Source organism: Mycobacterium sp. Panama NTM2, assembly GCF_054355555.1.
The window spans coordinates 5116763-5231296 of sequence record NZ_CM135953.1; the positions used below are offsets into that span (position 1 = coordinate 5116763).

Annotated in this window: 109 protein-coding genes and 1 pseudogene (2 of these 110 only partly in view); 53 read left to right on the forward strand and 57 right to left on the reverse strand. The window is 68.2% G+C overall.

The genetic code is table 11. The features are described from left to right. From ACXYX3_RS24575 to ACXYX3_RS24585, 3 genes are all read left to right on the forward strand, one after another. Window positions 1-1493: the final stretch of an arabinosyltransferase domain-containing protein gene (locus ACXYX3_RS24575; protein WP_458609373.1), read on the forward strand. Its footprint begins 1759 nt before the window's first position; the window shows 1493 of its 3252 coding nt (coding positions 1760-3252); its start codon lies off the left edge, out of view; the stop codon is at window positions 1491-1493. Window positions 1494-1576: 83 nt separating this feature from the next. Continuing rightward, a complete protein-coding gene (locus ACXYX3_RS24580) occupies window positions 1577-4756 on the forward strand; it encodes an arabinosyltransferase domain-containing protein (RefSeq protein WP_458609374.1) in 3180 nt (1059 codons plus the stop codon). Then, window positions 4753-5631 carry an MBL fold metallo-hydrolase gene (locus ACXYX3_RS24585; protein WP_458609375.1) on the forward strand — a complete coding sequence of 293 codons (879 nt, stop codon included), beginning with the start codon at window positions 4753-4755 and terminating at the stop codon, window positions 5629-5631. The genes ACXYX3_RS24580 and ACXYX3_RS24585 overlap by 4 nt, the downstream gene beginning before the upstream one ends. Here the strand turns inward: ACXYX3_RS24585 and ACXYX3_RS24590 are convergent. Then, window positions 5547-6251, reverse strand: coding sequence for a TetR/AcrR family transcriptional regulator (locus ACXYX3_RS24590; protein ID WP_458609376.1), 705 nt, complete (start codon window positions 6249-6251; stop codon window positions 5547-5549). The two genes, ACXYX3_RS24585 and ACXYX3_RS24590, sit on opposite strands and share 85 nt — an antisense overlap. A 62-nt stretch (window positions 6252-6313) precedes the next feature. On the opposite strand from ACXYX3_RS24590, the gene ACXYX3_RS24595 reads away from it, so the two are divergent. After that, the gene (locus ACXYX3_RS24595; RefSeq protein ID WP_458609377.1) at window positions 6314-6961 is read left to right on the forward strand and encodes a DUF998 domain-containing protein; all 648 of its coding nucleotides are present in this window, start codon (window positions 6314-6316) and stop codon (window positions 6959-6961) included. Between the two features lies 1 nt (window position 6962). Here ACXYX3_RS24595 and ACXYX3_RS24600 read toward each other — a convergent pair whose 3' ends face one another. From ACXYX3_RS24600 to glf, 14 genes are all read right to left on the reverse strand, one after another. Continuing rightward, on the reverse strand, window positions 6963-8282 hold the full coding sequence (locus tag ACXYX3_RS24600) for a serine/threonine-protein kinase (RefSeq protein WP_241204813.1): 1320 nt from the start codon (window positions 8280-8282) through the stop codon (window positions 6963-6965). 10 nt (window positions 8283-8292) lie between these two features. After that, complete coding sequence (locus tag ACXYX3_RS24605; protein WP_458609378.1) at window positions 8293-9204, reverse strand: DUF4331 family protein; 912 nt, start codon at window positions 9202-9204, stop codon at window positions 8293-8295. 26 nt (window positions 9205-9230) lie between these two features. After that, window positions 9231-10784, reverse strand: a complete 1554-nt coding sequence (locus ACXYX3_RS24610; protein WP_241204815.1) for an acyl-CoA carboxylase subunit beta — start codon at window positions 10782-10784, stop codon at window positions 9231-9233. After that, window positions 10781-16201 (reverse strand): polyketide synthase Pks13, encoded by a 5421-nt coding sequence (pks13, locus tag ACXYX3_RS24615; RefSeq protein WP_458609379.1) that lies wholly within the window; start codon window positions 16199-16201, stop codon window positions 10781-10783. The genes ACXYX3_RS24610 and pks13 overlap by 4 nt, the downstream gene beginning before the upstream one ends. Before the next feature lie 67 nt (window positions 16202-16268). After that, window positions 16269-18158 carry a long-chain-fatty-acid--AMP ligase FadD32 gene (gene fadD32, locus ACXYX3_RS24620; protein WP_458609380.1) on the reverse strand — a complete coding sequence of 630 codons (1890 nt, stop codon included), beginning with the start codon at window positions 18156-18158 and terminating at the stop codon, window positions 16269-16271. A gap of 162 nt (window positions 18159-18320) precedes the next feature. After that, window positions 18321-19343, reverse strand: a complete 1023-nt coding sequence (gene culp6 / locus ACXYX3_RS24625; RefSeq protein WP_458609381.1) for a carboxylesterase Culp6 — start codon at window positions 19341-19343, stop codon at window positions 18321-18323. 15 nt (window positions 19344-19358) lie between these two features. Further along, entirely contained in the window at window positions 19359-19799 is a 441-nt protein-coding gene (locus ACXYX3_RS24630) for a DUF732 domain-containing protein (RefSeq protein WP_458609382.1), read from the reverse strand. A gap of 88 nt (window positions 19800-19887) precedes the next feature. Next, the gene (locus tag ACXYX3_RS24635) at window positions 19888-20772 is read right to left on the reverse strand and encodes an esterase family protein (RefSeq protein ID WP_241204820.1); all 885 of its coding nucleotides are present in this window, start codon (window positions 20770-20772) and stop codon (window positions 19888-19890) included. 129 nt (window positions 20773-20901) lie between these two features. Beyond that, the gene (locus ACXYX3_RS24640) at window positions 20902-21933 is read right to left on the reverse strand and encodes an esterase family protein (RefSeq protein ID WP_241204821.1); all 1032 of its coding nucleotides are present in this window, start codon (window positions 21931-21933) and stop codon (window positions 20902-20904) included. Between the two features lie 215 nt (window positions 21934-22148). Continuing rightward, window positions 22149-24146 (reverse strand): terminal beta-(1->2)-arabinofuranosyltransferase, encoded by a 1998-nt coding sequence (gene aftB, locus ACXYX3_RS24645; protein ID WP_458609383.1) that lies wholly within the window; start codon window positions 24144-24146, stop codon window positions 22149-22151. Continuing rightward, on the reverse strand, window positions 24124-25050 hold the full coding sequence (locus tag ACXYX3_RS24650) for a decaprenyl-phosphate phosphoribosyltransferase (RefSeq protein ID WP_241204822.1): 927 nt from the start codon (window positions 25048-25050) through the stop codon (window positions 24124-24126). Before ACXYX3_RS24650 ends, aftB begins: the two co-directional genes overlap by 23 nt. Beyond that, window positions 25047-25574 carry a phosphatase PAP2 family protein gene (locus tag ACXYX3_RS24655; protein ID WP_458609384.1) on the reverse strand — a complete coding sequence of 176 codons (528 nt, stop codon included), beginning with the start codon at window positions 25572-25574 and terminating at the stop codon, window positions 25047-25049. Before ACXYX3_RS24655 ends, ACXYX3_RS24650 begins: the two co-directional genes overlap by 4 nt. Next, window positions 25567-27519 carry a glycosyltransferase gene (locus ACXYX3_RS24660; RefSeq protein ID WP_241204824.1) on the reverse strand — a complete coding sequence of 651 codons (1953 nt, stop codon included), beginning with the start codon at window positions 27517-27519 and terminating at the stop codon, window positions 25567-25569. The genes ACXYX3_RS24655 and ACXYX3_RS24660 overlap by 8 nt, the downstream gene beginning before the upstream one ends. After that, a complete protein-coding gene (gene glf, locus ACXYX3_RS24665) occupies window positions 27516-28733 on the reverse strand; it encodes a UDP-galactopyranose mutase (protein WP_458609385.1) in 1218 nt (405 codons plus the stop codon). Before glf ends, ACXYX3_RS24660 begins: the two co-directional genes overlap by 4 nt. Before the next feature lie 177 nt (window positions 28734-28910). Here glf and ACXYX3_RS24670 point away from each other — a divergent pair, with 177 nt between their 5' ends. Both ACXYX3_RS24670 and ACXYX3_RS24675 read left to right on the forward strand, forming a co-directional pair. Next, window positions 28911-29855: a hypothetical protein gene (locus ACXYX3_RS24670; protein WP_458609386.1), complete on the forward strand. Its 945-nt coding sequence runs from the start codon at window positions 28911-28913 to the stop codon at window positions 29853-29855. Between the two features lie 124 nt (window positions 29856-29979). Continuing rightward, entirely contained in the window at window positions 29980-31596 is a 1617-nt protein-coding gene (locus ACXYX3_RS24675; protein WP_458609387.1) for an N-acetylmuramoyl-L-alanine amidase, read from the forward strand. A 15-nt stretch (window positions 31597-31611) separates the two neighbouring features. On the opposite strand, the gene ACXYX3_RS24680 is transcribed toward ACXYX3_RS24675, so the two are convergent. From ACXYX3_RS24680 to ACXYX3_RS24690, 3 genes are read right to left on the reverse strand one after another with little or no spacing between them, the layout of a single operon-like run. Further along, on the reverse strand, window positions 31612-32424 hold the full coding sequence (locus ACXYX3_RS24680) for an HAD family hydrolase (RefSeq protein ID WP_458609388.1): 813 nt from the start codon (window positions 32422-32424) through the stop codon (window positions 31612-31614). Next, window positions 32421-33167, reverse strand: a complete 747-nt coding sequence (locus tag ACXYX3_RS24685; RefSeq protein ID WP_458609389.1) for a lysophospholipid acyltransferase family protein — start codon at window positions 33165-33167, stop codon at window positions 32421-32423. Before ACXYX3_RS24685 ends, ACXYX3_RS24680 begins: the two co-directional genes overlap by 4 nt. Window positions 33168-33170: 3 nt before the next feature. Beyond that, window positions 33171-33941 carry a lysophospholipid acyltransferase family protein gene (locus ACXYX3_RS24690; RefSeq protein WP_241204830.1) on the reverse strand — a complete coding sequence of 257 codons (771 nt, stop codon included), beginning with the start codon at window positions 33939-33941 and terminating at the stop codon, window positions 33171-33173. Between the two features lie 37 nt (window positions 33942-33978). On the opposite strand from ACXYX3_RS24690, the gene ACXYX3_RS24695 reads away from it, so the two are divergent. From ACXYX3_RS24695 to ACXYX3_RS24705, 3 genes are read left to right on the forward strand one after another with little or no spacing between them, the layout of a single operon-like run. Further along, on the forward strand, window positions 33979-34671 hold the full coding sequence (locus ACXYX3_RS24695; RefSeq protein WP_458609390.1) for a phosphotransferase: 693 nt from the start codon (window positions 33979-33981) through the stop codon (window positions 34669-34671). A 37-nt stretch (window positions 34672-34708) separates the two neighbouring features. Next, complete coding sequence (locus ACXYX3_RS24700; RefSeq protein WP_458609391.1) at window positions 34709-36271, forward strand: Rieske 2Fe-2S domain-containing protein; 1563 nt, start codon at window positions 34709-34711, stop codon at window positions 36269-36271. Further along, a complete protein-coding gene (locus ACXYX3_RS24705) occupies window positions 36268-36612 on the forward strand; it encodes a hypothetical protein (protein WP_241204833.1) in 345 nt (114 codons plus the stop codon). Before ACXYX3_RS24700 ends, ACXYX3_RS24705 begins: the two co-directional genes overlap by 4 nt. Here ACXYX3_RS24705 and serS read toward each other — a convergent pair. Then, window positions 36609-37865 (reverse strand): serine--tRNA ligase, encoded by a 1257-nt coding sequence (serS, locus tag ACXYX3_RS24710; protein WP_458609392.1) that lies wholly within the window; start codon window positions 37863-37865, stop codon window positions 36609-36611. The two genes, ACXYX3_RS24705 and serS, sit on opposite strands and share 4 nt — an antisense overlap. A 94-nt stretch (window positions 37866-37959) precedes the next feature. On the opposite strand from serS, the gene ACXYX3_RS24715 reads away from it, so the two are divergent. From ACXYX3_RS24715 to ACXYX3_RS24725, 3 genes are read left to right on the forward strand one after another with little or no spacing between them, the layout of a single operon-like run. Then, a complete protein-coding gene (locus tag ACXYX3_RS24715) occupies window positions 37960-39354 on the forward strand; it encodes a septum formation family protein (RefSeq protein WP_458609393.1) in 1395 nt (464 codons plus the stop codon). Continuing rightward, window positions 39354-39704: a metallopeptidase family protein gene (locus tag ACXYX3_RS24720; RefSeq protein ID WP_458609394.1), complete on the forward strand. Its 351-nt coding sequence runs from the start codon at window positions 39354-39356 to the stop codon at window positions 39702-39704. The genes ACXYX3_RS24715 and ACXYX3_RS24720 overlap by 1 nt, the downstream gene beginning before the upstream one ends. A 56-nt stretch (window positions 39705-39760) precedes the next feature. Then, complete coding sequence (locus tag ACXYX3_RS24725; RefSeq protein WP_241204837.1) at window positions 39761-39973, forward strand: hypothetical protein; 213 nt, start codon at window positions 39761-39763, stop codon at window positions 39971-39973. Here ACXYX3_RS24725 and ACXYX3_RS24730 read toward each other — a convergent pair. Together ACXYX3_RS24730 and pheA are read right to left on the reverse strand one after the other, a co-directional pair. After that, window positions 39953-40651, reverse strand: a complete 699-nt coding sequence (locus tag ACXYX3_RS24730) for a histidine phosphatase family protein (RefSeq protein ID WP_241204838.1) — start codon at window positions 40649-40651, stop codon at window positions 39953-39955. The two genes, ACXYX3_RS24725 and ACXYX3_RS24730, sit on opposite strands and share 21 nt — an antisense overlap. After that, window positions 40648-41565 (reverse strand): prephenate dehydratase, encoded by a 918-nt coding sequence (pheA, locus tag ACXYX3_RS24735; RefSeq protein ID WP_458609395.1) that lies wholly within the window; start codon window positions 41563-41565, stop codon window positions 40648-40650. Before pheA ends, ACXYX3_RS24730 begins: the two co-directional genes overlap by 4 nt. Before the next feature lie 106 nt (window positions 41566-41671). On the opposite strand from pheA, the gene ACXYX3_RS24740 reads away from it, so the two are divergent. Genes ACXYX3_RS24740 through ACXYX3_RS24750 form a run of 3 tightly spaced genes read left to right on the forward strand, consistent with a single transcriptional unit; the run spans window position 41672 to window position 44495 of the window. Continuing rightward, window positions 41672-42460 (forward strand): DUF2470 domain-containing protein, encoded by a 789-nt coding sequence (locus tag ACXYX3_RS24740; RefSeq protein ID WP_458609396.1) that lies wholly within the window; start codon window positions 41672-41674, stop codon window positions 42458-42460. A gap of 46 nt (window positions 42461-42506) precedes the next feature. Further along, window positions 42507-43265 (forward strand): CPBP family intramembrane glutamic endopeptidase, encoded by a 759-nt coding sequence (locus ACXYX3_RS24745; protein ID WP_458609397.1) that lies wholly within the window; start codon window positions 42507-42509, stop codon window positions 43263-43265. A 9-nt stretch (window positions 43266-43274) separates the two neighbouring features. After that, window positions 43275-44495: an LCP family protein gene (locus ACXYX3_RS24750; RefSeq protein WP_458609398.1), complete on the forward strand. Its 1221-nt coding sequence runs from the start codon at window positions 43275-43277 to the stop codon at window positions 44493-44495. Window positions 44496-44498: 3 nt separating this feature from the next. Here the strand turns inward: ACXYX3_RS24750 and ACXYX3_RS24755 are convergent, their stop codons facing one another. The 3 genes from ACXYX3_RS24755 to ACXYX3_RS24765 are packed head-to-tail and all read right to left on the reverse strand — an operon-like array spanning window position 44499 to window position 46752. After that, complete coding sequence (locus ACXYX3_RS24755; RefSeq protein WP_241206810.1) at window positions 44499-45320, reverse strand: glycerophosphodiester phosphodiesterase; 822 nt, start codon at window positions 45318-45320, stop codon at window positions 44499-44501. 4 nt (window positions 45321-45324) lie between these two features. Continuing rightward, a complete protein-coding gene (locus ACXYX3_RS24760) occupies window positions 45325-46344 on the reverse strand; it encodes a DUF4328 domain-containing protein (RefSeq protein ID WP_241206809.1) in 1020 nt (339 codons plus the stop codon). A 57-nt stretch (window positions 46345-46401) separates the two neighbouring features. Beyond that, the gene (locus ACXYX3_RS24765; protein ID WP_241206808.1) at window positions 46402-46752 is read right to left on the reverse strand and encodes a rhodanese-like domain-containing protein; all 351 of its coding nucleotides are present in this window, start codon (window positions 46750-46752) and stop codon (window positions 46402-46404) included. A gap of 384 nt (window positions 46753-47136) precedes the next feature. Here ACXYX3_RS24765 and ACXYX3_RS24770 point away from each other — a divergent pair, with 384 nt between their 5' ends. Next, the gene (locus ACXYX3_RS24770; protein ID WP_241206807.1) at window positions 47137-47295 is read left to right on the forward strand and encodes a hypothetical protein; all 159 of its coding nucleotides are present in this window, start codon (window positions 47137-47139) and stop codon (window positions 47293-47295) included. Window position 47296: 1 nt separating this feature from the next. On the opposite strand, the gene ACXYX3_RS24775 is transcribed toward ACXYX3_RS24770, so the two are convergent. Continuing rightward, on the reverse strand, window positions 47297-47581 hold the full coding sequence (locus ACXYX3_RS24775; protein WP_458612219.1) for a S26 family signal peptidase: 285 nt from the start codon (window positions 47579-47581) through the stop codon (window positions 47297-47299). 98 nt (window positions 47582-47679) lie between these two features. Here ACXYX3_RS24775 and sodN point away from each other — a divergent pair, with 98 nt between their 5' ends. The 3 genes from sodN to ACXYX3_RS24790 all read left to right on the forward strand — a co-directional run bounded on the left by sodN (window position 47680) and on the right by ACXYX3_RS24790 (window position 49673). Further along, window positions 47680-48114: a superoxide dismutase, Ni gene (gene sodN, locus ACXYX3_RS24780; protein WP_241206806.1), complete on the forward strand. Its 435-nt coding sequence runs from the start codon at window positions 47680-47682 to the stop codon at window positions 48112-48114. Window positions 48115-48278: 164 nt separating this feature from the next. Then, window positions 48279-48812: a peptidase gene (locus ACXYX3_RS24785; protein WP_111512184.1), complete on the forward strand. Its 534-nt coding sequence runs from the start codon at window positions 48279-48281 to the stop codon at window positions 48810-48812. 462 nt (window positions 48813-49274) lie between these two features. Beyond that, window positions 49275-49673, forward strand: a complete 399-nt coding sequence (locus ACXYX3_RS24790; RefSeq protein ID WP_046363341.1) for a helix-turn-helix domain-containing protein — start codon at window positions 49275-49277, stop codon at window positions 49671-49673. A 39-nt stretch (window positions 49674-49712) separates the two neighbouring features. On the opposite strand, the gene ACXYX3_RS24795 is transcribed toward ACXYX3_RS24790, so the two are convergent. From ACXYX3_RS24795 to ACXYX3_RS24805, 3 genes are all read right to left on the reverse strand, one after another. Then, window positions 49713-50837, reverse strand: coding sequence for a hypothetical protein (locus tag ACXYX3_RS24795; RefSeq protein WP_458609399.1), 1125 nt, complete (start codon window positions 50835-50837; stop codon window positions 49713-49715). Further along, window positions 50834-51325: an ImmA/IrrE family metallo-endopeptidase gene (locus ACXYX3_RS24800; protein ID WP_458609400.1), complete on the reverse strand. Its 492-nt coding sequence runs from the start codon at window positions 51323-51325 to the stop codon at window positions 50834-50836. The genes ACXYX3_RS24795 and ACXYX3_RS24800 overlap by 4 nt, the downstream gene beginning before the upstream one ends. A gap of 94 nt (window positions 51326-51419) precedes the next feature. Next, the gene (locus ACXYX3_RS24805) at window positions 51420-52310 is read right to left on the reverse strand and encodes a hypothetical protein (RefSeq protein WP_458609401.1); all 891 of its coding nucleotides are present in this window, start codon (window positions 52308-52310) and stop codon (window positions 51420-51422) included. A 153-nt stretch (window positions 52311-52463) separates the two neighbouring features. On the opposite strand from ACXYX3_RS24805, the gene ACXYX3_RS24810 reads away from it, so the two are divergent. From ACXYX3_RS24810 to rraA, 6 genes are all read left to right on the forward strand, one after another. After that, the gene (locus ACXYX3_RS24810) at window positions 52464-53120 is read left to right on the forward strand and encodes a DUF6474 family protein (protein ID WP_241206802.1); all 657 of its coding nucleotides are present in this window, start codon (window positions 52464-52466) and stop codon (window positions 53118-53120) included. Between the two features lie 28 nt (window positions 53121-53148). Then, entirely contained in the window at window positions 53149-53661 is a 513-nt protein-coding gene (locus tag ACXYX3_RS24815; protein ID WP_458609402.1) for a hypothetical protein, read from the forward strand. 41 nt (window positions 53662-53702) lie between these two features. Then, window positions 53703-54281, forward strand: coding sequence for a copper resistance CopC family protein (locus ACXYX3_RS24820; RefSeq protein ID WP_458609403.1), 579 nt, complete (start codon window positions 53703-53705; stop codon window positions 54279-54281). Beyond that, a complete protein-coding gene (locus tag ACXYX3_RS24825) occupies window positions 54278-55198 on the forward strand; it encodes a copper resistance D family protein (RefSeq protein ID WP_458609404.1) in 921 nt (306 codons plus the stop codon). The genes ACXYX3_RS24820 and ACXYX3_RS24825 overlap by 4 nt, the downstream gene beginning before the upstream one ends. A gap of 76 nt (window positions 55199-55274) precedes the next feature. Then, window positions 55275-55727 carry a hypothetical protein gene (locus tag ACXYX3_RS24830; protein ID WP_458609405.1) on the forward strand — a complete coding sequence of 151 codons (453 nt, stop codon included), beginning with the start codon at window positions 55275-55277 and terminating at the stop codon, window positions 55725-55727. Window positions 55728-55747: 20 nt separating this feature from the next. Next, a complete protein-coding gene (gene rraA / locus ACXYX3_RS24835; RefSeq protein ID WP_241206797.1) occupies window positions 55748-56227 on the forward strand; it encodes a ribonuclease E activity regulator RraA in 480 nt (159 codons plus the stop codon). On the opposite strand, the gene ACXYX3_RS24840 is transcribed toward rraA, so the two are convergent. Continuing rightward, a complete protein-coding gene (locus ACXYX3_RS24840; RefSeq protein ID WP_458609406.1) occupies window positions 56228-57703 on the reverse strand; it encodes a flavin-containing monooxygenase in 1476 nt (491 codons plus the stop codon). A gap of 76 nt (window positions 57704-57779) precedes the next feature. Between ACXYX3_RS24840 and ACXYX3_RS24845 the strand changes: the two genes are divergently transcribed. Next, complete coding sequence (locus ACXYX3_RS24845) at window positions 57780-58421, forward strand: TetR/AcrR family transcriptional regulator (protein WP_241206795.1); 642 nt, start codon at window positions 57780-57782, stop codon at window positions 58419-58421. A gap of 36 nt (window positions 58422-58457) precedes the next feature. Continuing rightward, complete coding sequence (gene dinB / locus ACXYX3_RS24850) at window positions 58458-59672, forward strand: DNA polymerase IV (protein ID WP_458609407.1); 1215 nt, start codon at window positions 58458-58460, stop codon at window positions 59670-59672. A gap of 4 nt (window positions 59673-59676) precedes the next feature. Here dinB and ACXYX3_RS24855 read toward each other — a convergent pair whose 3' ends face one another. Both ACXYX3_RS24855 and ACXYX3_RS24860 read right to left on the reverse strand, forming a co-directional pair. Beyond that, the gene (locus tag ACXYX3_RS24855; RefSeq protein WP_458609408.1) at window positions 59677-60681 is read right to left on the reverse strand and encodes a PHP domain-containing protein; all 1005 of its coding nucleotides are present in this window, start codon (window positions 60679-60681) and stop codon (window positions 59677-59679) included. 207 nt (window positions 60682-60888) lie between these two features. Beyond that, window positions 60889-61458 (reverse strand): TIGR03086 family metal-binding protein, encoded by a 570-nt coding sequence (locus tag ACXYX3_RS24860; protein ID WP_458612220.1) that lies wholly within the window; start codon window positions 61456-61458, stop codon window positions 60889-60891. 71 nt (window positions 61459-61529) lie between these two features. Between ACXYX3_RS24860 and ACXYX3_RS24865 the strand changes: the two genes are divergently transcribed. Further along, a complete protein-coding gene (locus ACXYX3_RS24865) occupies window positions 61530-62384 on the forward strand; it encodes an LLM class F420-dependent oxidoreductase (RefSeq protein WP_458609409.1) in 855 nt (284 codons plus the stop codon). 598 nt (window positions 62385-62982) lie between these two features. On the opposite strand, the gene ACXYX3_RS24870 is transcribed toward ACXYX3_RS24865, so the two are convergent. Together ACXYX3_RS24870 and gltB are read right to left on the reverse strand one after the other, a co-directional pair. Next, window positions 62983-64449, reverse strand: a complete 1467-nt coding sequence (locus ACXYX3_RS24870) for a glutamate synthase subunit beta (RefSeq protein ID WP_241206783.1) — start codon at window positions 64447-64449, stop codon at window positions 62983-62985. Further along, window positions 64442-69025 carry a glutamate synthase large subunit gene (gene gltB / locus ACXYX3_RS24875; RefSeq protein ID WP_458609410.1) on the reverse strand — a complete coding sequence of 1528 codons (4584 nt, stop codon included), beginning with the start codon at window positions 69023-69025 and terminating at the stop codon, window positions 64442-64444. Before gltB ends, ACXYX3_RS24870 begins: the two co-directional genes overlap by 8 nt. 537 nt (window positions 69026-69562) lie before the next feature. Here gltB and ACXYX3_RS24880 point away from each other — a divergent pair. Further along, entirely contained in the window at window positions 69563-70363 is an 801-nt protein-coding gene (locus ACXYX3_RS24880) for a PaaI family thioesterase (RefSeq protein ID WP_458609411.1), read from the forward strand. Between the two features lie 10 nt (window positions 70364-70373). Here ACXYX3_RS24880 and ACXYX3_RS24885 read toward each other — a convergent pair whose 3' ends face one another. The 6 genes from ACXYX3_RS24885 to ACXYX3_RS24910 form a co-directional block, all read right to left on the reverse strand. Continuing rightward, window positions 70374-70919 carry a Dps family protein gene (locus ACXYX3_RS24885; RefSeq protein WP_241206780.1) on the reverse strand — a complete coding sequence of 182 codons (546 nt, stop codon included), beginning with the start codon at window positions 70917-70919 and terminating at the stop codon, window positions 70374-70376. A 70-nt stretch (window positions 70920-70989) separates the two neighbouring features. Beyond that, window positions 70990-71907, reverse strand: a complete 918-nt coding sequence (locus ACXYX3_RS24890; RefSeq protein ID WP_458609412.1) for a DNA-3-methyladenine glycosylase family protein — start codon at window positions 71905-71907, stop codon at window positions 70990-70992. Window positions 71908-71910: 3 nt separating this feature from the next. Next, on the reverse strand, window positions 71911-72285 hold the full coding sequence (locus ACXYX3_RS24895) for a DUF427 domain-containing protein (protein ID WP_458609413.1): 375 nt from the start codon (window positions 72283-72285) through the stop codon (window positions 71911-71913). Window positions 72286-72311: 26 nt separating this feature from the next. Then, complete coding sequence (locus ACXYX3_RS24900; RefSeq protein ID WP_458612221.1) at window positions 72312-73685, reverse strand: NAD(P)/FAD-dependent oxidoreductase; 1374 nt, start codon at window positions 73683-73685, stop codon at window positions 72312-72314. 13 nt (window positions 73686-73698) lie between these two features. Further along, window positions 73699-74715, reverse strand: coding sequence for an NAD-dependent epimerase/dehydratase family protein (locus tag ACXYX3_RS24905; RefSeq protein WP_458609414.1), 1017 nt, complete (start codon window positions 74713-74715; stop codon window positions 73699-73701). Beyond that, window positions 74712-75212 carry a nuclear transport factor 2 family protein gene (locus ACXYX3_RS24910; protein WP_458609415.1) on the reverse strand — a complete coding sequence of 167 codons (501 nt, stop codon included), beginning with the start codon at window positions 75210-75212 and terminating at the stop codon, window positions 74712-74714. The genes ACXYX3_RS24905 and ACXYX3_RS24910 overlap by 4 nt, the downstream gene beginning before the upstream one ends. Before the next feature lie 57 nt (window positions 75213-75269). On the opposite strand from ACXYX3_RS24910, the gene ACXYX3_RS24915 reads away from it, so the two are divergent. The 3 genes from ACXYX3_RS24915 to msrA are packed head-to-tail and all read left to right on the forward strand — an operon-like array spanning window position 75270 to window position 77216. Continuing rightward, complete coding sequence (locus ACXYX3_RS24915) at window positions 75270-76190, forward strand: alpha/beta fold hydrolase (protein WP_458609416.1); 921 nt, start codon at window positions 75270-75272, stop codon at window positions 76188-76190. A 46-nt stretch (window positions 76191-76236) separates the two neighbouring features. After that, entirely contained in the window at window positions 76237-76710 is a 474-nt protein-coding gene (msrB, locus tag ACXYX3_RS24920) for a peptide-methionine (R)-S-oxide reductase MsrB (protein WP_241206774.1), read from the forward strand. Beyond that, window positions 76707-77216, forward strand: a complete 510-nt coding sequence (msrA, locus tag ACXYX3_RS24925) for a peptide-methionine (S)-S-oxide reductase MsrA (RefSeq protein WP_241206773.1) — start codon at window positions 76707-76709, stop codon at window positions 77214-77216. The genes msrB and msrA overlap by 4 nt, the downstream gene beginning before the upstream one ends. 14 nt (window positions 77217-77230) lie before the next feature. On the opposite strand, the gene ACXYX3_RS24930 is transcribed toward msrA, so the two are convergent. Then, the gene (locus tag ACXYX3_RS24930) at window positions 77231-78568 is read right to left on the reverse strand and encodes a cytochrome P450 (RefSeq protein ID WP_458609417.1); all 1338 of its coding nucleotides are present in this window, start codon (window positions 78566-78568) and stop codon (window positions 77231-77233) included. 143 nt (window positions 78569-78711) lie between these two features. Between ACXYX3_RS24930 and ACXYX3_RS24935 the strand changes: the two genes are divergently transcribed. The 4 genes from ACXYX3_RS24935 (at window position 78712) to ACXYX3_RS24950 (ending at window position 83521) form a co-directional block, all read left to right on the forward strand. Continuing rightward, window positions 78712-79968 (forward strand): integrase catalytic domain-containing protein, encoded by a 1257-nt coding sequence (locus ACXYX3_RS24935; RefSeq protein ID WP_176215952.1) that lies wholly within the window; start codon window positions 78712-78714, stop codon window positions 79966-79968. A gap of 182 nt (window positions 79969-80150) precedes the next feature. Beyond that, window positions 80151-81407 carry an integrase catalytic domain-containing protein gene (locus ACXYX3_RS24940; RefSeq protein WP_176215952.1) on the forward strand — a complete coding sequence of 419 codons (1257 nt, stop codon included), beginning with the start codon at window positions 80151-80153 and terminating at the stop codon, window positions 81405-81407. An 85-nt stretch (window positions 81408-81492) separates the two neighbouring features. Next, a complete protein-coding gene (locus ACXYX3_RS24945; RefSeq protein WP_458609418.1) occupies window positions 81493-82080 on the forward strand; it encodes a TetR/AcrR family transcriptional regulator in 588 nt (195 codons plus the stop codon). 127 nt (window positions 82081-82207) lie between these two features. Further along, window positions 82208-83521 carry a hypothetical protein gene (locus tag ACXYX3_RS24950; protein WP_458609419.1) on the forward strand — a complete coding sequence of 438 codons (1314 nt, stop codon included), beginning with the start codon at window positions 82208-82210 and terminating at the stop codon, window positions 83519-83521. 129 nt (window positions 83522-83650) lie between these two features. Here ACXYX3_RS24950 and ACXYX3_RS24955 read toward each other — a convergent pair whose 3' ends face one another. The 3 genes from ACXYX3_RS24955 to ACXYX3_RS24965 form a co-directional block, all read right to left on the reverse strand. Continuing rightward, window positions 83651-84280, reverse strand: a complete 630-nt coding sequence (locus ACXYX3_RS24955; RefSeq protein WP_458609420.1) for a hypothetical protein — start codon at window positions 84278-84280, stop codon at window positions 83651-83653. Continuing rightward, window positions 84277-84981, reverse strand: a complete 705-nt coding sequence (locus ACXYX3_RS24960) for an MspA family porin (protein WP_241206768.1) — start codon at window positions 84979-84981, stop codon at window positions 84277-84279. The genes ACXYX3_RS24955 and ACXYX3_RS24960 overlap by 4 nt, the downstream gene beginning before the upstream one ends. Window positions 84982-85050: 69 nt before the next feature. Then, complete coding sequence (locus ACXYX3_RS24965) at window positions 85051-85740, reverse strand: MspA family porin (RefSeq protein WP_458609421.1); 690 nt, start codon at window positions 85738-85740, stop codon at window positions 85051-85053. A 389-nt stretch (window positions 85741-86129) separates the two neighbouring features. Between ACXYX3_RS24965 and ACXYX3_RS24970 the strand changes: the two genes are divergently transcribed. From ACXYX3_RS24970 to ACXYX3_RS24980, 3 genes are all read left to right on the forward strand, one after another. Further along, entirely contained in the window at window positions 86130-86603 is a 474-nt protein-coding gene (locus ACXYX3_RS24970; RefSeq protein ID WP_458609422.1) for a hypothetical protein, read from the forward strand. Window positions 86604-86719: 116 nt separating this feature from the next. Further along, window positions 86720-87304, forward strand: a complete 585-nt coding sequence (locus ACXYX3_RS24975) for a sensor domain-containing protein (RefSeq protein WP_458609423.1) — start codon at window positions 86720-86722, stop codon at window positions 87302-87304. Continuing rightward, a complete protein-coding gene (locus tag ACXYX3_RS24980; RefSeq protein ID WP_241206764.1) occupies window positions 87304-87543 on the forward strand; it encodes a hypothetical protein in 240 nt (79 codons plus the stop codon). The genes ACXYX3_RS24975 and ACXYX3_RS24980 overlap by 1 nt, the downstream gene beginning before the upstream one ends. Here the strand turns inward: ACXYX3_RS24980 and ACXYX3_RS24985 are convergent. Further along, a complete protein-coding gene (locus ACXYX3_RS24985; protein ID WP_458609424.1) occupies window positions 87540-88109 on the reverse strand; it encodes a TetR family transcriptional regulator in 570 nt (189 codons plus the stop codon). The two genes, ACXYX3_RS24980 and ACXYX3_RS24985, sit on opposite strands and share 4 nt — an antisense overlap. A gap of 53 nt (window positions 88110-88162) precedes the next feature. On the opposite strand from ACXYX3_RS24985, the gene ACXYX3_RS24990 reads away from it, so the two are divergent. Next, entirely contained in the window at window positions 88163-88825 is a 663-nt protein-coding gene (locus ACXYX3_RS24990) for a class I SAM-dependent methyltransferase (RefSeq protein ID WP_458609425.1), read from the forward strand. On the opposite strand, the gene ACXYX3_RS24995 is transcribed toward ACXYX3_RS24990, so the two are convergent. From ACXYX3_RS24995 to ACXYX3_RS25020, 6 genes are all read right to left on the reverse strand, one after another. Then, window positions 88822-89886 (reverse strand): prenyltransferase, encoded by a 1065-nt coding sequence (locus tag ACXYX3_RS24995; RefSeq protein ID WP_458609426.1) that lies wholly within the window; start codon window positions 89884-89886, stop codon window positions 88822-88824. The two genes, ACXYX3_RS24990 and ACXYX3_RS24995, sit on opposite strands and share 4 nt — an antisense overlap. Continuing rightward, window positions 89886-90599 (reverse strand): class I SAM-dependent methyltransferase, encoded by a 714-nt coding sequence (locus ACXYX3_RS25000; RefSeq protein WP_458609427.1) that lies wholly within the window; start codon window positions 90597-90599, stop codon window positions 89886-89888. Before ACXYX3_RS25000 ends, ACXYX3_RS24995 begins: the two co-directional genes overlap by 1 nt. Next, window positions 90593-91828 (reverse strand): glycosyltransferase family 4 protein, encoded by a 1236-nt coding sequence (locus ACXYX3_RS25005; protein ID WP_458609428.1) that lies wholly within the window; start codon window positions 91826-91828, stop codon window positions 90593-90595. The genes ACXYX3_RS25000 and ACXYX3_RS25005 overlap by 7 nt, the downstream gene beginning before the upstream one ends. 205 nt (window positions 91829-92033) lie before the next feature. Continuing rightward, complete coding sequence (locus tag ACXYX3_RS25010) at window positions 92034-92489, reverse strand: PPOX class F420-dependent oxidoreductase (RefSeq protein ID WP_458609429.1); 456 nt, start codon at window positions 92487-92489, stop codon at window positions 92034-92036. 43 nt (window positions 92490-92532) lie between these two features. Further along, the gene (locus ACXYX3_RS25015; protein ID WP_458609430.1) at window positions 92533-93750 is read right to left on the reverse strand and encodes an IS110 family RNA-guided transposase; all 1218 of its coding nucleotides are present in this window, start codon (window positions 93748-93750) and stop codon (window positions 92533-92535) included. Window positions 93751-94057: 307 nt separating this feature from the next. After that, window positions 94058-95281 carry an ISL3 family transposase gene (locus ACXYX3_RS25020; RefSeq protein ID WP_458609431.1) on the reverse strand — a complete coding sequence of 408 codons (1224 nt, stop codon included), beginning with the start codon at window positions 95279-95281 and terminating at the stop codon, window positions 94058-94060. Window positions 95282-95446: 165 nt separating this feature from the next. On the opposite strand from ACXYX3_RS25020, the gene ACXYX3_RS25025 reads away from it, so the two are divergent. The 9 genes and pseudogenes from ACXYX3_RS25025 to glgX all read left to right on the forward strand — a co-directional run bounded on the left by ACXYX3_RS25025 (window position 95447) and on the right by glgX (window position 104776). After that, on the forward strand, window positions 95447-95896 hold the full coding sequence (locus tag ACXYX3_RS25025; protein ID WP_458609432.1) for a DUF222 domain-containing protein: 450 nt from the start codon (window positions 95447-95449) through the stop codon (window positions 95894-95896). Then, window positions 95893-97287: pseudogene (locus ACXYX3_RS25030) on the forward strand (acyl-CoA dehydrogenase family protein). The gene ACXYX3_RS25025 and the pseudogene ACXYX3_RS25030 overlap by 4 nt, the downstream one beginning before the upstream one ends. A 268-nt stretch (window positions 97288-97555) precedes the next feature. Beyond that, window positions 97556-99394, forward strand: a complete 1839-nt coding sequence (locus ACXYX3_RS25035) for a hypothetical protein (RefSeq protein WP_241206755.1) — start codon at window positions 97556-97558, stop codon at window positions 99392-99394. Further along, window positions 99391-99540 (forward strand): hypothetical protein, encoded by a 150-nt coding sequence (locus ACXYX3_RS25040; protein WP_241206754.1) that lies wholly within the window; start codon window positions 99391-99393, stop codon window positions 99538-99540. The genes ACXYX3_RS25035 and ACXYX3_RS25040 overlap by 4 nt, the downstream gene beginning before the upstream one ends. Then, entirely contained in the window at window positions 99537-99947 is a 411-nt protein-coding gene (locus ACXYX3_RS25045) for a hypothetical protein (RefSeq protein ID WP_458609433.1), read from the forward strand. The genes ACXYX3_RS25040 and ACXYX3_RS25045 overlap by 4 nt, the downstream gene beginning before the upstream one ends. Then, window positions 99944-101260 (forward strand): hypothetical protein, encoded by a 1317-nt coding sequence (locus ACXYX3_RS25050; RefSeq protein ID WP_458609434.1) that lies wholly within the window; start codon window positions 99944-99946, stop codon window positions 101258-101260. Before ACXYX3_RS25045 ends, ACXYX3_RS25050 begins: the two co-directional genes overlap by 4 nt. 41 nt (window positions 101261-101301) lie before the next feature. Beyond that, window positions 101302-101979, forward strand: coding sequence for a PAS and ANTAR domain-containing protein (locus ACXYX3_RS25055; RefSeq protein ID WP_458609435.1), 678 nt, complete (start codon window positions 101302-101304; stop codon window positions 101977-101979). Beyond that, window positions 101976-102527: an isochorismatase family protein gene (locus ACXYX3_RS25060; RefSeq protein ID WP_458609436.1), complete on the forward strand. Its 552-nt coding sequence runs from the start codon at window positions 101976-101978 to the stop codon at window positions 102525-102527. Before ACXYX3_RS25055 ends, ACXYX3_RS25060 begins: the two co-directional genes overlap by 4 nt. A gap of 89 nt (window positions 102528-102616) precedes the next feature. Beyond that, window positions 102617-104776, forward strand: coding sequence for a glycogen debranching protein GlgX (gene glgX / locus ACXYX3_RS25065; RefSeq protein WP_458609437.1), 2160 nt, complete (start codon window positions 102617-102619; stop codon window positions 104774-104776). Between the two features lie 213 nt (window positions 104777-104989). Here the strand turns inward: glgX and ACXYX3_RS25070 are convergent, their stop codons facing one another. Beyond that, the gene (locus tag ACXYX3_RS25070; RefSeq protein ID WP_458609438.1) at window positions 104990-106291 is read right to left on the reverse strand and encodes a maltokinase N-terminal cap-like domain-containing protein; all 1302 of its coding nucleotides are present in this window, start codon (window positions 106289-106291) and stop codon (window positions 104990-104992) included. Window positions 106292-106334: 43 nt separating this feature from the next. Beyond that, on the reverse strand, window positions 106335-107339 hold the full coding sequence (locus tag ACXYX3_RS25075; protein ID WP_241206747.1) for an MSCRAMM family adhesin SdrC: 1005 nt from the start codon (window positions 107337-107339) through the stop codon (window positions 106335-106337). Window positions 107340-107514: 175 nt separating this feature from the next. On the opposite strand from ACXYX3_RS25075, the gene ACXYX3_RS25080 reads away from it, so the two are divergent. Then, window positions 107515-108327: a HugZ family pyridoxamine 5'-phosphate oxidase gene (locus ACXYX3_RS25080; protein WP_458609439.1), complete on the forward strand. Its 813-nt coding sequence runs from the start codon at window positions 107515-107517 to the stop codon at window positions 108325-108327. Window positions 108328-108353: 26 nt separating this feature from the next. Then, the gene (gene pyrE, locus ACXYX3_RS25085; RefSeq protein WP_241206819.1) at window positions 108354-108932 is read left to right on the forward strand and encodes an orotate phosphoribosyltransferase; all 579 of its coding nucleotides are present in this window, start codon (window positions 108354-108356) and stop codon (window positions 108930-108932) included. Between the two features lie 75 nt (window positions 108933-109007). Here pyrE and ACXYX3_RS25090 read toward each other — a convergent pair whose 3' ends face one another. Genes ACXYX3_RS25090 through ACXYX3_RS25105 form a run of 4 tightly spaced genes read right to left on the reverse strand, consistent with a single transcriptional unit; the run spans window position 109008 to window position 112801 of the window. Next, window positions 109008-110042, reverse strand: coding sequence for an ABC transporter ATP-binding protein (locus ACXYX3_RS25090; protein ID WP_458609440.1), 1035 nt, complete (start codon window positions 110040-110042; stop codon window positions 109008-109010). Next, window positions 110039-110812: an ABC transporter permease gene (locus tag ACXYX3_RS25095; RefSeq protein WP_241206744.1), complete on the reverse strand. Its 774-nt coding sequence runs from the start codon at window positions 110810-110812 to the stop codon at window positions 110039-110041. Before ACXYX3_RS25095 ends, ACXYX3_RS25090 begins: the two co-directional genes overlap by 4 nt. Then, window positions 110809-111651 (reverse strand): ABC transporter permease, encoded by an 843-nt coding sequence (locus tag ACXYX3_RS25100; RefSeq protein WP_458609441.1) that lies wholly within the window; start codon window positions 111649-111651, stop codon window positions 110809-110811. Before ACXYX3_RS25100 ends, ACXYX3_RS25095 begins: the two co-directional genes overlap by 4 nt. 1 nt (window position 111652) lies before the next feature. Beyond that, window positions 111653-112801, reverse strand: a complete 1149-nt coding sequence (locus ACXYX3_RS25105) for an ABC transporter substrate-binding protein (RefSeq protein WP_458609442.1) — start codon at window positions 112799-112801, stop codon at window positions 111653-111655. Between the two features lie 112 nt (window positions 112802-112913). Here ACXYX3_RS25105 and ACXYX3_RS25110 point away from each other — a divergent pair, with 112 nt between their 5' ends. Further along, window positions 112914-113333 carry a TIGR03668 family PPOX class F420-dependent oxidoreductase gene (locus ACXYX3_RS25110; protein WP_458609443.1) on the forward strand — a complete coding sequence of 140 codons (420 nt, stop codon included), beginning with the start codon at window positions 112914-112916 and terminating at the stop codon, window positions 113331-113333. A gap of 114 nt (window positions 113334-113447) precedes the next feature. Further along, window positions 113448-114023, forward strand: coding sequence for a sigma-70 family RNA polymerase sigma factor (locus tag ACXYX3_RS25115; RefSeq protein WP_458609444.1), 576 nt, complete (start codon window positions 113448-113450; stop codon window positions 114021-114023). On the opposite strand, the gene ACXYX3_RS25120 is transcribed toward ACXYX3_RS25115, so the two are convergent. Next, window positions 113999-114534, reverse strand: the 3' portion of a protein-coding gene (locus tag ACXYX3_RS25120) for a DMT family transporter (RefSeq protein WP_458609445.1). 391 nt of this gene lie beyond the right edge of the window; only the last 536 of its 927 coding nucleotides appear in the window; the start codon falls outside the window, past its right edge; its stop codon occupies window positions 113999-114001. The genes ACXYX3_RS25115 and ACXYX3_RS25120 overlap by 25 nt on opposite strands.

Here is a 114534-nt window from a genome sequence, read left to right on the forward strand (position 1 = left end):
GCAACCTCGCGCTGTACGTGACCGCCCTGCTGTTCGTCCTGGCCTGGGCGACCTCCGGCATCAACGGCTGGTTCTACGTCGGCAACTACGGCGTGCCGTGGTTCGACAAGCAGCCGGTGATCGCGCACTTCCCGGTCACCACGATCTTCCTGGTGCTGGCCATCGCGGGTGGCCTGCTCTCGGCCTGGCTGCACTTCCGCATCGACTACGCGGGCCACACCCAGGTCGCCGACACCGGCCGCAACCGCGCGCTGGCGTCCACCCCGCTGCTCGTCGTCGCGATCATCATGGTCGTCCTCGAACTCGGCTCGATGCTCAAGGCGACCGCGGGCCGCTACCCCGTCTACACCACCGGCGCAGCCAACATCGCCGCGCTGCGTTCGGGCCTGAGCACGGACAGCTGCGCGATGGCCGACGAGGTCCTCGTCGAAGCCGACACCAACGCCGGCATGCTGCAACCGGTTCCGGGTCAACAGTGGGGCCGGTACGGCCCGCTCGGCGGCGAAGACCCGGTCGGGTTCACGCCCAACGGCATCAGCGACACCCTCGAGCCGGCCGAGCCCGTCGCCGCCAACCCGGGCACCGTCAACACCGACGGCCCGGTGGACAAACCGAACATCGGCATCGGATACGCCGCAGGCACCGGCGGCGGCTACGGCCCCGAAGGCGTCAACGGTTCCCGGGTGTTCCTGCCGTTCGGGCTGGACCCCGAGCGCACTCCGGTGATGGGCAGCTACGGCGAGAATGCCGTCGCGGCGAAGGCCACCTCGGCCTGGTACCAGTTGCCTCCCCGAACCCCCGACCGGCCGCTGGTGAGCGTCGCCGCGGCCGGGGCCATCTGGTACTACAACGAGGACGGCTCGTTCAACTACGGCCAGTCACTAAAGCTGCAGTGGGGCGTGCACCGGCCCGACGGCTCCTACCAGGCGCTGAACGAAGTCCAACCCATCGACATCTTCGCGCAGAAGGCGTGGCGCAACCTGCGCTTCCCGTTGACGACGGCGCCGCCGGAGGCCAACGTCGCCCGCATCGTCGCCGACGACCCCAACCTGTCCGAGGACCAGTGGTTCGGGTTCACCCCGCCGCGGGTGCCTGTGCTGCAGACCGCCCAGCAGTTCCTCGGCAGCGACACCCCGGTGCTGATGGACATCGCCACCGCCGCGAACTTCCCCTGCCAGCGGCCGTTCGCCGAGCACCTCGGGATCGCCGAGCTGCCGGAGTACCGCATCATCCCGAACTTCAAGCAGATGGTGGTGTCGTCGAACCAGTGGCAATCAGCCGAATCGGGCGGACCGTTCCTGTTCATCCAAGCCCTGCTGCGGACGGCGACCATTCCGACGTACCTGCGTGACGACTGGTACCGCGACTGGGGCTCACTGGAGCGCTACATCCGCGTCGTACCGCGCGACGAGGCGCCCGACGCCGTCGTCGAGGAAGGATCGACCCGAGTGTTCGGCTGGAGCCGGGGCGGACCGATCAGGGCCCTGCCGTGAACGGAGTGAACGGCAGCGCGGCTAAAGCCGTGAACGGAGTGAACGGCAGCGCGGCTAAAGCCGTGAACGGAGTGAACGGCAGCATGGATGTAGCCGTGATGCGCGACGACGTGAAGGTGGCGCGCTGGGTCGCGACGATCGCGGGGTTGCTCGGCTTCGTGCTGGCGGTGGCCACCCCGCTGCTGCCGGTCACCCAGACCACGGCGACGCTGAACTGGCCGCAACAGGGCCGGGTGGACGACGTCACCGCGCCGCTGATCTCGCAGGCCCCGGTGACGCTCACCGCCTCCATCCCCTGCCCCGTGCTGGCCGGCATGCCCGCTCGGGGCGGTCTGGCGCTGGGCACGGCACCCGCGCAGGGCCGCGATGCGGCGCTCAACGCGATGCTGGTCAACGTCACCGCCTCCCGCGTCGACGTGATCGTCCGCAACGTCGTGGTGGCCAGCGTCAACCGCAACCGCATCGGCGGTTGTGAGCGCCTGGACATCACGTCCTCGCACGACGGCACCTTCGCCGAATTCGTCGGCCTGAGAAAGTCCGACGGAACACCGCAGCGCACCGGCTACGACGACCCCAACCTGCGGCCGGCCATCGTCGGCGTGTTCACCGACCTGGTCGGCCCGGCACCGCCGGGCCTGCAGTTCTCCGCGACCATCGACACCCGCTTCACCAGCCACCCCAGCGCGCTCAAGCTGACCGCGATCCTGCTCGCGATCGTCTCGACGGTGATCGCGCTGCTCGCCCTGTGGCGCCTGGACCGCCTCGACGGGCGCCGCATGCACCGGCTCATCCCGATGCGCTGGCGGTCGCTCTCGGCGGTCGACGGCGTCGTCGTCGGCGGCTTCCTGCTCTGGTACGTGATCGGCGCCAACAGCAGCGACGACGGCTACATCCTGGGCATGGCCCGGGTGGCCGACCACGCCGGCTACATGTCGAACTACTTCCGCTGGTTCGGCAGCCCCGAGGACCCGTTCGGCTGGTACTACAACCTGCTGGCGTTGATGACGCACGTCAGTGACGCCAGCATCTGGATCCGGTTGCCCGACCTGGTGTGCTCGCTCATCTGCTGGCTTCTGCTGTCCCGGGAGGTGCTGCCCCGGCTCGGCCCGGCCGTGTGGAGCAGCCGGGCTGCGATGTGGGCCGCCGGGTTCGTGCTACTGGCGGCATGGATGCCGTTCAACAACGGCCTGCGCCCCGAGGGGCAGATCGCCACCGGCGCGCTTGTCACCTACGTGTTGATCGAGCGCGCGATCACCTCCGGCCGGCTCACCCCCGCCGCGCTCGCCATCACCACCGCGGCGTTCACCCTCGGCATTCAACCGACCGGGTTGATCGCAGTGGCCGCACTGGTCGCCGGTGGGCGTCCGATCCTGCGCATCCTGATGCGGCGGCGCGCCCTGGTGGGGACCTGGCCCCTGGTGCTGCCGCTGCTGGCCGCCGGAACCATCGTGCTCACCGTCGTGTTCGCCGACCAGACACTGGCAACGGTGCTGGAAGCCACCAGGATTCGTACCGCGATCGGCCCGAGCCAGGAGTGGTACACCGAGAACCTGCGGTACTACTACCTGATCCTGCCGACCACCGACGGCGCGATCGAGCGGCGGGTGGCCTTCCTGTTCACCGCGATGTGCCTGTTCCCGTCGCTGTTCATGATGCTGCGCCGCAAGCGGGTGCCCGGAGTGGCGACCGGTCCGGCGTGGCGCCTGATGGGCGTGATCTTCGCGACCATCTTCTTCCTGATGTTCACCCCCACCAAGTGGATTCATCACTTCGGGCTGTTCGCCGCCGTGGGTGGCGCGATGGCGGCGCTGGCCACCGTGATGGTGTCCCCGGTCGTGTTGCGTTCGGCCCGCAACCGCATGGCGTTCCTGTCACTGGTGTTCTTCGTGCTGGCCCTGTGCTTCGCCTCCACCAACGGCTGGTGGTATGTGTCGAATTTCGGTGTGCTGTTCAACAATTCGGTGCCCAAGATCGGCGGCGTGAGCGTCAGCACCGTGTTCTTCGCGCTGTTCGTGGTGGCCGCACTGTGGGCGTACTGGCTGCACCTGTCGCCGCGGCGAGAACCCCGGCTCGTCCGGCTGCTGACGACGGCGCCCATCCCGATCGCGGCCGGGCTGATGGTGGTGGTGTCGGTCGTCTCGATGGCCATCGGCGTCATTCGTCAGTACCCCACATACTCAAACGGGTGGGCCAACGTGCGGGCGTTCGCCGGGGGCTGCGGCCTGGCCGACGATGTTCTGGTGGAACCGGATTCGAACGCGGGATTCCTCGCACCCCTTCCCGGCGACTACGGCGCGCTCGGACCACTGGGCGGTGCGACGCCAACCGGGTTCTCCCCCAACGGGGTTCCGGAGAAGATCATCGCCGAGGCCATCCGGCTCAACAATCCGCAACCGGGCACCGACTACGACTGGAACCGGCCGATCAAGCTGTCCCGGCCGGGGATCAACGGGTCGACAGTGCCGCTGCCCTACGGCCTGGACCCCGCGCGCGTGCCGGTCGCGGGTTCGTATTCGACTGCTGCGCAACAGGAAAGCCGTCTCACCTCGGCCTGGTACGCGCTGCCCGCGCCCGACGATGCGCACCCCCTTGTGGTGATCACCGCGGCCGGCACGATCGAGGGCACCAGCGTCGCCAACGGACTGACCTCGGGCCAGACCGTGGAACTCGAGTACGCGACCCGGGGTCCCGACGGCACGCCGGTTCCGGCCGGCCGGGTGCAGCCCTACGACATCGGCCCCACGCCGTCTTGGCGCAACCTGCGGTACCCGCGCTCGCAGATCCCCATCGACGCGGTCGCGGTCCGCGTGGTCGCCGAGGACCTGTCGCTGGGGCAGGGCGACTGGGTGGCGGTGACGCCGCCGCGGGTGCCGGAGGTCCGCTCGGTGCAGGAGTACATCGGTTCCACTCAGCCGGTGCTGATGGACTGGGCCGTCGGGCTCGCGTTCCCCTGCCAGCAGCCGATGCTGCACGCCAACGGCGTCACCGACGTGCCCAAATTCCGAATCTCACCCGACTACTTCGCCAAACTGCAGAGCACCGACACCTGGCAGGACGGCAAGAACGGCGGCCTGCTGGGAATCACCGATCTGCTGCTACGCGCGTCGGTGATGTCCACCTACCTCTCCCACGATTGGGGTCAGGACTGGGGGTCGCTGCGCCGTTTCGACACCATCGTCGACGCCCAGCCGGCCCAGATCGACCTCGGCGACGCCACACATTCCGGACTGTGGTCGCCCGGCCCGATGCGCATCGAGCCGTGACCGACCGGATCCAGCTCGGCCGGGCCACGCTGACGCGGGTGGTCGAGCTCCGGGTCCAGATGACGACGTCGCTGTTCGGCCAGACCCCGGCACACGTGTGGGCCGACCACGCCGACCTGCTGGAACCGCTGTTCTGGGACCGCGCCGCCGACCAGTGGAAGATCGCGATGCAGACGTGGGTGCTGCAGGTCGACGGGTTGATCGTGCTGGTCGACACCGGTGTCGGTAACGACAGGGACCGGCCCCACTTCGCCCCGCTGCACCAGCTGCAGACCGGTTATCTGGACACGCTGGCTGCCGCCGGAGTGGCGCCGGACGACGTCGATGTCGTGATCAACACGCATCTGCACACCGATCACGTCGGCTGGAACACCCGACTGGTCGACGGCGCGTGGGTGCCGACGTTCCCCAACGCCCGCTACCTGATGCCCGACGCCGACTATCGTCACTTCTCACCCGACGGCGACAGCGCCAACAAGGGCATGCGAATCGTGTTTGCCGACAGCGTGATTCCCGTCGCCGGCCAGACCGAGCTGTACTCCGGCGATCATCAGCTCAGCGACTCGCTGTGGCTGCGGCCGGCGAGCGGTCACACGCCGGGTTCCTCGGTGGTGTGGCTCGACGCCGGCGTGCCCGCCGTCTTCGTCGGCGATCTGACGCACTGCCCGATCCAACTGGTCCGCCCCGACGATGCGTGTGCGTTCGACGAAGACCCCGAAGCGGCCGCGCGAACCCGGCACCGCGTGTTGACCGAAGCGGCGCGCCGGGGCGCGATCGTGATCCCGGCGCACTATCCCGGCCGGGGTGGCGCGACCCTCGACACGCGAGAAGACGGGTTCGCGGTCGGCGAGTGGCTCGCGCTCTCTGCGATCTGACGGGGGCCGTAGGCGGCGAGGAACACGCGCACACCGTCGCGCGCCTGCCTGTCCACGTCGAGGCTGCCCTGCACCGCCGGACCGCCGCGGAACAGGGCCTCGTCGATGCACCGTCCGACGACCAGGAACGCGAAATGCTCAGCAGCGACCTCACTTTCGGTGATCGTGAGCAAGCCGCGGCGATCGAGCGCCTCGAAGCAGTCGGCGAACGCCGCCAGCATCCGGCCCGGCGCCCGCCGCAGATACGCCTCGGCGAGATCGGGCACGCGATCGGCCTCGCCGATCACCAGGCGGCGCAGTTGGACCACCGGTTCGGCCAGCACCGCATGCAGATAGTCGCGGGCCAGCACCGTCAGATCCTGCTCCAGGTCGGTGCTCTCGGCGAGTTCGGCGACGCGCGCGGTGAAGCTGCCCACGGTGTGGGTCAACGCCTCGTCCACGATCGCCATCAGCAGGGCGAGTTTGTCGCCGAACTGTTTGTAGACCGTCTGTTTGGACACCTCCGCGGCCGCCGCGATCGCGTCGACGCTGGTGCCCTGGTAGCCGTGGGCCAGGAACAGTCGGCGCCCCTCGGCCAGGATGGTCGCGCGTTTGCGGGCCGATCGACTCTGTTCCGGCATCACACCTCTTCGGTACTGGACAGTCCAGTTTCGGGTACTGTACGGTCTAGTTCCATTCTGGCATGAACGCTGACCCGGGAGGCGTGTTGACCACGACCGATTGCCCGCCGCTCGCAGATCGCATCACCAAATCGCTTCTCGGCTATGGCGTGATCGCAGGCCCCCTGTACGTGCTGTCGGTCGCGGTGCAAGCCGTCACCCGCGACGGATTCGACCCGACCCGCCACGCTGCGAGCCAGCTCGCCAACGGCGACCTCGGATGGATTCAGATCGCCACCTTCGCAGTGTGTGGCGCGATGACGATCGCCGCAGGCGTCGGGGTCGGCCGAGCGCTGGGGCGGGGCAGGCGTGCGATGTGGACGGCAGGACTTCTCTGCGGCTACGGGCTGGCGCTGATGCTCGCGGGCCTGTTCCGCGCGGATCCTTCCGACGGATTCCCGCCCGGCACGCCCGCCGGCCCCGGCGTGATGACGTGGCACGGCATCACCCACTTCGCCGTGGCCGGTGTGGGTTTCGCGTGTCTGGTCGCGGCGTGCTTCGTGTTCGGCGGCTGGCCGTCGCGGATCGTCGGGCTCGTGTTCGCGGCGAGCTTCGTGTGGCTGTCCTCCGGGCAGGGCGGCACCGCGGCGCTGCTCGCCTTCACCGTCGCCGTCGTGCTGAGCTGGGCCTGGCTCTGCGCGGTGTCGATCCGGCTGTACCGCAGCGTCTGACCTAGTTGGTGTTGTCGTTGGCGCTGGGATCGGCGTTCTCCCGCGCGATGTCGCCCTGACATTCGTCCTGCGACCGATCGGTCTGCTGCACGCACACCTGAACCGGGACGTCCCCGGTGCCGGTCGGCTTGGCGATATCGGACGAATACAGCGACCACAATTGCTGATCCGACCCGGTCACCTTCGCGCAGTAGGCCTGCGCCTTCTGTTCGGTGATCCCGGCCGCGCCCAGCGTCCCACAGTCCGCGCCGATCACCACCACGGGCACCGCGACGGTGTCCGTCTTCGCCGGCTCGTCGTGCAGCACCACGAACAGCGTCGCGACGACCGCCAGCAGCGACAGCACCAGCGCCACCACCGCGAGGGTGCGTCCTCGCGAGCGAGCAGCAGCCCGATCCGGTTTCGCATGGCGCGGCCCGGCCGCGGCGGACTGCGCCGGCATCGTCGCCTGCGGGTCCACGCCGTGCGTCGGTGCCACCAACCCGGTCCGGTTGGCCAGCGCCCTCGCGAAGTCGATGCAGCGTTCGAACCGGTCGGCAGGCGACTTGGCCAGCGCCTTCTCCAGGGCACCGCCCAACCCCGACAGATCGGGCCGCGCCTGCGCGATCGACGGCGGCCGCGCCGACAGATGTGAACTGATCACGATCGCCGGGTTCGAATGTTGGAACGGCGGCGACCCCGTCAGCAACTGGTAGGCCGTCGCCGCGAGTGCATACTGATCGGCCCGACCGTCGATGTCCTTGTCGGCGGTGAGCTGCTCCGGTGCCGAGTAGGCCACGGTGCCGACCGTCATGTCCGTGCCCGTCAACGCGCTGACCTCGCCGACCCTGCGCGCAATGCCGAAGTCCGCCAACAGGATTCGCTCATCATCGGTGCCGGGGTCGGCGATCAGGATGTTGGCCGGTTTGACGTCGCGGTGCAGCAGACCGCGCGCATGCGCGTAATCCAGCGCCTCCCCCACCGCGGTCACGATGCGGACCACCAGCTCCGGCGGCATGCCATCGGGATACCGCTCGGCGAGCAGCTGCGCGGCGTCGGTGCCCTCGACGTGATCCATCGACAACCACAACCGGCCGTCGAAGTCGCCCCTGTCGTGCACCGACACGATGTGCGGGTGCCATAGTGTGGCCGCGATGTCGGCTTCCCGGTTGAAGCGCTCCCGGTACTCGGTGTCGGCACACACCGAGGCCGAGAGCACCTTCACGGCGTCGTTACGAGGCAACCGCGGGTGCCGGGCCAGATACACCTCACCCATGCCCCCCGAGCCCAGCAGCCGCATGACCGTGTAGCCCGCGATCACGTCCCCGTCGGTCAGCGGCATCGCGAAACCCCTACGGCGCGTTGAGGTAGGGGAAGTCGGGCAGGAAGTCCCCGCCCGGCGCGAAGTCGGTGAGAGCGGTCCGGCCGTTGGTCAGGAACTTCGACCGGTAGTCGGCGACATCGTCGCGCAGCGTGCGGCCGTTCGGGTATCCGGCGGGCTTGCTCGGGTTGTACGTCAGCACATCGGGCAGCGTGCCTTCCGCGGTGATCGCGTCGATGGCCTCCGACCGGGTGTAACCGCCCGTCTCGCCCATCAGCTCGATGAGATGCCCCATCCAGCGGCCCTGGTCGCGGTTCGGCTCGCCGGCGTTGAACTCGGCGAGTTGCTCGTCATCGGGGAAGAACCCGCTGACCCACGGGTGCGCGGCCCGGTCCGCGTGTACCCACCGGCCGTCGGTGTTGACGCTGCAGCGCGCCCAGATCCGCACGTCCGGCGCGGCACCGAGGTAGGCCGTCGGCAACTCCACAGCCATCGCGATGACCTTCGAGCCCGCGAACGCCGCGTCGCTGCGCGCGCCGGCGAAGAACGAGAACGAGCCCGACCGCGACCGCCACAGATGCGGCTCGTCGTCGAACGACACGTCCAGCCCGCCGAAGATCTCCGACCCGACTGCGGCATCGACGCGCGCCTCGGCTTGCAGAGCCAAGCGGACATCGACTTTCTGGCGAGGCGAAGACGGCTCCCCGAAAGGCTCGGAGAAGACGAAGTTGAACGCGATGTCGTTGCGCAGATCCCCGTCGTTGTCGATCGCGATGCGGTACACCGCGTCGGGATGCATCGCATCCGCGTTCGGGTTCGCAGTCAGGATCAGCGCCGTGCGGCCCGGGTCCCTGGGGGACGGGAACACGTACAGATCGCACAGGTCCAAACGTGGATCGCCCAGCGGCGCACCCCGACGCAGCCCGGTGAAGTCAGTCGACACGAGCTCTATCCAACCGCACCACAGTTCTAGATGGGCGTCAGGCCGTGTTTGCGCAGCACCTTCGGGAACGGTTGCTTGTCGCGCAGCAGCTTGAGCGACTTGCGCAGCAGCAGCCGCGTCTCGTGCGGTTCGATGACGCCGTCGATGTAGCCGCGCTCGGCCGCGATCCACGGGGTGGCCATGTTGAGGTTGTAGCCCTCGATGAAGTCCTTGCGGATCTTCTGCACCTCGGGCGCGGTCGGATCAGGGAACCGCTTCACCAACAGCTGCGCCGCACCCTCGGCGCCGATCACCGCGATACGGGCCGTCGGCCACGCGAAGTTCAGATCCGCGGAGAGCTGCTTGGAGCCCATCACCGCGTAACCGCCGCCGTACGCCTTACGGACGACGATCGTCACCTTCGGGACGTCGGCCTCGACGATCGCGTTGAAGAACCGGCCGCCGCGCTTGATGATGCCGTTCTTCTCCTCCTCGACGCCGGGCATGGCGCCCGGGGTGTCGACGACGAACACCAATGGCAGGTTGAACGAATCGCAGAACCGGATGAAGCTCGATGCCTTGTCGGACGCCTCGCTGTCGACCGCACCGGAGAGCACCATGGGCTGGTTGGCGATGACACCGACCGGCCGGCCGTCGACCCGGGCGAACGCGGTGATCATCGCGCGGCCGCGCTGATCGGAGACCTCGAACACGTCGCCGTCGTCGAAGATCCGCAGCAGGATCTCCATCATGTCGTAGGCCTGGTTGTCGGAGTCCGGCACGATCGTGTCCAGCTCGAGGTCGTGCGGGGTGATCTCCGGTTCCAGCCCGGGGTTGATGATCGGTGCGTCGTCGAAGTGGTTGGCGGGAAGGAAGCTCAGATAGTCCCGCACGTACTGGTAGGCGGCAGCCTCCGATTCGACGACCTTGTGGATGTTGCCGCGCTGCGCCTGCACATCGGCGCCGCCGAGTTCGTCGAACGTGACGTCCTCACCGGTGACGTCCTTGATGACGTCGGGACCGGTGATGAACATGTACCCCTGGTCGCGCACCGCGACGATCAAATCCGTCTGGATCGGCGAGTACACCGCGCCGCCGGCGCACTTGCCGAAGATCAGCGAGATCTCGGGCACCAGTCCACGCAGCATCTCGTGGCGGCGGCCCAACTCGGCGTACCAGGCCAGCGACGTCACCGCGTCCTGGATGCGCGCGCCCGCCGAGTCGTTGATGCCGATGATCGGGCAGCCGACCATCGCGACCCACTCCATCAGGCGCGCGACCTTGCGGCCGAACATCTCACCGACCGAGCCCTGGAAGACGGTCTGGTCATGGCTGAACACACCCACCGGACGGCCGTTGATGGTGCCGTGTCCGGTGACCACGCCGTCGCCGTAGAGCGCTTCCGGGTCACCCGGAGTCTTGGCCAGTGCCCCGATCTCGAGGAAGCTGCCCGGGTCGAGCAGCTCGTAGATGCGGTCCCGGGCTGAGGGGATGCCCTTCTTCGCGCGCTTGGCGACGGCTTTCTCGCCGCCCGGCTCCTTGGCCAGCTCCAGCTTCTCTCGGAGCTCGGTCAGCAATTCCGCCGTCGTTTTCGTGGTCACTTGCTCTCGCTCTCGATCACGGTGATCGCTTCACTCAGGTGTGCCCCGACCTTGGAAATGTACGGCTCGTCGATGACCTGGATGTGCTCGCCCCCGACCGGCACGATCTCGAGGTCCTCCACGAATTCGCCCCAGCCGCCGTCGGGCTGACGGACGGCGTAGCGCGGCTCGAAGAAGATCGCGTCGTCGTGGTAGCGGTCGGCCATGTACAGCGTGACGTGACCGTCGTAGGGCTGGATCTCCGCGGTCTCGAGGAGCCGGTTGTCCAGGTACGACGTCCGCTGGTGCTCGATGATGCCGCCCGGGATCTCCACCCCGGCCTGTTGCACGGCATCGAGGACGTAGCGAACCTGTCCCTCGTCGTCGAGCGCCTCGAGGTCCTCGTACGGGATCTCGGGGATCTCGACGTTGAAGGTGCGCTGCGCGAACAGGGCGTAGCGATCCCACCGCGCGCGGGTCTCCTCTTTGGTCTGCGGAATCTCCTCGCCCGGACGCACCATGTCGATCAGCCCGACGAACCGCACATCGGCGCCCTCGCGCTTGAGCCCGATCGCGCAGGCGTAGGCCAGTGCCCCACCGAGCGACCAACCGACCAGGATGTAGGGGCCGTCGCCCTGGATCTCCCGCAACTTCGGCAGGTACTCGGCGGCCCGCTCCTCGACCGAGCCCTCGACCCGCTCGAATCCGTACATCGGGGTGTCCGGCGGCAACCGCTTGAGCAGCGGTTCGTAGACCACGGTCGACCCGCCGGCCGGGTGGAAGACGAACACCGGGATGCGCGTCGACCCCTCGGGCCTGGCCCGGATCGTGCGGACGAACCCGTCGACCTCGCCGGCGTCCATCAGATCGCGCACGACGGTGGACAGGTCCTGGATAGTGCCTGCGGACTTGACCTGTTCGGCGGTCACCTCACCGTCGGCGCGCTCGGAGAGCCGCTCGGCCAGCTTCTGCGCGGTGGCGTCGTCGATCGAGGGCAGCTCGTTGAAGATGCCGCCGGGCGACTTGCCGGTGACGATCGCCCATGTGGCGAACGTGACGCGTTCGGCGGCGTCGCGCGGCGGCACGTCGGCGCCGAGCGCCTCGGTGACCGCCTCCTGCGTCAGCACCTTCGCGGCCAGGCTCGCGGCGCTGGGCTTGTCGGCACCTGCGGTCGGACCGGCTGGGTTCGTCGGCGGCGGCGGGATACCCGGGCCGCTCGGATCCGTCGGCGGGGCCGGGATCGTCAGGTCCTGCTGGGCCTCGACGCTGTCGGTCGCGATCTGCTCTGCCGGGGACTGCTCGGCGGGCGCGGCGATCGGGTGGCCCGCCTCGGCGAGCCTGGCCTCGAGCTCCGCGACAGTGCTCGCGCCGCCCATCATCTCGGCCTGCTCGGCAGCGATCTCCTCGGCCGTCTTGCCCTTCTGGGCCTCGGCGAGCTGGTCGACCTCATCACGGTGCTCGATCGCGTAGGCGATCAGCTTCTCCACCGCATACAGGTTGGCGTCGCGCACCGCGGTCAGCTGGATCGGCGGCAGGTCGAAGTCGTACTCGACGCGGTTCTTGATGCGCACCGCCATCAGCGAATCCAGCCCCAGCTCGATCAGCGGCACCTCCCACGGCAGATCCTCGGGCTCGTAGCCCATGGCAGAGCCCACGATCGTGCCGAGCCGCTGACCGATGGTCTCGCCCGAATCCGGGGACCACTTGGCGAAATTCGCGGCCAGACCGGCGCCCGCGGTCAGGTTGTCCTGGAGAATGGCGGCTTCTTCCGCCGGCTCCGGCTCTGGCGCCGCGACCACGGTGCTCTCGGCGATGGTGCCGGCTCCGACCGCGGTCGGTAGCGCGGTCTGCGCACCGTTACGGCTGACGATCGCGTCGTAGACCAGCGTGAACGATTCATCGATCCGCGCATGCACCTGCACACTCGCCCCGCCCGGATGGCGGCTCAACGTGGTGACCAAGCGAGAGCCCTCGGCGGGCACCGCGCGCTGCTCGGAGGCGACCAGTTTCGCGTCCGGAAGGACCATCGCCGCAGCGCTTTTCACCAGCGCCGCCAGATCCGCTTCGCCGCGGGGCGAGAACTCCCACACGTGCCGGCCGTCCGGCGTCGCGACATGGCTGCCCGGCATCACCGACGAGCTGTCGCCGGTGAAGTGCGCATCCAGCCAGTGCGGCTTGCGCTTGAACCGGGTGGGCGGAATGTTCGCGAAGTCCATCGACCCGGCCAGCCCGCGCGACGTCCGCGGGAACAGGGTGCGGAAGTCGAGGTCGTGGCCGTGCACGAACAGGTGCGCCATGGCCGTGGTCATCGAGTCGACCTCGTCCTGCTTGCGCGCCAGCGTCGGGATCAACTGCGCGTCATGCAATCCCGCGTCCGCGGTGGTGAGCCCCGCCTGCATGAGCGCCACCGGGTTGGGCGCCAACTCGAGGAACGTGGTGTGCCCGTTGTCGACGGCGTTGCGGATGCCGTGGGTGAAGTAGACGCTGTGCCGCAGCCCCTTCTTCCAGTAGTCCACATCGTGGATCGGCTCCGCGCCCGCGCGAATCAGATTGCCCTCGTGCACGGTCGAGTAGTAGGCGACCTGCAGCGGATGTGCCTCGATGCCTTGCAGTTCCGCGGCCAGTTCGCCGAGCAGCGGATCCATCTGCGACGTGTGGCTGGCGCCCTTGGTCTGGAACTTGCGGGCGAACTTGCCCTCCGATTCTGCGCGAGCGATGATCGCGTCCACCTCGTCGGGCGGGCCGCCGATCACCGTCTGCGTCGGCGCGGCGTACACGCACACCTCGAGGTTCTTGAAGTCGGAAAACACGGTCTCGATCTCGTCGGCCGAGTACTCGACCAGCGCCATCAACCGGATGTACTCGCCGAACAGCATCGCCTCGCCCTCACCCATCAGGTGGCTGCGCGAGCAGATGGTCCGGGTCGCGTCCTCCAGCGAGAGGCCGCCGGAGAAGTAGGCCGCCGCCGCCTCGCCGAGCGACTGCCCCACCAGCGCACCGGGTTTCGCGCCGTGGGACTTGAGTAGCTCGCCGAGCGCGATCTGGATCGCGAAGATCACCAGCTGCACCTTCTCGATCGGCAGCTCGGTGGTCTCGTCGGTGTAGTCGATCGCGTCGTCGAGGATGAGCTCGAGGACGGAGAACCCGCGCTCGTCCTGAATGAGGCTGTCCACCTTGTTGATCCACTCGGCGAACGTCTCGTCTCGCAGGTAGAGGCTCTTGCCCATCTTGCGGTGCTGCGCGCCGAATCCGGCGAGCACCCACACCGGTCCGTTGGTCACCGGACCGTCGGCGCTGATGACGAGCGGGGTGGGCTTGCCGTCGGCGATGGCGCGCAGGCCCTTGATCGCCTCGTCGTGATCGTGGGCCAGCACCACGGCGCGCGACCGGCCGTGGTTGCGCCGCGACAGCGAGCGCCCGATCGACTCCAGCGACGACTCACGCCCCTCGGGGCTGTCGATCCAGTCGGCCAGCTCGGCGGCGGCAGCCTTCTTCCGCGAGGTCAGGAATCCCGACACCGCCAGGGGCACAATCGGATTCGGCGCCTCCGCGGCTGCGAGTTGCTCACGTGCGGCCTCCAGCAGCTCCTCGGCCCGGTCGGTCAGGCCCGGCAGCTCGTACTCGCCCTCGGCGGCCGCCGCGGGGGTGTCCAGCACGTCGTCCTCGTCGAAGCCTGATTCTCTTCGCGCAAGCGGCTCATCGTCGAGAAACTCGCCGTACTCGTCCATCCGCACGCCGCCCACGTACACGGCCTTGGCGTCGTCATTGGCGGGCGTCACGATCGCGACGTCGGGTTCGGGAGCGGGCTCGACGAGATCACTGGCGAGCACCTCGCGCACCACCAGGTGGGCGTTGGCGCCGCCGAAGCCGAACCCGGACACACCGGCGATGGCCTTGCCGCTGTAGCGCGGCCAGTCGGTCACCGTGTCGGCCACCTTCAGGTGTTCGGCGTCGAAGTCGATGTAGGGGTTGGGTCCGGCGTAGTTGATCGACGGCGGGATCTTGTTGTTGCGCAGCGCCAGCGCGACCTTGGCCAGGCTCGCCGCGCCGGCCGCCGACTCCAGGTGGCCCACATTGGATTTGACCGCACCCAGCAGAGCCGGCTTGTCGGCAGCGCGGCCGCGGCCGATCACCCGGCCCAGCGCGTCGGCCTCGATCGGGTCGCCGAGGATGGTGCCGGTGCCGTGCGCTTCGACGTAGTCGACGGAGCGCGGGTCGATGCCCGCGTCCTTGTAGGCCTTGCGCAGCACGGCTTCCTGGGCGTCGGGGTTCGGCGCGAGCATGCCGTTGGAGCGGCCGTCGTGGTTGACCGCGCCACCCGCGATAACCGCGAGGATGTCGTCCCTGTCGCGGCGGGCGTCCTCGAGGCGTTTGAGCACGATCATGCCGCCGCCCTCCGAGCGGGCGTAGCCGTCGGCGTCGGAGGAGAACGATTTGATCCGGCCATCGGAGGCCAGCACGCCGCCGACCTCGTCGAAGCCGAGCGTGACCAGCGGGGTGATCAGCGCGTTGACGCCGCCGGCGATGACGACGTCGGCGTCCCCGGCGCGCAGCGCCTTCATCCCCTCGTGCACGGCGACCAGCGCCGACGAGCACGCCGTGTCGATGGCCATCGACGGGCCGCGGAAGTCGTAGAAGTAGGAGACCCGGTTCGCGATGACCGCGCTCGAGTTACCGGTGATGGCATAGGGATGAGCGACGGTCGGATCGGCGACCGACATGAACATGTAGTCGTTGACCGAGCTGCCGATGAACACGCCGACATTGCCGCCGCGCAGGCTCGACGCCGGGATTCTGGCGTGCTCCAGCGCTTCCCACGTCAGCTCGAGAGCCATCCGCTGCTGCGGATCGATGTTGTCGGCTTCCATCTTCGACAGCGCGAAGAACTCCGCGTCGAAACCCTTGATGTCCTTGAGGTACCCGCCACGGGTGCGGGCCTTGGCCACTCGCTCGGCGATGCGCGGCTCGGACAGGAACTCCGACCAGCGCCCCTCGGGCAGGTCGGTGATCGCGTCACGACCCTCGAGCAACGCCTCCCAGGTCTGGTCCGGGGTGTTCATGTCGCCCGGGAACCGGGTGCCGACGCCGACGATCGCGATGTTGAGCCGACCCTCGTCTCCGTCGCGCGACCAGTCCTCGGCATCGAGTGCGGCGAGATCCTCTTCCGGCTCGCCCTCGATGATCACCGTCGCCAGCGATTCGATCGTGGGATGGCGGAACGCCACCGTCGCGGTGAGCGTGACCCCGGTGAGGTCCTCGATGTCGCTGGCCATGGCGACCGCGTCACGCGAGGACAGACCCAGCTCGACCATCGGCGTCGACTCGTTGATGGAGTCCGGGGACTGCCCGGTGGCATTGCCGATCCAGTTGCGCAGCCATTCCCGCATGTCGTTCACGGTCATGTCCGGTACGCGCGAATTGTCTTGCGAATCAGCCATGTTCACATAACCTCACGATCGACAAGCGGCCCCCTCGGGCCGCTGTTGCCGTTGATGTAGTTGGGCGTCAGTCCGTCTCGTCCGGGAAGGCGTTGGCCACCTTTCCGCTGCGCAGGCTGCCGTCCAGGTAGGCCGAGCGGCAGGCGCGGCGGCCGATCTTTCCGCTCGACGTACGAGGGATGGCACCGGCGGGAGTCAGCAGCACGTCACGCACCGTCACACCGTGACGCACCGCGATCGCCGCACGGATGTCGTCGGCGATGGGAGCCATGTCGAGCTTGTGCGCACCCGGTGCGCGCTCGCCGACGATGACCAGCTGTTCGGACGTGTCACTCGGATCCCGCTTGAGGCCGGAATGCGCGTCGGCGAACACTTCGTCGGGCAGCTGGTTGGCCGGCACGGAGAACGCGGCGACGAATCCGGTGCGCAACGCCTTGGTGGCCTCCTGCGCCGAGTACTCCAGGTCCTGCGGGTAATGGTTGCGGCCGTCGATGATCACCAGATCCTTCGTGCGGCCGGTGATGTAGAGCTCGCCCTCGTGGTACGCGCCGAGGTCACCGGTCCGCACCCAGGTCGCGTCGTCGGTGGCGCCTTGGGCATGCGACGGTTCGGTACGCGACTTGAGGATGTTCTGGAATGTCGCGGCGGTCTCGTCGGGCTTGCCCCAGTATCCGGTGCCCATGTTCTGGCCGCTGATCCACACCTCGCCGATCTGGCCGTCGGGCAGCTCACTCGCGGTGTCGGCGTCGACGATGACCGCCCACTCCGCGACACCGATCTTGCCGGCACCGGCCTGGGCGACGGCCTTGGGCGAGTCCTCGGGCACCTCGACGAAGCGGTGGTTGTTGAGCTCGTCGCGGTCCACGTAGATGATCCGCGGCTCGGCGTTCATGGGTGTGGTCGAGACGAACAGCGTGGCCTCGGCCAGACCGTAGGACGGCTTGATGGCCTGCGGCTTGAAACCGAAGGGGCCGAATGCCTCGTTGAAACGATTGACCGTGGCCGCCGAGATCGGCTCGCTGCCGTTGAGGATGCACTTGATGTTCGACATGTCGAGGGGCTCTTCTCCCTCCTTGGGCACGCCCCGCGCCGCGGCGTGGTCGAACGCGAAGTTCGGCGCCACCGAGATGGTGCCGCCGGTGTCACCCTCGCGGCGGGCCATCTCGCGGATCCACCGGCCCGGCCGACGAACGAAGGCGGCCGGTGTCATGAACGTGATGTAGTGCCCGAGCATCGGGGACAGCAGCACGGTGATCAGGCCCATGTCGTGGAAGAACGGCAGCCACGACACGCCGCGGTCGCCCTCTTGCCCGTCGAGCGCCTCGATCACCTGGACCACGTTCGTGGCGAGGTTCAGATGGGTGATCTGCACACCGGTCGGGATGCGGGTGGACCCGGACGTGTACTGCAGATAGGCGATGGTGTCGTGCTGGACGTCGATGGGCTCCCATGTGGAGCCGACCTCGTTGGGCACCGCGTCGACCGCGATGACGCGGGGGCGCTGATTGGCCGGCCGGGTGCGGAAGAATTTGCGAACGCCCTCGGCGGCCGCCGTCGTCGTCAGGATCGCCGAGGGCTGGCAGTCATCGAGCACGGCATGCAGCCGGCCGACGTGGCCGGGCTCGTTCGGATCGAACAGCGGCACGGCGATGCGGCCCGAGTACAGCACACCGAAGAACGCGACCAGGTACTCCAGGTTCTGCGGGCACAAGATGGCCACGCGGTCGCCGGGCTGGGTGACCTGCTGCAGTCGTGCGCCGACGGCACGGTTGCGTGCACCGAAGTCCGCCCAGTTCAGGTCTCGATAGACCCCGTCACGCTCGGTCGAGAAGTCGACGAACCGGTAGGCGAGCTTGTCTCCACGCACCTTCGCCCATCGCTCGACGTGCTTGACCAGGCTCCCGTTGTCCGGGAACTTGATAAGTCCGTCCTTGATGAACGGGTTGTGGAACGCCATCTCAACTCCAATCACATGGGATGAATCCCAAACCCCGAAATCGTACCGGGGTGACGGCCCCCCGCCCCTGAGCCGCCGTTCGTGTGGTCTCAAACTGTGGTCTTAGATTTCCCTTAATGTTAGGCGACGCCCTGACCGCGGCCAAATCTTCCCGGTCACGTGTCAGCCATGTTTCGGCTGCGGAGCGTTATTGATCAGCTGCCGCGCCCAGTTCAGCGTCCACTCGGTGGCCGGCTGCCCGTCCAGGGCCCAGAACTGCGTGGTGGCGTACATCGCATGAACCGGCTGACCGGCGCCGCCGCTGAGCACCTCCAGAGTCTTGGGCAGCTGGGTGATGTTGAACGCCGACGACGGCGCCGCGCAGATCAGATCCCCCCGTGCGCAGATCTCGTTGGTGCGGTCGTTGAGCGCACCGAAACCGCCCGGCCGCGGACCCGTCATCGTCAGACCCAACGCCGACAGCGTCGGCACCTCGTGCAGGGTGATCTCCGCGCCCTGGCCGTCCGGGTTGGGCCCGATGTCCTGCCCGACGCCGTCCTGGCGGCGGCCATCGGCGACCAGCGTCACGCCCAGCACCAGATCCTGGTCCACCGGACCGCGGCCGTTGCCGATGTCGCTGGCGATGTCCCCGGCGATCACCGCGCCCTGGGAGAACCCGATCAGCACATAGCTGGTCAACGGGCACCGGTTGTTCATGTCGGTCATCGCCTGCACGGCGGCCCGGGTGCCCTCGGCCCGGCTGTCGTTGTAGGACATCTGCTGATCGGCCGACAGCGGATTGTGGAACTGCGCCGTGTAGGGAACGGTGAACACCTCGACCCGGTCGTTACCGAACTCGGCGCGGATCGGGTTCGTGACGCGCAGCAGCAGCGCCGCGGGGAACTGCACGGGGTTGAACGGGTCCAGCGCCCGCGAAGACTCCCAGGTGCCGGGAATCGAGATGAGCTGCACATCGGGGCAGCTGGCGTCCTGGAACGCCGGCCGCGGCTTGCTCGGCGTGCCCGGTGCGCCGGACGGCGCGCCCGTCGGCGGCAGCGCGGTGGGCGGGATGGCCGTCGAACCACCGTCGGGCCGACGCAGCACCACGATCACGACGGCGACGATCAGCACGACCGCGAGGCCCACCGCCCCGGCAGCGAACAGCGCCAGCAGGCGGTGGCGTTTACGCCGATTGGTTTTGGCCATGTGTTGTCCAAGCTCCTAGCAGAGTTCGTCGGTGGCGATGCGAATGTAGTCGGCGGTCTCGGCGTGCAGCCGGTTCGCCGACGGAAGCGCGGCGCCCGAGCTCGTGACACCGCCGGACGCCGGTTCGCTCGCGTCGTTGCGTACCAGCGGTGCGACGAAGTCCCACACCGCCTGGTCGGGTTGTCTGGCCGCACGCGCCTGGCACACATAGGAGCCGATGCTCAGGGCCGCCAGATCGCTGGACGGCATCACCCCCGCGGATCGCAGGGCGTCGAGGTAGGCGCGCTGGCGCGGCGTGACCACCAGCGCGTTGCTGGCTCCTCCCTGATCGGCCCCACCCGGCAGCTGCGCGCCCGTCTCCCCGTGCGCGGGCCAGGGCTGGGTCTCCGAGGCCGGCCCGGCGAACACCTGGTCGCGGGCGCTGCAACCGGCCAACAACGACGTCGCGACCAGCAAGCACCCAGCGACACCTGCACCCGCCGATGCGGACCGTGACCTGTGATGCACGGATTCCAACGTACCGGGGCTCTCGAGGAGCGCTCGCCTACCGGATCGTCGTGACGAGTTCTCCGCTCATCGCACCCAGCTGCGCGCTCCACGTTCCCCAGTCGTGGGTGCCGGCCGCCGGGAAGTCGAAGTGGCCGTTACCGCCGCCGACCGCGCGGTAGTGCTGGTAGAAAGCCCGGTTGCTGCCTTGGGCCTGGTCGCAGTAACCGATCATCGCCGGCACGTCGGTGCAGGTCGTGGTCGACGGGCTGAAGATCCACAGACGGGTGTTGTTGTCGGCCAGCAGCTGCACATGGACATCGGGGTCGTGCCACTTCCAGCGGCCCAGCTGAGGCAGACCCCACATGTTGCGGGTGTCGACGCCGCCGAACCGCGCCAGACCCGCGGTGATCGCACCGTTCATCGTCGTGTTCGACGGGGTGAGGAAGCCTGACAGCGAACCCGCGAAGCGGTAGCGGTCGGGGTGGAAGGTCGCCATCGTCACCGCACCGGTGCCGCCCATGGCCGCGCCGACGATGCCGTGCCCGCCGGGCGCCAGCCCCTTGTTGGCGGCCAGCCAGTTGGGCAGCTCGTCGGCGAGGAAGGTCTCCCACTGCTTGCTGCCGTCCTGCTCCCAGTTGGTGTACATGCTCCACGCACCACCGGCCGGGGCGACCACCGAGATGCCCTTGCCGGCCAGCGTGTTCATCGCATTGCCCGCCGTCACCCAGTTGCTGACGTCGGGCGCGCCGTTGAAGGCGTCGAGCAGCACGACCGCGTGTGGACCGCCGCCGGAGAACGCGACCGGGATCGCGCGGCCCATCGCTGCCGAGGGCACCATCAGCATCTCGACGCCCTGCGCGTGAGCGGTGCCCACCCCGCCGGCGAAGCCTGCCGCAGCCGCCAGCACGACCGCCATCAAAGTCCGGATCAGCCCACGCATCAACCCCACCTCTCGAATCACACCGACCGCAACGTAGTGAACCACATCACCCCGACGGGTCGGGGGGCAAAGCGACTGACGGCGGCGCCCCTGCAGGGACACCGCCGTCAGTGACGAACAGCAGGCGGACTAGCCGCCGTCGGCCGGAGCCTCGACCGGTGCGGGCGGAGCCGACGGCTGCGGGACAGCGCCGAGCACCCGCTGGACGTCAGGCTTCATCTGCTGGAGCTGCTGGCCCCAGTAGCCCCAGTCGTGGGCGCCGGAGGACGGGAAGTTGAACACGCCGTTGGTCCCGCCGGCCTTCAGGTACTCCTCCTGGAAGGTCCGGTTGGTGCGGATCGTCAGACCCTCGAGGAACTTGGCGGGCAGGTTGTTACCGCCCAGCTCCGACGGCTTGCCGTTACCGCAGTAGATCCAGATGCGGGTGTTGTTGGCGACGAGCTTGCCGATGTTGACCATCGGGTCGTTGCGCTTCCAGGCGCTGTTGGGGTCCTCGGTGGGGCCCCACATGTCGTTGGCCTTGAAGCCGCCGGCGTCACCCATGGAGATGTTGACCAGCGCGGGCCACCAGCCCTCGGACAGGTTCAGGAAGCCGGACAGCGACCCGGCGTACTGGAACTGGTTGGGGTGGTAGATCGCCAGCGTCAGCGCGGCCGAACCCGCCATCGACAGGCCGACGGCCGCGTTGCGGTTGGGGTTCACACCCTTGTTGGCGGCCAGGTACGCGGGCAGCTCCTGGGTGAGGAACGTCTCCCACTTGTAGGTCTGGCAACCGGCCTTACCGCACGCCGGCTTGTACCAGTCGCTGTAGAAGCTGGACTGGCCGCCGACCGGCATGATCGTCGCCAGGCCGGAGTCGAGGTACCACTCGAACGCCTGGGTGTTGATGTCCCAGCCGTTGAAGTCGTCCTGCGCGCGCAGACCGTCGAGCAGGTAGAGACCGGGCGCATTGGGGCCGCCGCTCTGGAACTGCACCTTGATGTCGCGACCCATACCGGCCGAGGGCACCATCAGGTACTCCACCGGCAGACCCGGGCGCGAGAACGCGCTCGCCGTCGCGGAGCCGCCCACCACACCGATCACGGCGGGCAACACGGCTGCCACCAGGGCCGCGATCGTGAGCCGTCGCGCGTTGGCGCGCAGCCTTACACCGAACTTCATGCTTTTTCGTGTCCCATCTCGTCGTACAGCAGCAACCAGCCGCCGGTCCCCGACCCGGCCTCGTGCCCGTGTAGTCAACCACACCTTTGTGGCCGTCTCTTGTCGCCGCGATACGCGCTCGCGGCCCGTCGTCTGTTACCTGTCCGGCATATCTGTCGCCGGGGTACCTCCCGTTACGAAAGCAGACATCATGACCCCGGGCCAAATCGGGACGCTCACGGCCCGGTCGGGGGAAGCCCGGTGTACGGCGGATCGACCGGCTCCGGGATCGGCAGACCGCACCGGGCGAGTTCGTAGAGCGGCACGCGGTCGATGCGGTAGCGGGTGTATTCCGCGGCGTGCACCACGTTGGACAGGAACCGGCGAATGCCCATCGGCGCGCGGATCGCGTCGAGCACCTTCTCGGTCTCGGGGCATTTCAGCGCCGCCTCGGCCTGACGGATCCAGTCCTCGTCCAGGTACGGCGGAATCCACGGTCGCTCCTTGAGGAACGGCCCCTCGGCCACCGCCCAATCCGGGAACAGGTTCTTGTCGTGTCCGATGCGGCCGTCGGTCAGCCGCGCGGTGTGCGCGGCGAGCGGGTTGGCCAACCCGATCTGATCGATGACGCGCACGTCGAGGCCGACGTTCATGCCGAGCATGCCGAGATTGGTGAAGAACACGGTGTGCGGGCCGACGTACCCGCCGGCGGCCGCTGCCCGGACCTCCGGAGGGGGCGGAAGCGCGGGCACGACGTCCCAGCGGTCGTAGTTGCCCGAAGGAAGCAGGAGCGCCCCGTCCGGCGTGTTCTCGATCGCGGTCAGCACCGCCCGCATCCGCGGATAGTCCAGGTAGTCGGACGCCGTCAACGGGTGAGCGTGCCCGGTGGCCTGGGAGTAGAACCGGCGCTCGTCGACGATGCCGCTGTAGGTCACCCGCGTGGCGTCGGCTCCCAGCCCCGGCGAATTGGCCGCCCAGAGCGCCCATCCCGCCACGGCCAGCCACAGCACCGCAGTCGCGCCGGCGTACAGGTAGCCGGCGCCGCGCGCCATCCGGGTGCGGTCGGGCAGCAGCAGCGGGATCACCGCCACCGGGGCCAGCAGACAGAACATCGGCGTCAGCAGTACCCGGCCGTGCATGAAGTCGCCACCCTGCCGGATCCAGTAGACCGCTTGCAGGACACCGGAGATCAGCATGAAAGCCACCACCGCGGGCGGACTCTGGACCGCGCGCGCAATCCAGCCGGATTCTCTGCGGGTGTCGCCTGCCGGGGTGCGCTGCGCCCATCGGGGCCGGCCGCGCAGCAGCAGCACCATCAAGCCCAGCCCGATCAGCAGAATCGCAGGCGCCCAGAGCAGATAGGGCCGGTTGAAGTTGGCCAGGTAGACCAAGCCCTGGTCCCACTTCGCCCCCGACGCATCCTTGGCCAACGCGGTCCCGGGAACCAGCAACCCGTAGTAGCCCATGCGAAAGATCTGATAGGCGACCGGGATCAGACCACCGGCCACGACGAGAGCCACCCGCGCCGCCCAGCCGGTGGTGGCGACGAGCATCATCACCAGCGCGACGCCGCCGATCAGTGCCAGCTCGGGACGCACCAGCACCGAGAATCCCGCGACGACAGCGAGGGTGATCTGGAATCCACGGGATGCCCCGCCTCGGCGCGGGGCCTGCGACCAGCAGACCATCATCCACCACAGGAGCCCGAGATAAGCCAGCACCAAACCGTTTTCGAGCCCGGAGGTGGCGAAGTCACGTGCCGGCGGAACCGCGATGTAGACCAGCGCGCCCGCGGGCAGGAAGATCGCGCGCCGCCCGCCGAGGCCGGGGGCGTACAGACGCGCGGTGCCCAGCATCAGCAGGGCCACGCCCAGCAGGCTGAGGACCAGAGCCAGGACCAGCGCCACGTACTCGAGGCGCGCCGATCCGGCGATGAACCCGCCGAGGGTCACCAGATAGGACCACGCGGTGGAGGTGTTGGCCTCCACCCGCTCACCGGCGTTGAACACCGGACCGTTGCCCGCCAACAGGTTTCGCACCGTCCGGAGCACGATCAGGCCGTCGTCCGCGATCCAGCGCCGCTGCCAGGCGCCCCACCCGAAGAGCGCCACGACCGTGGCCACGCTGACCCACAGACTGATCCGCACCCAGGCGTGGTACGGGAAGGCGGGCCACCGGTTCAGCCGGTCCGCCGCCGCGGTGGTGATCCGCTCAGCTGAAGAAGATTGCGGCACCGATGGTCCCGATCCACGCCAGCAGCAGCAGCTGCAGAACCCGATCCTTCAGCGCGATCTCCTCGGGTTCGCCGGCCAGCCCTCCGTCGACGTCGACGGCATAGCGCAGGATCGCGATGGTGATGGGAATGATCGTGATCGCGTACCACGAGGCGTTGGCACCGTCGCGCTCGAAGGCCCACAGGCTGTAGCAGACCACCATCGCCGTGGCCGCCACGGTCCACACGAACCTCAGGTACGACGCGGTGTAGCTCTCCAGCGACTTGCGGATCTTGGCGCCGGTGCGTTCGGCCAATTGCAGTTCCGCATAGCGCTTGCCGGCCACCATGAACAGGGACCCGAACGTCATGACCAGCAAGAACCACTGCGACAGTGGGATACCCGCGGCGGCGCCGCCGGCGATCGCACGGATCAGGTAGGCCGAGGAGACGATGCAGATGTCCAGCACCGCTTGATGTTTGAGGCCGAAACAGTAGGCCAACTGCATCGCGATGTAGACGGCGATCACCACGGCGAGGTTCGGCGAGGCGAGCAGCGAGATGGCCAGCGAGGCCACACCGAGGACAACCGCGAGGGTGTAGGCCAGCCACTCGGGAACCACTCCGGCGGCGATGGGCCGGAACCTCTTGGTCGGATGCGCGCGGTCGGCCTCGACGTCGCGCGAATCGTTGACCAGGTAGATGCACGACGCCGCCAACGAGAACGCCACGAACGCGATCACGATGTTGATCGCCATCACGTCGTAGTCGTAGCGGACCGTGCCGCCGAACGCCGCGATCGGGGCGGCCAGCACGAGCAGGTTCTTCACCCACTGCCGCGGCCGGATCGCTTTGATGACCCCGGCCGGCAGGTTCTTGGGCGGCCCCGCCGACGATCCCGTCTCGCGAACCTGGGATGTACTCATCGCGATCCTCCTTCGAGCGCATCGGCGGCCCTGGCGACCACGCCGGCGACGGCGGTGCCGACGGCGACCCCGGCGATGACGTCGCTCGGATAGTGCACGCCGAGGACCAAGCGCGACAACGCCATCGGCGGGATCAGCAGCGCGGGCAGCGGCAGGCCGGTCGGGCGGGCGAGCAGCACCGCTGCCGCGGCGGTCGACGTGGCATGCGCCGACGGGAAGCTCAACCGACTCGGGGTGCCGACGTTGACCGCGATCGCCGGGTGGTGCGGACGCGCACGACGCACCACGCGCTTGATCAGGACCGCGGCGGCGTGTGCGGCGAACGCGCCGACGCCGGCGGTCACGTACTGGCGTCGCCGAGCCGGCACGAGCCAGGCACCGAGCGCGGCGACGGCGAGCCAGCCGAGGCCGTGCTCGCCGAAATGCGACAGGGCCCGCGCCCCCGGCAGCACGCCCGGGCGATGCGCCATCGTCGACTGCACCGCCACCAGCGCGGCATCCTCGCCGCGCGGCGGCTCAGACACGGCCGGTCTCGGGGATTGTGTCCAGCAGCACGCTCTCCCACTTCTGTGTGCTGGTCAGCATCGGCAGCGCGGAGCGGTACGCCTTGCGCATCTTGGTGAACTTGCGGGCGATCAGCGCCTGCCGTTTGAGCGACTCGCGCAGCAGCTCGAACATCTTCTCGCGGTCTCGCTGGCGATACACCACGCCGCGGCCGTCGGCGGTGGTCACGGTGACGCCGTCGACGTTGCACAGCGAGAACCACCGCGCGTCCTGGGTGGCGACGTTGACCTGGGGACGCTGATGGTGTTCGGGATCGTGGGGCTTGAGCTGGTGCACCACGCCGCGGCTCAGCCGCAGCGAGATCGCCAGCGGGTTCGTCGGGATCTCCACCTTCTTGCGCCAGCGCTTGTCCGACGGGGTCGGCAGCGTGGTGGCGCTGGGCAGGACCACCGCGTCCGGATACTCCTGACGCATCGCGCGGACCTCGGGCAGCGACGACTCCAGGATCGAGAAGAGCCGCTCGGGGCCGGCGAGGAAATCGTCCATCGCCTTGTTCTGAATCGCGACGGTCGAATACTCAAGGCAGAGGAGATGTTTCAGCGTCGCTTTGAGGTGGCTGCGCAGCAGGCCGCGAATGTTGCCGTCCCAGTGCAGGGCCGCCACGATCAACCGGTTGCGCAGGTGGAAGTACGCCTGCCAGTCGATCGCGTCGTCCTTGTCGCTCCACGCCATGTGCCAGATCGCCGCGCCGGGCAGCGTCACCGTCGGGTATCCGTGCTCACCGGCGCGCAGGCCGTAGTCGGCGTCGTCCCACTTGATGAACAGCGGCAGCGGCTGGCCCAGTTCCTCGGCGACCTGGCGCGGGATCATGCACATCCACCAACCGTTGTAGTCGACGTCGATGCGTCGGTGCAGCAGCCGGCTGCGAGGCTCGTCCTCGTCGTTCAGTGGATACTTCGCGAAGTTGTGGTCGTACTCGGTGTTGACCGCACCGGTCCACATGAAGTTCTCGGAGTCGACCATCTCACCCATGACGTGCAGGTGGCTGGGCTCCTGCAGGTTGAGCATCTGGCCGCCGACGAGGGTGGGCACCTTGGCGAACCGATTCATCGCAAGGGCGCGCAGGATCGAGTCGGGCTCGATCCGGATGTCGTCGTCCATGAACAGGATCTGTTCGCAGTCGGTGTTCTTCAGCGCCTCGTACATCACGCGGCTGTAGCCGCCCGAGCCTCCGAGATTGGGCTGGTTGTGGATCGAGAGCCGGTCACCCAGCGCCGCGGCGGCCTCAGCGAAACCGGGATGGTCCTTGGCCTTCTTGGTGCCCTGGTCGGACACGATGACGGCGCTGATCACCTCGTCGACCAGCGGGTCGGACGTCAACGCCGCCAGGGCGCTGACGCAGTCCGAGGGCCGGTTGAACGTCGGGATACCGACGGCCACGTTCGCCCGTCCGGGCGCCGGGATCGGCGCGTACCAGCCCGCGTGGTGCAGCGTCGTCGGGGAGTCGGTGGTGATGTCGAACCAGATCCAGCCGCCGTCCTCGAACGGGGTGAGGTCGATCTCGAATTCCGCGACCGCAGGCTCGTCGTCGGAGACGCTCACCACGGGTGCACCACCGACGGTGATGCGCGCACCGGTCGCCTTCGACCGGTAGACGTCCACGCGGGCGCTGCCCGTGAGCTCCACGCGCAGCACGACGCAGTCCAGCACCGACCAGCGTCGCCAGTAGCTGGCCGGGAACGCGTTGAAGTACGTCGCGAACGACACCTCGGATTCGGTGCCGATCTCCAGCGTCGTGCGGGTCGGAGCGTGCGCACGCCGGGCGTTGGTGTCCGACTCCTCGATGTAGAGCTTGCGCACGTCGAGCGGCTCACCGGGACGCGGCAGGATCACCCGGGCCAGCGGGCTCACCGCCGCGGACTGACCCGGCGCGAGCGCGCCGGACGGGATGTCGCTGGTTGTCATGTGTCTGTCTCCTCGACCAGCGGCGCACCGTCACGCAGATGCGGCGCCAGCGTGTTGTCGTACATGTTGAGCGCGCTGGCGATCGCCATGTGCATGTCCAGGTACTGGTAGGTGCCCAGTCGTCCGCCGAAAAGCACGTTGGCCGTTGCGGTCTCGGCCTTGGCTCGGGTCCGGTAGGCAGCCAGCAGAGCGCGATCGGACTCTGTGTTGATCGGGTAGTAGGGCTCGTCGTCGGCCTCGGCGAAGCGGGAGTACTCCCGCATGATCACCGTCTTGTCTTCGGGGTACGCCCGCTCGGGATGGAAGTGCCGGAACTCGTGGATGCGGGTGAACGGCACGTCCGCGTCGTTGTAGTTCATCACCGGGGTGCCCTGGAAATCCCCGGTGGGCAGGACCTCGAGGTCGAAGTCCAGCGTGCGCCAGCCCAGCCGGCCCTCGCTGTAGTCGAAGTAGCGGTCCAGCGGGCCGGTGTAGACCACCGGAGCATCGGGGTTGGCCGCCCGCAACTCGTCGCGCACGTCGAACCAGTCGGTGTCCAGGCGCACCTCGATGCGCTCGTCGGCGGCCATGTTCTCCAGCCACGCGGTGTAACCGTCGACCGGGAGACCCTCGTAGGTGTCGTTGAAGTAGCGGTTGTCGAAGGTGTAGCGCACCGGCAGCCGATTGATCGTCGAGGCGGGCAGTTCCTTCGGATCGGTCTGCCACTGCTTGGCGGTGTAGTCCTTGACGAACGCCTCGTACAGCGGACGGCCGATCAGCGAGATGGCCTTCTCCTCGAGGTTCTGCGCGTCCGCGGTCTCGATCTCGCCCGCCTGCTCGGCGATCAAGGCCCGTGCCTCGTCAGGGGTGAAGTAGCGGCCGAAGAACTGGCTGACCAGCCCCAGCCCCATCGGGAACTGGTAGGCCTGGCCGTTGTGCAGCGCGAAGACGCGGTGCTGGTAGCCGGTGAACTCGGTGAACTGCCGCACGTAGTCCCACACCCGCTGGTTGCTGGTGTGGAAGAGGTGCGCGCCATAGCGGTGCACCTCGATACCGGTCTGCGGCTCGGGTTCGGAGTACGCGTTGCCGCCGAGGTGCGAGCGCCGTTCGAGGACCAGAACCCGCTTGTCGAGCTGGGTGGCCGCCCGCTCGGCGATCGTCAGGCCGAAGAACCCGGAGCCGACGACATAAAGGTCGAAGGCACCATCGGGTGAGCGGGAATCAGAGGAGAACATCGGCAGCAAGGGTATCTGACGGCGGGTGCCCGCCCCGCGGTGGCGCAGCGGCGCAGGTCGCGATTAGCTCACGATTCCATATCGTCACTCTGGTCCCACCAGTCACATCAGTATCATCGATCGCGTAGCACCGATCCGCGATCTACCGCCTGTAGTCCATGTATTGAGGAGACTTCCGTGCCGAACCGACGTCGCCGCCGGCTCTCGACAGCCCTGAGCACAGTCGCCGCTCTGGCCGTCGCAGGTCCCGTTGCAGTTGTCGCCACCACCCAGCTGACCTCGCCGTCCACGCAGCCGCAGCATCGCGAGTTCCGCCAGGCCGCCACCATCACCGACCTGCCCGGTGAGTTGATCTCCGCTCTGTCGCAGGGGCTTTCGCAGTTCGGGATCAACCTGCCGCCGCTGCCCACGGGCCTGCTGACCGGCACCGGCGCCACGTCGCCGACCACCCTGACCCCTGGACTGGGCACGGGCCTGGGCACCGGCCTCGGCGCGCCGTCGCTCACCGACCCCGGGCTGGCGAACCCCGCGCTGACCAGCCCGATCGGCGCCACCCCGTCCCTGGCCGACCCGGCCCTGAGCTCACCCGGTCTCACCACACCGTCTCTCACGGATCCGGCCCTGAGCGCGCCCGGGCTGACCACCCCGGGCCTGACGACCCCGGCGTTGACCACACCGTCGCTGACCACGCCGGCCGGGCTCACCACGCCGGGCCTCAGCACGCCGCCGGCGCTGACCGACCCCGTCCTGGGCGCGGCCCCGATCTCGACGGCGGGACTCGGCGCGGGCGAGGTGCCGATCTCGGCGCCCATCGGCCTCGATCCGGCGCTGGGCGCGGGCTACCCGATCCTCGGCGACCCGTCCCTGGCCGCCACCCAGCCGGTGGCGTCCAGCAGCGGCGGCCTGCTCGGTGATCTGACCAGCGCTGCCAACTCCCTCGGCGCGGGCGAGGCCATCGACCTGCTCAAGGGCGTGTTGATGCCGGCGATCATGTCGGCGGTCAAGCCCCCGGCGGCAGCGGCTGCCGCAGCCCCCGCGGCAGCAGCAGATGCCGCCAGCGCCGCGGCCGCCCCGGCTCAGGCCGGGCTGGGCGCCGCAGAGGCGGCGCTCGACGCCGGCTAGTACCGCCCACGACCGAAGACCACCCACGACGACGGCACCGTAGAAGCCACGTGCTCTGCGGTGCCGTCGGCGCGTCCGCGTGTCGGAACACCAGTAACAGCTGACACATACGTAACATCAGCCCGTGCTGTGTCGTCGTCCGAGGTCGACACTGATCGCCGCGCTGGCGGGGACGGTGTTACTCACCGCGCTGCTGGTGCGCGCAATCGTCGCCGCCGGTCCGTCACCCGCCCCCGCGATCGCCGCTCCGCAGATGGCGTCGCAGCCGCTGGCAGAGATCGGCGGGGGCCGCACCGTCCGCGAGATCCATCAGGACACCCCGTTCTCGATGGTCGCGCTGACCTCTGGTGACCTGACGGGCACCACTGCACGCGTCCGAGCGAAGAAGTCCGACGGCAGCTGGGGACCCTGGTACGACGCCGAGGCGCTCGAGGGTGTGGGCCCGAGCAGTCACGCCGCCCCGCGCGGCACCGAACCCGTGTTCGTCGGACGCACCACGACGGTTCAGATCGAGGTGACCCGCCCGCCCGACGCTCCCGTCACCGGACCTGCGGGCCCCGCGCAGGAGCCACGCCCGGGCCTGGGCTACATCCCTGCCACCGTCGAGCAACCCTTCGGGGAGAACATCAACGCCGTCCTGATCAGCCCGCCTCAGGCACCGGTCGATCTGCTTCCCCTGCCCAACGCCGCCACCCCGCCGGGGCAACCGCCGAGCATCATCAACCGCGCCGCCTGGGGCGCCGACGAATCGATGCGCTGCGGAGAACCGCGCTACGACAGCAAGATCCAGGCCGGAGTGGTGCACCACTCGGCGGGGAGCAACGACTACACACCACAGGATTCCGCGGGGATCGTCCGCTCGATCTACGAGTACCACACCCGCACCCTGGGCTGGTGCGACATCGCCTACAACGCGTTGGTCGACAAGTACGGGCAGGTGTTCGAGGGCCGCGCCGGCGGTATGACCCGGCCGGTCGAGGGCAGCCACACCGGTGGGTTCAACCACAACACCTGGGGCGTGGCGATGCTCGGCAACTTCACCGACGTGCCTCCCACGCCCATCCAATTGCGCACCACGGCACGACTTCTCGGCTGGGTGCTTGGCCAGGCCGGGGTCGATCCGCGGGGCACGGTGGTGCTGCCGTCCGAAGGCGGAGCATTCACCAAGTTCCCGTTCGGCTCGTCACCGACGCTGCCGACCATCTTCACCCACCGCGACGTCGGCAACACCGAGTGCCCGGGCAACGCCGCCTACGCGCTCATGGGTCAGATCCGGGAGATGGCAGCAGCATTCAACGAGCCACCCGGGGCCGACCTGTTGATCGAACAACTGCGGGGCGGCGCGATCTTCGACACGTGGGAGAAGTTGGGCGCGGTGCGCAGCTACCTCGGCAAGCCCACCTCACCCGAAGCGTCCGGAGAGGGCGCCACCCGGTATGCCACCTTCGAACACGGCGCCATCTACTGGTCCCCCACGACGGGTGCCGAACCGATCACCGGCGAGCTCTACAACGCCTGGGGCACATTGGGATTCGAGCGAGGCGCCCTCGGCCTGCCGACCAGCGCCGAGATCGCCGAACCGCAGTGGATCGTGCAGAACTTCCAACACGGGACGCTCAACTTCGATCGGGAGAAGGGCACCGTCACCCGCGTGACCGACGGCATCCCGGTCGAGCTGACCCGCCGGGTCGACAACCCCGTGCAGCTCGAGCGATTCACGCCCCCGATCAACCCGGCCTGACCGAACCCGAGTCGGTCAGCCCCAGAACCGCTCCAGCACCCGCGCGACGCCATCCTCGGCGTTGGTCGCCGTCACCTCGTCCGCGGCCGCGACCGCGTCCGGATGCGCGTTGCCCATCGCGACTCCCAGCCCCGCCCACGCCAGCATCGGCACATCGTTGGGCATGTCACCGAACGTGACGATCTGCGCGGCGTCGATGCCGAGCGGCGCACTCAATTCCGCGATCCCGGTTGCCTTGCTGATCCCGGTGGGGACGATCTCGATCAGGCCGTTGTTCGTGGAGTACGTGATGTCGCCGGCCCCACCGACATGCTCGATCAGGGCCGCGGCCATGTCGGCACTGCGCGCCCCCGCCTTGCGGATCAGCAGCTTCACCGCCGGCGCGCTGAGCAGATCCGCCAGCGACACCTCCGTGTTGTCCGGGTTGAGCCACGCGTGTTCGTAACCCGGAGAACTGACGAACTGCGGGGTCGCGGCGTCATGGGCGGATCTGCCCACCCGTTCGACCGCCAGACCGGCGCCGGGAATCACTCGCGCAGCGATCTCGGCGAGCTGTGCGAGTTGGTCGGCAGACAGGGTGCGCGCGCTGACGATTCGATCCACGGACGGGTCGTAGATCACCGCGCCGTTCGCGCACACCGCCATCGGCGCGAAACCCAACTGATCGACGATCGGGGTGATCCAGCGCGGCGGCCTGCCCGTGGCGAGCACGAACCGCGCGCCGGAATCGACGACGGCGCGGACCGCCTCGCGGGTGCGCGGGCTGACCGTTTCGTCCTCGTCGAGCAGGGTGCCGTCGACATCTGTCGCCACGAGTTCGGGCGTCACGCCGATCCTTTCCGCTTGCGGGCCCGCGCGGCGAGCTCCTCTTCTTCGCGCCGGGCGGCTTCGACCGGGGTGGGCGCGCTTCCACCGAGCCGGCGCGGTAACCACGCCGCCCCGGCCGGGGCCGGGTACCCCTGTTGCGCGTCGTGCAGCAACGCGGTCATCGCCTCCCGCATCCGGCCGCTGAGTTCATCGACACCGACGTCAGGGACGATCGGTTCGCCCACCGCTACGGTGACCGGAATCTTCTTGCGGCCCAACGCTCGTGGTTGGTCCTTGGTCCAGATCCGCTGCGCACCCCAGACGATCAGCGGCACGATCGGCACCTGTGCCTCACGCGCCATGCGGGCGGCCCCACTCTTGAACTCCTTGAGCTCGAAGCTGCGGCTGATGGTGGCCTCGGGGTAGACCCCGACGATCTCCCCGGCCCGCAGCGCCTCGACGGCATGGACGTAGGCTTGCGCGCCGGCCGTGCGATCCACCGGAATGGTCTTGGTGTGCTTGATCAGATAGGCGACCACCTTCACCTCGTTCATCTCGGCCTTGATCATGAACCGCATCCGGCGACCCCGGTGCATGGCAGCCAGCGCGGCAGGCAGCCAGTCGACGTAGCTGGTGTGGTTGATCGCGATGACCGCCCCGCCCGAGGTGGGCATGTTCTCCAACCCGCGGAAGGTGATCGTCGTTCCGGTGGCCCGGACCAACAGCGTCGCCGCGATCTCGAGCGAGCGGAAGACCGGCTCCACGGCTTATCCCGGTGCCTCGGCTGACGGCCCCGCCCGGCGGGCGGCCTTGGCGGCCGCCTCCTCGGCGTCCATCCGGTTGGCCTCGGCCAGGGTCGGCGCACCGCCGCCCAGGCGATGCGGCACCCAGAACTCACCGGGAGGATGCGGCCCGTACGCGTCCTGCACCTCGGTCAGCAGGTGCTGCATGCGCGAATGCAGCAGCGCGGTCAATTCGGCCGCGGGCAACGTCGGAGGGATGGGAGCGCCCACCGCCACCGAGATCGGCACCTTGGGTCGCCACATCTTCTTCGGGTGGCCCTTGGTCCAGATTCGCTGAGCGCCCCACACGATGTGCGGCACGATCGGCACACCCGCGTCGATCGCCATCCGGGCCGCGCCGGATTTGAAGTCCTTGATCTCGAAGCTGCGGCTGATCGTGGCCTCGGGGTAGACACCGACGAACTCGCCGTCGGAGAGCTTCTGCACCGCCTCGGCATACGACGCCGCGCCGCTGTCCCGGTCGACCGCGATGTGGCGCAGGCTGCGCATGATCGGCCCGGTGACCTTGTGGTCGAAGACCTCCTTCTTGGCCATGAACCGGACCTTGCGGCCCAGGTGCTGCTGGTAGGCGGGCAGCCCGGCGAAGGTGAAGTCGAAGTAGCTGGTGTGGTTGATCGCGATCACCGCACCGCCGGTGCGGGGCAGGTTCTCGACGCCGGTGACGGTGAAGGTCAGGCCCTGCGCGCGCCAGACGAGCCGGGCGAGCTGGATGACAGTGCCGTATACCGGTTCCACAGGCGCCAGCGTAGTGCGTGGCACAGTGGGCCTCGCCGTGAGTACGCCGAGCCGATCGATGCCCGTCCCGGCCGTCGTGTCCCGGGTCGCGGGCGGGCGGCCGGTGACCGCGGTGTGGGTGAACGACCTGGGCGGGGTCACGTTCGCCGTCGGCCGTCCTCCGGCCGAGTACGTCAAAACCTACCCGGAACCGGTGGCCCACCTGCTCGTCGACGAGGCGGTGCGGCTGGCATGGGCTCGTCGCCACGCGACCGTGCCCGAGGTGCTGGACAGCGGTCGCGGCTGGTTGCACACCGCGGCCCTGCCCGGTCGCTCGGCCGTCGACGCGCAGTGGACCGGCCGACCCGCCGATGCTGCCCGCGCGATCGGCGCCGGGCTGCGCGCGCTGCACGACGCCCTGCCGGTGGTCGACTGTCCGTTCGGCGCGCCGTCCTGGATCGGCGAGGGCGCTCCCCCACCCGAACGGCTCGTGGTGTGCCACGGCGACGCCTGCGCCCCCAACACTCTGATGGCTGACGACGGCTCGTTCGCCGGCCACGTCGACCTCGGCGACCTCGGCATCGCCGACCGCTGGGCCGACCTCGCCATCGCCACGATGTCGCTGGACTGGAACTATCCGGGCGGCGAGTGGGAGGCGGTGCTGCTCGGTGCCTACGGGGCGGCACCGGACGCCGAACGCATCGCGTTCTACCGGCACCGGTGGAACGACGAGCCCGCGCGGCCGGGCTAAGCTGGCAGCCGAGCAAGCAGTCGTCAGAGGGGTATTCGTGCAGGTCACCAGTGTCGGGCACGCCGGCTTTCGCATCGACACCACGGCCGGGAGCATCCTGTGTGATCCGTGGGTGACCCCGGCCTACTTCGCCTCCTGGTTCCCGTTCCCGGACAACAGCGGCTTGGACTGGACCGCGCTGGGCGACGTCGACTACCTCTACGTCTCGCATCTGCACAAGGACCACTTCGACCCCGTGATCCTGCGCGATCACGTCCGCAAGGACGCCGTGGTGCTGCTGCCGGATTACCCCGTCCCGGATCTGCGCCGCGAGCTGGAGAAGCTCGGCTTCCACCGGTTCTTCGAGACCACCAATTCGGTGAAACACCGCGTCAGCGGTCCCAAGGGCGACCTCGACGTGATGATCATCGCCCTGCGGGCCCCCGCGGACGGCCCCATCGGCGACTCCGGCCTGGTGGTCTCCGACGGTGAGACGGTGGCGTTCAACATGAACGACGCCCGCCCGGTCGACCTCGACGTGCTGGCCGCCGATTTCGGTCAGGTCGACGTTCACATGCTCCAGTACTCGGGGGCGATCTGGTACCCGATGGTCTACGACATGCCCGACCGGGCAAAGCACGCATTCGGGGTGCAGAAGCGTCAGCGACAGATGGACCGGTGCCGGCAGTACATCGCGCAGGTCGGCGCCACATGGGTGGTGCCATCGGCGGGTCCGCCGTGTTTCCTGGACCCCGAACTGCGTGACCTCAACGACGACCACGGCGACCCGGCGAACATCTTCCCCGACCAGGTGGTGTTCCTGGATCAGATGGCCGCCCACGGGCACACCGGCGGGCTGTTGATGATTCCCGGTTCGACGGCGACTTTCACGGGCTCCGCGCTGGATTCGCTGCACCACCCGTTGCCCGACGACGAGGTCCGGGCGATCTTCACCACCGGCAAGGCCGACTACATCGCGGCGTACGCCGAGCGGATGGCCCCGGTGCTGGCCGCCGAGAAGGCCTCCTGGGCGCCGGCGGCGGGCGAGTCGCTGCTCGAGCCCCTGCGGGACCTGTTCGAGCCGATCATGTCGGCCTCCGACCAGATCTGCGACGGTATCGGCTATCCCGTCGAGCTGCGGCTGGAGTCCCGGGACCATCGAGAAACAGTGGTGCTCGACTTCCCCAAACGCGCTGTGCGGGAACCGATCCCGGACGAGAAGTTCCGCTACGGCTTCGAGATTCCCGCCGAGCTGGTGCGGACGGTCGTTCGTGACCGGGAACCGGACTGGGTGAACACGATCTTCCTGTCCACCCGGTTCCGCGCCTGGCGGGTCGGTGGGTACAACGAGTACCTGTACACGTTCTTCAAATGCCTGACCGACGAGCGCATCGCCTACGCCGACGGCTGGTTCGCCGAGGCCCACGACGACACCGCGTCGATCACGCTGGACGGGTGGGAGATTCAGCGCCGCTGTCCCCATCTGAAGGCTGATCTGTCGAAGTTCGGTGTGGTGGAGGGAACCACGCTGACGTGCAATCTGCACGGTTGGCAATGGAACCTCGAGAACGGCCGGTGCCTGACCACCAAGGGCCACGAGCTGAGGTCGCAGAAGCTGTGAGCCTCGGCGCCCCCGCGAGCCCGTTCTACGACGACGGGCTCATCCAGCTCGACCGCGAAGCACTGACGTTGCGCCGCTACCACTTTCCGTCGGGCACCTCGAAGATCATCCCGCTGCGTGACATCCGCGGCTACCAGGTCAGCCCGCTGGGGCTGTTCATGTCGCGATTTCGGCTGTGGGGCACCGACTTCCGGCATTGGCTGCCCCTGGACGTGAACCGGCCGCTCAAGTCCACGCTGGTCGTCCTCGACGTGCGCGGCGCCTTCCCGCGGCCTGCCTGTACGCCCGTACACCCGAACGCGTTCGTCGACCTGCTCGACAAGCTGCTGAACGATCGCTAATTCGGGGTGAGCACCTCGACCCCGAGATAGGGCACCAGCGCCTGGGGTACCCGCACGCTGCCGTCGGGTTGCTGGTGGTTCTCCAGAATGGCGACCAGCCAGCGTGTGGTGGCCAGCGTTCCGTTCAGCGTGGCGGCGGTCTGCGGCTTGCCGTTGTCGTCTCGGTAGCGCACCGCCAGGCGACGAGCCTGGAACGTCGTGCAGTTCGAGGTCGACGTCAGCTCGCGGTAGGTCTGCTGCGTGGGAACCCATGCCTCGCAATCGAATTTGCGGGCTGCCGAGGAGCCGAGGTCGCCCGCGGCGATGTCGATCACGCGGTAGGGCACCTCGATGTGGGCGAGCATCTGACGCTGCCAGCCCAGCAGGCGCTCGTGCTCTGCCTCGGCGTCGGCGGGCTTGCAGTAGACGAAGCCCTCGATCTTGTCGAACTGGTGCACGCGGATGATGCCGCGAGTGTCCTTGCCGTAGCTGCCCGCCTCACGCCGAAAGCACGACGACCAGCCGGCGTATCGGCGGGGACCGTTCGACAGGTCGAGGATCTCATCGGAGTGGTAGCCGGCCAGCGGCACCTCGGACGTGCCGACGAGATAGAGGTCGTCGTCGGCGAGGTGGTACACCTCGTCGGCGTGGGCACCGAGGAACCCCGTGCCTGCCATGATCTCCGGGCGCACCAGCACCGGCGGGATCATCAGCGTGAACCCGTTCTCGGTGGCGGTGCGCACGGCGAGCTGGAACAACGCCAGCTGCAACAGGGCGCCGTACCCGGTGAGGAAGTAGAACCGGGACCCCGACACCTTGGCGCCGCGGTCCATGTCGATCAATCCCAGCGACTCGCCGAGATCCAGGTGATCCTTCGGGTTCTCCAGGACGGGTGGTTCGCCGACCGTGTCGAGCACCACGAAGGCGTCCTCGCCGCCCGCAGGCACGCCGTCGATGACGACATTGGCGATCGCCATGTGCGCCGCGGTGAAGGCCCGCTCGGCCTCGGCCTGAGCCGCCTCGGCGGCCCGCACCCGGTCGGCGAGTTCCTTGGCCGCCGCCAGTAGCACGGGGCGTTCGTCAGGGGAGGCCTTCCCCACCGCCTTGCTGGCCGTTTTCTGTTCGGCGCGCAAGGTGTCCGCTTCCGAGATGGCGGCACGTCGGGCGGCATCGGCGTCGGCCAGGGCGTCGACGAGGCCGGGATCTTCCCCCCGCGCCCGCTGGGATGCCCGCACCGCGTCAGGGTTTTCTCGCAGCACTTTCAGGTCGATCACATCGCGCAACCCTACGGGCCGCAGCGTCAGCCGCATAACGTTACAGCTGCATCACTTGTCACAGCACCTGACACGCCTGCCACAATGGTGGGCGATGTTCTCGTCGTCCTCGAACCCACCTGAGCCGCCGCCCGCCGGTCCGGAGCCGCGCTCGCCACGCTGGTGGCACAGCCTGCAGGCCGAGGGAACGCGCCGCGCCCTGCTGCTGACGGCCCTGGGTGGCCTGCTGATCGCCGGTGTCATCACCGCGCTGCCGCAGACCGATCCGGCCGGCGGCCTCACCGCGAACTCGATCTCGCTGGGCCCCCGCGGCAACGACACGTTCGACCACGCCAAGAGCGGCGATTGCCTGACCTGGCCGGAACGCACCCCCGACGCCGCCGAGGTCGTGGACTGCACCGCCGAGCACCGCTTCGAGGTGGCGGAGTCGGTCGACATGCGCACGTTCCCGGGCAGCGAGTACGGACCCGACGCCGCGCCACCCTCGGCCGCACGCATCCAGCAGATCAGCCAGGAGCAGTGCACGGCCGCCGTCCGGCGGTACCTCGGCGCGAAGTACGACCCCAACAGCAAGTTCACGATCAGCATGCTCTGGTCCGGCGACAAGGCCTGGAAGCAGTCCGGGGAGCGGCGCATGCTCTGCGGCCTGCAGCTGCCCGGCCCGAACAACCAGCAGCTGGCCTTCACCGGCAAGGTCGCCGACATCGACCAGTCCAAGGTGTGGCCCGCCGGCACCTGCCTGGGCATCGACCCGACCACCAACCAGCCCACCGACATCCCCGTCGACTGCGCCGCCCCGCACGCGATGGAGGTCACCGGTGCGGTGAATTTGGCCGAGAAGTTCCCGGGCGCGCTGCCACCGGAAGCCGAGCAGGACACGTTCATCAAGGACACCTGCACCAAGATGACCGACGCCTACCTGGCCCCCATCCAATTGCGGAACACCACGCTGACGCTGATCTACAGCACGGTCTCGCTGCCCAGTTGGTCGGCGGGCAGCCGGCAGGTGTCGTGCAGCATCGGCGCCACGCTGGGTAACGGCGGCTGGTCGACACTGCTCAACAGTGCCAAGGGTCCGCTGATGATCAATGGGCAGCCGCCGGTGCCGCCGCCGGACATCCCCGAGGAGCGCCTGAACCTGCCGCCGATCGAGGTGCCTTCGGTGCCGGACACGTCGTCGCAGTCCAGCAGCTCCAGCTCCAGCTCCGGTTCGGGCTCCCAGTCGTCGCAATCCTCCGACAGCAGCCAGCAGACCCAGCACATGCCGCAGCTGGCGACGACGGCCGCACCGACGCCCACCCAGCAGGCGCCCGCGCCCGATCCGGTACCGGGGCAGGGCAACACGTTCCTGGGCGGCCCACCACCCCCGCCGCCCGCACCCCCCGCCGAGGTGGCGTTGCCGCCCGCCGAGCAGGCGCCTCCGGCCGCGCCGGCGCCGGCGGAGCCGGTACCACCCCCGGCCGCACCACTTCCGCCGCCCGGCCCCTGATGGCCGTGCGGATGAGTCCGCAGCGGTTCGACGAGCTGGTCGGTGACGCGCTCGACCTGCTCCCGGCCGAGCTGGCCGCGGCGATCGACAACGTGGTCATCCTGGTTGCCGACCGCAATCCCGACGAGCCCGAGTTGCTGGGGCTCTACGAGGGCGTGGCGCTCACCGAGCGCGACTCCTGGTATGCCGGTGCGCTGCCCGACACCATCACGATCTATCGCGATGCGCTGCTCGACATCTGCCACACCGACGCCGAGGTGGTCGACGAGGTCGCCATCACCGTGATCCACGAGATCGCCCACCATTTCGGCATCGACGACGAGCGTCTGCACGAACTCGGCTGGGGCTGAGCAGTACTCGAGCGCGGCAACCCGATCGTGTCGGCGATGAGTGCTAAGAACAGACCATGAGCGAACAGTGCCGTGCCTGCGCGGCGGGTCTCGAGCACTGCCACGGTGCGCTGATCCACCACGCTTATCGGCGGGAGGAGTGCACCGAGGACGGTTGCCTCACCCCGCCCGCCGCCCACGACATGCACCTCGATTGCGATGCGGTCGGCTGCGCGTGCGACCAGGAGGATGGCCGGGTGGCGGTGGTGTCAGCCCATCGGGTCGGCTGACGCCGCGGCACCGTCGCCGACGGTCGTCACCGCCGCGGCGTCCGGGCCGAACGGCGGCGTCAGCGCGCCCCACTGCAGGCAGTTCCAGCGTCCGTCTGTGACGGGCGCGAGCACCACCGTCTCGGTGTTGGCGAGGTGATGGTCGATCGCAAAGGTGCTGTCGACGCCGGCGAGCACGGCGGCCACCAGCCGGATGGCGGCGCCGTGGCTGACGACGACGATGTCGCTGTGCCAGGTGTCGTCGTCGAGGTAGCGCGTGCGCAGGTCGTCGAGCACCGGAACGTAGCGGTCGAGAACCTGATGACCTGTTTCGCCGCCCGGCAGCGCGACACCGAGCTCCCCGTCGTGCCAGCGCCGGTAGATCGCCGTGAACTCCTCGTGGGCGGCCTCGTCGCTCCGGTCTTCCAGGTCGCCGACCTGCACCTCGTGGATGCCGTCGACCTCCGCGAGCGCGTGGGCCGCACCGAGCACCCTGCTGATCTCGCCGGCGGTCTGGACGGCGCGGGTCGCAACGGAGTGCGCGATGAGACCGGGCTGCGCGGCCAGCGTGCTCGCGAAGCGGCGAGCCTGGTCACGGCCCAGATCGGTCAGGTGGGCGCCCGGCGGGCGGGTGTCGAGCCGCCGCGCCACGTTGCTGTGCGTCTGTCCGTGCCTCACCAGCACGAGGCGCCCGCTCACGTCCGGCCCTCGCGCAGTCGTGTCAGCCACGTCGTCGCCTCGTCGGTCGACGGGGGTGGGGTGCCTGCCGGCTCGCCGGTGGGCCAGGACCCCAGGTAGCGCACGTCGGCGCAGCGGCGATGGAGTGCGCGCAGCGCTTCGGCGACCGGGGCGTCGTCGATGTGGCCGACGAAGTCGAGGAAGAACATGTAGGTGCCCAGCTCGGTGCGGGTGGGCCGGGACTCGATGCGGGTCAGGTCGATGTCGCGGATCGCGAGTTCGGTCATGGCCATCGCGAGCGAGCCCGGCACATTCGCCAGCCGGAGCACCACCGACGTCCGATCGGCCCCGGTGCGCGCCGGCGGTGCGGCGGGTGCTCCCACGAGGACGAAGCGGGTCCTGGCGTTCGGTTCGTCGACGACGTCGGTGGCCAGCGCGTCCAAGCTGTACCGCTCGGTGGCCAGCGCGGTCGTGACTGCCGCGTCGGCGCGGCAGGCGGCGACTTCGGCGGCGGCCGCCGCGTTGGAGTGGGCCGGCAGCACGCTCACGCCGGGCAGGTTGGCGGCCAGCCACCCCTTGACCTGGGCGGTGGCGATCGGGAACGCCGACACGGTGCGCACCGACGCGGCGGGGACGCCGGGTCGTACCGCGATCGTGAACGCCACGTCGAGGGTGAGTTCGGCGTAGATCTGCACCGGCGGGCCGTCGGCGAGACTGTCGAGCGTCGGCAGCACGGACCCGTCGATGGAGTTCTCGATCGGAACGCAGGCGAAGTCGGCGTCGCCGGAGCGTACGGCGGCCACCGCGGCGGATGTGCTGTCGGTGGCGACCCGGGTGACGGGGCCCGGCGCGGGAATCAGGCGGTCCGCGTCGAGGGTGCGAAGTGCCGCCTCGGTGAACGTTCCCTCAGGGCCGAGGTACGCGATGCGGGACACGGGGTCAGCCTATCGGGTGGGTGCACTTGTGCTGGTCGACGGCATAAAGCCTTGCGTCGCGCCATACTTGTGTTTAAGTTAGCCTCACCTAACTCAGGAGGCGACAGTGCAGGGACCACCACAGACACCGATCCAGACACCGACGACCGCCGAGCGGATCCGTAGCGCCTGTGCACGCGCTACCGCAGCGATGGTCGCCACCGACGGGCTCGACCCGACACCCACCCCGGTGGTGCACCTGCTCTGCGACGGGTCGGTCGCCCTGACCGTTCCCGCCGCGAGCGCACTGGCCGCGACAGCCGCCACGTCCGGCGCCGCGGGTGTGCAGGCAGTGCTCGAGTTGACCGACTACGCGCCGCTGCCGCTGCGCGAACCGGTCCGGTCGCTGGTGTGGATACAGGGCCGGTTGTGGACCGTGCCCGACCGCGAGGTGCCCGCCCTGCTCGACCTGATCGCCGCCGCGAATCCCCACCCCGCCCTGCTGGAGGTGAACAGCGTCGAGGGCGAGGATGCGCTCATGCGTCTGGAGATCGAGTCCGTGGTCGCGGCGGATTCCACCGGCGCCGAGGCCATCTCGGTCGCGAGCCTGCTCGGCGCACTGCCCGACCCGTTCTGTGCGATGGAATCGGCCTGGCTGCAACACCTGGACGCCGAGCACCGCGACGTCGTCGACCGATTGGCCAGCCGACTGCCCGGGGCCCTGCGCAACGGCCGTGTGCGTCCACTCGGACTCGATCGCTACGGCGTCGCGCTGCGCGTCGAGTCGACCGACGGCGACCACGATGTCCGGCTGCCGTTCCCGCATCCCGTCGACGACGTGACCGGGCTGAGCCGGGCGATCCGGATCCTGATGGGTTGCCCGTTCCTGAACGGGCTGCGCGCCCGCCGCGTCTGACGCGCGCCTGATCGACAGGCCCCGGCACACCGCTACCGTAGCTGCGGTGAGCGAACCGCCGACCGATGCGCAGCGTCGCGCCCTGCGCATCGAGATCGCGGTGGTCCTCGCCGTCACCTTCGGGTTGAGCGGATACACCGCGCTGCTGCGTCTGATCGAAGCCGTCCTGCTGGGCCTGTCGGGTCAGACAGTGGCGCTGAACCCACGCCGGTCGCCGTTCAGCCTGATCGACCTCGGTCTCAACCTCGCCGGACTGTTCCAGCTGCTGGCCTGGGGCGGCCTCGCGCTGTATCTCCTGTGGCGCGCCGGCGACAGCCCCGCACGCATCGGCCTCGCCCGATTCCGGTGGCGCACAGACTTTCTCGGCGGCGTCGGGCTGGCCCTGGTGATCGGCATACCCGGGTTGGCGCTCTACCAGCTGGCCCGTGTCCTCGGGGTCAACGCCTCGGTCGAGCCCGCCGAACTCAACGACACCTGGTGGCGCATCCCGGTGCTGCTACTGCTGTCATTCGGCAACGGGTGGGCCGAGGAGGTCGTGGTCGTCGGCTTCCTGCTGACCCGGCTGCGCCAACTGCAGGTCAACCCGTGGGTCGCGCTGGCCCTGTCGAGCCTGCTGCGCGGGATCTACCACCTCTATCAGGGTTTCGGAGCCGGACTCGGCAACGTCGCCATGGGAGTGGTGTTCGGATACGCGTGGCAGCGCACGGGACGGCTGTGGCCACTCATCGTCGCCCACACGCTGATCGACGCGGTCGCCTTCGTCGGGTACTCCTTGCTGGCCGGCCGATTGACCTGGTTGCAGTAGGTTCTTGCTGTGAACGACGAGCGGCCGCCCGTCCCCCGGCCGGCGCCACCGCCCCCGCCACGTGGCCATCCGCCGCGGCGGGAGCCGCCGCCACAGCTCCGGCGCGATCCGCGCTACCGGCCCGCACCCCCGCCGGCCGCACCCTCACCGCCGGTTCCGCCGCGACGCCCCGCCCCGCCGCCGCCGCACGCACGGCGACCCCCACCCGTTGCGCGCCCACCCGCTGCGCGCCCACCTGTTGCCCCGACCCCGCCGCGACGCCCCCCGCGCCGCCCGCGGCGCTGGCTACGGGTGATCCCGGTCGTACTGCTGGTGGCGGTCCTGGCGCTGCTCGGTGCCGGCGTCTGGATCGACACCACACTGCGGCGCGTCCCGGCTCTGACGGACTACGCGGACCGGCCCGCGCAGGGGGCCGGGACGACATGGCTCCTGGTGGGTTCGGACAGCCGGTCCGATCTGACCCCCGAACAGCAAGCCGAGCTCGCGACCGGTGGAGACCTCGGCAACAGCCGCACCGACACGATCCTGCTGGTCCATCTGCCCGGACTGGGGTCGAGCACCCCGGCCACGATGGTGTCGATCCCCCGGGACTCGTACGTGCCGATCCCCGGATACGACAGCGACAAGATCAATGCCGCCTTCTCCCTCGGCGGCCCGGCGTTGCTCGCCCAGACGGTCGAGCAGGCCACCGGACTGCGCGTCGACCACTACGCGGAGATCGGTTTCGGCGGCTTCGCAGGTCTCGTCGACGCGGTCGGCGGCGTGACGGTGTGCCCACCGGAACCCGTCAACGATCCGCTGGCCGGCATCGACCTGCCCGCCGGCTGCCAACACGTGGACGGACAGCAGGCACTCGGGTTCGTGCGCAGCCGCGCCACCCCGCGCGCCGATCTCGACCGGATGGCCAATCAGCGCGCCTTCATGTCCACGCTGGTGCACCGCGCGGTCAGCCCGTCGGTGCTGCTGAACCCGCTGCGCTGGTACCCGATGGCCACCGCGGCGGCCGACACCGTCACCGTCGCCGACGGCGACCACGTGTGGGATCTCGCGCGGCTGGGCTGGGCGTTGCGCGGCGACCTGCAGAACATCACGGTGCCGATCGGCGAGTTCACCGAGAACGGCTCCGGTTCCATCGTCGTGTGGGACAGCGAGGCGGCGCAGCAGTTGTTCTCCGCGCTGGCGTCGGATGCACCGATCCCGCAGGACGTGCTCGATGCCGCGAACCCCTGACCGTCAGTCGCGACCCGCGCCCTTCAGGCCGTTCTGCAGCCAGTCCTTGGTGCGCCCGGGATGGTTGGTCGCGATCCACGCCACCCCGAGGTCACGGCAGTACTGCACGTCCTCGTAGTGGTCGACGGTCCAGCAGTAGAGGGCACGTCCCTGCGCCGCGGCACGGTCCACCAGTTCGGGATGCTCGCGCAACGTGGCGATCGACGGGCCGACCGCGGTCGCGCCGACCGTCGTCGCCGCACTGCCCCCGAGGAATCGGGACGTCTCGCCCAGCAGCACCGTCGGCAACAGCGGAGCCGCCCGCCGAATCCGCCAGACCGCCGCGGCGGAGAACGACATGACCACTGCCCGGGAGAGATCCGCCGACGCGGGTGAGGCGATGCCGTACCGGTGCAGCAGCGCGAGCACCTTGCTCTCCACCAGTGCGCCGTAGCGGACGGGGTGTTTGGTCTCGATGAACATCTTCACGGGCCGGTTCCAGTCGAGGACCAGCGACACCAGATCGTCGAGAGTGAGCAGCCCGGTGTCGCCCTGGCTGCCGTCGGGACGCCAACTCGGATGCCAGGAGCCGTAATCGAGTTCCCGCAGCTGGGCCAGGGTCATCTCGCTGACCAGTCCGTTGCCCGTCGACGTGCGGTCCAGCCGACGGTCGTGCACGCACACCAGGTGCCCGTCGCGGGTCAACCGCACATCGCATTCCACCGCGTCGGCACCCTCGTCGAGCGCCCGCGCATAGGCCGCTCTGGTGTGTTCGGGCAGATCGGCCGAGGCGCCACGGTGAGCCACCACGAACGGGTGGCCGTCGGACGTCCCGCCGGAACTCATGAGGCTATGCTGCCGGGTTCTGCCCTTCCGGCTCAACCGCACGCGCCTGATCGTCGCCGGGAGTTTCGGCCACCGCCGGTGCCGTGACCATCAACCACCGCTTCGACGGCCGTTCCACCGGCTGGCGTTCGAAGCCCAGGAACACCTGCAGCACCAGGAGCAGAGCCCCCGCGGCGAACAGGTAGGCCACGATCGTGGTGACGGTGTTGTCGGCGATGCCCTGAGGGTCGGTGGTGAAGCTGGTGGCGATCGAGAACACCGACACCGCGGTGCTGACCACCCACACCACCCACCACACCGAGATGGGTCGTCTCAGCCAGTTCTGCCGGCCTTCGACCTGTGCCAGTTCGAGCACGAACACCGGCGCCCAGAAGAGGTTCACCAGCGGCAGAAGGCAGCACAACCGCAGCATCCAGGCCGGGCGAGGATCGTCCTGCCCGTGGTGGGCGTAGGCGGCGGCGCGCCGGCTCACCAGCCATTGCGTCAACAGCAGGATGCTGGCCACCGTGGTGAACAGGGCCACCACGCTCACCGCCACGCCGCCCCAGGTGGCGATACCGGCCACCCACGGATTGAGCAGCACCGTGCGGTTGACGATCAGCAGCACGTAGCGGATCAGGTGCACGAATGCGGCGGCGCCGAGCACCGCAGCGGTGGTCACCAGGGTCATCTGTACCGCGGTCAGGGAGGGGCCGGTGCGTACCGGTTTCTCCTCGGCGGGGGTGTCGAAGTGCTCGACGAGACCCCACCTCGGGATCACCGAATACCGGGGCGTCGGGCCAAGATCGCGGCGGGGAGGGCGCGGCGCCGGGGGCGCGCCGGGCCGCACGGCGATCCACTTGAAGCCCGGCGGCAAGCCGGGGGTGGGCCGCCGCTGCGCGGGCGCAGGGTCACGCCGACCCCATTCCGGTGCCGGTGCCGAGCTCCCCGGGGCGAGCAACGTGCCCCGACAGCGTGGGCACCAGACCCGCTGCCGATCACGCACGTTCCATCGCGTCCCGCACTGGGAGCACACCTGGATCATCCGGCCAGCTTAATGTCGCCGGCTGAAAGGCTGATCAGAAGGAGCCCGACACCAGGATCAGACGGTGCCCGGACGGCCGTCATCGGTGATCACCGGTCGGCCCGCACCGGCCCAGGCCGACATCCCGCCGCTGACGTTAACCGGCTGATAGCCGTTGCGGACCAAGTAGTCGGCGACGCGCTGGGACCGACCACCGGCGTGACAGATGACGTACAGCTCGGCGTCGGCCGGAATCTCGGCCATCCGGGCAGGCACCTCGCTCATCGGGATGTGCCGCGCGCCCGGGGCGTGCCCGAGCCGCCACTCGTCGTCCTCACGGACGTCGAGCAGGACGGGGCCGTCCGATCCGGTGTCGAACTCGGCCGGGATCTCGCCGACGCCCGCTTGCCTCACCCCGGTGTGGTCCATGTGGCCATGCTGACATGTTCCGGGTCGGCGGCACCACCGCGCCCGGGCGGCAGCGAAATCGATCCCGGCACCGACCTATCCACAGATTCCACAGGTTCATCCACAGGCTGTGAGGGCAATTGTCAGCGCCGTCTCGGCGGGCTGTGGATGATCGCGCGCCGAAACATCCCGAGAATTCACAGCCGGTTGCCAGTCCAGGAAACGAACTGAGCGAAATGTCTCGGCCGCCTAACGATTTCGACGACGCTGCCGCTGATGTCCGGCCGATTTTTCCGAGTAGGACAAATGAGGTTATGATCGCGATCACATGGTTCGTTTGTGACAGATGTCACTGGGGTGCGCACGTGGGGGCAGCAGCATCAACGTGCAGGTGAGGAGCATCTGATGGCCCAATCATCCACAGGGCCGGGCTCGGCGTTTCCGCCGTCGGAGTGGCAGTCGTCGTCGCGCGCCTACACGCGCAGTCAGTTGATGGCCTTCATGCGGGCCGGCGTGATCGCGCTGGTGTTGCTCGCCGTTCTGGCGCTCATCGTCCTGTTCTGAGTCACGTGGGACGGCGGCCGGCCCGGCGCACGGTCCACACCACCCGGTAGCTGCGATCGGCGGCGATCCAGCCGAACGTTCGCGAATCGACCACGCCCGGCGCGTCGGCGTTGTCCGACACCGCCTCGAACATCAGACCACCCGCATCGCGGCGCACTCGGCCCACCCGCTTGACCAGATAGCGCGACGAGCGCGACGGGTCGGGAAACACGCGTAGTTGGCCGGTGCTCATGTGTCGGCAGCGCAGCGCGAGCAGGCCGTCCCCCGGCTGCAACGTCGGCCGCATCGAGTCCTCGACCACCAGGAACCGACGCACCGGCGGACCGTGCGGAAATACCGGCCGTCCGAGGTTAAGCCCCATGATCTTGAGGGTAAGTTAAAGCCATGCTGCATCGACTCTTCGACTCCGTGTTCTCCAATGCCACTCCTGCCCATGCGCACTGCGATCTGTACTGCGGTGTCTACGACCCCGCCCAGGCCAAGATCGAGGCGATGTCGTGCCTGAAAACCATTCAGAAGTACCACGATTCGGATGACGACCACTTCAAGACCCGCGCGATCATCATCAAGGAGCGCCAGGCCGAAGAGGTCAAGCATCACCTGATGGTGCTGTGGGCCGACTTCTTCACCAAGGAGCACTTCGAGCAGTTCCCGAACCTGCACCAGTTGTTCTGGGACGGCGTGCACGGCGCCGGCGACGTCAAGAAGTCTCTGGACGCCGCTGTCGCGGAGAAGCTGCTCAAGACCATCGACGAGATCTCCGACATCTTCTGGCAGACCGACAAGGGCAAGCAGATGGGTGTCTACCCGCCTGCGTGACACCACACCCGTCACCGGCCCGGTCCTCGTGGACCGGGCCGGTTTTGTGTCCGCGAGGTATCGATGCGCCGTGTCCACTTGCGTGCTTGCCGAGGGCTGCCGCATCCTGAGCGAATCGACCCACAGACGTGTCTGGCTGTTGCTCACCGATGCCGGGAGGCGAGATGGATTTCGGGTCCGGTCGGGCGATCGAGATCGCACCGTTTCATTCGCGTGGGTCCCTCAAGGGCTTCGTCGTGTCGGGCCGGTGGCCTGATTCCACGAAGGAGTGGGCGCAGCTGTTGATGGTCGCGGTGCGTGTCGCGTCGCTGCCGGGCCTGCTGTCCACCACGACGATCTTCGGAGCGCGCGAGGAACTGCCCGACGAGCCGGAGCCGGGAACGGTGGGGCTGGTCGTGGCCGAGGGCACGGTCGTGGGGGATGCCGCGGTGGCGCCCGGGCACTTCGCAGAACGGCAGCCGCCCGCGCTGCTGATGCTGCATCCCCCGTCGGAGACCACGCCGTCGCTGCCCGAGTGCACAGGGGCGGCGTCGGGGTGTGTCCTGCTGCCCGGGCTGCCCCATCTGGGTCTCGAACACCGCGCGGCCTGGGTCGAGGCCGAGTCCGACGGCACCGTCACATCGATGGTGAGCCGAGTGGGTCTCGATCCGATCAGCCATCCCGATACCGCGATTCTCGCGATGCTGCTGGCCGCCTGACCAGCCGGGAAGACTTCTCGCCCGGTGCCATTGGCTACTGACAGCGTGGCACTGTCAGCGACGGTGGCGGCCGCCGCGGTTTGCGCATCACCGGGCGTGCAGCGCGGCTCACGATCCGGTCGGGATCGTGACAGACCGAACACCTAGCAAATTCCTGTGTGTTCGCCTCGCCCCGTGGCGCGTGGTTGCCAACCACCTTCTGGTCACCTGCGCGGGCAACCCGTCGGGGGAAAGCCGCACGTACCCTTGCTACGGAGGCGTTATTATTTGCCTAGCTGCATCGTGCCCCGCCCGTGGCAGATACCGCGTCCACGCCGTTCACAGCAGCAGCGGCGGCCAGCGACGCAAGCCCTGGTTTACTTTTCCGTGGTTTGCACTTGGTTGTGGACACATCTGTCGCTACGATGATCAGCAAATACGCCGCCCCTGAAAAACGCTCGTCAGTATGTGGAGGTCAATCCCATGAGCAACACGTTTGCCGCTCGCCTGAATCGCTTGTTCGACACCGTCTACCCGCCCGGACGTGGCCCCCACACCTCGGCCGAGGTGATCGCCGCACTCAAGGCCGAAGGCGTCACCATGTCTGCGCCCTACCTGTCGCAGCTGCGTTCTGGCAACCGAACCAATCCCTCGGTCGCCACGATGGCCGCGCTTGCCAACTTCTTCCGCATCAAGCCGGCGTACTTCACCGACGACGAGTACTACGAGAAGCTCGACAAGGAGCTGACGCTGCTCGCCGGGATGCGGGACGAGGGTGTTCGCCGCATCGCAGCCCGCACGGTCGGCCTGTCCGCCGAGGCGAAACAGGACATCGTTCAGAAGGTCGACGAGCTGCGGCGTAAAGAGAACCTCGACGTGTAGCCTGACCCGCTTCCGCGGGTCGGACCGGCGAAGGCGGGCCTACGAGCCGCCCGAGTCGAGAGCACGGTACTGACGGGCGATTTCCAGGATCCATTCGCGGTCGGAATAGCTGGCGGGCTGTCGTAGCCACGACAGACCGGGGAAATCCTGCTGCTCGGCGATCCACGCCGCGATCGCAGCGGCCTGCTCCACCGGCGTCACGTCGGGCGGCTGCACCTCTGTGTGCCCGTCGGGCTCGTCCCCCTCTGCGGAGTCGGTTCCCGCCGAGCCGGCGTCGACGCGGCGCAGGGCGCCCGCTGCGGCGGTCGCCTCGAGGAACAGCGCATCGGAGATCAGCGACATGCGCTCGGCCACCCGGAACACCAGCGGTCCGCGCGGGCGGACTCCGATGCCGACGTCGGGGTGACGACGTCCGAGTTCGGTCAGGATCGGCCGGATGATGCGCAGTTCACGCCGCGCGCCGAACCAGTCCTCCAGGCTCGGCAGCAGCGAGCCCGCCGCCACGATCAACATCGCCGCGCCCAGCAGCGTGGCCGCCGCGCCCACCCCGACCGCGCCACTGGTGCCGACCGCACGCAGCAGGAAGAACGCGGACGCCGCGACGATGAGGGCGATGCCAACGGTGAACACGAACAGCGCTCGTCCCCGGCGGGTCCTGTTGCTGTGCCGCAGTCCCGCCCACGCGACCAGGCTCAGTGCCAGCATCACGTAGAGCAGCGGCAACAACCACGGCAGAGACGCTCCCTCACCGCCGAGGCTGCGCCGCAGATACTCGCGGGGAGCCATCTCGGTGCCTCGGCCCGCTGCAAAGAACACCGCGAGGCTGGCCACGGCAATCGCCCCGGCGACCCCGTACTGCACCATCGCGATCTTCCTGGCGGCAGCGGGCGACCGGTTGCTCGACACCGTGGTGATCATCACGCAGCTGCCCGCAGCGCAGGCGATCAGCGCCACCTGGCTGAGTCCCATCGCGATGTTGGGCCAGTGCAGCAGCGTGTCGATCAGCAGTGCCAGCGGCTGCCAATTGAGCGCTGCGACCACCCCGAGGCTGCCCAGCGCCAGGATCATCGCGGAGCTGACCAGAGACTGCTTGTTGACCAGCGCCCAGCCGATGCGAAGTCCGGTCGCCAACCCCAGGAGACCGGCGATCACCCAGACGATCAACCAAACGCCTCTCCGAGGCGCACCTGGACGATCGACGACCGATCCGACGGCAACCGGCCCAGCCGGTAGATCAACAGCGCCGCGAAGTCCTCCGCCTCCTGCTCGGCGTCCTCGCCGGCGGGACCCATGCATCCGGTGCGTTGGTTGAGCATGTAACCGATCAGCTCCGAGCTGGCCAGCTCGGTGCTGTCGCGGGCCGCCTCGGTGACGGGAATGCCCTCGTGCCCGAGCACCAGGTGGCCGAGTTCGTGGGCGAGGGTGCGATCCCAGGCGGGCAGACCCTGCTGGATCAGGAACACGTCGTGATCGGTGTACTGGCGCCATTGACCGCAGACGCCGGGCGGGAGTTCGGCGCTGGTGAGTTCGATGGAGCGGCCCCGGTGTTCGCTGACCGCCTGGACCAGACGCGGCAAGGTGATCTCCCCGTGCCGCGGGGCCAGGTCGAGCACCTCCCCCACCGCACGGGTGACGTGGCGACTCGCAGGCATCGCGCCCCCCTCTCAGACCCTCTCCGACTCGTCGGACCCCAATGGCGACAGCTTTACTATGCGCCGCTTACCCCAAGCCGGCACGCATATCGTCTCAGTTCATGAATCGCGCTGTGCTGCGGGCACGAACCGTCTGCCCGGCCTTGGCCTGGCGGTAGCCGACCACACCGCCGAGCGCCGTCAGGATCAGAATGCCGACGACGCCGGGCAACGCCAGCGCGGCCAGCTGCGATGTGCCTGCGGTGCGCAACGTGTCGCCGTAACCGACCCGGGTCGGCGCCGGTGGCCGGGACCCGGCGAGGGCGTTCTCCACCGGCTCGACCGGCCGGGCCGGGGGCGGTTCCTGTGCGACGCGGGGCGGGGCAGCCGGTGCCGGCGGGGCCTCGACAGCTCGCGGAGCACCGATACCCGGTCCCGCTCCTGCTGCCGGTGCGACGACCGGCAGCACCGGCAGCGTGATCGGCGCGCTCGCCCCGGTCGCCGGCAGTCCGACGCCCGGCACGACGTCGAGTACGTCGGGGTCGAAGGGCAGCTCGATCGGAGGCCGTGTCTGGGGTGCGCCCACACCGGGCGTGCCGATCCCGCCAGGGCGCGGCGCGACCACCGGTCGATCGCTGACGCCACCATGCTCCGAGGGTGCCGGGATGCCGGGTGGTTCCGGATCGTCGGGATCGGACGGCGGCCAGGGCCAGCCCGGACCACAGTCCTTACCGCCCCTGTCGCAGCAGGGATCGGTGGGATCACGATCCTGCCGGTGGACGACGCGGTGGGGGCGGCGCCACTTCGTGCCGAGCCCACGACGGCTCGACGGCTCCTCCGCTGCCGGGGGGCGGTTGACCCGCGGCGGGTCCTGGCTGCGTTCGCCGGAGGCGGCGGGACCGGTCGCGTCGGCAGGCTCGGCAGATGCCGTCGCGCCGGAGCCGCAGACCCAGAGACCACCCGCGGTCAGACAGGCGGCTACGGCACTGCGCGCTCGCGGACCCACGTCGTCACCACCTTCCCGGGCGTCGGGCGGAAGGAGGTCCCGGGTGATGTTCGATTCTCGCACAGCGGTCCCTGCCCTCCAGGCGGTTCATCACCGGAAGGCGGACGCTAGTGTGGGTCACCGCCGGCTAGAGAGAGTGGAGAGGGCCCAGGGATGAGTCTGTTCAAGCGACGTAAGTCCCGCGCCACTCGCAGAGCCGAGAGACGCGCGATCAAGACCAAGGCGAAGCTGGAGGCCAAGCTCTCGGCCAAGAACGAGGTACGCCGCTTCAAAGCCGAGCAGAAGTCCGCGGCGAAGGCGCTGCGGGCGCAGCTGCGGGCACAACGGGACAGCGATCGCGCCGCGCTGAAGGTGGCCGAAACTCAGCTGAAGGCCGCTCGTGAAGGAAAGTTGTTCACTCCCACGAAGATTCGCAGGGCGTTGACGGTGTCGCGACTGTTGGCGCCGGTCGTGATCCCGCTGGTGTACCGCGCGTCGATCTCCGCTCGGGGGTTGATCGACGAGCGTCGCGCCGACCGCCTCGGCATTCCCGTCAGCCAGCTCGGGCAGTTCTCGGGGCACGGTGCGGAGCTGTCCGCGCGGATCGCCGGGGCGGAGCATTCGTTGCGCCAGCTGACCGAGAAGAAGCCGAAGGACGCCGAGACCAAACAGTTCGCCGCGGCGATCAGCGAGCGCCTCACCGATCTGGCGGCCGCGGTCACGGCCGCTGAGAGCATGCCGCCCGCTCGCCGCAAGCCGGCCCACGCGGCCATCGCCCAGCAGCTCGACGGTATCGACGCCGATCTGTTGGCACGCCTCGGCGTGGCCTGAGCCCCACTCGAGAACCCGGCCCCAGACCATGCCCGACGCGCGCCAGCCGGTCCTGCTGCGTGGTGGCGCTGCGGGCCTGGTGACGGCGGCGCTGTCGCTGGCCGCTCACGCGACCGGCGGTGGCCATCTCGCCGTCGGCCCCGGCATGGTCGGGCTGCTGCTCGTCGGGGTGACGGTGGGCGCGGTCGCTACGGCGACCCCCCGTGCCCGGAATGTGGGTCCGATGGCCCTTCTGCTGTCGGCGGGACAGCTCGTGGGCCACGCGGTGCTCGCGGTCGGTCACCCTCACGCCGCACCCGCGACCCATGGGCCGATGCTCGCCGCGCACGTGGGCGCAGTCCTGGTGGGTGCCCTGCTGATCAACGCCGGCGAGCGGCTCTGCCGGCTGCTGGGCCGCGTCGTGCGGCGGACCGCCGTCCCGGCGGAGGCGACGGTCTCCGACACCCCGGAATGCGTCCTCTGTGCTGCCGACCAACCGCTGTTCGCGGAGCTGCTGCTCGCCACGTCGATGTCGCATCGAGGTCCGCCCGTCGCGGGCTGACCCCGATCCCGACAGAACCGACACAGGAAGCAGACAAACGAATGCACGTACTTCACCGTGGGCAGCCGCGGCTCGCCCACCTCTTCGCGATCGCGGCAACCGGACTGGTCCTCGTCCTGGCCGCGCTGATCAACGCCGGTCCGGCGTGGGCGCACGCCGCCCGCCTCGCCGGCGATCCCGCCGACAACGCTGTCCTGCCCCAGGCCCCCACCCGGGTCAGCGCGACGTTCAGCGAGACGATGCAACCCGAGTTCGCGGCGATGACGGTCGTCGGCCCGGACGGCACCCAGTGGGCCGACGGCGAACCCGCCGTCGACGGCGCCGTGATCAGCGTCGGGGTCCGCTCCGGCGCGCCCGCCGGCACCTACACGGTCAACTACCGGGCGACATCAGCTGACGGTCACGTCGTGACGGGGTCGTGGCCGTTCCAGGTGTCGATTGGTGCGCCCGCAGCTCTTCCCACGCCGGCCGCGTCCGGGGCGGCCGCGCCGTCGCCGACACCGACTGCGTCGGAAGCTGCTCCGGACTCGCCTGCGGGGCCGCCGGCGTGGCCGTTCGTGGTCGGCGCGCTCGCCGTGGTGGCCGCGGGTGCGGTGTGGGCGGTCCGCCGCAGATCATGACGCGTGGCAGGGCGGCGGCGGGCGGTCTGCTCGTCACCGCCGCCTGCGTGCTGGCGTGGGCGCTGGCCTTCCCGGGGGCGTCGCTGTCGACAGCGCTGGTCCGGGCGGTCGCCGACAGCGCCGCGGTGGTGACCGTGGGATTGTCGGTGGTGCCCGCGCTCGACGGCCCACGGCATCGCTATGAGCTGCTGCGACGCGCCACCGCGCCGCTGCTGGCCGCCTCGGCGGTGTGGCTGGCGGCTGAGCTGCTGCGGCTCGTCCTGGCGACCGCTGAGGCGGCGGGCCGCAGCGTCGCCGGCGTCGGTCTGCACATCGTGTGGGACTTCAGCGTCGACACCGCTCCCGGGCGTGCCGCGCTGGTGACGATCATCGCCGCGGCAGCGGTCGGCGTCGCGGCGGCGTTCGCGCCGCGGACCGCACCGGTGGCGGCCGCCACGGCGGGGGTCGCCGCCATCGGTGTGGTGGGCCACCCGTTGACGGGGCACCTGGGTGAGGACGCGGTCGGCGGTGTCGCTGTCGCAGTGCACACGCTCGCTGCAGCCGTCTGGTGTGGAGCGCTCGCGGCACTGGTGCTCACCGTGTCGCACCGGGGGCAGTGGGCGCGCGTGCTGCCGCGTTTCTCCCAGCTGTCACTGGCGAGCGTCGCTGTGCTGCTCATCGGCGGTGTGGTGGCAGGCCTGGCGGTACTCGAGACACCCACGCAGCTGGTGTCGAGCGGGTGGGGCAGGGTGCTGTGCGCGAAGGTGGCGCTCACAGCCGTCCTTCTGGTGCTGGCCTGGCGCAATCGCGCGTCCTGGTTGCCCGACGCGCGGGCCCACCGGTCCAGCGCCGGGCTCTCGCGCACCCGTGCCTACACCGAGTTGGGGTTGATGGCGGTCACGCTGGCTGCGGCGGCGACGCTCGCGGTGACCGGCTGACACGGCACACCGACGGGCAGGCGGGCCTGGCATGATGAATTGACGCGCAGGCCTGGACAGTCGAAGGAGCGGTGACATGGAGCAGTCGGATCGGCCCGAAGACCGATCGGATGCTTCGCCCCCCGACGGCGATCCCGCAGCCGTTCCGGCCAAGAAGACACCCGCCAAGAAGACGCCCGCCAAGAAGGCCCCGGCGAAGAAGGTGCCCGCCAAGAAGGTGCCGGCGAAGAAGGTAGCGGCCAAGAAAGCGCCGGCGAAGAAGGCGCCTGCCAAGAAAGCCCCGGCGAAGAAGGTTCCGGCAGAGAAGGTCCTCCCGCCGCAGGACGCCGACGCTTTGGCCACTGCCGCCAAAGAGGTTGCTGCGCAGGCTAAAACGACTGTCGCGACAGCCAGCCCCGCCGTCACGGCCCCCGTGCCCGTCAGCCGGGAGGAGTCCCGGTCGGCTCGTCTACCTCTCGCCGCCGCGGCCGTCACCGGGATTCTCGCGCTGGTCGTGGTTCTGCTCGCCGCACGGCGCAATCAGGATTGAGGCCGCGGCATAATGGCGCGGTGACTGTGACTCCGCGCCCCACCGCTGACCTGGTCGACGAGATCGGCCCCGATGTGCGCAGCTGTGATCTGCAGATGCGTCAGTTCGGTGGGCGCACCGAGTTCGCCGGCCCGATCACCACCGTGCGCTGTTTTCAGGACAATGCGCTGCTCAAATCGGTCCTCTCGGAGCCCGGCGACGGTGGCGTGCTGGTCATCGATGGGTCCGGGTCTGTGCACACCGCACTGGTGGGCGACGTGATCGCGGAGTTGGGCCGGGCCAGCGGCTGGTCCGGGCTGATCATCAACGGGGCGGTGCGGGACGCTTCGACGTTGCGGACCCTCGACATCGGCATCAAGGCGCTGGGCACCAACCCGCGCAAGAGCACCAAGACCGGCGACGGCGTGCGCGACGAGGCCGTCGAGTTCGGCGGTGTGGTGTTCACCCCGGGTGACATCGCCTACAGCGACGACGACGGGATCGTCGTCGTCGCCGGCTGATCATGCCGAACTGCGCACTGCCGCGCGGTGTTTGGTGAACTCGAGAGCGGAGTCGTCGACCTTGCCGCGCCTGATCAGTTGCAGGTCGAGCAGGTAGTTCTGCTTGAGCCGCCAGGGGGTGCGCGAGCCGGATTTGGGCAGATAGTCCAGTGCGCGCAGCACGTATCCCGGCGTGAAGTCCATCAGCGGCGCTTCGTCGACGGTGGAACCGGGATGCCTGGGCTCGACGGTGTCGTAATCCTTGTCCTGCATGTGATTGATGACACGGCAGAAGAACTCCGACACGAGGTCGGCCTTCAGCGTCCACGATGCGTTGGTGTAGCCGATGGTGAACGCCATGTTCGGCATGTTCGTCAGCATCATGCCCTTGTAGGCCATCGACTCGTTGAGCACCAGCGGCTCACCATTGCGTGAGATCGTCGCACCTCCGAATAGCTGGAGGTTCAATCCCGTTGCCGTGACGATGATGTCGGCATCCAGGTGCCTGCCCGACGACAACGCGATGCCCGTCTCGGTGAAACGATCGATGGTGTCGGTGACGATGTCGGCCTTGCCCGCGCGGATGGTCTTGAACAGATCTCCGTTGGGAGCCAGGCACACTCGCTCGTCCCACGGGTTGTAGCGAGGGTTGAAGTGTTTGTCGACATCGAAGCCCTCCGGCAGTCGATGCCGGGCCATCGTCAGGAGTTGCTTGCGGAAGAAGTCGGGGAAGCGCCGGGCGATCTGATACTGCGCGGACTGGGCGAGGATGCTCTTCCAGCGGTTCAACACATAGGCGGCCTTGGCGGGCAGGCGTTTGTTGGTCGCGACGGTGAACGGGTCGACGTCGGGCAGCGCGGCGATGAACGTCGGCGATCGCTGCAGCATGGTCAGATGTCCGGCACCGGAATTGACAAGGGCGGGAATCAGAGTGACTGCGGTGGCACCGCTGCCGATCACCACGATGCGCTTGCCGGCGTAGTCGAGATCGGTGGGCCAGTGCTGCGGGTGCACGATCGGACCGGTGAAATCGGCGGCCCCCGGAAACTCCGGGGCATAACCCTGGTCGTAGTTGTAGTAGCCACTGCAGGCCATCAGGTAGCGGGCGGAGATCTCGACCTGTTCACCGTCGCGGTCGACGGTCACCGTCCAGCGGCTCTCGTCGTCGGACCAGTCGGCATTCGTGACGGTGTGCCCGTAGCGGATGTGCTTGTCGATCCCGAATTCGGTGACCGTCTCCTCGAGGTAGGCCATGATCGACGGTCCGTCGGCGATGGCCTTGTTCGACGTCCACGGCTTGAACCGGAAGCCGAGAGTGAACATGTCAGAGTCCGAGCGGATTCCGGGGTACTGGAAGAGGTCCCAGGTACCGCCGAGGTGGGCCCGCCGCTCGAGGACGACGTAGCTGGTGCCGGGGCAGCGATCCTGCAGGTGCCATGCGGCGCTGATGCCGGAGATGCCGGCTCCCACGATGACGACGTCGACGAACTCGGTCATGGAGGCAAGCTATCAACGCCGCGTCGAGTCAGTCAACACCGCGTCGACAATCTCAACAGAGTGTAAAGTTCAGGGAGTGACCACCACCAGCCATGCGCGTGCCGGCCGCGGCCGGCGCAGTTCGCGCCCGTCCGGTGACGACCGGGAATTGGCGATCCTGGAGACCGCCGAGCGGCTGCTGGAGCACCGCCCCCTCGCCCAAATCTCAGTCGACGACCTCGCCAAGGGCGCCGGGATCTCGCGGCCCACCTTCTACTTCTACTTCCCCTCCAAGGATGCCGTCCTGCTCACACTGCTGGAGCGGGTGATCGCCGAGGCCGACGCGGCACTGGCCGAGATCATCGCGACGCGGCCCGTGGATCGCCGGGCGTTCTGGCGCCGCGGTATCGACGTGTTCGTGCGCACCTTCGGCGCCCACCGTGCGGTGTGCGCGGCGACCGTCGGGGTGCGCAGCACGGACTCGGCCGCGCGCGAGATGTGGGCGCGGTCGATGCAGCGCTGGATCGATCATTCCGCGACCGTCATCGAGGCGGAGCGGGCTGCCGGTGCGGCACCGGTGACGGTGCCCGCGATCGAACTGGCGACTGCGCTCAACCTGATGAACGAGTCGGTCATGGCGGCCACGTTCGTCGGCCAGCAGCCTGCTGTCCCCGATCACCGGGTGCTCGACAACCTCGTGCACATCTGGACCACCAGCATCTACGGCGACTCGGACTAGCTGTTCGGTCGTTCTGTCGGCCCTCGATGCGAACATGTGTTCGTGTCCGGGGAAGCCAGCATCCTCCACGCTGATCTCGACTCGTTCTACGCGTCGGTGGAGCAGCGGGACAACCCTGCGCTGCGCGGTCAGCCGGTGATCGTGGGCGCCGGCGTCGTGCTGGCAGCCAGCTATGAAGCCAAGGCGTTCGGGGTGCGGACGGCCATGGGCGGTCGGCAGGCCCGCGCGTTGTGTCCACAAGCCATCGTGGTGCCGCCACGCATGTCGGCGTATTCACAGGCCAGCGAGGCGGTGTTCGCGGTGTTCCGGGATACGACGCCGGCCGTGGAGCCCCTCTCGATCGATGAGGCCTTCCTTGACGTGTCCGGGCTGCGCCGGGTCTCGGGCACACCGGTGCAGGTCGGCGCACGGCTGCGGGAACGGGTGCGCGACGAGGTGGGGTTGCCGATCACCGTCGGGATCGCGCGCACCAAGTTCCTCGCCAAAGTGGCCAGTCAGGAAGCCAAGCCCGACGGGCTGCTGCTGGTGCCGCCCGATCGCGAGCTCGCCTTCCTCCACCCGCTGCCGGTGCGCCGACTGTGGGGCGTTGGCGCCAAGACCGCTGCCAAGCTCCACGAGCACGGCATCGACACGGTCGCCGACGTCGCCGAACTGAACGAGGCCACGTTGCGATCGATGGTGGGCGGGGCGATGGGCCGCCAGTTGTTTGCCCTGTCGCGCAATCAGGATCGCCGTCGGGTGGTGACGGGGCAGCGCCGCCGATCGGTGGGGGCCCAGCGCGCGCTGGGGCGGGCCGGCAACACGATGTCGCCGGCGGAGGTGGATGCAGTCGTGGTCAACCTGGTCGATCGGATCACCCGGCGCATGCGGGCGGCCGACCGGACGGGACGCACCGTGGTGCTGCGCGTGCGGTTCGACGATTTCGGCCGGGTGACCCGGTCTCACACGCTGCCCCGGGCCACGGCGTCGACGGACGCGATCCTGCAGGCGGCCCGGTCCCTGGTGGCGGCCGCGGCGCCGTTGATCGCCGAGCGGGGCCTGACGTTGGTGGGGTTCGCGGTGTGCAACATCGACCGCGACGGTGCGCAGCAGATGGAGCTGCCGTTCTCGCACTGCGAACTCGCCGCGGACACGACGAGCATCGACGCGGCGATCGACCGGGTGCGAGGACGCTACGGCAATGCCGCCGTGACGCGGGGAGTTCTGGTGGGCCGGGACACCGGCTGGGAGATGCCGATGCTGCCCGATTGACGCGTCAGGCTCGCGTCCAGGCGAGCAGAGTATCCGCATCCCAGGTGTTGACAATGCGCTCGGCGGGCAGCCCGGCATCGAGCGCGCGCTGGGCGCCGTAGCCGAGGAAATCGAGTTGGCCAGGTGCGTGCGAGTCGGTGTCGATGGAGAACACGCAGCCGATGTCCATCGCGAGGGTGAGCAATCGGGTCGGCGGATCGCGCCGTTCCGGCCGCGAGTTGATCTCCACCGCGGTGCCCGCGTCGCGGCACGCCGTGAACACGGCGTCTGCGTCGAAGCTGCTCTCCGGGCGCATTCCTCGTCCGCCGGTGACCAGTCGGCCGGTGCAGTGCCCGAGGATGTCGGCGTGTGGGTTGGTGACGGCCGTGATCATGCGCCGGGTCATGGCAGGGGCATCCATCGCCAGCTTGGAATGCACGCTCGCCACGACGACGTCGAGCCGCTCGAGCAGTTCGGGCTCCTGATCGAGTGAGCCGTCCTCGAGGATGTCGACCTCGATCCCGGTGAGAATGCGCATGGGAGCGACGGTTTCGCGGACCTCGTCGATGACGTCGAGTTGGTGGCGGAGTCGATCGGGTGAGAGGCCGTTGGCGATCTTCAGGCGCGGTGAGTGGTCGGTCAATGCGCAGTACTCGTGACCCAGGTCGCGGGCGGCGAGCATCATCTCCTCGATGGGCGCCGAGCCGTCCGACCAGTTCGAGTGCACGTGCAGATCACCGCGCAGCGCCGCCCGGATCACACCGCCGCCGAGATCCTCTGCAGATTCCCGCAACTCGACCAGCACGTCGGGCTCCTGCCCGGCCCACGCCTGGGCGATGACCTTGGCGGTCTTGGGTCCGATCCGGGGCAGCGATTGCCAGCTGTTGGCGGCGCCGTGCCTCTCCCGCTGCGCGTCGGTGAGCGCCTCGACGACGTCGGCGGCGTTGCGGTAGGCCATCACTCGGCGCGGATCCTCACGCGCACGGTCCTTGTAGTAGGCGATCTGGCGCAGAGCGGTGACCGGATCCATACCCCCAGTGTGCCCGTATCCGAGGAGAGAAATTCGTGTCAAGACCCCTCTTGTCCGGTTCTACCAACTGACTACGCCCAAACCAACGTTTGGGCGCGAAAGCACGGCAATTATCCGCCCGAACGTCGGTTTGGGCAGGGCTCGACGTGAGCCGAGGCGTCAGTGTTTTCTCCGACGGAAGGGTGCAGTGAGGCTGTTAGGCGCGCCTCAAGGCGTCCAGGCCGGATCCCGTCCGGTCAGCGCGATCACCCGATCCAGCAGTGGCGCATCGTCACTGACCGGCACCGCCGCGGCGAAGAGTCCCTCGACCGGTGCGCCAGAGGCAAATTCCGTCACGTGCGGAAGCACCGCACGCAGGACGTCGTCGTCCACCGCATAGGGTCGGCCGGTCGCGCGGGCCAGATCCCAGCCGTGCACGACCACCTCGGTGAGCGCGATCCTGCCCCCGACCTGGGCAGGAAAGTCCACCCCGCCGGCGCGCGACATTCCCTCCCACGCCGCCGGGCCGTTCCACGCCACAGCCATCTCCTTCAGCCGCTGCGGGTAGAACGTCCGCCAATCGTCGTCGAGCTGGTCGCTGATCTCGGGCGGGGTGTCGGTCAGCTCGCCGAAGTCCTTGGCGGCCGCCGCGGTGAACGCCGCCGCCAGCCCGCCCAGATGCGACACCAACGCCGCCACGCTCATCTCCGAACAGGGTGTCGGTCCACTCAACTCATCGTCACTGACGGCCCGCACCAGATCCGCGGTGCCTGCACATGCAGAGGTCATATCGATCATGTCCATGCTGACTCGGATCATGTGGCGAACTCATCGGCGCATCCCGAGGGTTTCGTCCTAGAGTCGGCATAGTGAGATTCGCCTTCAAGACATCCCCGCAGAACACCACCTGGTCGGACATGCTCGCTGTCTGGCAGGCCGCCGACGATATCGACGTCTTCGAATCCGGCTGGACCTTCGATCACTTCTATCCGATCTTCTCGGACTCGTCCGGCCCCTGCCTGGAGGGGTGGATCACCCTGACCGCCCTGGCGCAGGCGACCACCCGGTTGCGTGTCGGCGTGCTCGTCACCGGCATCCACTACCGACATCCGGCCGTCCTGGCCAACATGGCCTCGGCTCTGGACATCGTGTCCAATGGCCGGCTCGAACTCGGCATCGGCGCCGGGTGGAACGAGGAGGAGTCCGGCGCCTACGGCATCGAACTGGGCGGCATCAAGGAACGGTTCGACCGCTTCGAGGAGGCGTGCCAGGTGCTCAAGGGCCTCCTGACCCAGGAGACCACCACCTTCGACGGGCGGTTCTATCAGCTCAAGGACGCGCGCAACGAGCCGAAGGGCCCGCAGCAGCCGCATCCGCCGATCTGCATCGGCGGCAATGGCGAGAAACGCACCCTGCGCATCACCGCCCAGTACGCCGACCACTGGAACTACGTGGGCGGCACCCCGGAGGAGTTCGCCCGCAAGCGGGATGTGCTGAAGCGGCATTGCGCCGACGTGGGGCGCGACCCCAAAGAGATCATGCTCTCGTCGCATGTGCGGCTGGAGGACCAGAACTACCGCAAGCTCATCGAGGACTGCGTCGCCCTGGGTGCCGAGGGCCTCGATCTGGCGATCATCTACCTGCCACCGCCCTATGATCCCGCGGTGCTCGAGCCGCTCGCCGAGGCGATTCGCGACTCAGGTCTACTCAGCAAAGATCAGTGACGATCACGATTCGGTAACGGAAGGCAACGTTGCGGTTCTCGCGGTCCGTCTACAGATCGACGGGTGCGACAAAATTCGCTAGAAGCCGTACCGAACGAGTTCGTCAGGGGTGATCAGGCGCTCTGCTTTAGCCGGAAATTCGCGGCTTTTGACATGGTGGCGGAACAGTGACCAGGTAATACGACTGATCCGAGTGCGGGTAACCGGGTTGATGGACACGGTGATCACTCCTGCGGTGTACGTATAGCTGAACCGGGGAGCCACATTACCGCAGCGCCCTCACCAAGTCATTAGATACCTGACCGCTGGCAAACACCGGAAGCCACGCCGAACAAAAATATGCTGTTTCTTGTGTGACTGGTGTGGCTGCTGTTAACACACCGACACCGTTCATTGACCGTCTCGTGCACCGAGCGTGCACGGACGGTTGCGGAATCGATGCGCGCACAACCGCCCGTGCACTCTCGCGAAATCTCGCCCACCGCACGCCGTTACAGCAGACGCCGACGACCGCAAGGCGTGCCGTGGCACAACGACGGCATCCACGAGGGTGATCTCGCGGTGCGGGCCGGGGTTCGAAATCACCCCGGTGTGCTGACTACCGCTGCGGCACCGCGGTGGGCTTGATGGGCGCCGGCAGAGCCGTGTGTCCCATCAGATACGTGTCCACGGCCGAGGCCGCCGCGCGGCCCTCGGCGATCGCCCACACGATCAGGGACTGACCGCGGCCCATGTCGCCCGCGACGTACACCCCGGGCACGGACGTGGCGAACTTCGAGTCACGGTTGACGTTGCCGCGCTCGCTCATCTCGACCTTCAGGTCGGCCAACAAGCCCTCGCGCTCCGGGCCGGTGAAGCCCATGGCCAGCAGCACGAGGTCGGCGGCCATCTCGAATTCGGTGCCGTCGACCTTCTCGAACTTGCCGGCCTTCATCTCGACCTCGTAGCCGCGCAGGCCAGTCACTCGGCCGTTCTCACCGAAGAACTCTTCGGTGTTGACCGAGTACACCCGCTCTCCACCCTCTTCGTGCGCGGAGGTGACCCGGTACATCAGCGGATAGGTCGGCCACGGTGTCGAATCCGCGCGGGTCTCCGGCGGCCGCGGCATAATCTCGAACTGGTGCACGTGCTCGGCGCCCTGGCGGTGCGCGGTGCCCAGGCAATCGGCGCCCGTATCACCGCCGCCGATGATGATGACCTTCTTGCCTTTTGCGGTGATCGGTGGCTGATCGTCGTCGTCGACGACGGGATCGCCGAGCTGGACGCGGTTGGCCCAGGGCAGGTATTCCATGGCCTGGTGGATACCGTCGAGGTCGCGCCCGGGGATCGGTAGATCCCGCCGCGCCGTCGCGCCGCCGGCCAGCACCACCGCATCGAACTGCGATCGCAGTTGCGCGGCAGTGATGTCGACGCCGACGTTCACGCCGGTACGGAACTTCGTACCCTCGGCCTCCATCTGCTCGAGACGACGGTCGATGTGGCGCTTCTCCATCTTGAACTCGGGGATGCCGTAACGGAGCAGGCCGCCGATCCGGTCGTCGCGCTCGAACACCGTCACATCGTGACCCGCGCGCGTGAGCTGTTGCGCCGCAGCGAGTCCCGCCGGACCGGAGCCGACGACGGCCACCTTCTTGCCGGTGAGACGATCGGGCGGCAACGGAACCACCCAGCCTTCGTCGAAGGCCCGGTCGATGATCTCGACCTCGACCTGCTTGATGGTCACCGGGTCCTGGTTGATGCCGAGCACGCACGAGCCCTCGCACGGGGCCGGGCACAGCCGCCCGGTGAACTCCGGGAAGTTGTTGGTCGCGTGCAACCGCTCGATCGCTTCGCGCCACCGGTCGGTGCGCACCAGGTCGTTCCACTCCGGGATCAGGTTCCCCAGCGGACACCCGTTGTGACAGAACGGGATACCGCAGTCCATGCAGCGGGCGGCCTGAACCTGCAGATGGTCGGGAGGGAAATCCTCGTAGACCTCTTTCCAGTCCCGCAGCCGCAGGTCGACGGGGCGACGCTGCGGGGTCTCCCGGTGGGTGTACTTCATGAAACCGCGCGGATCAGCCACTTGCGGCCGCCATGATCGCCTCGTTCACATCGTCTCCGTTGCGTTCCGCATCGGCGATGGCCTGCAACACACGCTTGTAATCGCGGGGCATCACCTTGGTGAAATATCCGGACTGGGCGTCCCAGTCGGCCAGAATCCGTTGGCCCACGGCCGAATCGGTGGCGTCCACATGCGCGGCGATGATGTCGCGCAGGAACTCGGTGTCCTCGTCGTCGAGGCTCTCGAGAGCCACCATGTCGCCGTTGAGATTGTCGGCGAGCACGTTGTCGGGGTCGTAGACGTAGCTGATGCCGCCGGACATACCCGCCGCGAAATTGCGGCCGGTGGGGCCGAGGATCACGACCCGTCCACCCGTCATGTATTCGCAGCCGTGGTCGCCGACGCCTTCCACGACGGCGTGCGCGCCGGAGTTCCGCACGGCGAACCGCTCCCCCACCTGACCGCGGAGGAACATCTGCCCGCTGGTGGCGCCGAAGAGCACCACGTTGCCGGCGATGATGTTGTCCTCCGCCACATAGCCCGAGGGCGCCGCGTCCGGTGGGCGCACCACGATGCGTCCGCCGGAAAGACCCTTGCCGACATAGTCGTTGGCGTCACCGTAGACCCGCAGCGTGATGCCCTTCGGGACGAACGCGCCGAAGCTGTTGCCCGCTGAGCCCTCGAAGGTGATGTCGATCGTGCCGTCGGGAAGACCCTGTCCCCCGTAGGCCTTCGTCACCTCGTGACCGAGCATGGTGCCGACGGTGCGGTTGACGTTGGCGATGGTCGTGGAGAAGCGCACAGGCGCACCGCCGTCGAGTGCCTCCCGGCACTGCACGATCAGCTGCTGGTCGAGCGCCTTGTCCAATCCGTGGTCCTGACGCGAACTGCAGTACAGGTCCTGGTTCATGAACGCCGACTCTGGTTCGTGCAGCACGGGAGCCAGATCGAGCTTGTGGGCCTTCCAGTGCTCGGCAGCCTTGGCGGTGTCGAGTGCACCGACCTGGCCGACCATCTCGTTCACGGTCCGGAAGCCCAACTGCGCCATCAGCTCCCGAACCTCTTCGGCGATGAACATGAAGAAGTTCTCGACGAACTCGGGCTTGCCGTTGAAGCGCTGCCGCAGCAACGGATTCTGGGTGGCCACACCCACGGGGCAGGTGTCGAGGTGGCAGACGCGCATCATGATGCAGCCCGACACCACCAGCGGTGCGGTGGCGAAGCCGAACTCCTCGGCGCCCAGCAGCGCCGCGATCACGACGTCGCGGCCCGTCTTGAGCTGGCCGTCGACCTGGACCACGATGCGGTCGCGAAGCCCGTTGAGCAGCAGGGTCTGCTGCGTTTCGGCCAGCCCCAGCTCCCACGGCGCGCCGGCGTGCTTCATCGACGTCAGCGGGGTGGCGCCGGTGCCGCCGTCGTGCCCGGAGATGAGCACCACGTCGGCGTGCGCCTTGGACACACCCGCGGCGACGGTGCCGACGCCGTTCTCGCTCACCAGCTTCACGTGCACCCGCGCCTGCGGGTTGGCGTTCTTGAGGTCGTGGATCAGCTGGGCGAGATCCTCGATGGAGTAGATGTCGTGGTGCGGCGGCGGCGAGATCAACCCCACGCCGGGCGTGGAGTGCCGGACCTCGGCCACCCACGGGTACACCTTGTGCCCCGGAAGTTGGCCGCCCTCACCGGGTTTCGCACCCTGAGCCATCTTGATCTGGATGTCGGTGCAGTTCGACAGGTAGTGCGACGTGACGCCGAAGCGGCCCGAGGCGACCTGCTTGATCGCGCTGCGCCGCCAGTCTCCGTTCTCGTCGCGGTCGAAGCGCGCGACCGCTTCGCCGCCCTCGCCCGAGTTCGACCGGCCGCCGAGCCGGTTCATCGCGATGGCCAGCGTCTCGTGGGCCTCCGCCGAGATCGAGCCGTAGCTCATCGCGCCGGTGGAGAACCGCTTGACGATCTCGCTGGCCGGTTCCACCTCGTCGAGCGGAACCGACGGACGTTCGCCCGCACGGAATTTCAGGAGCCCGCGCAGCGAGGCCATCCGCTCGCTCTGGTCGTCGACCAGCTTGGTGTACTCCTTGAACACCTCGTACTGGCCGGTGCGCGTGGAGTGCTGGAGCTTGAACACGGTGTCCGGGTTGAACAGGTGGTACTCGCCCTCGCGCCGCCACTGGTATTCACCGCCCACCTCGAGCTCACGGTGCGCCCATTCATCGGGACGGTCCAGGTACGCCAGCGAATGCCGGGCGGAGACGTCGGCCGCGATGTCGTCGAGGTCGATGCCGCCGACCGGGCAGGACAGCCCGGTGAAGTACTCGTCGAGCAGCTTCTGGCTGATCCCGATGGCCTGGAACAGCTGCGCACCGGTATAGGACGCCAGCGTCGAGATGCCCATCTTCGACATCACCTTGAGCACGCCCTTGCCCGCGGCCTTGACGTAGTTGGCCTTGGCCTGGTCGCTGCTGATTCCGCTGATGACGCCCCTGTCGACCATGTCCTCGATCGACTCGAACGCCATGTAGGGGTTGATCGCGGCGGCGCCGAATCCGACGAGGCACGCCATGTGGTGCACCTCGCGGGCGTCGCCGGCTTCCACGACCAGACCGACCTTGGTGCGGGTCCGGTCACGGACCAGGTGGTGGTGCACAGCGGCCACGGACAGCAGCGACGGGATCGGTGCCATCTGCTCGTTGGATTCGCGGTCGGAGAGCACGATGATGCGGGCGCCGTCGCGGATGGCGGCCGACACCTTGGCGCGGACGTTGTCGAGGGCCTCCTTGAGTCCCTGGCCGCCGCGGTTGACCGGGTACAGGCAGCGGATCACCGCGGCGCGCATGCCGTGCTTGTGGCCGCGGATCTCGTGATCGGGGTCGACGCACATCAGCTTCGACAGCTCGGCGTTGCGCAGGATCGGCTGCGACAGCGCGATCTGGCGACACGACTCGGCGTCGGGGTTGAGCAGGTCACCCTCCGGGCCGACCGTGCCGGCCAGGCTGGTGACCACCTCTTCGCGAATGGCATCCAGCGGCGGGTTGGTGACCTGGGCGAACAGCTGCTGGAAGTAGTCGAACAGCACCCGGGGCCGCGCGGAGAGCACGGCGATCGGGGTGTCGGTGCCCATCGAGCCGAGGGCCTCGGCACCGGTGCGGGCCATCGGCCCGACGAGCATGTTCAGCTCTTCGTAGGTGTAGCCGAAGATCTGCTGCCGCAGCACCACGCGATGGTGCGGCATCCGGACGTAGTCGCCGGGGGGGAGTTCTTCGAGCTGGAACAGGCCGGCGTCGAGCCAGTCCTGGTACGGCTGCTCGGCGGCCAGCTCGGCTTTGATCTCTTCGTCGTCGACGATGCGCCCCTGCGCGGTGTCGACGAGGAACATGCGCCCGGGCTGCAGACGCATCTTCTGCACGACGGTGGCGGGGTCGACGTCGAGGACGCCGGCCTCCGACGCCATCACGACGAGTCCGTCGCTGGTCACCCAGATACGCGAGGGCCGCAGACCGTTGCGGTCCAGGACCGCGCCGATCACGGTGCCGTCGGTGAAGCAGACGGCGGCGGGGCCGTCCCAGGGTTCAATCAGCGAGGCGTGGTATTGGTAGAACGCCCGCCGCGCGGGGTCCATCGACTCGTGCCGCTCCCAGGCCTCCGGGATCATCATCAGCACCGCATGCGGCAGGCTGCGGCCGCCCAGGTGCAGGAGCTCGAGTACCTCGTCGAACCGGGCGGTGTCGGACGCTCCCGGCGTGCAGACGGGGACGATCTTGTCCAAGTCCTGGCCCGAGCCGAACACGTCGGTGTTGATCAGCGCCTCGCGGGCGCGCATCCAGTTCTCGTTGCCGGTGACGGTGTTGATCTCGCCGTTGTGGGCGACGCGCCGGAACGGGTGGGCCAGCGGCCACGACGGAAACGTGTTGGTGGAGAACCGGGAGTGCACGATGCCGAGCGCGCTGGTGAGGCGCTCATCCTGCAGGTCGAGGTAGAAGGCCTTGAGCTGCGGTGTGGTCAGCATGCCCTTGTAGACGAAGGTCTGGCCGGACAGGCTCGGGAAGTAGACGGTCTCGCGGCCGGGGCCGTCCTGGCCCGGTCCCTTGGTGCCGAGTTCGTGTTCGGCCCGCTTGCGCACGACGTAGGCGCGGCGTTCGAGGTCCATTCCGGCGGCGCCGGCGAGGAAGACCTGCCGGAAGGTCGGCATGGCGTCGCGGGCCAGAGCACCCAGCGACGATTCGTCGGTGGGCACATCGCGCCACCCCAGCACCTGCAGGCCTTCGGCCTCGGCGATCTTGCCGACGGCTTCGCAGGCCGTGGCTGCGTCCTTGGACGACTGCGGAAGGAACGCGATACCAGTGGCGTAGCTGCCCGGCTCGGGCAGATCGAAGTCCACGATCGCCTGGAAGTACTCGTGCGGTACCTGCAGCAGGATGCCCGCACCGTCGCCGGTGTTCGGCTCCGCGCCCTGGGCGCCTCGGTGTTCCAGGTTGAGCAGCGCGGTGATGGCTTTTTCGACGATGTCGCGGCTGCGGCGGCCGTGCATGTCGGCCACCATCGCCACGCCGCACGCGTCGTGCTCGAATGCGGGGTTGTACAGGCCCTGAGGACTGGGCGCCATTCCCACCTACCTTATTTCTTCAGACACCTCGGCGCGAGAACGTTAGCCGGGGCGGCGGCAGAGGGGCTTCCGTGCAGCACTGAACGGCGGCCCTTTTTCCACTCGCCACAAGTGCTCAAAACGATATGACAAAGGGCCCCTGACATGCCAACTTAGTGGAGCCTAACGAGGATCGTCCGGCGCGGCCCCGGTTTGCCGACTCTGCGGCCAGGACACGGACGAATAACGTTGCCATGGACAGTCTTTCACCCCGATGCCGATCGAGGGTGACGATTGAGAGCCAGATCACATCTCGGCGACACCCCCATCATACATTTGCCGTAGAACGAAAACATGCCCTTTAAGTGCAGATAGAGTGGCATGTGAGTTTGCTGAAAGCCTGGCGAGATTCTTAGAGTTAGCACCCGTGTCGCCGGCGGTGATCGCGACGGCGCACGACGCGGGCAGGTAACGCGAAAAAGGCTGCGCAGCAACGTCATTGACTACGCCAGCCACCCCACCGTGAGGCGGTCGCGGCGCACCGGTCAGGCTGACCGGGTGCGTTATCCGCTGAACCACCCCCTGGGACGTTTCGGGATCGAAACCGACGACGACGACCCCGACTCGGCAACCGCATCCGTTCCGACCGCCGGCCTGGTCAATCCGCTCACCGGGCTGCCTACTGTCGCTCCGCTCGCGATGCTGGTCGACCATGTCGCCGGCGCGGCGAACCACGTCCGCCGGGCGTCCGGCGAATGGACGGTGTCGAGCGAATTGGCTCTCGAGATCGCACCCGGCGCCGTTGACGTCATCGCGGCTGCACCTGACCACCCTGTGGTCGGAGTCGCGCGGGCCGTGGGACCGAAGACGACGACAGCACTCGCGCTCTGCGAGCTGTGCGTCGATGACACCGTGATCGCGACGGCCACGGTGCGTTCGTTCTTCATCCCCGCACCCGAGACGTTCACGACGTGGTCTGAGGCTCCTGATGTGGCGGTGATCGGACCGCGGCTGGCCGATCGCATGGCCGTCGAGGTGGGCGAGACCGGCGGCTCGGCGACAGTGCTGGTCCAGCGCGATGACCCCGCGCTGTACAACGGCGTCGGCGTGATCCACGGCGGGGTGTCCTCGATGGGGCTCGAGCTGGTCGGATCAGCAGCGCTGAATGCCGGTGACGGGCCGGCGTTCGCCACCGGGTCGCTGCGAGTGAACTTCCTGCGCCCGATGCACGGGGGCGCCGGAGCGCACTACAGCGCCACGCCGACCCGAGTGGGCCGGCGTAGCGCTGTGGTGGATTCCGTGGCGATCGGTTCGGACGGCCGCCCGGCCCTCACCGGGCGCCTCACGGCGTACCGGTGAACCCGGCCGCTCAGCCGTTCTTCGCGGCGTCGGCCGCAGCCTTCTCCGTCTTCTGACCGTCGTTGGCGAGATGCCCACCGGAGTTCTCCAGATGGGCGCGCACGAACCACTGGAACTTCTCCAGCTCGCCGGCGTGGCCGATCAGCATGTCCTCGGTGACCGGGTCGAGCTCACCGGAGCGCTCGATGCTCTTGCGGGTGTCCTCGATGACGCCGGTGTAGACGAGGTCGAGGGCAGCCAGGTGCGCCTGCACCGTGTCGCGGCCCACCGAATAGTCGTCCCAGGTGCGGTCCTTCTGGATGGCTCCGGGTGTGCCCTGCGGCGACGCGCCGAGGGCGGCGATGCGCTCGGCCACTTCGTCTGCGTATCCGCGCACCAGTTCGACCTGCGGGTCGATCATCTCGTGAACCCCGATGAAGTTGGGGCCCACGACATTCCAGTGCACGTGCTTGAGCGTCAGGTGCAGATCGTTGTACCGGCTCAGCGCCTTCTGCAGCAGTTCTGCGACCTCGGCCCCCGCCTTGTCGGACAGTCCGGGCACGGTGAACGTCGTCATGTAACAACTCCTTCGCTTGTCGCGTGGGGTGTACCCGGGCCGTCGGCGCGATAATCGTCTGCGCTCGACGTCACAGTTCGGCAAGATTGGGGATGGCCGCCCGCGGCCCGAATCGCGGATTCACCGCGAGCCCACTGGCTTCCAGCAGTCGGACGGCGCGGTGGCGGTGCGGCGACAGCGGCGCCAGCAGCGCCACCATCGCGTCGTCGTCGATGGGGTGGCCGAGCAGACTCCAGCCCACCATCGTCGCCAGGTGATAGTCCCCGATCGACAGGGCGTCGGCGTCCCCCATGGCCCGCTGGGCGACCTCGGCCGCCGTCCACACACCGACGCCGGGCAGCGACGTCATCGCGGTCCGCGCCGCCTCGCAGGACCGGTGGACCAGCCGCTCGAGGGCGTCCGCACGCTGCGCGCATCCGACCACCGTCCGCGCGCGGCCAGGATCGACGTTCGCGAGGTGGAACTCCCAGGACGGCACCCGACGCCACCCCTCGGCCGTCGGCGGCACGCGCATGTGGGTGGGTGCAGGACCGGGGGCGGGCGCGCCGTACTTGCCGACGAGGGTGCGCCAGGCACGCCGGGCGTCCTTGCCGTACACCCGCTGCTCCAGAACGGCCGGCACCAGCGCCTCGAGCACACGCCCGGTGCGGCCCAGACGCAGGTGCGGGACGCGCTGATGGGCCTTCGCGATCGTCGGCTCCTGCGGGTCGAACCCGGTCGTGTCGTCGTCGGCCCCGAGCAGGGCGGGCAGCTCGTCGGTGAACTGCGCGGCCCCCGGGCCCCACGCCTCGCATCCGACGGTGTCGATCGCGTCGCGGGTGATGCGCGCGGTGACGGGCCCACTCGCCAGCAGGCTGGTCCGCCAGATCGCCCCGTCGGGCGCGTCGTGGTAACACGGGTCGGCCCGGCCCCGGCGCAACGGTGACAGTGTCAGCGCCGGACTCGCGGGGCCGGCGAAGGTGACGCTGGCCGTCCTGCTCTCCCCCACGGGCTAGGGCTCCACCACGACATCGGCCTTGTTCGGGTAGAACGCGACGTGCCCGGCGATGGCCGAGACCGCGGGATAGGGCTGCTCGTAGGTCCACACCGCGTCAGTGACGGTGTCACCATCGGTTCTGACGTGGTAGTAGCCGGCGTCCCCCTTGAAGGGGCAATAGGTGGCGGTATCGCTGCGCTGCAACCGGTCGGCGCTCACGTCTGACATCGGAATGTATTGCACCGCAGGGTAATCGGACTCTTGCAAGGTGAGCGCGGCGGTGGTGTCGGCGATCACCTCGCCGGCGATCCTGACGACGACGCGGTGCCCGGTCGGGGTCACGGTGATCGGGTGTTCGCTCGACGGTTCGAGTACAGGGCGGTCGGTCATGACTCCATTGAACGCCTCGGTCCCGACTAATGCGGCCGGCCGGCGATCTTGTCCGCGACGACGGCGATCGGCGAGGTTCCGGCACGGCCCCGCGCCTCGTGCCAATCTGCGGCCTTGTACGCCAGGTACATGCCCCGCACTCCGAGCCAGCGCAGCGGTTCGGGCTCCCACTGCTTGGACCGGTGGCCCACCCAGGGCAACTCGGTCAAGGGGGTCGAGCGGCCGAGCACCAGGTCGACGAGTGTGCGGCCGGCCAGGTTGGTCGCGGTGACGCCGTGGCCCACGTAGCCGCCGGCCCAGCCCAGCCCGCTGGTCCTGTCGAAGTCGACGGTCGCCTCCCAGTCCCGCGGCACCGCCAACACGCCGCACCAGCCGTGCGCGATGCCGATGTCGGACACCTGTGGCAGAACCTTGCGCAGCGTGGCGGTCAGTGCGGTGATGGTGCGCTCGGGCACCCGGCCGTCCCGGTCGGTGCGGGAGCCGAACCGGTAGGGCACGCTGCGCCCGCCGATCGCGATGCGGTCGTCGACGGTGCGCTGCGCGTAGAAGAAGCCGTGCGCGGTGTCGCCGAGCGTTTCCCTACCCTGCCAGCCGATCTCGTCCCATACGTGCGCCGGGATCGGGTCGGTCGCGATCATCGAGCTGTTCATCGGTAACCAGCGGCGTTTCAGCCCGGGCAGCCCCGCGGTGAATCCCTCGGTGGCACGCAGCACGATCGGGGCGGTGACGGTGCCGCGCGGGGTGACTGCCCGACCGGCCGCGATCTCGACCACCGGTGAGCGCTCGTAGATGTCGACGCCGAGCGCGGCGACGGTGTCGGCCAATCCGCGCACCAGGCGCGCCGGCTGAATCCGGGCGCAGTGCGGGTTGTGGTACGCCGCCACTACGTCACTGAGCTGGATGCGTTGCCGCGCTTCGTCTCTGGAGAGTTCCTCGATACCGTCCACCTGCCAGCGTCGCTCTGTGGCCGCGGCGGCGGCCAGCCGACTTTCCTGCGCCCGATTACGGGCGACTTCGAGCGTTCCGCCCTTGACGATGCCGGCGTCGATGCCCTCTGTCGCGGCGACGTCGATGACCTCGTCGACGGCCTCGTTGAGCGCACGCTGCCACGCCACCACACCGTCGCGGCCGTACTGCTGCGCCATGCGCTCACGATCGCCGGGCACCAGACCCGACAGCCAGCCGCCGTTGCGCCCCGAGGCCCCGAATCCGGCGAACCGGGCCTCGAGCACCACGATCCGAAGGCTGGGGTCCGCCCTTTTCAGGTAGTAGGCCGTCCACAACCCTGTGTAGCCGGCGCCGACGACGCAGACATCGGCGTCACGACTGCCTGGTAGCGCGGCGCGGGGAGTGGGCAGGCCGTCGTACCAGTGCGAGATGTAACCGTTGAGCACCGACAGATTGTGGCAGGGCCTACCGTTTCGCGGAGCGCAGGTCGACCCAGAATTTCGCGGCCTCCCGGATCGACTCCTCGACGGGCCGGGGCTGCCACCCCAGTTCCCGCCTTGCCTTGCTGCAGTCGACGGGGGCTTCGGCACGCATCAGTCGTACGGAGTCCAGCGAGAGACGCTCGTCGGTTCCGGTGAGCCGCGCCTTGAGACTGCCGATTGCTGCCATCGCGTAGGTCAGCGGCAGCGGGATCGTTCGGCTCGGCGCCGGGACCCCGACCGCCTCGGCGGCGATGCGCACCACCTCGGCGTTGGAGATCATTTTCTCCGAGATCAGATAGCGCTCGCCGACCCTGCCCTTCTCGGCGGCGAGCAGCAGGGCGGCCGCCGCGTCGTCGATGCCGACGGCCTCGAGCTCGATGCTCCCCAGCACGAACGGCAGCTTGCCGAACGCGGCGCCGGCGATGATCGCGCCGTGCGGGGTGCGGCCCCAGTCCCCCGCGCCGTATGTGGTGGATACGCACATCGCCACCGCGGGCAGGCCGCGGTGGCGGGCGTACTCCAGGACGAGGCGCTCGGCCTGCACGCGCGACTGCACGTACGGGGTGAGCGCACTCTCGTCGCTGATCACGTCGTCCTCGGTCGCGGTGTGGCCGCGCCGCCGGGCGACCGTGGCGTAGCTGCTGGTGAACACGAACTTCCGCAGCCCAGCCGCGATCGCCGGTTCGACCGCGACGTCGAGTACTCCGCGGGTGCCCTCGACGTTGGTGCGGAACAGCGGTGCCGGATCGCGCAGCCACCCGCGGGTGTCGACGACGCAGTAGTAGACGATGTCGACACCGGTCATGGCCTCGCGCAACACCGCGTGGTCGAAGATGTCGCCGACGAAGCGCGTCACGGCACCTTGTCCGATGAGGTCGTCGATACCGATCGTGTTGGCGCCGTCGCGGACCATCACGCGCACGTCTTCTCCGGCGTCGATGAGCTGTCGGGTCACATGGCTGCCGAGGTAGCCGTTGGCCCCGATCACCAGTGCGCTCATCGCGTCACCTGCGCCATCCACTCGGCGGCCTCGTCGGGCAGGGTGCCGAGCTCCTGGGCTCTGCGGCACCACTTCAGCGTGGCCTTGACGAAGCGCAGTGGGTTGTAGATGTCCTCCTGCCGGCACCACTGACCGTCACCGGCATAGGTGACGATCGAGATGTTCGTCGCGCTGATGATCGTTCCGTCACCGGGGTCGCGCATCGGGTTGTCGAGCTCGCAGATCACCCGCCCGGTGTCCTCGTCGAACACCTTCCACCGCGACGGGAACGACGTCATGTAGCTGCCCGGGAACGTTTCCATGGTGTTCCAGATCCAGGGCCGCACCTCCTCGCGGCCACGCATCGTGCCGGCCGCGTGCTCGATGTAGAGCACGTCGTCGGTGTACTGCGCGACCCAAGGGTCCCAGTCGCGCGTGGTCGCCGCGCGATCGACCGTCTTCTCGAACTCGGCGAACGCTTCGATCAGTTCGTCGCGACTGAAAGTGCTACCCGTCACACCCAGAACTAGAACACGTTCTACCTGGTCTTGTCGACCGGTCGTATCGTCCTTGACGTGAAGACGTCGCTCGCGACGACCATCGGGGTCATCGTCGCGCTCGCAACCGCTCCACCCGCCCTCGCGCAGGACTTCGCCGGGCTGATCGACATCGGCAACGGTCGCAGCCTCTATCTAAACTGCCAGGGCAGCGCCGCTGCGGACTCGCCCACCGTCTTCGTCATTCCCGGCATGGGCAGCTACGCCCAGGCATGGAACGCGTCGATCGCGCCGGACGACCCGGTTCGCTCCCAACCCTACGACCTCGTCGAAGAGGCCGCGATCGACTACCCCACCGACCTCGCGGCGCAGCCGATCGTCGCGCGCACGACGCGCATCTGCACCTACGACAGACCCGACACCCGGCCCGACGGCCCGGATCGGTCGACCCCCGTCGCGCAGCCGCACACCGTGCAGCAGGACGTCGACGACGTCGTCGCGTTGATCACCGCGGCACAGCTTCCTACCCCGATGGTGTTCGTCGCCCACTCCTACGGCGGCCTGGTTCTCGACCTGCTGGCGCGACAGCATCCGGAACTCGTCAGCGGCCTGCTCTTCTCCGAGCCGACGTCGGAATTCCTGCTGAGCGTCGGACGGCCCGACCAGAACGACGCCTTCGACGCCGACGGGCGCAACAAGCCGCCGGGAGAGGAAGCGATCCTGCCGTACGACGCGTTCGCGACGATCGCGGCCGCACCCCCGCTGCCCCGCGTCCCGGCCGTGGTCCTGAGCGCCGACAAATTCGCCGCGCCGAAGAACCTCAAGCCTGACAACTACACCCAGGCTCAGGTCCATCAGGCGAACGACATGTTGGCGGCCGCGCTCGGCACTGCCAACGTCATCGTGCCGGGGACCGGACACAACCAGATGCTGTACCGGCCGCAGGCCGTCGCTGACGAGATCGTGACGCTGGTCGACGAGGTCCGTAACGGGAACTAACGGCAGACCACTCACGGTTGTACAAGTGCCAACCCGAGGAGGTCCCGTGACCCAGACCTACAACAGAAATCCCGACGCGGTCGGCGCACTGTCGCCCGAGCAGTACCACGTCACTCAGGAGAACGGCACCGAGCGCCCCTTCACCGGCGAGTACTGGGACAACCACGAACCCGGCCTCTACGTCGACGTGGTGTCCGGTGAGCCGCTGTTCGCGTCGGTCGACAAGTTCGAGAGCGGCTCGGGATGGCCGAGCTTCACTCGGCCCGTCGACCCGGAGAACGTCATCCGCAAGCGCGACTTCTCCCATTTGATGATGCGCACCGAGGTCCGCTCCGCCCACGGCGACAGCCACCTCGGACACGTCTTCACCGACGGACCGCGCGAGGCGGGCGGCCTGCGGTACTGCATCAACTCTGCGGCGCTACGGTTCGTCCACCTCGACGACCTCGAGGCCCAGGGCTATGGGCAGTACCGTGAATTGTTCACCGAATCCACCGAATCCGACGAGGAGCGCGCATGAGTGACTACAAGCGGGCCGTGCTGGCCGGCGGCTGCTTCTGGGGCATGCAGGATCTGATCCGCCGCCAGCCGGGCGTGGTGTCCACCCGCGTCGGCTACACCGGCGGGCAGAACGATCACCCGACCTATCGCAACCATCCGGGGCACGCCGAGGCCGTCGAGATCGTCTACGACCCGGCGCAGACCGACTATCGGGCGCTGCTCGAGTTCTTCTTCCAGATCCACGATCCGACGACGAAGAACCGGCAGGGCAACGACGTCGGCTCCAGCTACCGCTCGGAGATCTTCTACGTCGACGACGAACAGCGCGAGGTCGCACTCGACACGATCGCCGACGTCGACGCCTCCGGCCTGTGGCCGGGCAAGGTGGTCACCGAGGTCAGCCCCGCACCGGATTTCTGGGAGGCCGAGCCGGAGCACCAGGACTACCTGCTGCACTACCCCAACGGCTACACCTGCCACTTTCCGCGGCCGGGCTGGAAGCTGCCGAAGCGCACGCAGGTGTAGCTAGCGGCGGCGGTCTACTTCGCCTGGCGGCGGCGGCGGACCACGATCCGTCCGCCCAGCTTCGGCGTGTGGGCGACACCGCGGAAGTGCGCCTTCTCCGCCGGCTCGGTGGTCGAGTCGATGGTGCAGTGGCGCAACACCGTTCGTAGCACGACGTCCATCTCCACGTTGGCGAAGGTGGCCCCGACACAACGTCGGGTGCCGCCGCCGAACGGGATGTGGGCGAAGGTGGAGGGTCGCTGACCGACGAAGCGTTGGGGGTCGAACGTCAACGGATCAGGGAATTCCTCTGCGCGGCGGTGCATCTGCGCGATCGCCACGAGGATCGAGTAGCCGTGCGGGATCACCCAGTCGCCGAGCTCGAACGACGGTGCGTACACGTGCCGTCCCGCGAAGTCGATGATCGTGCGCGTGCGCTGCACCTCGAGGATCGCCGCCTGCCGGTAGGTGTTGTCCTCGGTGTCGGCTTCCGCGGCGAGCGCCTCGAGCACCTCGGGGTGGCGACTGAATCTCTCGAAAGCCCACCCCAGGGTCGCAGCAGTGGTCTCGTGCCCGGCGGCCAGCAGGGTGAGCAGTTCGTCACCGACGTCCTCCCGTGACATCGCTGAGCCGTCGTCGTAGGAGCTGCGCAGCAGGAGCGAGAGCACGTCGTCGCGTGAGTCGAGGTTCGGATCGGCGGCGACGGCGTCGATCAGCCGGCCGATGATCTCGTCGTAGGTCTTGCGGTAGGCCGCGAGCCGGCCCCACGGGGTGAACCGCCCGTAGGTGTGCGAGGGCATCGGGAGCACGGCCAGCCTCGACCCCAGCGTGACCCAGGGCGGGATGCTGCGCCGCAGCTCGTCCAGGTGTGCGCCGTCCGCGCCGAACACCGCGCGCAGGATGACGTTCAGCGTGATCCGCATCATCGGCTCGAGCGTCTCGAATGACGAACCCTCCGGCCATGTCTGGATCTCGCGCAGCGTCTCCTCTTCGAAGATGCGCTCGTAGTTCTTGATGCTCTTGCCGTGCAGCGGCGGCGTCAGCAGCTTGCGCCGCAGTCGATGGTCGGCGCCGTCGAGGGCGAACACCGAACCGGGGCCGAGCACGCGCGACAGATTGGGCGAGATGTTGCCCACGTCGTCGGGGTCGGCCATGAAGACCTGCTTCGCCAGCACGGGATCGGCCACGATCACCGACCGCCCGAACACCGGGAGGCTCAGTGTGAACACGTCACCGCACTGGCGCGTGGCCTGGCGCACCGTCCATTTTCGGGCGAACGAGAACCCGAGTCCCTGCAGCGCAGGCGGGATTCGCGGACCCGGAGGAAGGCGATCCGTGGCCGCGTCGCTGGTACTGCCGTGTACCACAGTCATGTCCGGTACGGTACCGGTTGGTACCAGGGAACCGCAAGAGGTCGGCTTGACTCACGAAAAGTGCCCGCGAAACGCCCTCGGTGCCTCACGTAAGAATGCCCGCGAAATGGTGATAGTCGTGGAGCATGGGAAGTGGGTTGTCGATGGCGTCTCGTGCCGAGGTCACCGCCAGGTACGCCAAGGCGTATGTGAGGGCTTCGAAGAAGGACCGGGGCCGGATTCTGGATCAGGTGGTCGAGGTGACCGGCTGGTCGCGTGATAACGCCCGCCGGCGGCTCACGGTAGCGGCCAGGCGCCCGCCGGGTGCGGGCCGCAGTGTCGCAAAACGGCCGCGCAAACCGCGCTCGCCGAAGTACAGCTATGACACCCGTAAGGTGCTGCAGAAGGTCTGGGCCGCCTCGGGTGGGCAGTGCGGCAAGTACCTGGCTGCTTCGATGGCCCTGCAGCTCGACGGGTTGGAGCGCCACGGCGAGTTGGTCTTTGGCCGTGACCGTTACAGCCCGACGGTGCGCGAGGAGCTGTTGGCGATGAGCGCGGCGTCAATCGACCGCTATCTGGCGCCGGTGAAAGCCAAAGACCAGATCAAGGGCAAGTCCACCACCAAGCCCTCGCCGCTGTTGCGCTCGTCGGTCAAGATTCGCAAGGCCACCGACGAAATCGAAGCTGCGCCAGGCTTTTTCGAAGGAGACACCGTCGCGCACTGCGGGCCGACGTTGAAGGGCGAGTTCGCCCGCACCCTCAACCTCACCGATGTGCACACCGGCTGGACTTTCACGCGGACCGTGCGCAACAACGCCCACACCCACATCCTGGCCGCCCTGAAAGCAGGTGTGCATGAAATACCGTATGAGGTAACTGGTTTGGACTTCGACAACGGCACCGAGTTCCTCAACAAAGCCGTCATCAAATGGGCCGGGCAGATGGAGATCTTCTTCACCCGCTCCCGGCCGTACAAGAAGAACGACCAGGCCACCATCGAGTCCAAGAACAACCATCTCGTCCGCAAGTACGGGTTCTACTACCGCTACGACACCGACGAGGAACGTGCGGTGCTCAACCGGCTCTGGCCTCTGGTCAACGACCGGCTCAACTACCTGACCCCCACCATCAAACCCATCGGCTACGCCAGCAGCGGTGACGGCCGGCGCCGCCGTCTCTACGACCAGCCCAAGACCCCACTGGACCGGCTACTGGCGGCCGGCGTCCTCTCACCAGCCCAAGAATCGGAGCTCCTGACCTACCGCGACAGCCTGAACCCGGCCGCGATGGGACGCCAGATCGCCGACCTGCAGAACCGACTTCTCCAGCTGGCCAAGGAGAAAACCGAACAGCTCTACCTCGCCAGCATCCCCACCGCCCTACCCGACACCCGCAAAGGCATCCGGATCAAGGCCTCCTGACCCAACGCCGTTTCGCGGGCATTCTTACCTGAGGCATGGATCAGATTTCGCGGGCATCTTGATCTGAGGCATCACGGGCTGCGGCTTGACTCACGAAAAGTGCCCGCGAAACGCCCTCGGTGCCTCACGTAAGAATGCCCGCGAAATGGTGATAGTCGTGGAGCATGGGAAGTGGGTTGTCGATGGCGTCTCGTGCCGAGGTCACCGCCAGGTACGCCAAGGCGTATGTGAGGGCTTCGAAGAAGGACCGGGGCCGGATTCTGGATCAGGTGGTCGAGGTGACCGGCTGGTCGCGTGATAACGCCCGCCGGCGGCTCACGGTAGCGGCCAGGCGCCCGCCGGGTGCGGGCCGCAGTGTCGCAAAACGGCCGCGCAAACCGCGCTCGCCGAAGTACAGCTATGACACCCGTAAGGTGCTGCAGAAGGTCTGGGCCGCCTCGGGTGGGCAGTGCGGCAAGTACCTGGCTGCTTCGATGGCCCTGCAGCTCGACGGGTTGGAGCGCCACGGCGAGTTGGTCTTTGGCCGTGACCGTTACAGCCCGACGGTGCGCGAGGAGCTGTTGGCGATGAGCGCGGCGTCAATCGACCGCTATCTGGCGCCGGTGAAAGCCAAAGACCAGATCAAGGGCAAGTCCACCACCAAGCCCTCGCCGCTGTTGCGCTCGTCGGTCAAGATTCGCAAGGCCACCGACGAAATCGAAGCTGCGCCAGGCTTTTTCGAAGGAGACACCGTCGCGCACTGCGGGCCGACGTTGAAGGGCGAGTTCGCCCGCACCCTCAACCTCACCGATGTGCACACCGGCTGGACTTTCACGCGGACCGTGCGCAACAACGCCCACACCCACATCCTGGCCGCCCTGAAAGCAGGTGTGCATGAAATACCGTATGAGGTAACTGGTTTGGACTTCGACAACGGCACCGAGTTCCTCAACAAAGCCGTCATCAAATGGGCCGGGCAGATGGAGATCTTCTTCACCCGCTCCCGGCCGTACAAGAAGAACGACCAGGCCACCATCGAGTCCAAGAACAACCATCTCGTCCGCAAGTACGGGTTCTACTACCGCTACGACACCGACGAGGAACGTGCGGTGCTCAACCGGCTCTGGCCTCTGGTCAACGACCGGCTCAACTACCTGACCCCCACCATCAAACCCATCGGCTACGCCAGCAGCGGTGACGGCCGGCGCCGCCGTCTCTACGACCAGCCCAAGACCCCACTGGACCGGCTACTGGCGGCCGGCGTCCTCTCACCAGCCCAAGAATCGGAGCTCCTGACCTACCGCGACAGCCTGAACCCGGCCGCGATGGGACGCCAGATCGCCGACCTGCAGAACCGACTTCTCCAGCTGGCCAAGGAGAAAACCGAACAGCTCTACCTCGCCAGCATCCCCACCGCCCTACCCGACACCCGCAAAGGCATCCGGATCAAGGCCTCCTGACCCAACGCCGTTTCGCGGGCATTCTTACCTGAGGCATGGATCAGATTTCGCGGGCATCTTGATCTGAGGCATCACGGAGGTGACGATGACCGAGCCAGCAGTGCCGATGTCGATGCCGACACTGGACCGATTGCTCGACGGGTTGGCCGCGTCGATCGGCGAGCGCGGTTACCGCGACAGCACCGTCGCCGACATCGTCCGGCACGCACGCACCTCGAAGCGCACCTTCTACGAGCACTTCGCCGGCAAGGAGCAGTGCCTGATCGAACTGCTCAGACGCAACAACGCCGAGCTGATGGCGAGTATCCGCGGCGCCGTTGCGCCAGAGGATGAATGGAGATCGCAGATCCGGCAGGCGGTCGACGCCTATGTGGCCCACATCGGGGCGCGCCCGGCCATCACGCTGTGCTGGATCAGAGAAGCGCCCGCCCTGGGAGTCGTCGCACGGCCGCTGCACCGCCAGGTGATGGGCGACCTCACCGAGCTGCTGACGACGCTGACCGCCAGCCCGGGGTTCCAGCGGGCCGGGGTGCACCCACTACCCGCCACGACCGCGCTGATCCTGCTCGGAGGATTGCGCGAGTTGACGGCCTTCGTCGTCGAAGACGGCCGCGACGTCGCCGAGATCACCGAACCGGCAACCGCCGCGGCAGCGGCACTGGTCGTCGGCTAGCCGCTCCCAGGAAAGTCGCCGCGCGTTCAACTGCTGAGAAACTGCGCGCTGCAATGTGTTCCGGATCCCCATGTGCGAGGCCCGTACATTTCCGTCCGTCCTGACACCCCTGTATGAAGGCGACGGTATGCACTCGTCCATTGGCAAACCCCTCGTGACATTCGTCTCGGCCGCCTGCCTGGCGGCTCCGGCGATGATCCCGACCACCACCCCCGATTCCGTGCGCGCCATCGCGACGATCCCCGTCGAGTTGTCCGCCGCGGTCACCACCTTCGACCCGGTTCCGCCGTCGCTTCGAACGCTGAATTCGCCTGTCGCACCGGCAAACGAGGCCACGCTGGTGGAGGCGGTCGACACGATGGCCGAGTTGTCCGGCGTCGACCGGGCCACGCTACTGCTGCAGCTGCTCACGGCTCCGTACCACAATGTTCTCGGTGTCTCCAAGGCCGTCGGCAGTGCCGTCAACGCCTACCTGCAGGTCGCGTCGCTGCCGTTCTCGGTCGCCACCTACGTGCTGACCAACCGCGCAGGCGAGATCCCCGATTACATCGCCACCGTCCGAAAGAACGTCGACGGTGCGCTGCCCGGGATCTCCACAGCGATCAAGAGTGAGGTGCAGTACGACCTCGACCTGCTCTCGCAGGTGTTCGGCCCGAAGGATCAGCTGCCGAACGTCGCCGCGTCCGCCACCACCGTTGCCGCAGCAGCAGATCCGGTGGATCAGGGCACGCTGCTGCTGCAGCTGCTGACGATTCCGTATCACAACTTCCTGGGCGTCTCGAAGGCCGTCGGCAGCGCGGCCAATGCCGTCGTCCAGCTGGTGTCGCTGCCCCTCTCGGTGGTCACCTATGTGCTGACCAACCGCACCAGCGAGATCCCCGCGTACGTCGACACCGTCAAGGCCAACCTCAAGGGCGCCCTGCCCGGCATCTCCACCGCAGTCAAGAGCGAGCTCGCCTACAACAAGAGCATCATCGACCAGATCTTCGGCGGCAACGATGCACAGGTGGCACTGCAGGCGCGGCACGCCCCGAACCTGCTCGCCGGCGACGACACGGCGGTGACCGTGCTCGACAGCCCGCACCCGTTCCTGTCGCAGCTGAGCGCCGGCCACGGCGTCGCTGACGAGTCCGTCGAGCCCGACACCGCGGAGACGCCCAAAGCGCTCGGCGGCAAGCACCGTGCCGTCGAGGTGAAGGAGTCGTCCGAGCCGACCGTCGACGAGGCAGCCTCGACATCGGACACGAAGGCCGACAACGCCTCTGACACCGACAGCACCGACGGCACCCACAGCACCGATCAGACGACATCCGAGACGAAGAAGGCGGAGACCGACTCCCCAGCAGACGGCAAGACCGCGACGAAAGACGACTCGGAGAAGAAGAAGGCTGCTCCGTCGCTCGGCGGCAAGCACCGCAAGCCCGAGGCCGACGCCGCCTGACCTCACACAGCGATCGGCCCCCACGAACCGTGGGGGCCGATCGTCGTATGACTGGTACGTCGCGAAAGTGCTCACACCGCGGCCGCGAACGTCAATTCACAGCACAGGGAGCACTTTCGCGCAGCACGGTCAGGGCGGTGGAGGGGGTACTGCCGGATCGGGCAGGAACTGCACCAACCCCGGCGGGATGTTCGTCCCGGCAGGCGGAGCGGTCCCCGGCAGCGGCTCACCGAGTTGCTGCTGCGGCAACTGACCCAACAGCGAACCCCTCAGTCGCCCATCGCGGTACAGGTCGATGTAGCGACCCAGCCAGGTACGACCATTGACGTCGGCGTTCTCGTCCCCGGGCGCGACGTCGAACTGCTGGCCCTGTCCCGGCGCCGACGGCACCTCGTTCTGCGGCACCCCGTAGGCGTTGTTGAAGGCCCGCAGGTTCGGTACGACGCCCGGACCGGCGCCCGGCGCCGACGGCACCGCGTTCTGGCCGAGGACCGTGGTGCGGTCGATGCCGGAGATCGGCGGAGCCCCCAGCATTCCCGGAACAGCGGGTTGGTCCGCCTGAGCGAGCATGTTCCAGCCTTGCGGACCGAGCGGAGCACCGATCACCGGGATGGTCGGACCCGGCGCCGGCGCAGGCGCCGGTGCGGGCGGCAGTGGCTCCGGCGGCGCCGGCGGCTGGGCGTTGGCCACCGCCGCGAAGACGACAGCGGCACCGGCGGCCAGAAGCGCCGCCGGTGCCTGCCGGATCACCAGGGTCATACGGACTTCGTGACGCCGTAGTACGCCACGATGTCGTCGGTGTCGGTCGTAGAGCTGGTCAATGTCGCGTAGGACCGCAGGAACGACTGTCCCGCACACCCGTCGACCTTGATGTGTACGTCCTTGAGCGTGACGCGGGCGGGCGCCGCCTTGAACGACTTCTTGTCCACCGACACCTGGTTCACCGTGCCGGGCTTGAGGTGGATCTCGAGGGTGCCGGAGATCGGGAAGTTCACGCCCGTCGGCACGAGACCCCCGGTCAGCGTCGACCCCGACGTGCCGACACCCACCGAACCGATGAGCCGGACCTGGCCGAGCTCGATACCGCAACCGATCTGGTAGCCAGCCTCGAGCACGCCGCCGTTGAGCTTGGTCTTGCCGTTCCCGGTCACCGTGCCGACAAACGTTCCGCCGACCAGGTATTCGCGCGAGGACACCGCGGTGGTCAGCGGGGCGATCGGCAGCTGGGTCTCACCGGTGGCGGCGACGCTGAGCTGCCATCCGTCCGGCGACATGACCACTCCGGGCGGCGCGGATGCCACGACACCGTTGTCCGGCGGCGGCCCGGCGTCCGGCGGCGGCGCACCGTCGACCGGCGGCGGCAGTGGGGCCGGCGGAGCCGGCTGGGCGAGCGCGGTGGGTACCGCGAAAGCCGGGAGGACGAGGCCGGCGGCGGCCAGCGCGAGGAGCTTCTTCTTCATGGATACGATTGCCTCTCAGAGTCTTTCGGTCAGCGAAGTCTGTGATGACGAACGAGGGTCCGGGTGGGCCTACACCGCCTTCGTCACGCCGAGGTAGGTGACGACGTCGTCGGTGTTGTCAGTCGAGCTGGTCAACGTCGCATAGGACCGGATGAAGGACTGACCCGCGCACTGATCGGTCTTGACCCGCACACCGGTCAGCGTGATACGGGTCGAGGTGCCCTTGAAAGACTTCTTGTCGAGTGCCACCGTCGTGACCGTGCCGGGCTTGAGGTAGACCTTGCCCTGCAGGCTGAGGGAGGCGCCGAACGCCGGGTTACCCGTGAACGGGATGCCGATGCTGGGCGTGATGCTCGCGCCGGGGTTGATCTCCGTCTCGTCGGAGATGATGCCGCAGCCGATCTGCTCACCGGCCTCCATCGACCCGCCGGCCAAAGTGGTCTTGCCCTTGCCGGTGATCTTGCCCGTGAAGGTGCCGCTCACGAGGTACTCGCGCGACGAGATCGCGGTGGTCAGCGGCGCCACCGGAAGCTGGGTTTCGCTGCTCCCCGACACTTCCAGGTGCCAGCCGTCAGGGGTGTCGAGGATTCCGGGAGGGCCGGACGGGACCGCTCCGTCGGGCGGCGGCGGGACAGGTGCCGCGTCCGCGACAGGCTGTACACCTGGATTGGGAGGAGCCGGCTCCGCTGCGACAAGCGGCGCGACCCACACCGGTGCCGCCAGGCAGACAGCGGCGAGCGTGACATAGCGGTTCAACATTGGTTCGACGACGCCTCTCGTGGATGCGGGGAACGGGATATCGCCATTGACCCGCAGAGCGTCCACTGGCCGGGTGTCGTTCTGGTGAACGGGCGGCGACGGCCTCGAGCCCGGCGCCTATCGAGTGCACCTCTTTGCTGAAAGTACGCTGTGAGGTTCACTGTGAGCTTGTCGCCAACCTCTGAATAGTCCACAGCACGCCTCTGCCGGTTCGCCATCCGTTCACCTTGACCGCATTGAGTGCATCCACCGTGCGCTAGGAAACGTTGATTGCGAACGCTTCCCGTCGATAAATCAGGACAGTGAAGGAATCGGAGAACACCGTGACAATCGAACGCATCGTCGCGAAAGCCCTCTTACCCGCGTGCGGGAGCGTGTGCGCAGTTCTGTTGCTGTCATCGCCTGCCACTGCACAACCCGTCGACGCGATGGCCGATCCGGGTGCGCCGGCGATCCAGGTGGCCACTCCGGGCTCCGACAGCGCGGATCCCGCGGCGGTCGCAGCCTGCAGCCAGTTCGCCCAGGTGCTCGACTCCACGGCGACCTACTACGGGGACTTCGCCGACTCACTGGACGGTTACGCGACCGAGACCTACTCCGATCCCGCGGTGGAGAACAGTAATGTCCTGGGCCGCACCGCGTTACGCCAGGGCGCGGCCGTCGCGATGTCCGCCGCGAACACCCCGGGCGTGCCGCCTGGCGTGGCCGATCCGATGCGACGGTGGTCGGTCGACGCCACCAAGCTGCTCATCAAGATGGGCTTGCGGGGAGGCCGCGACACGCTGAACACGACCGCCGACGAGCTCAACAACGACGCTGTCGCCGCGCAACAGGCCTGCGCTGTCGCGGGCACACACGCATGAGACGACGGCGACGACGCTGGGCGGCTCTGGGCATCGCTGCGGTGGCGACGCTCGCAGCGGGGTGCAGTTATGCTCGACCGACAGCGAATCCTCCTGTACTCGTTCCCGATTCGGCATTGAGTGATCTCCTGCTGAGCACCAACGACGTGCAGTCAATGATGAACGGTGCTCCGTTGATCGCCCAGCCGGTCGACACCGCCATGGACGACAACCGCAACCTGCTCCCGAACGTGAACTGCCTGGGTGTCTGGCATCCGGGGGAATCCGCGATCTACGGCACGTCCGACGACGGGACGTGGGATTCCGTGCGACGCCAGTTGCTTCGCGCTCCTGGCAACGATCAGTGGCGGTCCTCCGTGGTCCAGTCGGTGGTGTCCTATCCGAGCGCCGATACCGCGCGCGATTTCGTCACCCGGTCTGCCGACCGCTGGTCCAAGTGCACCAACCACACGGTCAACATCACGCTGAACGATCAGCGCCTCCCCCGTTGGCGCAGCGGTGATCTCGATACCGGCACCGATCGTCTCCGCATGACCATCAGCCGGTCGGCCGGCGCCAGCACATCGTCGTGCGAGCATGTGATCTCGACACGTGCCAACGTGGTCATCGACGTGCTGGCTTGTGTTCCGAACACCGTCGAGGTGCGTCAAGCGAGCCAGATCGCCGATCTGATCGCCTCCCATGTCCCCACCACCGGGTAGTGAGACCTCCACCGGCCGACGCTCAGGCGGCCTACTACCTGACCATGCTCACCACGCGCTGGCAGGAGCTCGAGACCGAGATCGTCGAGCGTTGCACCGAATTGCGGAAGTTGCCGCCTGCAGCCCGGAAGTCGGAGCGGGGACGCAACATTCGTCGGTTGATCAAGCTGCGGCAGACCGAGGTGGCTTCTGTGCGCGCGATGTGCGCCGCACTGGTCGAGCGCGCCGACCGGGGCTAACCCAGTAGAAGGCGTGCCGCGGTCGCCAGTCTCCGAGCGATCTCCTCATAGGAGGCGTATCCCATGCCCGCTCTCACCAGTGCCCCGGAATACAGCAGTTCGAGCGTGTCGACGACACCGGGGTCGGCGTCGGCGCCGACGGCCTGCGACAGTCGGTCCCTGATGTCGCGACCGATACGCAGGCGCAGCACCTCGACATCGGGGTCACGTCCGAGCAGCGCTGCCGTCACCGCGCCGGCGAACTCCGGCTCGTCGGCCACCGGCTGGGAGATGTGACCCAACACCTCGATGACCCGTACGGCCGGATCCTCGGATCGGTGCGGTACACAGGGAGATCCGGCGAGGCGGCGCCAGAAGACCTCGGCCACCAGATGCTCTTTTGACGAGAAGTACGTGTATGCGGTCGCCGCGCCGACGCCGGCTTCAGCGGCGACTCGCCGCACCGTCAGACCGGCGAACCCCTCACGGCCGAGGACGGTGACCGCGGCCTGCCCGAGCCGCTCCACGGTTTCGACCTGCTTGGCCGTCAGGCGCCGTCGAGTCGACTCGTGGGCCGGATCGGACACATGTCCGGACGCTACTACAACCCACTGATGCCAGCAACGGTAGGTTGAAGGCCATGACGATGCCGCCTGCCGCCGCAACACTGTTCGAGCTCGCGCAGCGGGTCACGGGATTCATGCCCGCCGACGAGGGCCGAGCGCTCTACGACACCGCGCTGCGCTACCTGGGCGACGGGGTGGCTGTCGAGATCGGCACCTACTGCGGTAAGTCCACTGTGATGCTGGGTGCGGCCGCGCAGCAGACGGGGGGTCTGGTGTTCACCGTCGACCATCACCACGGCTCCGAGGAGCACCAGGCGGGCTGGGAGTACCACGACTCGTCGCTGGTCGACCCCGTCACCGGCCTGTTCGACACCTTGCCGACCCTGCGTCACACACTCGACGCGGCCGGCTTGGACGAGCACGTCGTCGCGGTGGTCGGCCGCTCCTATGTCGTGGCGCGCGGGTGGCGAACACCGTTGCGGCTGTTGTTCATCGACGGCGGCCACACCGAGGAGGCCGCGCAACGCGACTTCGACGGCTGGGCGCAGTGGGTGGAGAAGGGCGGTGCGCTGGTGATCCACGATGTGTTCCCCGATCCGGCCGACGGCGGTCAAGCGCCGTTCCACATCTATCGACGCGCTCTGGACTGCGGCGACTTCCGCGAGGTCGTCGCGACGGGTTCGATGAGGGTGTTGGAAAGGGTCACCGGCGAGGCCGGGACGCTCGGCGGACGCTAGCGCTCGCTGATCGCGCACTCGCAGTCGTACTCGCCCTCCAGGCCCCGCGGCAGATCGGAGCCGCGGAAGATGCCGCTGCCCGGAGTCGCCGAGGACAACGCGTCGGCAGCCAGGATCACCGCCGCCCCCGTCCATGTGGTGCGCTCCACGGGCCAGCGCTTTCCGTCGGCGTACACCAGACCGGTCCAGTAGGAGCCGTCCTCTTCGCGTAGATGATGCATCGCCGTGAACTGTTCATGGGCCCTGCTGCGGTCACCCATCGCCTCGAGTGCCAGCACCAGCTCACACGTTTCGGCACCGGTGACCCAGGGCCGGTCGTCCACGCAGCGGATGCCCAGACCGGGGACGACGAAGTCGTGCCAGCGGGCGTCGATGCGCTCCTGCGCGCGCGGGCCTCGGACGGCGCCGCCCAGCACCGGGTAGTACCACTCCATCGACCAGCGGTCCTTGACGGTGAATCCCTCGGGGTGCTCGGCGATGGCGTGCCCGAGACGCCCCACCGCGACCTCCCACTCCGGTTGCGGCTCGCCCAGATAGTCGGCCAGCGCCAGCGCACATCGGATGCTGTGGTGGATGCTCGAGCACCCCGTCAGCAGAGCTTCCTCGGCACGGCCGGAAGGACCTGCCGCCCAAGCGATCTCGCCGGTACTCTTCTGCAGGCTCAGGACGAAGTCGATGGCTTTGGTGACCACCGGCCACATCGATTCGGCGAAACCACGGTCGCCGGTCACGAGCACGTGGTGCCACACGCCGGTTGCGATGTAGGCACAGAAGTTGCTGTCGCTGTGGGGATCTTCGACGACGCCGGCACGAAGCTGGATCGGCCAGCTGCCGTCGGCCCGCTGCATGACCCGCGACCACTCGAAAGCCGCTCGCGCGTTGTCCAGCAGGCCGGCTGCGGTCAGCGCCATCGCGTTCTCGATGTGATCCCACGGGTCCGTGTGTCCACCCACCGACCAGGGAATCGCACCCGAAGACTCCTGCGTCGCGGCAATGGATTCCGCGGTCTGCAGGCACTGTTCGGGCGTGAAGACGCCTGCCACGTGGGGGACGTTGGCCATCAGCTCGGCTTGGTGAAGTAGAGGGCGACGCTCTTACCGATGACCGGGTTGAGAACCGCCTCGGCGGTTCGGGTCAACCAGGGGCGACTCATCATGTCCCACACCAGCATCTTGTGGTACGCGCCGACGGCGGGATGACCTTCCCGTTCGGTTCCGACCGCGCATTTGAGCCACCAGTACGGCGAGTGCAGCGCGTGCGCGTGGTGGGTGTGTGTCAACGTCAGTCCGTGCCCGAGCACCTTGTCGCGCAGTTCATCGGCCCGGTAGATGCGGATGTGGCCGCCCTCGTTGGCGTGGTAGGAGTCCGACAGCGCCCAGCAGATGCGCTCGGGCAGCCAGCGCGGAACCGTGATCGCCAGTGCTCCACCGGGTTTGAGGACGCGCACCAGTTCTGCGATGGCGCGGTCGTCTTCGGGGACGTGTTCGAGGATTTCCGAGGCGATCACGCAGTCGAACGTGGCGGCAGGGTACGGGAGATCCAGAGCGTCACCCTTGACGGCCTCACCTCTGGCCGATGAAGGCGCCTCCCCCTGCTCCTTCATCGCCTGCAGGATCGCGTCGACGTCGTTCAGATCGGCGGCGTTCTGGTCGAATCCGATGACATCGGCGCCGCGCCGGAACGCCTCGAACGTGTGCCGGCCGGCTCCGCAGCCGACGTCGATCACCTTGGTTCCCGCACCGACACCGAGGCGGTCGAAGTCCACGGTCAGCATGCAGCGACCCTTTCCCGAGCTTGTTGGTACACCGCCACCGTCTGTGCGGCAACGGATTCCCAGCTGAACACATCGAGTGCGCGGCGCCGTCCGTTGGCACCGAGCCTGCGCATTTCCAGTGGCGAGTCGAGCAGCTCACCCAGCACGGCGGTCAACTCGTCGACATTGGCCGGAGTCACCAATCGTGCACAGTCGCCGTCGGCGCCGACGACCTCGGGTAACGCGCCCGCCCGGCTGGCGACGATCGGGGTGCCGCTGGCCATCGCCTCCACGGCCGGCAGCGAAAACCCTTCGTAGAGTGAGGGAATGCACGCGACCTCGGCTGAGGCCAGCAGGTCGGCCAGTTCCGTGTCGGACAGCCCGCTGGAGCTGTGCACGATGTCGGAAATGCCCAATTCGGCGATGAGCTTCTCCGTGGGCCCGTTGGGTTCGAGCTTGGCGACCAGTTGCAGTTCCAGGTCCCGTTCCACGCGCAGTCGGGCGATCGCGTGCAGGAGATGGCTCACGCCTTTGAGGGGCACGTCGGCGCTGGCGATCGCGATGATCCGGTTGCGGACCCGATGTTCTGCCGGACCGAAGAGCTCGGTGTCCACTCCGAGGGGTACGACGTGCAACTGGCGCGGGTCGACCGCGAAGTCCTCGGCGATGTCGGTCGCCGACGTCGAGGAGACGGTGACGAGTTCGGGGATCCGGCGCGCGACCGCCTTCTGCATCTCGGCGAAGGCGTACCAGCGACGTACGAGCGGCTTGCGCCACCACGGCGCCGCTGCCACCTCGACGACACGGTCGCGCGTGATCGGGTGATGGACGGTGGCAACGACGGGCATTCCCAAGGCGGCGATGTCGAGCAGCCCGGTACCCAGACACTGGTTGTCGTGGACGACGTCGAAATCGTCGAGCCGATCGGCGAGCAGCCGGGCCACCCGCTTGCTGAACGTCTTCGGCTCCGGGAACCCCGCCGTCCAGGTGGTCAGCAGTTCCTCGAGGTCGATGCTGGTCCGGATCTCGCTGGGCCGCGGCACGCGGAAGGGATCCGGCTCGCGGTAGAGGTCGAGACTGGGCACCTTGGTCAGGCGCACGCGCGGATCGAGCCCCTCGGGATAGGGCTGTCCGGAGAAGAGCTCGACCTGGTGGCCGAGCTCGACCAATCCGCGGCTGAGGTGGCGCACGTAGACGCCCTGCCCGCCACAGTGTGTCTTGCTCCGATAGGACAGCAAGGCGATACGCATCGTCAGCTCACCTATGCCGGAGTAGGAAGATGGGTGCGAGTCCAGCGCGAGGAACCGCTGCGAGCTGGCCGAATCATGTGGCGCAAGAAATCCGAACCCCTCCTGGACATGTGTCCAGACTATAGTTTGACGTGCTAGCTGATGCAACGCGTCTGCTAGCTCTGACTACCACAATCGGTGCCGGCCGTCCTGCCCGACCTCTCGGTCACGACGGCGGGAAGCCGCCGGTGGCGACCGGACCCCATCGTTGCGGCGTGACCCTGATCAGGCACTTTCCTTGGTCCACCATCGCCTGCCGGTACTCGTCCCAGTCGGGGTGTTCACCGGCCACCGCGCGGAAGTACTCCACCAGAGGCTCGACCGCCGCCGGCAGCGCGATCACCTCGGCCGAACCGTCGACCTGGACGTAAGGACCGTTGAACTCATCGCTGAGCACCAGCACGCTGGCACGCGGGTTCCGGCGGATATTGGCCGCCTTGGCCCGCTGCGGATAGCTGGCCACCACGATGCGGCCCTGCTCGTCGAGACCGCCGGTCACCGGCGACGTCTGCAGCGACCCGTCGGCACGGAACGTGGTGAGCACCATCTGATGACGCGGTCGGATGAAGTCGTGCAGTTCGTCGGCGGCGACGGTGTCGGCAGTCGCATACTTTCGGGCCATCACCGCAGGATATTCGACGTGATGCTCCTATCTCTGTTAAGCGTCAAGCGACATCGATGAGCTGGGTGTTTAGCCAGCGGCGGTAGTTGGTGGCGAGGGTGTCGTCGCGTTTGAGGCCACGTTCGAGTCGGGAGATCTGGGTGGGCCAGACCCCGAAATGGTTGGCGACGGTGGTGAGGGTGATCTTGCGGGCTTGTCGGGTGGGGCGTAGATCGCTGTAGTCGTCGATCGGGCTGGGTGCGGTGAGGTGTCGAAACATTTCGCGGGCGATGGCTCGTTTGAGCAGCCGCAGGACGTCCTTTTTGGAACGTCCGACAGCCAGTTGTCGGGCGACGTAATCGCGGGTGCGCGGCTCATGGGACCAACGCACTAGAGCGATGCGGTGCAAAGCGTTGTTGGCGGCGCGGTCTCCACCGCGGGAGAGCCGATGCCGGGTGGTCTTTCCCGAGGAGGCGGGTATCGGCGCGGCGCCGGCGAGCATCGCGAACGCTGCCTCGCTGCGGAGGCGGTGGCTGTTGGTGCCGGCGGTGATAAGCAGTTGGGCGGCAGTATCGGGCCCGACGCCGTAGGCCGCCCGCAGGGCGGGGTTGAGCGCTGTGGTCAGGGAATCGAGCTCGGCGGCCAGGTCGCGGTCTTGGCGCTCGAGGAACTCGATGCGCTGTGCCAGTGCTTTGCAGGCGATCAGCACCGATACGGCGGTAGGGTCCTCGTGCGCGGTGGGGCGACACCGCGCCAGCGCGTCGATCAGGCGCAGCGTCGTGGGGTAGCGGCGATAACGCTCGCGGAGCTCGGCCGGAGCGGTGACCAGGAGGTCTTTGATCTGATTGATCGCTGCAGTGCGGGCTTTGATCGCGCCGCGGCGGGCGACCAATAGAGCTTTGAGCGCCCCGGTGTGGGGGTCTTTGGGCACGGCTAGGCTGTGGCCGGCCAACACCGCGCGGGCAGCGCTGTAGGCATCGAGTGGATCAGATTTCCCTTGCTTACGCCGTGCGGCGCGGTCGGGACGATTGACCTCGACGGTGTGAATATCGTTGGCCTGCAATGCCTGTGTGATGCCCGCGCCATAGGAGCTGGTTCCCTCAACGCCGACGGAGACGACCTCGCCGAAGCTACGCGCCCAGCAGATCGCCGCCCAATACCCGGTCGGGCTGGTGGCAAATTCGGCATCACCGAGCAGTTGACTGGTATCGGTGATCGCGGCCAGGTGAATGGTGTCGAGGTGGGTGTCGATGCCGATGACGACGCGACGTCGGGGTGTCACGATGGTGGTGTCCTCTCCGTGCAATGAACCGTGCGATGAGTGACAACCCGGTAGGGCGGGCAGACAAGACATTGATGAGGCAGCGGACAGGCTCCTGATTAAGTCATGTCCGCCCTACCAGGGCTGTTGCGGTGCTTGCCCGCACGTCGCCGGTGAGACAAATCAATTGGAAGACAACCCAACAGGGCGTCAGTCAGCGGACGAGTCATCACCGGCGGCGAACGAGCAAGACCATCCTCACCCGAAACTGATTAACAGCATCAATGTCGGTGGTGCCCCATAGAGTCTCGAACATGAGTGCGGCTCCTCATGTTTTTGTGGGTAGCTGGGGGTGTAGTCCGCCGCGGCAGAGGTAGATCATTGCGGCCAGTGTTTGGGCGGAGTGGTGGCCGTAGCCGCGGGCGTTGACGAGCCTGGTGGTGGCGTTGATGCCTTCGAGGAGGGCGTTGGAGATGCGGAGTTCGATGGCGGCCAGAATGGGCTCGAAGTAGGTCTGGAAGCGTTTGCCGAGGGAGATGAAGACGGGGATGCGGGAGCGTTTGGCGGCGGTGATCCAGGCTTTGAGTCGTTGGCGGGCGACCCCGGGTGGATGGTCGTAGCGGTAGAGGTCGCGGGCTTGTTCTTTGAGGGTCCAGGCCCGTCCGATGCGTCGGTTGGTGCGGGTGATGTGGTTGACCAGGTCGCGTTTGGTGTCGCTGAGTTTGTTCTCTCCGGTGCGCAGCGCCCAGCGTCCGGTTTTCCAGTCTGCGGTGCTCATTGCGGTCCGGCCGGGTCCGGTCATCGATTCGGCGTAGACGCGGTCTAGGGCGCGGTTGACCCATTGCATCAGGTGGAAGCCGTCGTAGCAGATGACCGCCTTGGGGAGATGTTCTTTCGTGGCGCTGGTGTAGATGCTTGAGACGTCCATGCTGACTGCTTCGATCTGGTCGAGGATCGAATCAGGTTGACTGTCATAGAAGTTCGTTAAGGACTCCTTGCTTCGTCCGGGCTGGATATCGATGACGGTGCCGGTGTCGTGGTCGCCGATGATCGTCAGGTAGCGGTGCGGGTGGCGGTAGCAGATCTCATCGACGCCGATACGGTAGAGCGTGTCGAGTCGGCGTTGGTCGAGCAATTCGGCGACGCCTCGGTGGATGATCGCGGTCACCGTCTCCCAGGCGCAGCGCATCAACGTCGATACAGAGGTGCGGTCGGTGCGTTGAGCCAGCCACAGCACCATGTCTTCGAAGTCGCGGGTATGGCGGGCTAGGGGTCGGGCCCAGGGCACCGCTTCGGTGGTCACTCCACACTTGGGGCAGTTCACTCGCCGAATGTCATAGACCAGCCAGAGCCGGCAACGCGCCAGGTCAAGATGTCGCCACCGCCGGCGGCGCCGATCGTATGCGGTGGGCCACCGTTTGCCGCACGGACAGGTCATCAGCCGGGCTCGGGGCCGAAGCATGACCTCGATGTCGCCATCGCCGATCACGACGTCGGTGACGGTGGCTCCGGGAATGGCCAGCAGACGGTTAAATGCAGTACTGACGCGCACGCGGATCGTTCCTTGTGGTTGCGGTTGGTGTGGTAACCCCGAAACCTAGAGGCACACCGCGTGCGCGTCCCTCAATTCACCCAAGGAACGCCGATCCCGTTGTATCGCACCGCAAAACCTTGCTGACCAGCATGAATGCGCCCATGAGAACACTAGGAGCGCCACATGAGTTCGAATGATGTGTTCACCGCCCTCGACGCCCTCGATATCGCCTACCGTGCGCTGGCCGACCTGCCGCTGCACGAACTCCGCCCCACCGATCTGCGCGCGCTGACGGTGCGGCTCGAGGAGCTGGACAAGGCGGTCGTCGCCCTCCAACGCCGCATCATCCGTCGGCTGGTGAGCGGGCCTCCGCCGGCGGAGCTCGGCGGCGGTTCGTGGGCCCAGGTGCTGTCCCGTCGATTGCGCATCTCCGTCGGCGAGGCGCAACGGCGCATCGTGGAGGCCGGCGGCCCCCGCAGGCGTTGTCCGCGTGATCGGTGGATTTCGATGTCACCGTGGGTACCCCGTCAGCCGAGGCGCAGGGAGAAGGCGGTGGTGCGCATGTTCGGATCGATCGGCCGGCCGACAACTGAGGTGACATCCGTGCTGATGTCCGCGGGGGTGCCGTCGTGACCTTCGACATCACCCCGACCGTCGCCCAGCACGACTTGGCAAGGCGCACACACGAATTCGCAGAGCAGGTCGTTCGACCCGTAGCCGCCGAGTACGACCAGCGCCAGGAATTCCCATGGCCGGTTCTCGAAGAGGCGGCGCAGAGGGGCTTCTAGAGTCCGCTGTTCTACCGAGATCTCATCGGCGACCCGACCGGCCTGTCCCTGCCGATGTTCATGGAGGAACTGTTCTGGGGCTGCGCCGGCATCGGACTGGCCGTGGTGATGCCCGCGCTGGCGCTGTCGGCGATCGGACAGGCCGCCTCACCCGAGCAGATGCTCCAGTGGGCGCCGGAGTGCTTCGGCACCCCGGGTGACATCAAGCTCGCCGCGCTAGCGATCTCCGAACCAGAGGGCGGCAGTGATGTCCGGAATCTGCGGACGACGGCCCGGCGCGACGGTGACGGCCCGGATGCGGACTGGATCATCGACGGCCACAAGATGTGGATCGGCAACGGCGGCATCGCCAATGTGCATGTCGTGAATGCCGTCGTCGACCAGGAGCTGGGCCACAAAGGTCAGGCGCTGTTCATCGTGCCGGGCGGCACCCCGGGCTTGGAGATGGTCCGCAAGCTCGACAAGCTCGGCTGCCGCGCTTCGCACACCGCCGAGCTGAAGTTCAACGGCGTGCGAGTGCCGGCGGAGAACCTCCTCGGCGGACACGAGAAGCTCGAGCACAAGCTGGCCAAAGCACGCGAAGCCGTCGAGGGCGGCAAGCACTCGGGCTCCGCCACGCTGGGGACGTTCGAGCAGACGCGGCCGATGGTCGCCGCCCAGGCGCTCGGAATCACCCGGGCCGCACTGGAATACGTCACCGAATACGCCAAGCGGCGCGAGGCCTTCGGCGGGCCCATCATCGACAACCAGGGCATCGCGTTCCCGCTGGCAGATCTGGCCACGGGGCTGGACGCCGCCCGGTTGTTGACCTGGCGGGCGTCGTGGATGGCGGCCACGGGAGTGCGGTTCGAACGCGGCGAGGGCTCGATGTCGAAGTTGGCCGCCAGTGAATTGGCGGTGCGGACCACCGAGCGGGCCATCCAGACGATGGGCGGCTGGGGCTACATCAAGGACCACCCCGTGGAGAAGTGGTACCGGGACGCGAAGCTCTACACCATCTTCGAAGGCACCAGCGAGATCCAGCGGATCGTCATCTCCAACGCGCTGGGGGCCGCTGAGGGCAGACCACCACTGCACGTCGACCTGGAACCCACCGGCGGTCCGCTGAACCGCATGTTCGGGCGCGGTACACCCGCGCGCACGCAGGCGGCCAACACTGCGCTCGCGATGAAGGACCGGGTGCCGGCGCCGGTGATGAACGCTGCCATGAAGGTGCTGCGCCCGCCCAAGAAGTGACGCCGTGCCGCAAACCCGCGGGCGTGGTTGCCAGCAACACATCGAGGCGGGGGCGCGCGGACAGAACTGGCGCCCGTGGTGTGATCGTCGGCTGCGCCGGGCGCCGGACGTTCGCACGCATGCACCAGGCAGTGGCAGCAGCGACGTCATGAACGCGTCAAGATGTCGGTTGGTGAAAAAACCCGATACCCCTGGTTTCACCTGAGGTGCTTCTGGCAACATTACCGCCCAGTAAGGACTCCATCGGCACGGGTGAACAGGAATGACGATGACGCATTCTCGACCGGACGTCGCGGTGCTCGCACAGGGCAGCGAAGGTGGTGGCGCCGAACTCAGCCAGGTGTTCGGCCTGTCCGCAGTGGCTCTCGCCGTCACCGCGGTCCTGCTGTGGATCGGATATCTGCACCGCCAGCACAGGATCTCCTGGCTGGCCGACCTCGCCGAGTGGTTGGGCCGTAAGTTCCACCGGCCGGGATGGGTGGCACTGCCCGTCGCGATCTTCGTCAGCGCGATCATCTGCGCGCTGTTCGGCTTCATCTGGGACGTCAGCCTGCACATCGGCAAGGGCCGCGATCCCGGTCCGCTGGCCAACCCGGCGCACTACTTCATCATCATCGGGCTGTTCTTCGTGTTCATCGCGGGATGCACGGCGATCGTGCTGCCCTTCGACAAGCCGGGTCCGGCCGCCGTCCGCATCACCGACAACTGGTACGCCCCGGTCGGCGGCATCGTGATGGCCGGCTGCGGCATGTACGCGCTGATCGGCTTCCCGCTCGACGACGTGTGGCACCGCATCTTCGGCCAGGACGTCACGCTGTGGGGTCCGACGCACCTGATGATGATCGGCGGCGCCGGCTTCTCCACGATCGCCGCGGCCTATCTGGAAGTCGAAGGCAAGCGAGCGGTCGGCGCGGACGCCCCGCGCGACGGCATCGGGCTGAAGTTCATCCAGTACCTCGCGTTCGCCGGTGTCCTCATCGGCCTCTCGGTGTACCAGATCGAATTCGACTTCGGGGTGCCGCAATTCCGGCAGGTGTTCCAGCCGATGCTGATCGCGGCGGCGGCCGCGGTGGCTCTTGTCGCCGCCCGCATCTTCCTCGGTCGCGGCGCGGCGATCATCGCCGCCGTCGTGGCCATCGGTCTGCGCGGGATCATCGCGTTCATGGTCGCGCCTCTGCTCGACGCGCCCGTGAACTGGTTCCCGCTGTATCTCGGCCCCGCCCTGGTCGTGGAGTTGGTGGCGCTCACACCGCTGTTCAAACGTCCGGTGCTCTTCGGCATGGTCAGCGGCCTGGGCGTCGCCACCGTCGGGCTGTGGCTGGAGTCGCTGTGGATCGACGCCATCTACCCCTACCCGTGGCCGACCAGCATCTGGCCCGAGGCGCTGGCGATGTCCGTGCCCGTCGCCATCTTGGCGGGCGGCTGCGGAGGCATGATCGGCATGGTCCTCACCGGGCGGAAGCTGCCCGGTCGGGCGATGTCCATCGGCCTGGTCGTGCTGACCGTGCTCGCGATCGGAGGCGCCACCGCCAACGGCCTGCGATATTCGGTGCCGCAGAACGAGACTGCGACCTTCGCGCTGACGGAAACCCAGGGGCCCGGCCCAGGACGCTTCGTGACCGCCGATGTGCGCTTCAACCCTCCGGACGCGATCAGCGACGACCCCAACTGGGTGTCGGTGCTCGCGTGGCAGGGCGGGCTGGCCAACGAACGCGGTCAGTTCATCGATCACCTCGACCAGGTGGGGCCGGGCCATTACGTCTCGACCAAGCCGATGCCCGTGTCGGGGCAGTGGAAGACGCTGCTGCGCGTCCACGACGGCACCACACTGACCGCGGTGCCCATCTTCCTTGCCGGAGATCCGGGTATCGGCGCCGAGGAGGTACCGGCCGAGGCGCAGTTCACCCGGCCGTTCGTCTCGGAGATCACCATCCTCCAGCGCGAGCGCAGCCCCGACATCCCCGCCTCGCTGTGGCTCATCGGCTGCCTCATCGTGCTGGTCTGCACTCTGGCGATGATCGCCGGGATCAGCTGGGGTGGTGGCCGCATCAACAACAACGAGCCGACCGGCAGCGAGAACGAGCTGCAACCCTCCGCGCAGGCATGACCCCGGCGGCGGAGGTGGTGATCCTCGCGGATCACTCGATCTGGTTGGCGCTGCCCGCGTTCGCCCCGGCGTTCGTGGTGGCCGGCGTGGTGTTCTACATCGCCAGGAAGAACCGCAAGAAGTCCGACGAGACAGGGGAACCGTGAGAAGACTTCTCGTGCTGAGTGCCGCTGCGGCTCTGCTGATCGCCGGGTGCGGAGGCAACAAGAGTGACGACGCCGGCACCGCGAGTTCCAGCGCGGGCGGCCCGGCGCCGACGCAGATGACCGACGCGCAGAACCCGCCGCAGCGGGTCGTGGTCGACGTGACGATCAAGGACGGCCAGGTCACGCCGACCAACGAACAATTGCAGGCGAAGGTCAACCAGCCCATCGTGATTCAGGTCGACAGTGACGCCGTCGACGAACTGCACGTGCACTCCACGCCCGAGCATTCGTTCCCGATCGCCGTCGGTCCCGGCCAGACATTCCAGTTCTCCGCCGGCGTACCCGGGCGCATCGACATCGAACTGCACGAGCTGAACAAGACCATCGCCACCATCGCCGTTCAGTGACCTCCCACGTGCTCGCCCACGGGTTGGGCGGCTCGACCGATCTGCCGATCCCGTTCACGTACGCCCTGATCGGTGCGGCCTGGGCACTGACGTTCACGTTCGCCGTCGTCGCGCTGGCGTGGCGGACACCGAAGTTCGACGCAACGCGGCCGGGCCGGGCTCTTCCCGGCGTGGTCACGCGTGTCGTCGACGCGACGGCGACCCGCTGGATCGTGACGGTGCTGACGCTGGTGTTGACGGCGTGGGTGGCGATGGCCGCCGTCTTCGGGCCGCAGACATCCGACAACGCGCTCCCCGGCGTGTTCTACGTGCTGCTGTGGGTGGGGCTCGTCGCGCTGTCCCTGCTGTTGGGCCCGGTGTGGCGGGCCATCTCGCCGGTCCGTGCCGTGCACCGCGTCATTGGCAGACCCTCGCTGGGACGCAGCTACCCCGAGCGGCTGGGGTACTGGCCGGCCGCGGTGGGCTTGTTCGCATTCGTCTGGCTCGAGTTGGCCAGCCCGGATCCCGGGTCCCTGCACGCGATCCGGATCTGGCTCCTCGTCTACCTGGCCATCACGTTCGCGGGCACGCTGTGGTGCGGCACCCGATGGTGCGCCCGCGCGGATCCGTTCGAGGTCTACAGCGTCGTCGCGTCCCGGCTCTCTCCGATGCGCCGCAATCCCGACGGCCGGATCGCGATCGGCAACCCGTTCGATCACCTGCCGACGCTGCCGGTGCGCCCCGGCGTCGTCGCGGTGCTGTCAGTGCTGCTCGGCTCGACCGCGTTCGACAGCTTCTCCGCGACGCCCGCGTTCCGCAATTTCTCCGACCGGGTCACGGACTCGGCGGTGACGGCCAGCCTGCTGCGGACGGCGGGTCTGCTGCTGTTCGCCGTAGTGGTCGCGGGGTCCTTCACCCTGGCGGCCCGCTGCACCGGAGGCGTGGATGCGCAGCGGCGGCGTGAACTGCCGGCCGAGATGGCCCATTCGCTGATCCCGATCGTCATCGGTTACGTGTTCGCCCACTACCTCACCTACCTGGTCGAGCGCGGGCAGGAGGCGATCATCCGGCTGGCGGACCCGCTCGGTCGAGGCTGGAATGTCCTGGGTCTGGCCGACAACGAGGTCAGCTACCTGCTCTCGATGCATCCCGCGGTGGGCGCCACGCTCAAGGTGGGCTTCGTCGTCGCCGGCCACATCGCCGGTGTCATCGCCGCGCACGACCGCTCATTGGCTTTGCTCCCGCGGGCGCATCAGGTGACCGGGCAGCTGGCCATGATGTTGGTGATGGTCGGCTACACATTCCTGGGGTTGTATTTGCTGTTCGGTGGCTGACTTCGCATACCGGGGGCGTCTCCGACGCTATCGTGCTCGATGTGCCCGGCGTGGACTCAGGAGAGCAGGCGCTCGACGGTGACGAACCGCAGCGCGTCGGATGGTTCACATTCCACTTCGACGACGAGCGCTGGGAGTGGTCGAAAGCGGTGCAGATCATGCACGGCTACGAACCCGGCACGGTGACGCCGACCACCGAACTCGTGCTCTCCCACAAACATCCCGACGATCGTCAGACGATCGCCGCGACACTGGAGGAGATGCGCCGAGCCCACCGGCCGTTCTCCACTCGGCATCGCATCGTCGACACCCGCGGTGATATCCGCGACGTCGTCGTGGTCGGCGACCGGATGACCGACGAGCAGGGTCAGGTGGTCGGCACACACGGCTTCTATGTCGACGTCACCTCGACCGGGACGATGACCCAGGAGATGGTCACCGCCGCGTTGGCGGAGATCGCCGAGAACCGCGCGGTGATCGAACAGGTGAAGGGCATGCTGATGCTCATCTACCGGGTGGACGGCGACGCCGCGTTCGAGTTGCTGCGCTGGCGCTCACAGGAGTGCAACGTCAAGTTGCGCGCACTGGCCGAGCAGCTGCTCGCCGACTACCAGCAGCTCGACTACCGGGACACACTGCCGAGCCGGGAGACGTTCGATCACCTGCTCCTGACCGCCCATCAGCGGGTCAGAGGCAACGGCGATACCGTGGGTGGATGAACGCGCTCATCATCGTCGACGTGCAGAACGACTTCTGCGAAGGCGGATCGCTGGCCGTCGAGGGCGGTGCCGCCGTGGCGCGCGCCATCACCGGCCTGCTGGGCGGCGAGCACGGCTACGACCACGTGGTGGCCACCAAGGACTTCCACATCGACCCGGGTGAGCATTTCTCCGATCACCCGGACTACGTCACGTCCTGGCCGCGGCACTGCGTCGTCGGCACCGACGGCGCCGAGTTCCACCCCGATCTGGATGCCACGCCCGTGGAGGCGGTGTTCTACAAGGGCCGGTACTCGGCCGCCTACAGCGGCTTCGAGGGCGTCGACGACGACGGCACCTCGCTGGCCGACTGGCTGCGCCGGCGCGATGTGGACACCGTCGACGTCGTGGGCATCGCCACCGATTACTGCGTCAAGGCGACCGCCGCCGACGCCGCCGCCCACGGGCTGACCACCCGTGTGCTGCTCGATCTCACCGCCGGCGTCGCTTCCGCGTCGACCGACGAAGCCGTCGGCGCCCTACGAGCCGCCGGCGTGACCGTCCACTGACGACGAATCTGTGACCCATCGGACGGTTGCACCGTCCCAGTTCTGGGCATCCGCTACCGCCACAGCCGATCGAACACCAGGAGAGTTCCTTGACTCAGACCGCCGCCTCGCCGGACACCTCCTTTCCGCTCGAGGTGTGGCCCGGCAAGGCCTACCCCCTCGGCGCCACCTACGACGGCTACGGCACCAACTTCGCGCTGTTCAGTGAGGCCGCCGAGAAGGTCGAGCTGTGCCTGTTCGACGCAGCCGGCGACCAGACCGCCTGCATCACGCTGCCCGAGGTCGACGGCTTCGTCTGGCACGGGTTCATCCCGAGCATCGAGCCCGGCCAGCGCTACGGCTACCGGGTGCACGGCCCCTACGACCCCGAGAACGGTCTGCGCTGCAACCCGAACAAGCTGCTGCTCGACCCGTATGCGAAGGCCATCGACGGAAGTTTCGAGTGGGACCAGTCGCTGTTCAGCTACAACTTCGGCGACCCGGACAGCCGCAACGACGACGACTCGGCCGCCAACATGCCCAAGTGCGTCGTGATCAACCCCTTCTTCGACTGGGGCGTCGACCGGCCACCGAACCACGAGTACGCCGACTCGGTGATCTACGAGGCCCACGTCAAGGGCCTCACGATGACGCATCCCGACATTCCGGAGCAGATCCGCGGCACCTACGCCGCCGTGGCGCACCCGGCGATCATCGAGCACCTGAAGTCGCTCAACATCACCGCGATCGAGCTGATGCCGGTGCACCACTTCGCCAACGATTCGACGCTGGTGGACAAGGGCCTGTCGAACTACTGGGGCTACAACACCATCGGCTTCTTCGCGCCGGACTTCAAGTACAGCTCCAACCCGAACCCGGGCGGACAGGTCCAGGAGTTCAAGGCGATGGTGCGGGCGCTGCACGAGGCGAACATCGAGGTCATCCTCGACGTGGTCTACAACCACACCGCCGAGGGCAACCACATGGGTCCGACGTTGTCCATGCGCGGCATCGACAACGCCGCGTACTACCACCTCGTCGACGACGACAAGCGGTTCTACATGGACTACACGGGCACCGGCAACAGCCTCAACGTCAGCCATCCGCACACGCTGCAGCTGCTGATGGACTCGCTGCGGTACTGGGTGACCGAGATGCACGTCGACGGATTCCGCTTCGACCTGGCCTCGACACTGGCCCGCGAGTTCTACGAGGTCGACCGCCTGGCCACGTTCTTCGAACTCGTGCAGCAGGACCCGACGGTCAGCCAGGTCAAGCTGATCGCCGAGCCGTGGGACGTCGGCCCGGGTGGCTATCAGGTGGGTAACTTCCCGCCGCAGTGGACGGAGTGGAACGGCAAGTACCGCGACACCGTCCGCGACTTCTGGCGCGGCGAAGGCGCCAGCATCGACGAGTTCGCCTACCGGTTGACCGGCTCGTCGGACCTCTACGAGCACACCGCGCGCCGGCCTGTCGCGTCGATCAACTTCGTCATCGCCCACGACGGGTTCACGCTGCGCGACCTGGTGTCGTACAACGAGAAACACAACGAGGCCAACGGCGAGGACAACAACGACGGCGAGAGCCACAACCGGTCCTGGAACTGCGGGGTCGAAGGGCCCACCGACGATCCGGAGATCAACGCGCTGCGCGCCCAGCAGGAACGCAACTTCATGGCCACGCTGCTGCTGTCCCAGGGCGTGCCGATGATGTGCCACGGCGATGAGCTCGGACGCACCCAGGGCGGCAACAACAACGGCTACTGCCAGGACAACGAGATCACCTGGATCGACTGGTCCACAGTCGACGAGGGCCTGCTGGACTTCACGCGCGCGGTCGCGGAATTGCGGGCCAATCACCCCGTGTTCCGGCGGCGCCGGTTCTTCTCCGGCAAGCCCGTCGGCCGCCGCGGCGTCGCCGGACTTCCCGACATCGCGTGGTTCAGTCCGGACGGCACCGAGATGAGCGGCGAGGACTGGGAGGCCGGCTTCGCGAAGTCGCTCACGGTGTTCCTCAACGGCCACGGCATCCCGGACATGGATGCGCGCGGCCAGCGGGTGATCGACGACTCGTTCCTGCTGTGCTTCAACGCCCACTACGAGCCGATCGAGTTCACGTTGCCGCCCAAGGAGTTCGGGAAGGCGTGGGTGCAGGAGATCCACACCGCCGAACTCACCCCCGACGGTGAGCCGGCCGAAGCACACCCGGCAGGGGCGACGCTCGAGGTGCCGGCGCGGGCGACCGTCGTGCTGCGGGCGCAGACCGACTGACCCCCACCATGAAAGACGTTGCGCGGCATCGCGCTTAGCGGCCGGGTTCAGCGTCTTTACCGCATCGATGTGTTAGCTTGAGAGAGCTGTTGCAGCCGTGGCCGCCTGTTGGCGGGCGTCATGACGCCCTGCCACCGGTCGGGCGGGCCGGAGTAGGAGCCGTAGAGCGGCGGTGACCTACCGGGTGGCCACGGTTGCCAGCTTGTTCGGCCGTCAGCTCGCCACGATGCGCTCGATCGACCGCATCGGGATCGGCAGCCATGTCGGCCGGAACCGGGCCTCGTACGCCGCCTCGTAGACGGCCTTGTCCAGCTCATACGCAGCCAGGATGTGCCTCGCCGCAGCCGGATCCGACCCGCCGCCGGCGGCGTACCCGTCGCAGAAGGCGGCACTGTTGCGCTCCACCCACTGCCGCGCCCGCTCCGCGAGCTCGCGGCCACCGCCGTCACCGTCACCGCGCTCGACCACCAGCTGGTAGGCGGCGTATTCGAACGACCGCAACACCCCTGCCACGTCACGCATCGGCGAGTCCGGTCGACGCCGCTCCTCGAGCGGCGCTCCGGGTTCGCCCTCGAAGTCGATGAGCACCCAGCCGTCCTCGGTCCGCAGCACCTGGCCCAGATGCAGATCTCCGTGCACGCGCTGCACGAGCATCGTCTCGCCGGCCAGGGCGCGATAGCGCGCTTCGATCCGAGGCGCATGCTCGGCCAGCGCGGGCGCGGCGTCGACCGCGGTGCGCAACCGGTGCAGCACCGTGTCGACGGGGAACGGGACGGTCGAGGTTCCCAGGGCGTCGGCCAGCGCGGCGTGCACCGAGGCCACCGCTTCCCCGAGTGGGCGGGACTCGGCGGTGAAGTCGGAGAAGTCCTCGCGGGTGCTGGCCGTCGCCATGTCCCAGCCCTCGCAGCTGCCGGCCGCGAACGCGGTCACCATGCCCAACGCGGACGGCTCCGCCGGATCGGTCTCGGAGGTGGTCTCGAACGATCCGAACAGCGTCGCGACATGGCTGTTGTGTGCGCGCGCCAATACCTGGTTCAACTCGATGTCGGGATTGATGCCTGCTGTCACCCGGCGGAACACCTTGAGGATGGCGTCGCTGCCGAAGATCACGCTGGTGTTGCTCTGTTCGGCTCCCGACACCCGGGGCGCCGCGTCGAGCGGCAACGTGGCGCCGGGCTCCTTGGCGAACGTCAGCGGACCCGCCGTCGCCGACTCGTCGATCAGGGTGAGCAGACGGCTGGCCGCGGCGGGGTCGAACATGGCGTCGTAGGCGAACCGACCCTCGTCGGACCCGATGGCCGCGAGGTCACCGAACTCGGGCACCGGGGTGTCGCTCCAGCGGATCAGCACCTGGTAGCGCTCGGTGGTGTTGTCGGCGTATCCGACGTCGAGCAGGACGTGGTCGAGATCGGCACCGAGGGAGGTCACGGCGGCGGGTTCGGCACGGGTCAATTGGCGGGTGCGACCGGCGTACCAGCGCTGTCGCACGATCCAGTCAGCGAACGGCAATCTCATCACGGTGTCTCTAGTACCCGTTCCGGCGCCGTGGACCTCACGCTCAGGCGAGGAAACGCTCTGCACCGGCAGTGCGCACGAAGCGCAGGCTGTTGGCCTGCCGGTAGCCGACCACGCCGCCGCCGAAGGTCAGCAGGATGAGGCCGGCGAGCCCGGGAAGCGCCACGGCGGCGAGCTGCGCGACGGTCGGACTCACCATGGAGCGTGGCATCGATTCGGGTCGCGGCCCCGCACCGGTGGCCATCGGTCGTGCGGTGGCGCCGGGCGTCGGGGCGATCGAACCGCGGATCGTCGGGGTGCTCGCCCCGGCGACACCGGGGGCGGTCACGCCCGGTTCGGCAGCGACGGCGCCGGGTGTGCGGGCGCCGGCCCGGGCTCCGGTTCCGGCGGCCGTGATGGCGCGGGGAACGGTCACGACCAGCGGCGCGTGCAGCACCGCCGGGTCACGACCGGCGCCGCCGCCACCCCCTCCGCCGGCGGTGCCCGTGGCGGCGTCCACCACCGGAGCCTCCTCCTGGGTGCGGAACGACGGCCCCGGCGGCGGGGCGGGCGGCACGATCGACAATGCCGACAGGAACTGCGTCAGGGTGGGTACGGGGATCTCGACGGTGGTGTAGAAGTTGCGCGGCAGAGGGAGCTGGCCCGACGGGATCTCACCGGGGGCGGGTAGCCGCAGCATCGGGAGCGTCAGCGAGCGGCCGGAGTCGGCCTTGCCGGACTCGCGCGAGGACGGCGGGGAATCGGGTTCGGAGGGTTCGCGTGAGCCCCCGCTGCGCGTGGGTTCGTCGACGTCGGTGTCGACGGAGACCGACGAGTCCGTATCGGGAGGGTCGATCGACGCCGTCGAGCCACCGGTGGAGGTGTCGGTCGACGTGTCCTTCGGCGCCTCGGAACCGGAATCCTTCTCGCCGGAGTCCGACGTGGTCTGCGAGGAACCGTCGCCGTCCGACGGCTGAGCCAGGACGGGTGCGGCGCCGATCCCGCTGAGGAAGACGACCGTGACGAGCGCACCGGCGGCCGCGAAGACACGCGATGCGGGCCGCCCCATGATGTCCCCTCATTCAGCCGGACGCAGTACCGAACCCGGGATCGAATCCAAGCCGTTGACTATCTGGGCAATTCTCGCACATCAGCACAAGCCCACGGCCGGTTCGGAGTTTGCTGAGCGCCGCCGGAAATCGACGCGTGCGTCAGTGGTTCATGGTGCCAGCTATGGTGCCGTGGTGACGTCCGGAAGCCGACCCCGCGATCACGGCGACCCAGGCGATGCGCCGACCATTCCGCCGCCGCTGCGCGAACCCGTCAATCCGGCCCGCCCGTCGGCGGCCGAAGAGGCCCGCACGATCGCGGCGTCGACGAATTCCGCCACGCTGGCGACGCTGACCGCCGACGGCGACCCGTGGGCGTCGTTCGTGACCTACGGCCTGCTCGGCGGCGCCCCGGTGCTCTGCGTGTCGAATCTGGCCGAGCACGGCCGCAACCTGGCGGCAGACCCGCGCGCGAGCCTCGCCGTCGTCGCCCCCGCCACCGAGTCCGATCCGTTGGCGAACGCGCGCATCACGATCGCCGGACATGTGGAACGGCCGAGCGGCGACGAGCAGGCCGCCGCCCGCGACGCGCACCTGGCGGCGGTCGCTGCGGCCAAGTACTACATCGACTACACGGACTTCACGCTGTGGGTGTTGCGGGTGAACCGCGTGCGGTGGGTCGGCGGCTACGGCCGCATGGAATCCACGACCGGCGCCGATTACGCCGCCGCCGAGCCGGACCCCGTCAGTCCGCACGCCGCGGGCGCGATCACCCACCTCAACGACGATCACGCCGACGCACTGGCGGCGATGGCACGCGAACTGGGCGGCTACCCGGACACCACCACCGCGTCGTGCACCGGCGTGGACCGATACGGACTCGACCTGCGTGTCATGACCGAACGCGGAATGGCCTACACACGAATCGGTTTCGCCGCTCCCCTGGGTTCGATCGACGAATTGCGTTCCGCCGCGGTCGAGTTGACGCGTCGGGCCCGCGGGCAGTGATCCAGGGCGGGCACTACGATCGCGCTATGTCCGAGCAGATGCAGCGTCCCGAGACCTGGCAGGCCGCGTTCGAGCTGATCCGCACCCGCGGGCACGAACGTCGTGAGGAGCCGTTCCGGCTGGCCAGCGGCCAGCTCAGCCACGACTACATCGACGGCAAGTTCGCCGTCGACACCGGGGAGCGGCTGTCGGTGGTGAGCCGCGCGGTGGCCGATCTGGCCGCAGCTCACGGCATCGAGTTCGATGCGGTCGGCGGCCTGACGATGGGGGCCGACCCGCTCGCGCACGGCGTGGCGATGGTGACCGGCAAGGCGTGGTTCTCGGTGCGCAAGGAGCAGAAGAGCCGCGGTCGCGAGCAGTGGATCGAGGGCACGCGGTTGCAATCCGGGGACCGGGTGCTGCTCGTCGACGACGTGATCAGCACCGGCGGTTCCACCGAGCTGGCGCTGGAACGCATCGCGCCCATCGGCGTCGTGGTGACGGGCGTGATCCCGATGGTCGATCGCGGGGACATCGCCGCGGCCCGTTTCGCCAAGCGCGGCATCCCGTTTCACGCGCTGGTGAGCTACCGCGACCTGGGTATCGACCCGGTCAAGGACGTGTAACCCCTCCCCGCCCAAACCGACGTTCGGGCGGGAAAGTGCGAGGAGATCCCGCCATTTCGTCGAACTCGGCGCCCGTCAGGCCCGCGTGACCAGCACGCCGTCGCTGTCCACGCGCAGCGCCACCCGCTGCCCCGGCTGCAGATCCCGGGCAGCCGTACTGGCCATCTGAGCCATCAGCGCCGCGCCGTCGGCGGCCGCCAGGTGAACCCGCGAGATCGCCCCGAGGAACGACACCGAGGTCACCGTCGCGCTACCTGACGGGTCGGCGGTCACGCTCACCGACTCCGGCCGCACCATCGCCACACCTTCACCGTCGACGGAACCCGGTGCCGCGGGCAGCGACAGACCCAGCAGCGACGCACGACCACCCGAGACCGAAGCGGGCACCTTGTTGTTGAGCCCGACGAAGTCCGCGACGAACGGCGTCGCGGGGTGCGCGTAGAGCTCGGCGGGTTCGGCAAGCTGCTCGAGCCGGCCCTTGTTCATCACCCCGACCCGGTCGGCGACGGCCAGCGCCTCCTCCTGGTCGTGAGTGACGAACAGCGTGGTGGTGCCGACGTCGAGTTGGACCCGCCGGATCTCGTCGCGCAGCTGGGTGCGCACCTTGGCGTCCAGCGCCGAGAGCGGTTCGTCGAGCAGCAGCACCCGGGGCTGGATCGCCAGCGCGCGGGCCAGCGCCACACGCTGCTGCTGTCCGCCGGAGAGCTCTTTGGCGTAGCGGCTGCCCAGCGCTCCCAGGCCCACCAGCTCGAGCATGTCGGCGGCCCGGGAAAGCCTCTCGCCCTTGGCTTTTCCCCGCATCTTCAGGCCGAAGGCGACGTTGTCGAGCACGGTCAGGTGTGGGAACAGGCTGTAGGCCTGGAACACCATGCCCATGTCCCGCTTGTTGGCGGGCACCCTGCTGACGTCGACGCCGCCGACGGTCACCGTGCCCGACGTCGCCTCGTCGAGGCCGGCGAGGATGCGCAGCGCCGTGGTCTTGCCGCAGCCCGACGGGCCGAGCAGCGCCACCATCTCGCCCGGCTCGATGTGCAGGGTCAGCCCGTCCAGCGCCCGGGTTTCACCGTAGAGACGGGTCAGCTCGGTGAGCTCGACGGCAACTCCGGTCACGTGGTCACTCCTGTCTGATGGCGGCGGCCGCGGGTGACCAGGGAGAGGATCAGCAGCAGCGCGAAGCCGAACAGCAACGTGGCGAGCGACGCGGCCACCGAGGTCGGCCCGTTGCTCTTGCCGATGGTCACGATCTGCACCTGCAGCGTCTCGTATCCCGACAGCGAGGCGATGGTGTACTCGCCGAGCACCACGGCGATCGAGATGAACGCGGCCGACAGGATGCCCGACCAGATGTTGGGCACCACGACCCGCAGGATCGTCGTCGCCCAGCCCGCACCCAGCGATCGCGCCGCCTCGGAGAGCGTCTGTAGATCGATGCTCGACAGCGCGGCATCCAGCGCCCGGTAGGCGAACGGCAGCACGATGACGACGTAGACGAACGTCAGCGTCAACGCGGACTCCCCGAGGAAGTACGTGACCCACAGGTAGACGTTGCGCAACCCGACGACGATCACCAGCGCGGGAATCGTCAGCGGCAGCAGGCAGAGGAACTCGATCATGCCCTTGGCCCACGGCGCGCGCAGCCGGACCCAGATCATGGTGGGCACCAACAGAATCAGCATCGCGAGCACGGTCAGCACCGCCAGCGACAACGAGACGATGATCGCCTGGTAGAGCGCCTCGTCGGCGATCAGGTTGGCCCAGGCCTGCCCGGTGCGCCCGCCGGAGATCAGGTCGCGGGTGGAGAAGTCGGCCATCGCGTAGAGCGGGAAGCAGAAGAAGAGTCCGAACAGCACCCACAGCAGCCCGCGCACCATCCGCGTCATGACAGCCACCGCGCGCTGCGCCGCACCAGCCGGTTGTAGGCGATCATCACCACGGCCACCACGACGATCATCTCCAACGCCAGCGCGTAGGCGAAGCCGGCCTGCCCCAGGACCACCTCGCTGACCAGCGACGCCCGGATCAGCAGCGGCAGGATCGGGCTGCCCTGACTGACGAGTGCGGCCGCCGTCGCATAGGCGGCGAAGGCGTTGGCGAACAACAGCAGCATCGAGCCGAGGAACGCGGGTGTCAGCAGCGGCACCGCGACCTCGCGCCAGTAATCCCACGTCGAGGCGCCGAGGCTCACCGCCGCTTCACGCCACTGCTCCCGCAGACCTTCCAGCGCGGGCACGAAGACGATCACCATCAGCGGGATCTGAAAGTAGGTGTAGACGAGGGTCAATCCGCTCAGGCCGTACAGCCACCCCGAGCCTGCGAGGTTCCAGCCGGTGACCTGCTGCACCCACAGCGTCAGCACACCGTTCAGCCCGACCGTCGCCAGGAACGCGAAAGCCAGTGCGACGCCCCCGAACTGGGCCAGCACGCTGCAGAGCGACAGCACTGCCCGGCGCACCATCGACGTCGGCGGGCTGCTGACGATCAGCCACGCCATCAGCGCACCGAGCACCGCACCGAGCACGGCCGTGGCCGCGGACAGCAGCACGCTGTCGCGCAGCGCCGACAGCGCCGTGCCGGTGAACAACGCCGCGATGCGATCCAGCGAGAACACCCCGTCGAGGTAGACCGCACCGACCACGACGGTGACCGTCGGGATGATCAGGAACACCACGACGACGGCCAGGAACGGCACCAGCGGCAGGCCGTCTCGGACGCGGCGCATGTCAGCCAACCGCGGCAGCCCAGTTCTCCGACAGGTACTTCGAGGCCGCTTCCGTCTGCTGCGGGGTCGGCACCGTGACCGGCCCGTCGACCACCGGCAAGGCCTTGGCGACCTCGGCGTCCAGCGTCTTGTCGGCGATCATGGTGTCGGCGCGAACGGGGCGGACGCCGCCCGCAGCGTAGAGGTTCTGCCCCTCGTCGCTGTAGAGGAACTCCTGCCACAGCCGCGCCGCCGCCGGATGCGGTGCCTCCTTGTTGATCGCCTGGTAGTAGTACCCGGCGACCGCGGCGTTCGGCGGCACCAGCACCGTCCAGGACGGAAGCTTCTTGGTCTCAGCGGAATTCGTGTAGTTCCAGTCGATCACGACAGGGGTCTGCCCCGACTCGATGGTTGCGGGAGTCGGATCGACCGGCAGGAAGTTGCCCGCCTGCTTGAGCTTGCGGAAGAACTCGACTCCGGGGGCGATGTCGTCGGCCGAACCGCCCTGCGACAACGCCACCATCAGCACACCGGAAAACGCCGCGCCCGCCTGGGTGGGGTCGCCGTTGAGCGCGACCTTGCCCTGGTACTCCGGCTTGAGCAGATCGTTGACGTTCGTCACCGGCGGCACCTTGGCCGAGTCGAAGCCGATCGACATGTAGCCGCCGTAGTCATTGACCCAGGTCCCGTTCGGATCCTTGAACGCGGCCGGGATGTCGTCGAAGGTCGCCACCTTGTACGGCGCGAACATCGCGGTGTTGGACAGGGCCACGGACTGGCCGAGGTCGAACACGTCGGGCGCACTGCTGCGGCCCTTCTGCTGGTTGGCCGCGTTGATCTCGTCCTGGCTCGACGCATCGGGCTGGGCGGAGTTGACCTTGATGCCGTACTTGTCGGAGAACGCCTTGATGATCGCGCCGTAGTTGGCCCAATCCGGCGGCAGCGCAATCACATTGAGCTCGCCCTCGTCCTTGGCGGCCTTGACGAGGCCGTCCATTCCCCCGAAGTCCTGCGCCGAGGTGGCCTCGGCGGCCTTGACACCGGACTGCGTCTGCGAGCCGGAGTCGTTCTTCTCCGGCGGGGCGCACGCGGCGGCACCGGCGACCAGCAGTGCGGAGGCGGCGCAGACGAGGAACCGGGACAGTCGTCCAGTGGTGTTGGCAGAGGGCATGGTTGAGACCTTCCGGTGAGCAGGAGGCGGCGCAGTGGCGCGGCGGTTACCTGGCCGTGTCATCGCGGTGAACCATATCCCGGCGGCGCTGCTCGCGCCTAGGGTTGAGCGGGTGAGCATCTCCCGGCATGTCACCGAGTTCGGTGGCGCACCGGTGGCGGTGCTCGCCACCGTGCGGCCCGACGGCGCCCCGCACGTCGTCCCGGTGGTGTTCGCGATGGCGCCAGGTCGAGACGACACGGTGTTCACCGCGGTCGACGCGAAACCCAAGTCGACGCAGCGGCTGCGCCGACTGGACAACATCGCGCACCGGCCCGAGGTGAGCCTGCTGGTCGAGCATTACGACGACGACTGGTCGCAGCTGTGGTGGGTGCGCGCGGACGGCACGGCGACGATCCACCGGGCCGGCCACACGGTGACGGCGGGGTACGCTGCCCTGCGCGCGAAGTATCCGCAGTACGAACGGGTCGCGCTCGACGGCCCCGTGATCAGCATCCGGATTCACCGCTGGGCGTCCTGGGGTGGGGGTTAGCCGGTAGAGGCCGCGGTGGTTGTCCGCCATGCGGTTGGGGGTCAGCCGGGCAGACGCGGTGCGCGTTTCGGCGGAAGAGTTGAGGGCAACATCCACGCACGCCGAGGAGCCCCGATGACCGATCGCCGCCAGCTCACCGAACGATTCGAACGCGACGCGGTGCCACTGCTGCGCCAGATGCGCGGGCATGCGGTGCGGCTGACCCGCGACCCTGTCAGTGCCGAGGATCTCCTGCAGGAGACGGCTGCCAAGGCGTTCGCGGCGTTCGACGGGTTCTGTGAGGGCACCAACCTGGCGGGGTGGCTGTACCGCATCATGGTCAACGCGCACATCAGCGAGCACCGCAAGGCGCAGCGGCGGCCGGCCCTGGAGTTCACCGACGAGTTCTCCGAACGCCAACTGCTGGGCCACCATCGACGCGCGGGCGTCTCGGGCTCCACCGAAGAACAGGTGCTGGCGCTCATCGGCGACCCGGCGATCGCGGCGGCGATGCATTCCCTGCCCGAGAAGTACCGCACCGCGGTCTACTACGCCGACGTCGAGGGCTTGGCATTCCGCGAGATCGCCACCCGGCTCGACATCCCGATCGGCACCGTGATGTCGCGCCTGCACCGCGGCCGGATCCGGCTGCGGCTGGCGCTGCGCGACGTCGCAGCCTCTGTCGGCTACTCGGTGCCCGAGGCGGCCTGACCGACAGACCCTGCGGACTCGGCGTCGGCGGGCGCGATCAGTTGTTCCTCGTAGGCACCTTCGTCGCGGCCCAGCGCGATCGTGCCGGCCGCCATCGCCAGCGTCGAGATCGCCAGCGCCACCGCGTCGAGGCGGCCGACGTCCAGGTGCTCGCCGAGCACGACCGCCCCGAGGACGACCGCGATCACCGGCTCCAGCGTCAGCATCGTCGGCACCGACGTCTGCAGGGATCCGGCGTGGAACGCCGACTGCTGCAGCAGTACCGCGATCACGCCGAGCACCACCAACAGGTAGGGCACCGGTGTGACCAGGACGGCGAGGACTCCCTCGTGGATCAGGACGTGCATGACCAACTTCGTCAACACGGCGACGACGCCGAACAGCACACCCACCGCGACGGCGAGCAGCACCGCGCGCCGCCAGTCGGCGCTGCGCAGCGCGACCACGACGCAGGCCATCACCAACACCGTGCACACGACGGCGACGATCGCCGACGTCCCGAGTGACGCCT

Excerpts from the sequence above, each read along its gene's own strand:
- ACXYX3_RS24725 (WP_241204837.1), top strand. The coding sequence starts at position 39,761 with ATGAGCGAACAGTGCCGTGCCTGCGCGGCGGGTCTCGAGCACTGCCAC.
- ACXYX3_RS24785 (WP_111512184.1), top strand. The coding sequence starts at position 48,279 with ATGGATTTCGGGTCCGGTCGGGCGATCGAGATCGCACCGTTTCATTCG.
- ACXYX3_RS24935 (WP_176215952.1), top strand. The coding sequence starts at position 78,712 with ATGGCGTCTCGTGCCGAGGTCACCGCCAGGTACGCCAAGGCGTATGTG.
- sodN (WP_241206806.1), top strand. The coding sequence starts at position 47,680 with ATGCTGCATCGACTCTTCGACTCCGTGTTCTCCAATGCCACTCCTGCC.
- ACXYX3_RS24770 (WP_241206807.1), top strand. The coding sequence starts at position 47,137 with ATGGCCCAATCATCCACAGGGCCGGGCTCGGCGTTTCCGCCGTCGGAG.
- ACXYX3_RS24590 (WP_458609376.1), bottom strand. The coding sequence starts at position 6,251 with ATGCCGGAACAGAGTCGATCGGCCCGCAAACGCGCGACCATCCTGGCC.
- ACXYX3_RS24775 (WP_458612219.1), bottom strand. The coding sequence starts at position 47,581 with ATGCGGCCGACGTTGCAGCCGGGGGACGGCCTGCTCGCGCTGCGCTGC.
- ACXYX3_RS24945 (WP_458609418.1), top strand. The coding sequence starts at position 81,493 with ATGACCGAGCCAGCAGTGCCGATGTCGATGCCGACACTGGACCGATTG.
- ACXYX3_RS24995 (WP_458609426.1), bottom strand. The coding sequence starts at position 89,886 with ATGGCCAACGTCCCCCACGTGGCAGGCGTCTTCACGCCCGAACAGTGC.
- ACXYX3_RS25005 (WP_458609428.1), bottom strand. The coding sequence starts at position 91,828 with ATGCGTATCGCCTTGCTGTCCTATCGGAGCAAGACACACTGTGGCGGG.
- ACXYX3_RS24640 (WP_241204821.1), bottom strand. The coding sequence starts at position 21,933 with ATGAAGTTCGGTGTAAGGCTGCGCGCCAACGCGCGACGGCTCACGATC.
- ACXYX3_RS25105 (WP_458609442.1), bottom strand. The coding sequence starts at position 112,801 with ATGCCCTCTGCCAACACCACTGGACGACTGTCCCGGTTCCTCGTCTGC.
- ACXYX3_RS24720 (WP_458609394.1), top strand. The coding sequence starts at position 39,354 with ATGGCCGTGCGGATGAGTCCGCAGCGGTTCGACGAGCTGGTCGGTGAC.
- msrA (WP_241206773.1), top strand. The coding sequence starts at position 76,707 with ATGAGTGACTACAAGCGGGCCGTGCTGGCCGGCGGCTGCTTCTGGGGC.
- ACXYX3_RS24960 (WP_241206768.1), bottom strand. The coding sequence starts at position 84,981 with ATGAAGAAGAAGCTCCTCGCGCTGGCCGCCGCCGGCCTCGTCCTCCCG.
- ACXYX3_RS25035 (WP_241206755.1), top strand. The coding sequence starts at position 97,556 with ATGACGCATTCTCGACCGGACGTCGCGGTGCTCGCACAGGGCAGCGAA.
- gltB (WP_458609410.1), bottom strand. The coding sequence starts at position 69,025 with ATGGCGCCCAGTCCTCAGGGCCTGTACAACCCCGCATTCGAGCACGAC.
- ACXYX3_RS25100 (WP_458609441.1), bottom strand. The coding sequence starts at position 111,651 with ATGCGCCGCGTCCGAGACGGCCTGCCGCTGGTGCCGTTCCTGGCCGTC.
- pyrE (WP_241206819.1), top strand. The coding sequence starts at position 108,354 with ATGTCCGAGCAGATGCAGCGTCCCGAGACCTGGCAGGCCGCGTTCGAG.
- glf (WP_458609385.1), bottom strand. The coding sequence starts at position 28,733 with ATGTTCTCCTCTGATTCCCGCTCACCCGATGGTGCCTTCGACCTTTAT.
- ACXYX3_RS25095 (WP_241206744.1), bottom strand. The coding sequence starts at position 110,812 with ATGACGCGGATGGTGCGCGGGCTGCTGTGGGTGCTGTTCGGACTCTTC.
- ACXYX3_RS24635 (WP_241204820.1), bottom strand. The coding sequence starts at position 20,772 with ATGCGTGGGCTGATCCGGACTTTGATGGCGGTCGTGCTGGCGGCTGCG.
- ACXYX3_RS24600 (WP_241204813.1), bottom strand. The coding sequence starts at position 8,282 with ATGCCGCTGACCGACGGGGACGTGATCGCGGGCTACACGGTCATGCGG.
- ACXYX3_RS24965 (WP_458609421.1), bottom strand. The coding sequence starts at position 85,740 with ATGTTGAACCGCTATGTCACGCTCGCCGCTGTCTGCCTGGCGGCACCG.
- ACXYX3_RS25060 (WP_458609436.1), top strand. The coding sequence starts at position 101,976 with ATGAACGCGCTCATCATCGTCGACGTGCAGAACGACTTCTGCGAAGGC.
- ACXYX3_RS24955 (WP_458609420.1), bottom strand. The coding sequence starts at position 84,280 with ATGACCCTGGTGATCCGGCAGGCACCGGCGGCGCTTCTGGCCGCCGGT.
- ACXYX3_RS24885 (WP_241206780.1), bottom strand. The coding sequence starts at position 70,919 with ATGACGACGTTCACCGTGCCCGGACTGTCCGACAAGGCGGGGGCCGAG.
- ACXYX3_RS24800 (WP_458609400.1), bottom strand. The coding sequence starts at position 51,325 with ATGCCTGCGAGTCGCCACGTCACCCGTGCGGTGGGGGAGGTGCTCGAC.
- ACXYX3_RS25075 (WP_241206747.1), bottom strand. The coding sequence starts at position 107,339 with ATGGGGCGGCCCGCATCGCGTGTCTTCGCGGCCGCCGGTGCGCTCGTC.
- ACXYX3_RS24810 (WP_241206802.1), top strand. The coding sequence starts at position 52,464 with ATGAGTCTGTTCAAGCGACGTAAGTCCCGCGCCACTCGCAGAGCCGAG.
- ACXYX3_RS24830 (WP_458609405.1), top strand. The coding sequence starts at position 55,275 with ATGGAGCAGTCGGATCGGCCCGAAGACCGATCGGATGCTTCGCCCCCC.
- ACXYX3_RS25025 (WP_458609432.1), top strand. The coding sequence starts at position 95,447 with ATGAGTTCGAATGATGTGTTCACCGCCCTCGACGCCCTCGATATCGCC.
- ACXYX3_RS24930 (WP_458609417.1), bottom strand. The coding sequence starts at position 78,568 with ATGACTGTGGTACACGGCAGTACCAGCGACGCGGCCACGGATCGCCTT.
- ACXYX3_RS24940 (WP_176215952.1), top strand. The coding sequence starts at position 80,151 with ATGGCGTCTCGTGCCGAGGTCACCGCCAGGTACGCCAAGGCGTATGTG.
- pks13 (WP_458609379.1), bottom strand. The coding sequence starts at position 16,201 with ATGGCTGATTCGCAAGACAATTCGCGCGTACCGGACATGACCGTGAAC.
- ACXYX3_RS24860 (WP_458612220.1), bottom strand. The coding sequence starts at position 61,458 with ATGATCGATATGACCTCTGCATGTGCAGGCACCGCGGATCTGGTGCGG.
- ACXYX3_RS24855 (WP_458609408.1), bottom strand. The coding sequence starts at position 60,681 with ATGGATCCGGTCACCGCTCTGCGCCAGATCGCCTACTACAAGGACCGT.
- ACXYX3_RS24825 (WP_458609404.1), top strand. The coding sequence starts at position 54,278 with ATGACGCGTGGCAGGGCGGCGGCGGGCGGTCTGCTCGTCACCGCCGCC.
- ACXYX3_RS24715 (WP_458609393.1), top strand. The coding sequence starts at position 37,960 with ATGTTCTCGTCGTCCTCGAACCCACCTGAGCCGCCGCCCGCCGGTCCG.
- ACXYX3_RS24790 (WP_046363341.1), top strand. The coding sequence starts at position 49,275 with ATGAGCAACACGTTTGCCGCTCGCCTGAATCGCTTGTTCGACACCGTC.
- ACXYX3_RS24660 (WP_241204824.1), bottom strand. The coding sequence starts at position 27,519 with ATGACAACCAGCGACATCCCGTCCGGCGCGCTCGCGCCGGGTCAGTCC.
- ACXYX3_RS24895 (WP_458609413.1), bottom strand. The coding sequence starts at position 72,285 with ATGACCGACCGCCCTGTACTCGAACCGTCGAGCGAACACCCGATCACC.
- ACXYX3_RS24905 (WP_458609414.1), bottom strand. The coding sequence starts at position 74,715 with ATGAGCGCACTGGTGATCGGGGCCAACGGCTACCTCGGCAGCCATGTG.
- ACXYX3_RS24815 (WP_458609402.1), top strand. The coding sequence starts at position 53,149 with ATGCCCGACGCGCGCCAGCCGGTCCTGCTGCGTGGTGGCGCTGCGGGC.
- ACXYX3_RS25040 (WP_241206754.1), top strand. The coding sequence starts at position 99,391 with ATGACCCCGGCGGCGGAGGTGGTGATCCTCGCGGATCACTCGATCTGG.
- ACXYX3_RS24760 (WP_241206809.1), bottom strand. The coding sequence starts at position 46,344 with ATGATCCAGGTGTGCTCCCAGTGCGGGACGCGATGGAACGTGCGTGAT.
- ACXYX3_RS25010 (WP_458609429.1), bottom strand. The coding sequence starts at position 92,489 with ATGGCCCGAAAGTATGCGACTGCCGACACCGTCGCCGCCGACGAACTG.
- ACXYX3_RS24990 (WP_458609425.1), top strand. The coding sequence starts at position 88,163 with ATGACGATGCCGCCTGCCGCCGCAACACTGTTCGAGCTCGCGCAGCGG.
- ACXYX3_RS24580 (WP_458609374.1), top strand. The coding sequence starts at position 1,577 with ATGGATGTAGCCGTGATGCGCGACGACGTGAAGGTGGCGCGCTGGGTC.
- ACXYX3_RS25070 (WP_458609438.1), bottom strand. The coding sequence starts at position 106,291 with ATGAGATTGCCGTTCGCTGACTGGATCGTGCGACAGCGCTGGTACGCC.
- ACXYX3_RS24840 (WP_458609406.1), bottom strand. The coding sequence starts at position 57,703 with ATGACCGAGTTCGTCGACGTCGTCATCGTGGGAGCCGGCATCTCCGGC.
- ACXYX3_RS25000 (WP_458609427.1), bottom strand. The coding sequence starts at position 90,599 with ATGCTGACCGTGGACTTCGACCGCCTCGGTGTCGGTGCGGGAACCAAG.
- ACXYX3_RS24820 (WP_458609403.1), top strand. The coding sequence starts at position 53,703 with ATGCACGTACTTCACCGTGGGCAGCCGCGGCTCGCCCACCTCTTCGCG.
- ACXYX3_RS24650 (WP_241204822.1), bottom strand. The coding sequence starts at position 25,050 with ATGAGTACATCCCAGGTTCGCGAGACGGGATCGTCGGCGGGGCCGCCC.
- ACXYX3_RS24765 (WP_241206808.1), bottom strand. The coding sequence starts at position 46,752 with ATGGACCACACCGGGGTGAGGCAAGCGGGCGTCGGCGAGATCCCGGCC.
- ACXYX3_RS24595 (WP_458609377.1), top strand. The coding sequence starts at position 6,314 with ATGAACGCTGACCCGGGAGGCGTGTTGACCACGACCGATTGCCCGCCG.
- ACXYX3_RS25115 (WP_458609444.1), top strand. The coding sequence starts at position 113,448 with ATGACCGATCGCCGCCAGCTCACCGAACGATTCGAACGCGACGCGGTG.
- ACXYX3_RS24755 (WP_241206810.1), bottom strand. The coding sequence starts at position 45,320 with ATGAGTTCCGGCGGGACGTCCGACGGCCACCCGTTCGTGGTGGCTCAC.
- ACXYX3_RS24950 (WP_458609419.1), top strand. The coding sequence starts at position 82,208 with ATGCACTCGTCCATTGGCAAACCCCTCGTGACATTCGTCTCGGCCGCC.
- culp6 (WP_458609381.1), bottom strand. The coding sequence starts at position 19,343 with ATGGCCAAAACCAATCGGCGTAAACGCCACCGCCTGCTGGCGCTGTTC.
- fadD32 (WP_458609380.1), bottom strand. The coding sequence starts at position 18,158 with ATGGCGTTCCACAACCCGTTCATCAAGGACGGACTTATCAAGTTCCCG.